The following is a 115343-nucleotide window of genomic DNA, read 5'->3' as shown; positions in this document are numbered from 1 at the left end:
GTCCGCCATCTGACGTCCCTCGGCCGCACGCGCATCGCGCACATCACGGGGCCGCTCGACCAGACGTCGGCGGTGGACCGCCTCGACGGCTACCGGGACGTACTGCCGGACGCGGGCGAGGAGTTGGTCGCCGACGGCGACTTCACCCCGGCGGGCGGCGAGCGGGCGATGCGGACGCTGCTCGACCGCTGCCCCGGCCTGGACGCCGTCTTCGCCGCGAACGACCTGTCGGCGGCGGGTGCGCTGCGGGTGCTGGGGGAGCGGGGGAAGCGGGTCCCGGAGGATGTCGCGGTGGTGGGCTTCGACGACATGCTGCCGGTGGCGGAACAGACGTCGCCGTCGCTGACGACGGTACGTCAGGACATCGAGGAGATGGGCCGGCTGATGGCCCGGATGCTGCTGGCGCGGGGCGGGCCGGAGGAGAGCGTGGTGCTGCCGACCCACCTGGTCCGCAGGGGGTCGGCGTAGCGGCTTCTCCTTCCGGCCCGGCCCGCGTCAGACGCGGGCCGGTTCGGCGGGGGCCGGAGCGGATGCCGGGGCCGCGGTGACCTCGCGGGTCTCGTGCAGGGTCAGCAGGCCGATGACGACCATCGCCACCGCGGTCAGGCCGTGGACGCCGAACGCGGCGGCGGCGGAGCCTCCGTGGGCGAGCACGTTGGCCATGTCGCCGAACGGGATGACGGACTCCGCCAGCATGACCCAGCCCAGTGCGCGGCGCTGACCGGTCAGCAGCAGGACGGCGAGGACCAGGCCGCCCGCGACGTCCCGGATGCCCTTCAGGACGAGGAAGCCGTCGCCGTCTCCGGAGGGCCAGCTCGGCAGGCCGAAGGTCGGCGCCACCGTCTCCGGGCGCAGGATGAACTCCGTACCGAACCAGAGGACGAAGAGGATGCCGGCGGCGGTCAGGGCGGTGTTGACGGTCTTGAGCGACATGGTTGTCTCCTTGCGGGATCAGGTCTGTACGGGATCAGGTCTTGTCGGGGCAGGTCGGGTTCGGGCGCGTGGCCGGGTCAGGCCGCGCGGACGCGGCGGATGCGGCGGGCGTGGCGAGGGCGGCCGAAGACGTGCCAGACGGCGCGTACCGGTGCGGGCAGGACGGAGAGGAGCGTGGCGCGCTCGGCCGGGTCCGCGTCCTCCAGGACGAGGCCGAAGAGCGTGAGCAGGGTGAGCTTGGGCGTACTGGCCACCATGTGGTCGCCCAGGGAGGCCCATTCCTTCTCGGTGAGGTGCTCGGCCGCGAGCGGAAGAAGAGCGGACTCCTCGTCGTCGAGGTGTTCGAGCAGGACCGCCCGGTGATCGGCGAGGACCGCCACGAGGGTGTCGCGCTCGTCGGCTCCGGCGGTGGCCTCCCACGCCGGGACCGCGGCGTCGAGACGGGCCGTCGTGGCCGCGACGCGCTCGTGCTGGACCTCCATGCGCAGGACGACGTCCGCGCCCAGATCGACCCGGGACAGGAGCAGCGGCCACAGCAGCTCGTCCTCCCCCTCGTGGTGGTTCTTCAGTCCGATGCGGTAGTCGCGGAAGTGGTCGGCGATCACCTTGGCGCGAGCGGTGTCACCGGGGGCGACCGCCGCGACGAGTTCCCTCAGCAGCCGCGACTCGCGGCGGAACGCGCGGTGGACGATCTCCATGTCCTGGGTGTCGACGCTCATCTCTTCCTGCCCCTCGTCCGTCGTCCGTCGTCCGGCTTGACGGGTCAAGACTGCTCGCGGGGTTTTGGAGGGCACTTGGAGTCGACGGCGGGCACTTGGAGCCGACTTGGAACGCGCGCGCTGCGGCCGCGCGTACGATGCGTCATGTCATGCTCCTGATACGGGTGTTGGGTTCGTTCGCGGCCGAGGCGGACGGTGAGCCGATCCCCCTCGGCGGACCGCGGCAGCGCGGCGTGCTGGCCCTGCTGGTGGCGGCGCGCGGGCAGGTCGTGCCGGTCGACCGGCTGGTCGAGGACCTGTGGCGCGGCGAACCGCCGTCGCGGGCCCTGGCCTCCCTTCAGGCGTACGTGTCGAACCTGCGCCGCCTCCTTGAACCCGGCCGCCCGCCGCGCACCCCGGCCCGCCTGCTGGTGAGCGCGGCACCCGGATACGCCCTGCGGTTGCCGCCGGGAGCGGTTGACGCGTGGTGCTTCGGGGAACTGCTCGACGAGGCCCGTACGCTCGCCGATCCCCGTGCCGCCCGCGCCCGCCTCGACGAGGCGCTCGCGCTGTGGCGCGGGCCCGCGTTCGCCGAGGTAGCCGACGAGCCGTGGGCCGCGGCCGAGACCGCCCGTCTTGACGAACTGTGCCTGATCGCCCGAGAGTTGCGGATCGCGGCGGGGTTGCGTCTCGGCGACCCCGCGGCGGTGGTGCCCGAGGCGGAGGGCCTCACCCGCGACGCTCCGCTGCGCGAGGAGGGCTGGCGCACGTACGCCCTCGCGCTGTGGGGCAGCGGCCGCCAGGCCGACGCGCTGGACGCGCTCCGCCGCGCCCGCGCCACCTTCGCCGAAGAGCTGGGCCTCGACCCCGGCCCGGACCTGGCGGCCCTGGAACAGGCGATCCTCGCCCAGCGCACGGACGTCCTGCGCGCGGCCGTCCCTCCGTCTCCCGCGGCCTCGCCCACCGCGGACATGCCCCGGCCCCGGGCGACCGCACCGCCCGTGGACGACGGACCCGGCACGACGCCGTTCGTGGGACGGGGGAGCGAGCTCGCGGCGCTGACGGCGGCCGCCGGGGAGGCCGCCGCCCATGGGGCGCGTGTCGCGCTCGTCACCGGCGAAGCGGGACTCGGCAAGTCGACGCTGCTCGACCGTCTCGGCGCGCGACTCGGACGGGCCGGTTGGCTCGTGGCCGCCGGGCGCTGCCCCGAGGTGGACAGTGCGCCGCCCGCGTGGGCGTGGGTCGAGGTGCTGAGGAAGGTCGCCGAAAGTGTGCCGCCGGGGGAGTTCGCGGACGATCTGGCGCCGCTGCTCTCCGACTCGGCGCCGGTGGACGGCGACGCGACGGCCGGGCGGTTCCGGCTGCGGCGGGCCGTGTGGAACTGGCTCGCGGCGGCCGCCGCCGACCGGCCGCTCGCCGTGGTCCTCGACGACCTCCACTGGGCGGACGCCGCCACCCTGGAACTCCTCGGGGGCGGTGTCGGCGTACGGGCCCCGATCCTGGTCGTCGCGGCGTACCGCTCGGACGAGAGCGAGCGCCTCACCGAAACGCTCGGCACCCTCGCCCGCACCGAGCCCCTCCGTCTCGACCTGCCGGGACTGGACGGCGACGCCGTCGCGCAGCTCGTACGCGCCGAGTGCGAGGCCGACGACGCGACCGTGGCCGGGATCGCCGAGCGGACCGGCGGCAACCCCTTCTATGTGCGGGAGAGCGCGCGGCTGCTGACCGGCGAGGGCGCGCTGGTCGCGCTCTCCGAAGTCCCCGAGGGCGTACGGGACGTCCTGCGGCGCCGCCTCGCGAGGCTTCCCGAGCGCGGCGTGTCCGTCCTGCGGCTCGCGGCGGTGGCCGGCCGGGAAAGCTCGGTGGACGTGCTGGTGCGGGCCGCCGACACCGACGAGGACGGCGTCCTCGACGCGCTGGACGCGGGCGTCGTCGCCGGCTTGCTCGACGAGCCCGGACCCGGGCGCGTCCGGTTCGTGCACGCGCTGGTCAGGGACACCCTGGTCGCCGACGTCACCCGCCTGCGGGCCGCCCGGATGCACGCCCGGATCGCCGCCGCCCTGGAAGGCGGCGGGGACGTCGCGGCGCTCGCCCATCACTACGCGCGAGCGGGATCACCGAAGGCCGTCGGCCCTTGTGTGCGGGCAGCCGAGCTCGCCGAGGCGCGCTACGCCCACGACGTGGCGGCCGCCCTCCTCGCCGACGCGGTCGCCCTCTCCGGCGAACCGGACGAGCGCGTGGGCCTGTTCGGCAGACTGCTGCGCGCGCAGATCAGGGCGGGGGCCGTCGCCGCGGCCAGGCAGACGCGCGAACAGGCCGTGGAGTACGCCGAGTCGATCGGCCGCGACGACCTGATGATCGCCGCGTTCATCGCCTGGACCGAGCCCACCCCCTGGCAGGCCCGCACGTACGGCACGGTCGACCGCCCCGTCGTCGACCGCCTCAGCCGCCTGCTCGAGCGGCCCGGCCTCGCCCCCGACGTCCGCTCCAGCCTCCTCACGGCGTACGCCAACGAGCTGGTGGGCGAGGACGATCCGACGGTGATGGCGGCGGCGCGGGAAGCACTCGACCTCACCGCCGATCCCCGCCTCAGGGCCGCGGCGCTCCTGATCCTCGCCGGAGACTCCGGGCGGGACGGGCCAAAGAAGCGGGAGGAGCACGCCCGTGAACTCGCGGAGATCGGCGCCGAGCACGACCTGCCCGTCTACCGCGTGCGGGGCCTGCTGGACCAGGCCGCGCACGCCGCCGCGGCCAACGATCCGGCGACCGTGCGCCGCCTCACCGAGGAGGCGCTCGACCTCGCCCGCGCCTACCGGATGCCGGAGGCGATCAGCGCCGCCGAGATCGCGCTGGCGTCCTTCTCGCTCGTCGAGGGCCGGTTCGCCGACGCCGAGCGCCGCTACGCCGAGGCCACGGCCCGCATGGAACGCGCCGGATCGGTACACGCCGGTTTCGCGGGCCTCGCGCTGGCGACGGTCCGGCTGAACGAGGGCACGCTCGGCGACCACCTGGACGAGGTGCGCGCGCTCCACGAGGCACTCGGCCCCATGGCCGCCGACCTGCTCGCGCTGGCCCTGCACGCCGCGGGCCGCAGCGACGAGGCACGCCGGGCCCGCAGGTCACCGGGCCCGATCCGGCCCGACTTCTTCTTCACGTTCCTGACGAGCCTGCGGGCGATGGCGATCGTCGCGCTGGACGACCGCGACGCCGCCGAGGCGGTCTACGCGGACCTGCTCCCGCACTGTGAAGGCCCCCCGGCCGGTGCCGAGAGCCTGTCGCTCGCGGTGCGCCCGGTCGCCCACACGCTCGGCGAACTCGCCCTGCTCCTCGGCCGTGACGACGAGGCGGCGGCCCACTTCGCCCGGGCCGCCGCGATCGCCGACCGGTGGAACGCCGCGCACTGGTCCGCCGACGCCGCTGCGACCGCTACGCGCCCACGCTCACCGTGAACCTGCGGGGGTTGCCGTCGTGGGCCGCTCCGGAGACGTCCGGTTCGCCGTCGGGGCGTACGTCGTCGTACGGGAACGCGTACCCGATGGGGGAGTTCGCGTGGACGACCCGCGCCCAGTGGTTGGTGACCGCGTCCTTGTAGTAGTCCCCGGCGCCCGCCCCGTTCGGCTGCTCCGGATGCGTCAGCATGATGCTCCGGTTGAAGCCCGCCGCCAGCCGCGCGAGGAGCCCCTTCTTGTCGTCGGAGTCCCCGGGATTGTTGGTGAACGGCCCGTGGTTGCAGGTGAAGATGTCCTTCGACGTGGGCTTCGCGAACGTGTGCCCGCCGTCGAACGTCAGCGTGTCACCGCTCACCCGCCCGGTGAACACGCCCCGGCCGCCCTGGAGGTCGATCTTCAGGTCGGTGCCCCGGTACTTCTCCCACACCTGGTCGACATAGCCGTTCCAGACGTCCCGGAACGGCATCTGCTCGGGCCGGTCGAAGTACGGGGCCATGAGGTTCTGCGGGGAGATGACCCGCAGCACCTTGTCGCCGTCGCCCCGGATCACCAGGTCCCCCCACGGCTGCCCGTCCTTCTCGCCCTGCGCCGCGAGATCCGCCGCGATCTTCTCCACCGCCCCGTCCGGCAGCGGAGCGACCGTGTGCGTGGCGTCGCCCTCCAGGGTCAGTCCGATGGGCAGCGCCGTGACCAGGTCGACGTAGCTGATGTTGGCGTACAACTGCGAAGTGTTGAAGGTGAATTCGCAGAACGACCAAGTACGCCCGTAGTTGGGGTCCTCCTTGGTCGCGAAGGCGGGTTCCACCAGTGAGGGGCCGGGGTTGAGGAAGAAGTCCAGCTTGTCGTCGCGGACGAAGTAGACGCGCGCGCCGTACATATGAGGCAGCGTCAGAACCTTCGGTTCGGACCCCGCGCCGCCGAGCGGAATGGAGCAGTCGACCGGCAGTGGCGTCTGCGGGGCCGAGGGCGAGTCCGGCCGGTAGACCCCGCCGTCCGGCTTCAACAGGACCCAGCGGTCGGTGCCTTCCTCGTGCCCGGTGACGTAGGCCCGCACCTCGCCGGGCAACGACTTGTTCTGGAGGGCGAGTTCACAGGTGGCGGGGGCGGCCTTGGCGTCCGGGCTGAGAAGGCTGCCCCAGGCCGGATAGGTGAGCGCCCCGGCGGCACCGGCTGCGGACGAGAGGAACACGCGACGCGATATCACGGAAGGTCTCCCGGGATGTGGGGTGGGTGTGGGGGGATGTCGTACGTGGGGGGGGGGGCTTGCGGTGGGGACCACTGTCGTGGCGCGGGATTCCGCCGTCAAGAGATGTTGCTGAGAGCGCTCTCAGAAACTTGTTTCCTTCACAAGATGGCGGCCCGCGTGCGTTGTCAGTGGCGGGTGCCAGACTCGGAGGAACGGAAGCGAGCTACGACAAAGGAGTCGATCATGCTCAATACCCGCTTCGTGACGGGCGCCCCCGTATGGGTGGATCTCGGCACTCCGGACCTGGAAAGCGCCCACGCCTTCTATCGCGCGCTCTTCGGCTGGGAGTTCCTGTCCGGTGGCGAAGAGTTCGGTGGATACGGCATGTATCAGGCGGGCGGTCAGACCGTGGCCGGCGCCATGACGGTCCCCGCGGAGGAGGCGCCCCCGTCCTGGACGCTGTACTTCCGGACGCCGGACGCCGACGCGACGAGCAAGGCCGTGGAGCAGGCCGGCGGCAGCGTGCGGTACGAGGCGATGGACGTGGGGGACCTCGGCCGCATGGCCGTCCTCAAGGACGCCCAGGGAGTCACCTTCGCCGTCTGGCAGCCGGGGACGAACAAGGGCCTGGACCTGGTCGAGGCGCCGAACAGCCTCTGCTGGACCGAGCTGTACACACCGGACATCCCCGCGGCCGCCGCGTTCTACGGCTCCGTCTTCGGCTGGGGCACCTCCACGGCCGCCTTCCCCGGCGGTTCGTACACGATGGTGCACCCCGCCGACGGCACGGAGGACGACATGTTCGGCGGCCTGTGGCCGCTGGCCGACGCCCCGGAGGAAGCCGAGGGCGGGGCGTACTGGACTCCGTACTTCCAGGTGACCGACATCGACGCGGTGATCGCCGCGGTGGAGCCCGCCGGTGGCACGGTGCGGGTGCCGCGCATGGACCTGGAGGGCGTCGGCAGCTTCGCCAAGCTCGCCGATCCGTCCGGGGCGCGGTTCGCCCTGATGCAGCCCGAGGCGCCGGGCGAGGGCTGAGCGCATAGGCCGCCCGGTGCCGCCCGGAGACCCCGGGCGGCACCGGACGGGGTTTCACCGCGCCCCGCGTGGGCAAGTCAGAGGGGCCGCCGCAGAACGGCCGAAACGCGCCGTCGCGCCGCGTTGATGATTCGTTGATCGATTGTTTCGCGCCCGCTGCCAGCATCGGCGGCATGCAGATCGACATGACCACCGAACCGGAACTCGCCTGGCAGAAGCAGGCCCTGTGCGCCCAGACCGGTTCCGAGTTCTTCTTCCCCGAACCGGGCAGCTCCGTACGCGAGGCGAAGTACATCTGCCAGCTCTGCGAGATGCGCCCCGCCTGTCTCGAATACGCCCTCGCCAACGACGAGCGGTTCGGCGTCTGGGGCGGCCTCTCCGAGAAGGAACGGCTCAGCCTCCGGCGCAGGTGAGACAGGCGCAGCAAAACCTCAGCCGTACGTGACCGTGAACCTCCTCGTCCCCGACGGCACGCGCACATCGTCGCCCGTGACCGTCAGATCGCGGCCGTCCGCGGTCGCCGACCGCACCGGGCCGAACCGGCAGGGATAGACGTACCGGACCCGCTCCGGTGACCGGGTGATGTCCACGGTGACCTTCCGGGCGTCCGCGTCATGCGTGAGCCGGTAGCCGAACGGCGCGCCGAACAGGTTCGGGGCGTCGTCGACGGCCACCGACTCGCCGTCGCGCACCCAGTGCGGACGTATGCCCGGAGCGATGTAGAGATGCGGGTCGCGGTCCTCGTCGGCCTCGAAGAAGAGGATGTCGCGGAGCAGCAGCAGATACTCGGCCGCCGCCCAGCCGTGCGGGATGTCCCCCATGTACCAGTGCCGGTCCGGGACTTCGCGGAAGTCGGAGGCGACGGGGAACGCGTGCTGTTCGTTCCACGCGCCGAGCGCCACCGCCCGCTGCTCGGTCCGGGGCATCGACGCCCCCACGATCCAGCCGAGCAGCGCGTCCATCCGCGCCGCGTCCCCCGCCAGCAGATAGGCGTGCGCCAACTGCGTGGTGAGATAGGGGCCGTAGGTGTTCCACGCCGCCTCGTGCCGGTAGCCGCCGGTCACGAAGTGCGCGTACATCGTGTCGAGGGTGTGGCGCGCGGCCCGGTCGATGTCCTCGCCGAGCTTGCTGCCCATGTGCAGCCGCAGCGGATGGAAGAACGCCGCCGTGCCGATCATCGTCGAGTCGAGCCGCCCCACGTCGGCGGGCCCGGTCGGGATGTACGTCTCCCAGGCGCCGCGCCTGCGCTGCTCGGCAAGGACCCAGCGCACCGAGGCCGCCGTCGCACGCTTCAAGTCGTCGAAGGCGCCCCACAGTTCAGGAACGTCGGGCGAACCGATGCGCTCCGCGAGCCGCGCCGCCTCGTACAGTCCCGCGAGACCCCACAGGTCGTCCCAGTAGTGCGGTTTGTCGCGCTCGCCGAGATGCTCGGCGCTCCAGCCGCTGTGCAGCAGTCCGTACTGGTCGCGGTTGTCGCGCAGCCAGCGGGCGGCGTCGATGACGTACGGCGTGTAGAGCTTCGCGCCGAAGGCCGCCGACCGGCCGCGGGTCCGGTCGAAACGGCCGATCGCCCACAGCGCCTGGCCGTTGCTGTCCCACTCCCGGTCGTCCTTCTCGTGCGGACCGCCGTAGAAGCCGTACTCGGCACAGGGCCCGATCCGGCCCGTACCGCGGTTGAACTTCAGCGGATAGTGCGTGCCCAGCTGGTGCTCGGCCAGCGCCGAATCGCCGACGAGGGAGCAGGCCGTGGCCTCGACGGACGAGTCGCGGATCCAGAACGAGTCGTACACCGTCGGGCCCGGATGGATCTCGCCGTGGTCGGAGAGGATCAGGAGCTGCGAGCGGCACTGCCGGAAACGGTCCGTCAAGTGCGCGACGGTGGGCGGCAGTTCGGGCTGGACGCCCTGCGTGATCAGCTTGTCCGTCCAGAAGTCGCGGTTCGCCTGCTCCAGGCGCGCGGCGGGCGTGGCCCTGATCTCGGCCAGATCGGCGGCCCCGCTGTAGAGATCGACCGGCAGCCGGACGTCCAGCTCGAACAGCTCGTCGTCCACGACCCGGTAGGGCCAGGCGAACGCCGCGCTGCACAGCCCCGCGATCTGGTCCTGCGCCCGCAGTGCGCCGTTCAGCTTGCCCCCGTTGACCAGGTCGTGGAACGGGCTGCGCGAGAGGTAGGAGTCGGGGTCGTACGTGAAGTCCGGGTTGCCGTACACGCCGTACTGCTCGGGTGCCGTGTCGAAGACCGGACCCCAGCCGCTGTTCGTCTCCACCCGGCCCTCGTCCGGCAGATGGCGCAGGAACGTCAGCCGCCGGTCGGTGATCTGCCGGCCGTTGCGGTCGTGCCGCTGGAAGCCGCTCGGGCCCGCCGGCATGACCGCCGCGCACAGCCAGCCCTCGCGCGGCTGCCCCGTCGCGCTGCCCACCGTGAGGCGGGTCACGACGAGATCGCGCTGCCGGGTGCCGACGGCCGTCGCGAAGGTCCGCTGCACGAACTCCGTGCCGTCGGCGGTGCGGAACGTCGTCAGGACCACCGGAAGGTGCGGCGCCTCCATGCGCTGCCCGACCGTTCCGCCGTCCGTCAGCTGCGGCAGACGCAGGGCGCCGGTCGCCGGTTCGTAGAGGAAGAAGGAGAGACAGTACTTGTCGTAGACGGGCTCGATCTCGCCCGCCTGACCGATCAGCGACTCCTGGCGGTGGTCCTTCACGCCCACCATGTGCCAGTAGCGGTACAGCGCGTTGGAGGCGAAGGCCGCCTCCTTCGATTCGTACGTTCCCGAGTCGAAGTCGTCGCTCCAGCGCCGGAAGGCCGACTGGGCCCACCACGGCACGGGATAGGGCAGCCGTGCCCTCCCCGCCCAGCCGCGCCACATGACCTCGTAGAACATCCACTCATGGGTCTGCGCCATGGGTTCCACCCCCTCGCCCACCGTTGCACCGGGGCGCGGGACCGTAAATCCGTTCGGCACGACGGTCCCAGCGCGGATACGATCCACGGGCGCGGGCGGACCGGACATCCCTGGTCCGGCCTGGTGTGGGTCCTGTAGAGCAGAGGCAGACTCGCCGCCCTCTCAAGGCGGATACGCCGGTTCGAATCCGGCCGGGACCACCGGGGAACGGCACGGGCTGGGCCGGTGGGACGAGTGAGAGTGCCGGGACATGGATGAGAGCGGCGGGATCAGCGAGGCGGACCTCGCGGCCTTCCACGCCACGGTCGGACGGCTCCGCGAGCTGCCGGTCGACGACCCGGTGCGGCTGCGCGCCGAACAGGTCGCCGCGTCCTTCGCCCGTGACGGGCGGCTGCGCAGGCGCAAGGCGCGCGGCGCCGAACTCTCCGCCGCCGACGCCGCCGTGATGGCCGCCACCGCGACCGGCGCGGGCGAGCGCCGCGAGGACGCGCCGCTCGTCGGGGCGGGCACCGGAGGAGTCTTCCGGCGGCCACGCCCCTGCTATGTCTGCAAGACGTCGTATCGACAGGTCGACTCCTTCTACCACCGGCTCTGTCCGGACTGCGCCGCCGACAACCGGTCCCGGCGCGCGCTCACCACCGATCTGAGCGGGCGCCGCGCGCTGCTCACCGGCGGCCGCGTGAAGATCGGCTTCCAGCTGGCCCTGATGATGCTGCGCGACGGCGCGGAGCTGCTGGTCACCAGCCGCTTCCCGCACGACACCGAGCGGCGCTTCCGCGCGGTGCCGGGCAGCGGGACATGGCTCGACCGGCTCACCGTGCTCGCCGTCGACCTGCGCGACCCGCGTCAAGTCCTGGGCTTGTGCGAGGAGTTGCGGCGGGCGGGCGAGCCGCTGGACATCCTGGTCAACAACGCGGCGCAGACGGTGCGGCGACCGCCGGAGTCGTACGCGGCTCTCGCCTCCGGGGAGTCCGACGAGCTGCCCGCCGGCGCGCGCGGTGCGCCGGGGTTCCGGCCGATGCGGGCGGTGGCGGGCTCCGCGGCCGGGAGCGCGCTCGCGTTGGTGCTGCGGGAGGGCGAGTTCCCGCGGGACGGCGAATTCCTGCGGGAGGGCGAATTCCCGCGGGACGGCGGGCTTCTGCGCGAGGCCGAATTCCTGCGGGAGGCCGACGAGGCGGGCCTGCTGCCCGATCTCTCGCCGGAGAACTCCTGGTCCGCGCGGCTCGGTGACCTGGACCCCGCCGAGGTCCTGGAGACCCAGCTGGTCAACGCGCTCGCCCCGGCCCTGCTCTGCGACCGGCTGCTGCCGCTGCTCCTCGCCTCGCCGCAGCGCCATAGGTACATCGTCAACGTCACGGCGGTCGAGGGCCGATTCGCGGTGCGCAACAAGATGGCGGGGCATCCGCACACCAACATGGCGAAGGCCGCCCTGAACATGCTGACCCGCACCAGCGCCGCCGAACTCGCCGGGCGCGGCGTGCACATGTGCGCCGTCGACACCGGCTGGATCACGGACGAGAACCCGGCGCCCAAGAAGGGCCGTATGGCCGACGCGGGCTTCCGCACGCCGCTCGACGTCGTGGACGGCGCGGCCCGCGTCTACGACCCGATCGTGCGGGGCGAGGCGGGCGATCCCGTCTCCGGGGTCTTCCTCAAGGACTACCGGGAGGCGGAGTGGTGAACGACCCGTCGTTCGCGGGAGTACCCCGCGTCGCGCCCCGCCCCGCGGCCGAACTGGCCCCGCTGCTCGACTGGTTGAGGGACGGCCGCCCGGCGGGGGAGCGGCTCGACTTCACGGCGGGGACGGCGCTGCCGGACGGCCGCCTCGACCTGTGCAAACAGGCGCTCGGCGTGGAGGGCGCCGCACTGATCGCCGAGGCACTGCGCGGCCACGGTGCCTCTCCCGTACGTCATTTGCTGCTCGGCACCGACGGCCTGGGCGACGAGGGCGCGGCCGTCGCGGCGGGCACGGCGACCGGCGACCAGGGCGCCACGGGCGTGGAGACGCTCTACCTCGGCTGCAATGGCATCACGGCGGGCGGCGCCTGCCGCATCGCCGATCAACTGCGTGCCTCGCCGCAGGTGGTGACCGGCGTCTGGCTCAAGCGCAATCCGCTGGGCGGGCAGGGCGGTGCCGCGGCGGCCGAACTCATCGCATCCGTCCGTACGTTGCGCACGCTGGACCTGGTCCAGACGGGCCTGGACGCGGCCGGTACCGCGGTCCTCGTCGACGCTCTGCTCGCGGCGGCCGGTACCGGACGGCGCGTCGAGCGGGTCTTCCTCGGCGGCAATCGGCTCGGCCCGGCGGGCGCGGTGCCGCTGGCCGAGCTGATCGCACGGGGCGGCGTCCGCGAGCTGTATGTGTCGGCGGCGGGGCTCGGCGACGCGGGCGCGCTGCTGCTCGCACAGGCACTGGAGCGCGCGCCCGGCGGCGGGCTCGACCGCCTCGCCGTGGCGAGCAACGGCATCGGGCCACGGGCCGCCGCCCGGCTGGTCGAGGCGGCCGTCTCCGCCGGAGTGGAACTGCTCGACCTCGGCCGGGTGCGGGCGGCCGGAACGCTCGGCGCCGCGGACAACCACGTCGACGACGCGGCGGCCACGGCCATGGCCCAGAGCCTCGCCGCGCGCGAGCACCGCCTGGCCCACCTGGTGCTCGGCCACACCGGGATGCGCAGCCGGGAGGCCCACCGGCTCCTCGACACCGCCGCGTTCGCGCTGACGCCGACCCGCTTCGTGCTGGGGCAAGGTGTCGCGGCGAGCATCAAACGGCGGCTCGCGGCATTCGCCGCGGACATCGCCCCGCCGACGGTCCCGCCGGACGTCGCGGCGGTACGCAGCGTGCATCGGTGAGGGCCTCGCCCGTTCTGACGTGACGTGCGGGCATGACGTACCTGCGGGTGGCCGGCGGGGGCCGGCCGCGCAGTTCCCCGCGCCCCTGACGGCGGATACGATCAACCCCAAGGGCGGGGTCGTAGCGCAGAGGCCGTCGCGCCGGTCTCCAAAACCGGAACACGCTGGTTCGATCCCAGCCGCCCCGCCCCCCTCTCGCCTCACCCGCCTCGCGCCCTCGTCTCATCCACCCCGCGCCCCCGCCTCGGCAATTCGGTGTCCCCGGCCGATCCCACCAGGCAGAATCCCCGCATGGCCCCGCCCGAGATGACCGCCGCCCGCTATCTGCTCGCCGACCTCGACCCGCTGCCGTATCCGCGACGGCTGCGGGAGATCGCCGAGAGCGCGCGGGACTTCGCGGCGCGCGGTGCGCTGCGGGGCGTCCTGGCGGAGCTGGAGGGCGGTGGGCCCTACGAACGTGGCGTGGCGATCCTGCTCGCCTGTGCCGGCGGGGACGCCGAGTGGACCGGGGCGCGCCTCGCCGACCCCGACCCCTTCGTCCGGGGGCACGCGCTGCGTGCCGCGGCGAGTCACGGGGTGCCGGACGCCGCCTTCGAGGCCGCGCTCGACGACGCGCCCGAAGCGGTGCGGCGGCAGTTGCTGCGGGCGATCGTCGGCGGTCGCCGCACCGCGCTCGCCGATCGTGTCATCGGCCCGCTGCGGGGAGCCTGGGGCGACACGGAGGCGGCCAGGCTGCTGCCCGGCTGTTCGAGGCCGGTGGTGGAGCGGCTGCTGCCGGAACTCTTCCACGCCGTACGCGGCTGGCGGCCGCTGGCGAGGCGGCACGCCGGTGTGCTCCTCGACGCGGCGGCGCGCGAACTCGGCGCGCTGCCCGAGGCGCTGCGGGACACCTGGTGGGAGCGGTACGCCAGGGGAATAGCGGCGGCCACCGTCGCGGAGCCGGTGCGGGTGCTCGACCTGCTCGATGCGTTCACGCCCAGCGCCTTCCCCCGTGAACTCCAGCCGCAGGTCGGGGTGTTGGCCGATACCGCGCCGGGGCGTGTCCTGGAGATCCTCACCGGGACCTGGGGGTGGCCGCTGCGGCGCGGCGGCGCGCTCACTCCGTCCGTCCTGCGCAAGCTGGCCCGCTCCGGCGCCCCCGAACTCCTCGTGTACGCCCGTTCCGTAGCCGACGACTCCGCCGACCTCGCCCGGCTGATCCTCGCGCACCCGCCGGGCGAGCGCGCCGCCGTGTACGCGCGGGCCGTCGAGGGGCGCGGCGCGGGGACCGGCGCCGGCACCCCCGTCAACGGGATCGTCCTCGGCGTGCTGCCCCGCAGTGCCGTGGCCGAGGAGGCGCGGCGGATGGCCGGGCGGGCCGAGGAGCGGGGCGCGCGCTGGAGTTCCGTGCTGCTCGCCGAGTCGTTCCTGCCCTGCGACGAGGTGCGGGACCGGCTGGTGGCGGCCACCCGGCGGCCCGCCGCCGAAGACCGCGCCGAGGCCTGGCCGTTGCTCGTCCGCAACGCGGCACGCTCCGGGGAGCGTGCCCAAGTCACCGTCGTACTCGAAGAGATGACACGTCTGGCCAATGAGCAGGACCCGGTGCGCTCCGCCGCCCTGTCCGCGCTCGCCGGGACCCGGCCCGCCCTCTTCGCGGCCGAGGCCGAACCGCACCTCGACCGGATCTGCGCGGACGCCGTCGCGGCCCGCGACTCCTCGCACGCCACCCGCGCCGCCCTCAGCCGCCTCGCCGTCGCCGTGCTGCGCGAGCATGCCGCGTGCGGAGAACGGGAGTTGGTGAACTGGGCGCTGCGCACCCTCGTCCGCATCTCCGGCAGCACCGGCGGCGCCGACCTCGGCCGGCTCGACCGCACCCTGCGCCGCGGCCAGGAGCACCAGGTGTTCGAGGCCCTGCGCCCCTGGATCGAGGCGGGCGCGGAGAAGGCCGACTACAGCCTCGTCTTCGCGCTGGCCCGCGCGGTCGGACGGCGCGCGCGGTCGATGCCCGAGCTGCAGGAACTCCTCTGGCAGGCCGTCCGCTTCGGCAGCAACGCGACCGCGTCGAAGGCGATCGAACTGTGGCTGGAACCGACCGCGACACGGGACGAACGCGTCGCGCGGGTGCTCGCACAGGAGCCGTCCGCTGCCGCGCTCGCCCCGGTCCGCTCGGTGCTGTGCGCGCGCCGCACCGATCTGCTCGACCCGTTCCTGTCCGGCACGCCGCCGTACGGACGGTTCCTGACCAAGGGCGCGCCGTGGACCGTACCGGCCTACGCCTGGCAGATCCACCGCTGGCTGCCGCGCCAACAGGAGGCACTGGTACGGCAGTTGGAGCATGCGGCGGGCGACGCGGGGCTGCCGCAGTGGAACCGTGCGGCGGCCGTCGCACGCGGCGCCTGCATGCCCGGCGCGGGAGAGGAACTCGTCCGCCGCTGGACCGGATCGCCCGACACCGTGCTCGCCGAGGCGGCCATCGGCGCGCTCGCCCACACCCGGCGGCCGGGGGACAGCCTGCCCGAGCTGCTCGCGTACGCGGGCGGCGACCGGGCGCGGGTCGCGGTGTACGCGGCGACGCAGGCGTCCCGCCATGTCGCGCCGTCCGCGCTCGCCGCCCTGCTGCGGGACGTGCTGTGCGGCGAGGGCAAGAAGGTCACCAGCCGCAAGGAGGCCGCACGGCTCGCCGCCGTACGGCTGCCCGCCCCGCGGGCGGCGGCGCTGCTCACCGAGGCCTACGAGACGCCGGACGCCCACCGCGACGTACGGGCGGCGTGTGTCGCCTTCGCGGGCGGGCTGCTCGGCGAGGAGCGGGTGTGGGAGCTGCTGCGGGACGCCGCGCGGGGCGAGGCGGTGCTGCGGACGGCGGTGCTGCGGGTGCGCCCGCTCGATCTGGCGGAGGGCCATCGCGAGCGGTACGCGCGTCTCGTGCGCGAGGCGGTGGGTCCCGACGACGACGAGGCGGCGGGCCAGGCGCTCTGGGCGCTCGCGCGGTGGGCCCCCTGGTCGCCCGAGGCGGCCCCGGTGCTCGCGGCGGCGGCAGCCGATCTGTCCCGGCGCGCCACGTGGCAGGTGGCGGCCCGAGGGCTCGTGGCGGCGGCCACCGCGCCGCGCGGCGGAGCGGCGCTGTGCGGGGCGCTCGCGTCCCTCGCGGGTTCCGGGGCGGCGGTCACCGGGCCGGACCGGGATCTGCCCGCACGGCGGCGGATCGAGCAGCTGGCGGTGGAGCTGGCCGGAGCGGGCGAGACGCATCGCACGGTGGCACGGGAGGCCGGCGAGCTGCTCGCCGGGTACGCGGACCATGTGCCGCAGGCCGCGGAGGTGCTGGCGGGCGCGCTGGACCTGGAAGCGGCTCCCGCCGAGCTCGCCGCGGCCCTGATGCGCCTGGCCCGGCTGCACGAGGGGCGGCCCGCGCTGGCGGTGCGCACCGCGGCGATGGTCGGCTCACGCGTCGACGACATGGCCGGGGACGGTGCCGCTCTGCCCGCGGTGGCCCGCGGTCTCGCCGAGGACGGAGGCCACGCCCCGGGTCTCTTCGCCGTGGCCGTGGTGGAGGCGCTGGGGGAGCGGACGGACTGGCCGGGCCCCTGGCGGACCCTGCTGACGTCCCTCAGGGCGCACGCCGTACCGGACGTCCGCGATGCGGCGCTGGCGGTGTCGACGGCGTACGAGTGAGGCGGCCGGTGGCCGGTGGGGCGGATCGGAACCAGCCCGGCCGGTGACCGGTGGGGCGGATCAGCACCCGCCCCACCTCAAGCCACCGGCCACCGGCCGGCGGCGGCCCCGATGAATCCCTACTTCCCCCGCGCCGCCATCCGCGCCTTCCGTGCCGCCAGCTTCTCGTCGAACTTGGTGGCTTCCGCGTCCAGGCCGCCCATGAAGAAGCCGAGCTCCTCCTGCGCCTTCAGGCCCTCCGGGCCGAGCCCGTCGATGTCGAGCACCTTCAGGTAGCGCAGCACGGGCTGGATCACGTCGTCGTGGTGGATCCGCAGGTTGTAGACCTCGCCGATCGCCATCTGCGCGGCGGCCCGCTCGAAGCCCGGCATGCCGTGACCGGGCATCCGGAAGTTGACGACCACGTCCCGGACCGCCTGCATGGTGAGGTCGGGCGCCAGCTCGAAGGCGGCCTTCAGGAGGTTGCGGTAGAAGACCATGTGGAGGTTCTCGTCGGTCGCGATGCGCGCCAGCATCCGGTCGCAGACGGGGTCGCCCGACTGGTGTCCCGTGTTGCGGTGCGAGATGCGCGTGGCCAGCTCCTGGAAGGCGACGTACGCGACGGAGTGCAGCATCGAGTGGCGGTTGTCCGACTCGAAGCCCTCGCTCATGTGCGCCATGCGGAACTGCTCGAGCTGGTCCGGGTCCACCGCGCGCGAGGCGAGCAGATAGTCGCGCATCACGATGCCGTGCCGGCCCTCCTCCGCCGTCCAGCGGTGCACCCAGGTGCCCCAGGCGCCGTCACGGCCGAAGAGGGTGGCGATCTCGTGGTGGTAGCTGGGGAGGTTGTCCTCGGTCAGCAGGTTGACGACGAGGGCGATGCGGCCGATGTCGGTGACCGGCGACTGGCCCTTCTCCCAGGCCTCGCCGTCCTCGAAGAAGCCGGGGAAGTTCCGGGCGTCCGAGAACGGGACGTACTCGTGCGGCATCCAGTCCTTGGTCACCTTCAGGTGCCGGTTGAGCTCCTTCTCGACCACTTCTTCCAGCGCGTACAGCAGCCGGGCGTCGGTCCACTCGTCCGTGCTGCCGAGGTGGGGAGAGGTGATGGTCACGGGGGCTCCAGGGGGACGGGAGTCTTGCGCTCACGGATGTCGGGCTGTGGGGAGGGAAGGTCGCACGAGCGGGTGCCACCTACCTACGGTGTCGTAGGTTACGTTGCCGTAGGTTAAACCCTCCGTAAAGCGGCCCGGGAGCCGGGGCCGCCGGGCCTCAGCCGCCCCACCCGCCCCAGCACTGGTCAGGCGTACAACTCCCGGAGCCGGACTGAGAGGCATGTCACACAGCCTTCGAGCTTCTCGAACTCGCTGATGTCCACCACAACCGGTTCGAACCCGAGATCCGCGAACAGCTCCGCGCTCTTCGGTGCGCTCGCCGCCATCAGCAGCTTCGAGCCCCCCAGGAGCACCACGTGCGCCCCCGCCTCCTCGGGTACGGGCAGGAAGCGCGGGAAGAGCGACGGGGTGTCCACAAGGGGCGGATGTCCGATGACCGTGCCGTCGGGCAGCGCCGTCACGGCGGACTTCAGGTGCAGGACCTTGCTGACGGGTACGGCGACGACCCGCGCCCCCAGCGGTTCGAACGCGGCCCGCAGCTGCCGCACTCCCGCCGCGTTGGTGCGGCCCCCGCGTCCGACGTAGATCGTGTCGCCGATCTTGAGGATGTCGCCGCCGTCCAGCGTTCCCGGTTCCCACACCCAGTTCACTGAGGCGCCGAGGCGGGCCACCGCCTCCTCCGTGGCGGCCGTCTCGGCCCGGCGCGACTGTGCGCCGGGCCGGGCGATCAGGGCCACGTTGCGGAAGACGACGACCGTGTCCTCGACGAAGACCGCGTCCGGGCAGTCGTCGGCGGGCTCCACCTCGACCGTCTCCCAGCCGTGCGCCCGCAGCGCGTCGGCGTACGCCTGCCACTGTTCGAGGGCGAGGTCCGCGTCGACCGGGGTCCGTTCGACATGGGTGACCAGGCCGTCGGCGAGGCGCGGGCTGGGGCGGCGGATCAGCGCTTTCTTGCTGGGCACGGGGCGTTCTCCGTAAGGGCCGGCGACGGGGGCGACCCCGCCCGGCGCGGTGCCGGGCCGGGGCGTCTGCCGCACATCATGCAGCGCGCGGGGGCTCCAGGCCCAGGTCCCGCCGCAGATGGGTGGCCGTGAACGAGCCGTCAGCGGCGAGCAGCGCCCGCGGCGTCCCCTCGAAGACGACGCGGCCGCCGTGCTTGCCGCCGTCGGGGCCGAGGTCGATCACCCAGTCCGCGTGCTTGACGACCTCCAGGTTGTGCTCGACGACGAGCACGGTGTTCCCGCCGTCGACCAGCCGGTCGAGCAGCGCGAGCAGCCCGTCCACGTCCGCCATGTGCAGCCCGGTCGTCGGCTCGTCCAGGACGTACGTCGTGCCCGTGCGGTGCAGCTGCGTCGCCAGCTTGATGCGCTGGCGCTCACCGCCCGAGAGGGTGCTCAGCGGCTGCCCCAGGGTCAGATAGGTGAGCCCCACGTCCCGCAGGGCGCACAGCCGACGGCGTACGCCCTTGTCGTCGACGGCGGCGAAGAAGTCCAGCGCGCGCTCGGCCGTCATCTCCAGGACGTCGACGATGGACCGCCCGCCCACGGTGAGCCGCAGCACCTCCTCCTTGAAGCGCCGCCCCTCGCACGCCTCGCAGGTCGTGGTCACCGGATCCATGAACGCGAGATCGCTGTAGATGATCCCCCGGCCCTGACAACTCTCGCACGCGCCACGGGAGTTGAAGCTGAAGAGCCCTGCCTCCTGGCCGGTCTCGCGCGCGAACACCTTGCGCAGCGTGTCCATGATCCCGAGATACGTCGCCGGGGTGGACCGCGCCGAGATGCCGATGCCCGACTGGTCGACGACCACCGCGTCCGGATGCGCCTCGATGAACGCGCGCGACACGAGCGTGCTCTTGCCCGACCCCGCGACACCCGTCACCGCCGTGAGCACCCCGGTCGGCACGCGCACGCTGACGTCCTTGAGGTTGTGCAGGTCGGCGCCCTTGACCCAGCGCCCGCCGATCGCCTCGCGCGGGTGCTCCTTGACGCCCGTGGCGCGCCGCAGATGCCGGCCGGTGAGCGTGTCGGAGCGCCGCAGCTCGTCCGGTGTCCCCTCGAAGACGATCAGACCGCCGCCGGTGCCGGCCCCCGGCCCCATGTCGACGACGTGGTCGGCCACCGCGATCACGTCCGGGTCGTGCTCGACGACCAGGACCGTGTTGCCCTTGTCCCGCAGCCGCAGCAGCAGATCGTTGAGCCGGCCCACGTCACGCGGGTGCAGGCCGACACTGGGCTCGTCGAAGATGTACGTCATGCCGGTGAGGCTCGAACCGAGGTGCCGCACCATCTTCAGGCGCTGCCCCTCGCCGCCGGAGAGCGTGGACGTCTCGCGGCCCAGGCTGAGATAGCCGAGGCCGATCGCCTCGATCCGCTCAAGGGCCGCCACGGCGGCCCCGGCGACCGGCGAGGCCACCGGGTCGTCGATCCGCTCCAGTACGGCGATGAGATCGGTGACCTCCATGCGCGCGCAGTCCGCGATGGACAGGCCGTCGATCCGCGAGGCGAGCGCCGCCGCGTTGAGCCGCGCCCCGTGACAGACCCCGCACTCGCCCTCGACGAGGAACCCCTGCACCAGATCGCGGGTCTTCTGGGAGAGCGCGGAGAGATCGCGGTTGAGGTAGAGCCGCTCGAACCGGTCGGCGAGCCCCTCGTAGTCGATGTCCCGTGCGCCGCCGGTGTTGTTGACGTTGACCTTGCCGCCCTGTCTGCCGCCCCGCTTGCCGCCGCGCATCAGGAACTCCCGCTCGGCGGCGGTGAATTCACCCACCGGCTTGTGCGTGTCCAGGTCGGTGGTGTTGGTGTACGTCTGGCCCTGCCAGGTCCCCACGGCGAACGGCGGGAAGAGGACCGCGCCGTCCGCCAGGGACCTGGCGGGGTCCAGGATGCGGTCGTAGTCGGGCCGCACCGTCCTGCCCAGTCCGTGGCACTCGGGGCACATGCCCGAGGGGTCGTTGAACGAGTACGCGGTCGCGGCCCCCGCGCTCGGTGTGCCGTGCCGGGAGAACAGCACGCGCATCACCGAGTAGATGTCCGTCATCGTGCCCACCGTCGAGCGGGAGTGGCCGCCGATCGGCTTCTGGTCGACGACGATCGCGGGCGAGAGATCCTCGATGGTGTCCGCGTGCGGCCGCTCGTACTTCGGCAGCCGGTTGCGGATGAACCAGGTGAAGGTCTCGTTCAGCTGACGCTGCGACTCGACCGCGATCGTGTCGAAGACGACCGACGACTTTCCCGATCCGGAGACTCCGGTGAAGACCGTGAGCCGCCCCTTGGGGATGCGCAGGCTCACCTCCTTGAGGTTGTTCTCACGGGCTCCGCTGATCGTGATGTATTGGTGCATACACGCGAAGCTAGCCGGAATACCCGACAGCTTCTGTCGTGATTTCCTTCATTTCTCCGTCGAGAAGCAGCCAGCGTGTGATGCCGATCGACTCCAGGAACTTCATGTCGTGACTGGCCACGATCAACGCCCCTTCGTACGACTCCAGGGCCGTGGCCAGCTGTTTCACGCTCGCCATGTCGAGGTTGTTCGTCGGCTCGTCCAGCATCAGGAGCTGCGGCGCGGGCTCCGCGAGCAGCAGCGCGGCCAGGGCCGCCCGGAACCGCTCGCCGCCCGACAGGGTCGCCGCCTGCTGGTCGGCCCGCGCCCCCTTGAACAGGAAGCGGGCCAGGCGCGCCCGGATCCGGTTCTTGGTGGCGTCCGGCGCGAACCGTGCCACGTTCTCGGCGACGGTCAGCTCCTCGTCCAGTACGTCCAGCCGCTGAGGCAAGAAACGCAGCGGGACGTGCGTGAACACCTCGCCCTCCACGGCCTCCAGCTCCCCGGCGATCGTACGGAGCAGGGTGGTCTTGCCCGCGCCGTTGCGGCCGACGAGCGCCACCCGCTCGGGGCCGCGCAGCTCGAACTGGCCCGCCACGCGCGCCCCGTAACGAAGCGTCAGCTCCTTCAGGCTGAGGACGGTGCGGCCCGGCGGGACCGCCGTGAACGGCAGGTCGACACGGATCTCGTCGTCGTCCCGCACCGCCTCCACGGCGTCGTCAAGGCGCTCCTTGGCCTCGGACAGCTTCTCCTCGTGCATGATGCGGTGCTTGCCCGCCGACTCCTGCGCGGACCGTTTGCGCGCGCCCATCACGATCTTCGGCTCGCGCTTCTGGTCCCACATCTTCTGGCCGTACCGCTTGCGGCGGGCCAACTTCATGTGCGCGTCGGCCAGTTCACGCTTCTGCTTCTTCAGGTCGGACTCGGCGACGCGCACCATGCGCTCCGCCGCCTCCTGCTCGGCGGCGAGCACCTCCTCGTACGCGCTGAAGTTGCCGCCGTACCACTTCACCTCGCCGTCCCTGAGGTCGGCGATCTGGTCGACCAGGTCGAGGAGTTCCCGGTCGTGGCTGACCACGACGAGCACCCCGGACCAGGCCTCGACGGCCGCGTACAGGCGCCGACGGGCGTACAGATCAAGGTTGTTGGTGGGCTCGTCCAGGAGCAGCACGTCGGGCCGGCGCAGCAGCAGCGCCGCGAGCCGCAGCAGCACCGACTCGCCGCCCGACACCTCGCCGGTCGTCCGGTCGAGCCCGATGTGGCCGAGGCCCAGCTGGTCGAGGGTCGCCACGGCACGCTCCTCCACGTCCCAGTCGTCGCCGACCGCCGTGAAGTGCTCCTCGGCCGCGTCGCCCGCCTCGATGGCGTGCAGCGCCCTGCGGGTGGCGGCGATGCCGAGTACGTCGTCGACGCGCAGACCGGTGTCGAGCGTGACGTTCTGCGGCAGATAGCCGATGTCGCCGGAGACCCGGATGGTGCCGTCGCCCGGTGTGAGCTCCCCGGCGATCAGTTTCAACAGGGTGGACTTTCCCGACCCGTTGACGCCGATGAGCCCCGTCCTTCCGGGGCCGAAGGCCACCTGGAGACCGTCGAGGACGACGGTGCCGTCGGCCCAGGCGAAGTCGAGGGACGTACAGCTGATGGAGGTGGGGGAAGTAGACATACAGGCCTCGCGGTTGCGTGTGGTGAAGCGCGGTCAAGGGGCAACGCGTTTCGGGACACCGCGGGGTGCGACAGAGAGGCGGGGAGGCCGGGATCGGCCGGCGGGGCATGAAAAACGGCCCTGCGCCGGGGGACGGCTCGTACGCCGAGGTCGCACGCTACGCACACAGCCGAGCTGTGTGACGCGGTGACTCCAGACCTCAGACGAGCAACGTCCTTCTCCTATCGACGGCAACAGAACCGTCATACACCGTAGGAGGGCGCTCGCGCCCCGTCAACCGATTAATCGTCAGGCGTCCCGCATCAGCTCGGCGAGGTCCTGGTCCAGGTCGATGTGGAGGTGCTCGTCGCCCGTGGGCACCAGGGCCATGGAGCGGTGCAGGAAGCGGCGCAGCTCGCCGGAGCGGATGTGGACGATCGCTGTGCCCTCGGGGGCGTGGAACTCCACGACGGTGCGGTCGAAGCCGTAGGGCCGCACCCGGACGTCCCCGTCCCCTGCCGTCTTCTCCAGGCCCTGGGCGAGCAGCTCGCGGGCGAAGGTCCAGTGGACCTCGACGCCCTCGAGGGTCGCCGGGGCGGGAAAGCTCATGCGGACGGCGAACGGGTCGCGCCGGTCGTAGTGGAGCGTGGCGGGGATGGTCGGCATCCGCGGTGCGGCGGCCACGAGACGGGCCTCTACGGCTTGCTCGATGCGATGGGACAACGCCTGCTCCCTCACTGACGGCTGGACTACTGGGGTCGGCACTTGGATAGACGACGGAATGACGGAATCCGTGCACGCGAACACCGAGTGACCTCGGTCACCGCGCCCTCTTCACTCTTTTCACGGGATTCCCGGAAGGAGCCGGGTGTTCCGGTGGCCCCGGCGGGGCACGGCGGGGCACGGGGCGGTCTGGACGGGCGCGGGGCAGTGGACTAGCTTCGCGCGCCATGAGGGGTATGGGGAACCAGGGGAAGCAGCGGAACCAGCGGCGGACGGGTCGGGCGGTGCTTTCGCGGTCATGGGGCCGTGTGGTGTCGGCGGGAATCTGCGGGGCGGCGCTCGCGGCGACGGTACTCGCCGCGCCGGGGCCCGCGCAGGCGGCACCGGAGGACGCGCCCGGCGGCTGGCGGCTGACCGACAGCGGCAGCGACGCCCGTTTCCGGGGCCTCGCGGCTGTCAGCCGCAGCACTGCCTGGGCGGCCGGGTCGAAGGGCACCGTCCTGCGGACCTCGGACGGCGGCGAGAGCTGGCGCAATGTCTCGCCGCGCGGCGCCGGGGAGCTGGAGTTCCGGGACGTCGAGGCCTTCGACGGCCGCCGCGCGGTGGTCCTCGCGATCGGCGAGGGCGAGGCGTCCCGGGTCTTGCGGACCTCGGACGGCGGCGCGACCTGGACCGAGTCGTTCCGCAACACCGACCCCAAGGCCTTCTACGACTGCATGACGTTCTTCGACCGTCGTCACGGTCTGGCGATGAGCGACCCGGTGGACGGCAAGTACCGCATCCTGTCGACCGCGGACGGCGGCCGCTCCTGGCAGGTCCTGCCGGACAAGGGCATGCCCGCCGCGCAGCAGGGCGAGGCGGGCTTCGCGGCGAGCGGCCAGTGCCTGGTGAGCTCGGGGCCGCGTGACGTCTGGCTCGCCACGGGGGGCGCGGCACGCGCGCGTGTCCTGCACTCCGCCGACCGCGGCCGCACCTGGACGGCCACCGACGCGCCGATCCCGGCGGGCGACCCGGCCCGCGGCGTCTTCGGCCTCGCCTTCCGCGACCGTACGCACGGCATCGCGGTCGGCGGCGACTACCGCGCCGATCAGCCCTCTCCGAAGGCTGCGGCCACGACGCCCGACGGCGGGCGCAGCTGGACCCCGTCGGCCCAGCCGCCGCCCGGCTACCGCTCGGGCGTCGCCTGGCTGCCGGGCAGCCGCACCGCCGCCCTTGCGGTGGGCCCGACCGGCACCGATCTCACCGGGGACGGCGGGCGCACCTGGCGGACCGTCGACACGGGGTCGTACGACACGGTGGACTGCACCCGCGACCGGGCCTGCTGGGCATCGGGCGAGAAGGGCCGGATCGCCAGGTGGGAGCGGGACCGGCGGCAGTCCTAGGGCCGGACAGGCCCTAGGGCAGCTGCTGGCGGTATGGGGCGAGTTCCGGCGCGGTCTTCGTCGCGATGAACTCCGTGATCCGGTACTCGCACACCTCCGCGACCACGAAGGGGTCGCTCGCCGCGATCTTCTCGATCGCGGCCCGGTCGTCGGCGACGGCGAGGAGCACCCCGCCGTCCCGCGGATTCTTGCGCCCGGAGGCGATGACGACGCCCTGCGCGTACAGCTCGTCGAGCCAGGCGACATGGGCGGCCATCTCCTCGTCGACGGCGGAGACGGGCGCGGTGTAGGTCAATTCCAGTACGAACATGATCGCGAGGCTACCCGGCAGGCGCCCTTGTGGCCTCACTTGATGTGTGCATGATCTATCTCGGGGAAACTCGGGGAAAGGGGGCCCATGGAGGGTCATGCCATCGGATTACGGGGGCTGCGCAAGACCTACGGAGACGTCGACGCCGTAGCCGGGATCGACCTCGACATCGGCCACGGGGAGTTCTTCTCGCTCCTCGGCCCCTCGGGCTCCGGCAAGACCACGGTGCTCCGGCTGATCGCGGGCTTCGACACCCCGACGGCGGGCAGCGTCTGGCTCGCGGGCCGGGACGTCACCCGCAGCGCGCCCTTCGAGCGCGATGTCACCACCGTCTTCCAGGACTACGCCCTCTTCCCGCACATGACGGTGGAGCAGAACGTCGGCTACGGACTGAGGGTGCGCGGCGCCTCCCGGTCCGAACAGACGGCACGCGCGCGTGAGGCACTCGCAGGGGTACGCCTCGAAGGGCTCGGCAAGCGCCGCCCCGCCCAGCTCTCCGGAGGCCAGCGCCAACGCGTGGCCCTTGCCCGCGCCCTGGCCGTGCGCCCCCGCGTGCTGCTCCTGGACGAACCCCTCGGCGCCCTCGACCGGGGGCTCCGCGAGCAGATGCAGGGCGAACTGGCGCAGCTGCAGCGCGAGGTGGGCATCACCTTCGTCCTGGTCACCCACGACCAGCAGGAAGCCCTCACGATGAGCGACCGGATCGCCGTCCTGAACGCGGGCCGGATCGAGCAGGTCGGGACGCCCGCCGAGATCTACGAGCGCCCGGCCACCCCCTTCGTCGCCGGGTTCGTCGGTACGTCCAACGTGCTGACCGGCGCGGCCGCGGAACGGATCGTCGGTATGCCGGGGACGTTCGGCGTGCGACCGGAGAAGATCCGGGTGCTGGCCGACGGGATGGCCGGCGAGAGGGCCGATGAGGGAGCCGGCGAGGGGACCGGAGACGGGACCGCGGAGCACTGCTCCGCCACCGGAGCCGTCGCCGACACCGTGTATCTGGGCGACCTCACCCGCGTCCTGGTCGACCTCGACGCGGGCGGCCGGCTGACCGTCGTACAGCAGAACCTGGAGTCATCCGCCGAGGACAGCGCGGCCCTGCGCGGCGCACGCGTGCGGCTGCGCTGGCACCGGCGGCACAACATCCCGCTCGAACCGTCCCGTTGACCTCTACCTGTCGGGAGTTCTCGTGCGTCTCACCCGTACTCTCACGGCCGCGCTCACGCTGGGCGCCCTGGCCCTCACCGCCGCCTGCGGCTCGTCCGACGGCGGCGGGGGCAAGGGCTCGCCGGGCGGCCGGGACTTCACCCCGCCCAAGCTCAGCGCGCAGAAGTCGCTGGGCAAGTCGGAGGGCAAGGTCAATCTGATCGCCTGGGCGGGATACGCCGAGGACGGCTCGAACGACGCCGACGTCGACTGGGTCACCCCCTTCGAGAAGAAGACGGGCTGTCAGGTGAACACCAAGGTCGCCGGCACCTCCGACGAGATGGTGAACCTCATGAAGACCGGGCAGTACGACGCGGTCTCGGCCTCCGGGGACGCCTCGCTGCGGCTCATCGCGTCCGGCGACGCGGCGCCCGTCAACACCGGCCTCGTGCCCAACTACAAGGACGTCTTCCCGGGCCTGAAGAACCAGAAGTGGAACTCCGTCAAGGGCGTCGCCTACGGCATCCCGCACGGCCGCGGCGCCAACCTCCTGATGTACCGCACCGACAAGGTCAGCCCGGCACCCGACTCCTGGTCGGCGGTGTTCACGGACGCGTCGAAGCACAAGGGCAAGGTCACCGCGTACGACTCGCCCATCTACATCGCCGACGCCGCGCTCTACCTGATGAAGACGCGCCCGGAACTCGGCATCAAGAACCCCTACGCCCTGGACCAGAAGCAGTTCGACGCCGCCGTCGACCTGCTGAAGAAGCAGAATGCCGACATCGGCGAATACTGGAGCGACTATCTGAAGGAGGTCTCGGCCTTCAAGAGCGGCGACTCGGTGATCGGCACCAGCTGGCAGGTCATCGTGAACACCGCGCAGGCCGAGAAGGCCCCGGTGAAGGCGGTGCTGCCCAAGGAGGGCGCCACCGGCTGGTCCGACACCTGGATGGTCTCCGCGAAGGCCGAGCACCCCAACTGCGCCTACAAATGGCTCGACTGGATCGTCTCGCCCAAGGCCAACGCCCAGGTGGCCGAGTACTTCGGAGAAGCGCCCTCCAACGCCAAGGCGTGCGCCGAGACCGCGGACAAGAAGCACTGCGCCACGTTCCACGCGGACGACGCCGCGTACTGGAAGAAGGTGCACTTCTGGACCACGCCGATCCCGCAGTGCCTGGACGGACGTGACGACGTGAAGTGCGTGCCGTACGCGAAGTGGGTCCAGGCCTGGACCGGGATCAAGGGCTGAGGCATGGCTCCCGGGCACGAGCGCTCACGCGGGCGCCCGCGCGAGCGGGTCGCCGGGGCCCTGCACCGGCGGCCCCGGCTCCGCCTCGGGCTGCTCCTCGCGGCGCCGCTGACCTGGCTGGTGGTCGCCTACCTCGGCTCGCTCGCGGTCCTCTTCCTGTCCGCCTTCTGGACCACGGACCCGTTCACGTCGGACGTCGTGAAGTCGTGGACGGCCGACAACTTCAAGGCCCTGCTCACGACGGACGTCTACCGCCGGGTCGCGCTGCGCAGCGTCGCGGTCGCCCTCGGGGTGACGCTGCTGTGCGTCGTGATCGCGTTCCCGGTGGCCTTCTACACGGCACGCGTGGCGCGGCCCCGGTGGCGCCCGCTGCTCGTGGTGGCGATCCTGACGCCGCTCTGGGCGAGCTACCTGGTCAAGGCGTACGCGTGGCGGCTGATGCTCGCGCAGGGCGGGCCGCTGGACTGGGCCCTCGGCCCGCTCGGCCTGTCCGGCCCCGGCTACGGCCTGACGGCCACGGTCGTCGTGCTGACCTACCTCTGGCTGCCGTACATGATCCTGCCGATCCACGCGGGCCTGGAGCGCGTCCCGGACAGCCTCCTGGACGCCTCCGCCGATCTCGGGGCGCGGGGCTGGCGCACCTTCCGCACGGTGCTGCTGCCGCTGGTCCTGCCCTCCGTCGCCGCGGGCTCGGTGTTCACGTTCTCGCTCAGCCTCGGCGACTACATCGCCGTACAGATCGTCGGTGGGAAGACCCAGCTCATCGGCAATCTCGTCTACTCCAACATCACGCTCGACCTGCCGATGGCCGCCGCGCTCGGCACGGTGCCCGTCGTGATCATCGTGGGGTATCTGCTGGCCGTGCGCCGGACGGGCGCGCTGAGCACTCTGTGATCCGTCATCCGTCATCTGTCATCTGTCATCTGTCATCTGTGAGGGGAGGCTTCGCCGATGCATGTGTCACGCAGGGCGCGGATCGCGTTGCGGGTCGCCGCGGTGCTCGGATTCGCGGTGATCTACGTCCCGTTGCTGCTCGTCCTGGTCAACTCCTTCAACCCGGACCGGAGTTCGGGCTGGCCGCCGTCGGGTGCGACGTTCCACTGGTGGCGGGAGGCGTGGCGCGGCGCCGGGGTGCGGGACGCGCTGTGGACCTCGGTGAAGGCAGGGCTCGGCGCGACGGCGATCGCTCTGGTCCTGGGCACGCTCGTGGCGTTCGCGGTGGCGCGGTACCGGTTCTTCGGCCGGGAGGTGGTCTCGTTCGCGGTGGTGCTGCCGATCGCGCTGCCCGGCATCATCACGGGGGTCGCCCTGAACACGGCGTTCCGGACGGTCCTCGAACCGATTGGGATCGGCCTCGGGCTCCTCACCGTGGTCGTGGGGCATGCCACGTTCTGTGTCGTCGTGGTCTTCAACAACGTGGCGGCCCGGCTGCGGCGGCTTCCGGGTTCGTACGAGGAGGCGGCGATGGACCTGGGCGCGGACACCTTCCGTACGTTCCGGGACATCACGTTCCCGCTGATGCGGTCGGCGCTCGTGGCGGGCGGCCTGCTGGCGTTCGCGCTCTCCTTCGACGAGATCGTGGTGACCACGTTCACGGCGGGTCCGGGGGTGCAGACGCTGCCGGTGTGGATCTTCTCCAACATGGCACGGCCCCAGCAGGCGCCGGTGGTGAACGTGGTGGCGGTGGTGCTCGTGGTGCTCTCGGTCGTGCCGGTGTACGCGGCGCACCGCTTGTCGTCGGGAGGTTCCTTCCCCGGCCCGGCCCCGGCCGGGGCCCGAGGACGCGGGTCGGGGAGCCGCGGGTCCGCGAGCCCCGCGTCCGGAGACCGCGGAGCCGGAGGCCGCGAAACCGGGGGAGCGGACGGAGAATTACGCTGATCCGCACCATGACCACTCACGCCACGCCCCCGCAGCCGCCCGCCGACTGGCCCGCCGACGAGGCGAGCGCCCGCGCCGTCCAGGACGCCCTGCGCTCCCGCGTCGTGCTCGACGAACCGGGACCGCCGCCGGGCACCGGACATCTCACGGGGATCGACGTCGCCTACGACGACGAGCGGGACGTCGTCGCCGCCGCGCTCGTCGTCCTGGACGCGGCGACGCTCGACGTGGTCGAGGAGGCGACGGCCGTGGGGCGGGTGGCCTTCCCGTACGTTCCGGGGCTGCTGGCCTTCCGTGAGATCCCCACCGTGCTCGCCGCCCTGGAACGGCTCGGCGCCGATCCCGGGCTCCTCGTCTGCGACGGTTACGGCATCGCGCACCCGCGCCGCTTCGGCCTCGCCAGCCACCTCGGCGTCCTCACCGGTCTGCCCGCCATCGGCGTCGCCAAGAACCCCTTCACGTTCTCGTACGACGCTCCGGGCGCGCCGCGGGGAAGCGCGGCGCCCCTGCTCGACGGGGCGGACGAGGTCGGCCGCGCCCTGCGCACCCGCGAGGACGTCAAGCCGGTCTTCGTCTCCGTGGGCCACCGGGTGAGCCTGGACAACGCCTGCGCGCACACCCTGCGCCTGACGCCGCGCTACCGGCTCCCGGAGACGACCAGGCGCGCGGACGCGCTGTGCCGCAAGGCCCTGCGGGAGGCCACCGGAGGCTGACCGGGCGGCGGGCTACTGGGTGGCCGCCACACGGAACTTGATGCCCGCCGCCGTGAGACGCGACGTCAGGGCCTCGCCCATGGCGACCGCGGAGGTCAGCTGTCCCGCGACCTCGGGCAGACCCTCGTCGAGCGCCAGGCACAGCGCGCCCTCGCCCAGGATCTTCGCAGTCTCGTCGTACCCCGGATCGCCGCCGGAGACCTCCGTGAACACCCGCCTGCCGCCGCCCTCGCCGACGAACCGCACGGAGAACCAGCTCTTCGCCCGCCGCTCCGCGCTCGGCCCCTCACCCGGCTTGACCCGGTCCGACAACCACCGCCGCGCGGCGGGCAGTTGGGCCGCCGCCACCAGGCCGCCGACGGCCGCGGCGCCGCCCACCGCGAACGGCAGCGTCTTCACGGCCGCGTAGTGCCGGTAGCGGAAGTCGGGGCCGTAGCGCTCCAGGGCCCGCGCCGAGCGCTGCACCACCTGCGCGTCGATCGTCGGCAGCGGCAGCGCCCAGGCACCGACCTCGCCGGCGTACCGGGGAGCGGCCGTCGGGGCGTACGCCTTGCGGCCCACCAGACGCGGCTCGTGCCGCCGCCGGTCCCGCGCGGCGGCCAGCATCTGCGGGCCCCGCGCGAACTGGGAGAGCGCCGAGGCGAACGTACCGCCGGAGAAGGTGGCGTTGCTGCGCACGAACCCGTCGACCCGCAGCGGCACCCCCTCGGGCAGCCGGCGCACCGTGAAGTAGGCGCCCAGGTCGTGCGGGACCGAGTCGAAGCCGCAGGCGTGCACGAGGCGGGCCCCGGTCTCCCGCGCGCGGGCGTCGTGCCGCACGTACATGAGGTCGACGAACTCCGGCTCCCCGGTGAGGTCCAGATAATCCGTGCCCGCCTCCGCGCACGCGGCGACGAGTTCCTGGCCGTACGCGAGATACGGGCCGACGGTCGTGGCCACCACGCGCGCGTGGGCGGCCAGTTCGCGCAGCGATTCCGGGTCGGCCACGTCCGCGCGGACGAGCGGAAGCTCCGCGCACGCCGGGTGCGCCTCGGCCAGCCGCTCCCGCAGCCGCTCCAGCTTCCCCGTGTCACGCCCCGCGATCGCCCAGCGCAGCCCCTCGGGGGCGTGCTCGGCGAGATACTCCGCGGTCAGCGCGCCCACGAAACCGGTCGCTCCGAAGAGCACGATGTCGTACGTGCGGTCGTTCGTGCGTTCTTTGCCGTTCTGACTGCTCATGGCACCTCTCCGTCGTGCACCCCGCGCCGTTGTCGGTGGCTGAGGCTAGCGTGGGTCCCGGGACGACGTACCAGGAGGTAACCATGGCCGGTGCGAAGAGCGGACCCTCCAAGGGTGCTCTGGCGAAGTGGTCGCGGGTGCGCGGGTTCGCGCTGGGCCTGCCCGCCGCCACCGAGGACTTCCCCTGGGGCGAGACCGTGGCCAAGGTCAACAAGAAGGTGTTCGTCTTCCTCGGTATGGACGACGGCAGCTACCCCATGGGCATCACGGTGAAACTCACGGCGCAGGAGGCGCACGCGCACGCCCTGACCGCACCCGGCGCCGAGCCCGCGGGGTACGGCCTGGGCAAGGCCGGCTGGGTGCGTGTCCCGCTGGAGGAGAAGGGCGCGCCCGCGGCCGAGCTGCTCTGCGACTGGGTGGAGGAGAGCTACCGCGCGGTCGCGACGAAAAAACTCGTCGCGGAACTGGATGCGCGCGCGTAGACACCCGCTGACCAGCACGGAACCGGCGCCCGGCCGGGCCGCCGCATGCCCGGCGCACGGAATTGTCTAAGCGCTTGCTTGCTAGGGTCTTGTGCGGAGTGGAACACGTTCTTAGCATCACTGGTGTTACATCAGTTGTGTCACAGAGCTGGGGGCTCAATGAGAGTGCCGGACAAGGGCGTTCACGGCCCGCTCGCCGGGGTGCGCGTCGTGGAGCTCGCGGGCATCGGGCCCGGCCCGTTCGCCGCCATGCTCCTGGCCGACCTCGGAGCCGACGTCGTACGTGTCGACCGGCCGGGCGGCAGCGGCCTCGGGATCAACCCCGAGTACGACGTCACCAACCGCAACAAACGCTCCGTGATCATCGACCTCAAGGCGGCGGACGGCGCCGAGCGCGTCCTGGACCTGGTGGACCGCGCCGACGTGCTCATCGAGGGCTACCGGCCCGGCGTCGCCGAGCGCCTCGGCGTCGGCCCCGACACCTGCCACGCCCGCAACCCGCGGCTCGTGTACGGACGGATGACCGGCTGGGGGCAACAGGGCCCGCTCGCCCAGCGCGCCGGGCACGACATCTCCTACATCGCGATCACCGGCACCCTCGGCATGATCGGCGCCCCCGACGAGCCGCCCACCGTCCCCGCGAACCTCGTCGGCGACTACGCGGGCGGCTCGCTCTATCTGGTCGTCGGCATCCTCGCCGCGCTCAACCACGCGCGCGTGCACGGCACCGGACAGGTCGTGGACGCCGCGATCGTCGACGGCACCGCGCACCTCACGTCGATGATCCACGGCATGCTCGCGGCCGGCGGCTGGCAGGACCGGCGCGGCTCCAACCTCCTGGACGGCGGCTGCCCCTTCTACGGCAACTACGAGACCGCGGACGGCGGTTACATGGCCGTCGGCGCCCTTGAGCAGCAGTTCTACGACGAGTTCATCGCGCAGATGGGCCTCACCGGCCAGGCACCGGAGCGCAAGGACCTCGCACGCTGGGGCGAGCTGCGCGACGCCGTCGCCGCCCGCTTCAAGGAGCGCACACGCGACGAGTGGACGGCCGTCTTCGAGGGCTCCGACGCCTGCGTCGCGCCGGTGCTCTCGCTGCGCGAGGCCCCCGCCCACCCCCACCTCGCCGCCCGCGGCACCTTCGTCGACCACGGCGGCATCACCCAGCCCGCCCCCGCGCCCCGCTTCTCCGCGACGCCCACGGGCATCCGGGGCGGCCCCGCCCAGCCGGGCGCCCACACCGAGGAAGTCGCCCGCGACTGGGGCGTACCGGCCCTCGTACCGCCCGACGCGGCAACCTCCGGTGCGGCAACCTCCGACGCAGCAACCTCCGACGCCCCGACGAAGGAAGCCGACTGATGGAGCTCTCCGTAACGCTCGCCTACGACGGCGACCCGAGGCAGGCCGCGGACGACGTCGCCGCCCTGGAGCCCGCGGGCCTGGACGCCGTCTGGGTGGCCGAGGCGTACGGCTTCGACTCGCCCACGATCATGGGCTATCTCGCCGCCCGCACCGAGCGCATGAAGATCGGCTCCGCGATCCTCAACGTCTACTCGCGCACCCCCGCCCTCATCGCCCAGACCGCCGCCGGGCTCGACGCGATCTCCGGCGGCCGTGCCGTCATCGGGCTCGGGGCGTCGGGCCCGCAGGTCGTCGAGGGCTGGCACGGCAAGCCGTACGACAAGCCACTCGCCCGCACCCGCGAGACCATCGAGCTGACCCGCCGCATCCTGCGCCGTGAGGTGATCGACCACCACGGCGTCACGGACATGCCGCTGCCTCCGGAGAAGGGCGGCAAGCTGGGCAAGCCCCTGAAGATCCTCACCCGGCCGGTCCGCCCCGAAGTGCCGCTGTACGTCGCGTCGCTGGGCCCGGCCAACGTCCGGATGACCGCGGAGATCGCCGACGGCTGGCTGCCCACCCTGTTCATCCCGGAAAAGGCCCACCTGGTGTGGGGAGCCGCGCTCGCCGAGGGCAAGGAGAAGCGCGATCCGGCGCTCGGCGCCCTCAGCACCGTCGCGGGCGGGCTGCTCGCGATCGGCGACGACGCGGCTGCCGCACGCGACCTCACCCGCCCCAAAATCGCCCTCTACGTAGGCGGCATGGGCGCCAAGGGGAAGAACTTCTACAACGACCTGGCGGTCGCGTACGGCTATGAGCAGGAGGCCGCGCGCATCCAGGAGCTCTATCTCTCGGGCCGGAAGAAGGAGGCCGAGGCCGCCGTCCCGGACGAGTTCTGCGAGCTCATGTCGCTGTGCGGGCCCGAGAGTTACGTACGCGAGCGCGTCGAGGCCTTCCGCGAGGCGGGCGTCGACATGCTCAACGTCATTCCCGTCGGCCCCGAGCCGGCCAAGTCGATCGAGACCGTCAAGGGCTGGCTCTAGGAGGCCGTAAGTGAAGCGTCAGATCTTCTCCGCGGAACACGAGGCGTTCCGCGAGACCGTCCGCACCTTCCTGGCCAAGGAGGTGCTCCCGCACTACGAGGAGTGGGAGAAGGACGGGATCGTCAGCCGTGACGCGTGGCGCGCCGCGGGCAAGCAGGGACTCCTCGGGCTCGCCGTGCCCGAGGAGTACGGGGGCGGCGGGAACGCCGACTTCCGCTACAGCGCGGTCCTCGCCGAGGAGTTCACCCGCGCGGGCGCCGCCGGGCTCGCGCTCGGCCTGCACAACGACATCATCGGCCCGTACCTCACCTCGCTGGCCACCGACGAGCAGAAGCGGCGCTGGCTGCCCGGCTTCTGCAGCGGCGAGATCATCACGGCCATCGCGATGACCGAGCCCGGCGCCGGCTCCGACCTCCAGGGCATCCGCACCTCCGCCGAGGACAAGGGCGACCACTGGCTGCTCAACGGCTCCAAGACGTTCATCTCGAACGGCATCCTCGCCGACCTCGTCGTCGTCGTCGCCAAGACGACGGCGGACGGCGGCGCGAAGGGCCTGTCCCTGCTGGTCGTCGAGCGCGGCATGGAGGGCTTCGAGCGGGGCCGCAACCTCGACAAGATCGGCCAGAAGTCCCAGGACACCGCCGAGCTGTTCTTCAACGACGTACGCGTCCCCAAGGAGAACCTCCTCGGCGAGCTCGACGGCGCCTTCATCCACCTGATGACGAACCTCGCGCAGGAGCGCATGGGCATCGCCGTCGCCGGGATCGCCGCCGCCGAGCACCTCCTGGAGATCACCACGACGTACGTCAAGGAGCGCGAGGCCTTCGGGCGCCCGCTCTCCAAGCTCCAGCACATCCGCTTCGAGATCGCCGAGATGGCCACCGAGTGCGCCGTCACCCGTACGTTCCTCGACCGCTGCATCGTCGATCACTCGAACGGGGAACTCGACGCCGTGCACGCCTCGATGGCCAAGTGGTGGGCCACCGAACTCCAGAAGCGGGTGGCCGACCGCTGCCTGCAACTGCACGGCGGATACGGCTACATGACCGAGTACCGCGTCGCCAGGGCCTTCACCGACGGCCGCATCCAGACGATCTACGGAGGCACGACCGAGATCATGAAGGAGATCATCGGCCGTTCCCTGCTGGCCTGAGCCCTGTCCCAGTCCGCCTGACCCCTCACCCTCACGTTCCATCCGAAAGGCTTCCGTCTTGACCACCGAAGCGTACGTATACGACGCGATCCGCACCCCGCGCGGACGCGGCAAGGCCGATGGCGCCCTGCACGGCACCAAGCCGATCGACCTGGTCGTCGGCCTGATCCACGAGATCCGGGCGCGCTTCCCCGACCTCGACCCGGCGGCCGTCGACGACATCGTCCTCGGCGTGGTGGGTCCCGTCGGCGACCAGGGCTCCGACATCGCGCGGATCGCGGCGATCGCCGCCGGACTGCCGGACACGGTCGCGGGCGTCCAGGAGAACCGCTTCTGCGCCTCCGGTCTCGAAGCGGTCAACATGGCCGCGATGAAGGTGCGTTCGGGCTGGGAGGACCTGGTCCTCGCGGGCGGCGTCGAGTCGATGTCGCGGGTCCCGATGGCCTCGGACGGCGGCGCCTGGTTCGCCGACCCGATGACCAACCACGAGACGGGCTTCGTCCCGCAGGGCATCGGCGCCGACCTCATCGCCACCGTCGAGGGCTACACGCGGCGTGACGTCGACGAGTACGCGGCGCTCTCCCAGGAGCGTGCCGCTGCCGCCTGGAAGGACAACCGCTTCGAGCGGTCCGTCGTACCGGTCAAGGACCGCAGCGGTCTGGTCGTCCTCGACCACGACGAGCACATGCGGCCCGGCACCACCGCCGACTCGCTGGCCAAGCTGAAGCCGTCCTTCAAGGACATCGGCGACCTCGGCGGCTTCGACGCCGTCGCGCTGCAGAAGTACCACTGGGTCGAGAAGATCGACCACGTCCACCACGCGGGCAACTCCTCCGGCATCGTGGACGGCGCCGCGCTGGTCGCCATCGGCTCGAAGGAGGTCGGCGAGCGCTACGGGCTGACCCCGCGCGCCCGGATCGTCTCCGCGGCCGTCTCCGGCTCCGAGCCGACCATCATGCTGACCGGGCCCGCCCCGGCGGCCCGCAAGGCGCTCGCCAAGGCGGGCCTGACCATCGACGACATCGACCTCGTCGAGATCAACGAGGCCTTCGCGGCGGTGGTGCTGCGCTTCGTGAAGGACATGGGGCTTTCCCTGGACAAGGTGAACGTCAACGGCGGCGCGATTGCGTTGGGGCATCCCTTGGGTGCGACGGGGGCGATGATCCTGGGGACGCTGGTCGATGAGCTGGAGCGGCAGGACAAGCGGTACGGGTTGGCCACGCTGTGCGTCGGCGGTGGCATGGGGATCGCGACGATCGTGGAACGGGTGTAGCGCCGCCGGGGCCGGGGGCAGTCGCCGACCGCGGGTACGCCGTGGTTGCTCGCGCAGTTCCCCGCGCCCCTGAAGGCATGCGCTGCGCGCAGCCTTCCCCGACGCGTGCGCCCGAGGTGGCGCACGCAGTGCGCACCTCAGGGGCGCGGGGAACCGCGCGACCAGCCCCCACCGGCGTCAAGTCGGCAACCGAACGCCACCACCCTCCCCGGATCCCGCCCGGGCCCACTCAGACTTCACGGAGCGCATCATGACGCAGAGCACCACCATCCGCTGGGAGATGGACGACACCGGTGTCGTCACCCTCGTCCTCGACGACCCCAACCAGTCCGCGAACACCATGAACCAGGCGTTCAAGGACTCCATCGCCGCCATCGCCGACCGCGCGGAGGCCGAGAAGGACTCCATCCGCGGCATCATCTACACCTCCGCGAAGAAGACCTTCTTCGCGGGCGGCGACCTGAAGGACATGATGAAGGCCGGGCCCGAGGACGCCCGCGCCGTCTTCGAGACCGGCATCGGCATCAAGAACTCCCTGCGCCGCATCGAGACCCTGGGCAAGCCGGTCGTCGCCGCGATCAACGGCGCGGCCCTCGGCGGCGGTTACGAGATCGCCCTGGCCAGCCACCACCGCATCGCGCTCGACGCCCCCGGCTCCAAGATCGGCCTGCCCGAGGTCACCCTCGGCCTGCTCCCCGCGGGCGGCGGCGTGACCCGCACCGTACGCCTGATGGGCATCGCGGACGCGCTCCTGAAGGTGCTGCTCCAGGGCACCCAGTACAACCCGAAGCGCGCCCTGGAGAACGGTCTCGTGCACGAAGTGGCCGCCACGCGCGAGGAGATGATCGAGAAGGCCCGCGCCTTCATCGACGCCAACCCCGAGTCGGCCCAGCCCTGGGACAAGCCCGGCTACCGCATCCCCGGCGGCACCCCGGCCAACCCGAAGTTCGCGGCGAACCTGCCCGCCTTCCCGGCCAACCTCAAGAAGCAGACCAGCGGCGCCCCCTACCCGGCCCCGCGAAACATCCTCGCCGCGGCCGTCGAGGGCTCCCAGGTCGACTTCGAGACCGCGCTGACCATCGAGGCCCGGTACTTCACCGAGCTGGTCACCGGGCAGACCGCGAAGAACATGATCCAGGCGTTCTTCTTCGACCTCCAGGCCGTCAACTCCGGCGCCAACCGGCCGGGGGGCGTCGAGCCCCGCCAGGTCCGCAGGGCGGCCGTGCTCGGCGCCGGGATGATGGGCGCGGGCATCGCCTACTCCTGCGCCCGCGCCGGCATCGAGGTCGTCCTCAAGGACGTCTCCGCCGAGGCCGCAGCCAAGGGCAAGGCCTACTCCGAGAAGCTGTGCGCGAAGGCGGTGCAGCGGGGACGCACGACCCAGGAGAAGGCCGACGCGCTGCTCGCCCGCATCACGCCGACCGCCGACCCGCAGGACCTCGCGGGCTGCGACGCGGTGATCGAGGCGGTCTTCGAGGACACCGGGCTCAAGCACAAGGTGTTCCAGGAGATCCAGGACATCATCGAGCCGGACGCGCTGCTCTGCTCCAACACCTCGACGCTGCCGATCACCCAGCTTGCCGAGGGTGTCACGCGGCCCGTCGACTTCATCGGCCTGCACTTCTTCTCGCCCGTCGACAAGATGCCGCTCGTCGAGATCATCAAGGGCGAGCGGACCGGGGACGAGGCGCTCGCCCGCGCCTTCGACCTCGTACGCCAGATCAACAAGACGCCGATCGTGGTCAACGACTCGCGCGGTTTCTTCACCTCGCGGGTCATCGGGCACTTCATCAACGAGGGCGTCGCGATGGTCGGCGAGGGCATCGAGCCCGCCTCCGTCGAACAGGCCGCGGCGCAGGCCGGCTACCCGGCGAAGGTCCTCTCCCTGATGGACGAGCTGACCCTCACCCTGCCGCGCAAGATCCGCAACGAGACGAAGCGCGCCGTCGAGGAGGCCGGCGGCACCTGGGCCGGGCACCCCTCGGACGCCGTCATCGACCGCATGGTCGACGAGTTCGAGCGCCCCGGCCGCAGCGGGGGAGCGGGCTTCTACGAGTACGTGGACGGCAAGCGCGCGGGCCTCTGGCCGGGCCTGCGCGAGCACTTCACCAAGCCGGGCACGGAGATCCCGTTCGAGGACATGCAGGAGCGGATGCTCTTCTCCGAGGCGCTCGACACGGTGCGCCTGCTCGAGGAGGGCGTGCTGACGTCCGTCGCGGACGCCAACATCGGCTCCATCTTCGGTATCGGCTTCCCGGGCTGGACCGGTGGTGTCCTCCAGTACATCAACGGCTACGAAGGTGGCCTGCCCGGATTCGTGGCACGCGCGCGTGAGCTGGCCGACCGCTACGGAGACCGCTTCACGCCGCCCGCGCTGCTCGTCGAGAAGGCGGCGAAGGGCGAGCGGTTCAGCGACTCCTGACCCGCTTTCACCTGCGGTTCCGCCCGTGCGGGGGCGGAACCGCGGGGCCTCGCCCGCACGTCGTATCCTGCCGTAGATCATGATCACGACAAACGGAGGATGACCGCTGTGCGGTTGACGACTGGGGGAACGACGCGGGCAGTCGGCGTCGGAGTGCTGGTCCTCTCGCTGGCCCTGACGGGCTGCGGGGGCAAGAAGAAGAACAAGAAGCACAAGTCGGGTTCGGGCTCCTCGCACAGCCGCACCGTCGGCGGTGCGACGGGCGGCGGATCCGCCGGCAAGGGGGCCGGTTCGCTGGCCGGCGCCCAGGACGCCGAGGCGATCCTGCCGCCGCTCGACACGATGCCCGCCGCCCTGCACGACGTGTCCATCAAGCCGTACAGCCGGGCCAAGGCGCCGTCCGTCTGCAAGGACCCGGGCGGCAAGTGCAAGGGCGCCGTCGCCAACGGCCAGGTCGGCTACCGCGGCAACGACAATGCCGAGAGCGCCAGTTACGACCTGATCGTGTACAAGAACGAGCGGGCCGCCGAGCGCGCCTTCACCGCCTGGAAGGCCTACGTGGAGAACAACCACCACGAGCTCAAGGTCCTGCCGGGGCAGCCGCAGGGCGACGGGAGCATCACCTACGGGTACACGACGCCCGCGAAGAAGACCTCGCGGTCGATCGTGATCTTCGAGGGCAACTACGTCGCCACCCTCGACCTGCGGGACAACTCCGGTCAGGCGTCCGCCCGCAAGGACCTGGAAGCCCTCTCCAAGGTCTATGCGACACGGATGCTGCAGGCCGCACAGGACGAGACGCCGACCGCCACGGCGGCCGACGTCAAGGTGTAGCCCGGGAGTTCGCGGGAGCGGCTCAGCTCTCCTTGAGCCACTCCCGCAGCTCCTCCTTGAGGGAGCGCTGGAACGCGGTCACCAGGGCCTGCACCACCATCGGCTGCATATGGGCCGACAGGGACCGCATCGCCGCCACGTGCTCCGGGTCCGACTCCCGCTCGCGGTAGGGCCCCCACACCTCGTCACGGAAGAGCCGGGACAGCTCGTGGGCCGCGGAGCGGGTGTGCTCCATCAGGACCGTGCGCGCCGCCAGGATCGTCTCGTGCGCGATGGGTACGTCGAGCAGCTGCACGCCGAGCCGCAGCAGCCCCGGATCGACGCGGTACGTCAGCGGGGTTCCGCCGGGCTGCGACGCCTCGGTCCGCGCGACGACACCCATCGCCGCGAGCCGGTCCAGGTCCTCGGCGCCCAGCGCACGCCCCGCCCGGCGCTCCAGCTCCGCGCGGTCGACGTCCTCGGGGGAGTCGGGGGCCCAGGAGGCCACCACCGCGCGGTGGATGGCGAGATCGTGGGCGCTCAGATCGGGCGGCAGCTGCTCCAGATACCGCTCGATCGCGGCCAGCGTCATGCCCTGGTGCTGCAACTCCTCGATGAGCGCGAGCCGGGAGAGATGCTCAGGGCCGTAGTGGCCCACCCGGCGGGGCCCGATCACCGGCGGCGGCAGCAGGCCCTTGGTGCCGTAGAAGCGGATCGTGCGGACGGTGACGCCCGCGCGCGCGGCCAGTTCGTCGACCGTGAGCACCGGCTCGCCGGTGTCCGACGGCGTCGTCATCGTCATGGCCCCGCATCGCCTCCCTTGTCACGCACCGGACGCCCGGCCGGTCGTGGTGCTCCGGTTGTGGTGCTCCGGCCGCTGTGCACCGATCCGGTGCAACAGTATTGCTGTCTCACCACTGTTGTGAAAGCGTCCCGGCCAGTCACTTGCTTCGTCGATGACGCCAGGAGGCGGTCATGACCACGATCCTGCGACTCCCCGGGGACCCCGCCGACATCACCCTCCCCGCCCTGCTGCTCCGCAACGCCGAGGACCACGGCGACCTCCCCGCACTCTCCTGGCGCACCTCTCCCGATGGCGAGTGGTCCACGCTGACCTGGCGGGAGGCGCGCCGCAGGGTCGCCGTACTAGCCGCCGGATACGCGGCGCTCGGCGTCCGGCGCGGCGAACACGTCCTGATGATGATGGGCAACCGCCCCGAGCACTGGCTGAGCGACCTGGCGCTCGTGCACCTCGGCGCGGTCCCCGTCACCGTGTACGGCACCTCGGCGCCCGAGCAGATAGCCCACATCGCCCGGCACAGCCGCGCCCGGTTCGCGATCGTCGAGGGAGCGCGCGAACTGGCGCGCTGGGAGCCGCTCCTGGACGACGCCGCGGCCCCGCTGGAGCGACTTGTCGTCGTCGAGCCGGCCGAGGCGGGCCCGCACCGCACCTACGGCTCGCTGCACGCCACCGGGGGACGCCTCTACAACCCGGACGCCTTCGAGAAGGGCTGGCGCGAGTCCCGCTCCGCCGACCCGCTCACCGTCGTCTACACCTCCGGCACCACCGGCGACCCCAAGGGCGTCCGCATCACGCACCGCAATGTGCTCCTGGACAGCGTGGGCCTCGACTCCGTGGTCGAGCTGCCCGACCATGTGGAGCACATCTGCTACCTCCCCTTCGCGCACATCGCGGAACGGATGCTCGGCATCTACCTGGCGGTGTTCCGCGCGGGCCACGTCTATCTGTGCGCGGACCCCGCCGCCGTCGCCGCGACCGCGCGGGAGCTGCATCCCGCGCAGTTCTTCGGCGTCCCGCGCGTGTGGGAGAAGCTCGCCGCGTCCGTACGGGCGGCGCTGGCGGGCCTCCCCGAGGAGCAGCGGGCGGCCATCGAGGCGGCGAACGAGACGGCACGCGCGCGTGTCGCGTACGTGGAACGGGGCGAGGAACCGCCGGCCGAGCTGGCGGCGGCGTACCAGGAGGCGAAGGAGAAGGTCCTCGACCCGCTGCTGTCGCTGGCCGGCTTCGACCGCCTGGTGTGGACGGCGAGCGCGTCGGCGCCGATGCCGCAGGACGTCGTGCGCTTCTGGGCGGGCTTCGGCATCGTGATCATGGACGCCTGGGGTCTCACGGAGACGACCGGCGTCGTCACCATCAACACCCCCTCCGCCTTCCGGCTCGGCTCGGTCGGCAGGCCCCTGGAGGGCCTGGAGATCCGGGTGGCGGAAGACGGCGAGATCCTCACGCGCGGCGGCACGGTCTTCGACGGCTATCTCCTGCCCGACGGCGGCGTCGAGCCGGCCTGCGACCAGGACGGCTGGTTCGCCACCGGCGACATCGGGCGGATCGACGAGGACGGCTACCTCTGGCTCACCGACCGCAAGAAGGAAATGATCGTGACCTCGACGGGCAAGAACGTGTCGCCCGCGCTCGTCGAGAACACCCTCAAGGAACACCCCCTCATCGGCCAGGCCCTGGTCCACGGAGACGGCCGCTCCTACCTCGTGGCGCTGCTCGTCCTCGACCCGGAGCTGGCCCCCGCCTGGACCGCCGCGCGCGGGATCACCGAGGACCCGGCACGGAGCAAGGCCGTGCGCGAGGAGATAGCGCGGGCCGTCGAAGCCGCCAACGCACGGCTCAACCGCACCGAACAGGTCAAGCGCTACGAGATCCTCGCGGGGGAGTGGGGCCCCGAGACCGGCGAGCTGACACCGTCCCTGAAGCTGCGCCGCCGGGTGATCCGGCAGAAGTACGCGACCGTGATCGACGGGATGTACGCCGACTGACCGACTCACCGCGTGGTCTGTACACCCAATTGTCATCGGCTGTACACCCCCTGCCCACCATGTGAGAAGTGCCGCTATGTGATGTGCGCCACCGCATGTCAGGGGATCTCTGGGGGAAGGTGTCGCGTCGGTCCACGCACTTCAGGGGTGTCGTGGACCGGAGCACATCCGGACCCCGGAGCTCTTCCGGGCACCAGAGAGTAGATCCCCCACGTGAGCAAGGAAGCCGTAGATTCGGCCGCCCTGGACGCATCCCGCACAGATGCGTCGCAGGCCCCCGCGGATGCGGGCGACGCCGGTTACAGCAAGGACCTCAAGGCCCGCCACGTCAACATGATCGCCATCGGTGGCGCGATCGGCACCGGACTCTTCCTCGGAGCGGGCGGTCGCCTGCACTCGGCGGGCCCCGCGCTCGCCGTCGCGTACCTCGTCTGCGGCATCTTCGCCTTCTTCGTCGTACGCGCCCTCGGCGAGCTGGTCGTCTACCGGCCGTCCTCCGGTTCGTTCGTCTCCTACGCGCGTGAGTTCCTCGGCGAGAAGGGTGCCTACGTCGCCGGCTGGATGTACTTCCTGAACTGGTCGACCACCGGCATCGCCGACATCACCGCCATCGCGCTCTACACGCACTACTGGAGCTTCTTCACCGACATCCCGCAGTGGGTGCTCGCACTGATCGCGCTCGCCGTGGTCCTCGTGATCAACCTGATCTCGGTGAAGATCTTCGGCGAGATGGAGTTCTGGTTCGCGATCGTCAAGGTCGCGGCTCTCGTCGCCTTCATGCTGATCGGCATCTTCCTGCTGGTCACCCAGCACGACGTCGGCGGCCAGACCCCCGGTCTCAGCGTGATCACCGACAACGGCGGCTTCCTGCCGCACGGCATCATGCCCGTCGTGATCGTGATGCAGGGCGTCGTCTTCGCGTACGCCTCGCTGGAGCTGGTCGGCGTCGCGGCGGGCGAGACCGCCGAGCCGCACAAGGTCGTCCCGCGCGCGGTGAACTCGATCATGTGGCGCGTGGGCCTCTTCTACGTCGGCTCGGTGATCCTGCTCGCCCTGCTGCTGCCCGGTTCGGTGTACTCGGCGGACCAGAGCCCGTTCGTGACGGTCCTCTCCAAGATCGGCGTCCCGGCCGCCGGTGACGTGATGAACCTGGTGGTCCTCACCGCCGCGATGTCGTCGCTGAACTCGGGCCTGTACTCCACGGGCCGCATCCTGCGCTCCATGGCGATGGCGGGTTCGGCGCCGAAGTTCACCGCGAAGATGAACAAGAGCCAGGTGCCCTACGGCGGCATCCTGCTCACCTCCGCGGTGTGCGTGCTCGGCGTCGGCCTGAACTTCCTGATGCCGAGCCAGGCCTTCGAGATCGTCCTGAACGTGGCGTCCCTGGGCATCATCTCCACCTGGGTGATCATCATGGTCTGTCACCTGGCGTTCGTCCGCCGCGCCAAGGAGGGCCTGCTCTCCCGGCCCGCCTTCCGCCTGCCGGGCAGCCCGGTCACGGAGATCGTCACGATCGTCTTCCTGCTCTCCGTGCTCGCCCTGATGTGGAAGGACCCGGAGGTCGGCCGCAAGACGCTCTACCTGATCCCGATCATCGGGGCGGCGCTGGTCGCCGGCTGGTACGCGATCCGCCGCAGGGTGGACCGCGAGGCGGAGACCCTGATGAAGGCCTCCGAGTAACAACTCGCGGGGAGCACCGGCCGGGGAACTCCGGCCGGGGAACTCCGGCCGAGGAACAACTCAACAGCCACTGTCAGTGGCAGCGTCTACGGTGGCGTCATGTCGGAGATCACGTATGTCCGGGGTGACGCCACCGTTCCGTTCGGCAAGGGCGTCAAGCTGATCGCCCATGTCTGCAACGACCTCGGGGGCTGGGGCAAGGGCTTCGTCGTCGCGATCTCACGCCGCTGGCCGGAGCCGGAGAAGGCGTACCGCCGGTGGCACCGGGAGCGCGCCAAGAACGACTTCGGTCTCGGCGCCGTCCAGTTCGTCCAGGTCGACCCCCGCCTCTGGGTCGCCAACATGATCGGCCAGCACGGCATGCGCACGGGCAGCAAGGGCGCGCCCGTGCGGTACGAGGCGATCGACACGGCGCTCGCAGCCCTCGCCGACAAGGCGGCCGAACTCGACGCCTCCGTGCACATGCCGCGCATCGGCTGCGGCCTCGCGGGCGGCAAGTGGTCCCGCGTCGAACCGCTGATATCCGAGCGGCTCTCGGCCCGTGGGATCGCCGTGACGGTGTACGACTTCGGGGACTGAGGGGGGCTGAGGCCGCTCCCGCGCACCAGAGAGGCGTGACGGGGCTCACTCAACTCCCTTGCAGATGCGCGTTGTTGTGCACGGATGAGCGGGTAGGGGGTGGGCATGCAGCTCATCGCGATGAACCTGGGGCCACTCAAGCCCGACCCCCAACACCTCGTTGCCGCGGCAGTGCTCTTCGGCTCCGTCTTCTTCGTGGTCCGGCGCATCCTGCCGCGCATCGACCTCGTGCTCGAAACGCGGGCCGAGATCCTCGACGGTGTGACGGGCGGCGCCGCGGCGGAGCTGCGACGCGAGGCCGATCAGGTCCGCGAATCGTGCGAAAGGCTGCTCGCCGAGGCCCGCCGCGACGCGGCCCAGGTCCGCCAGCAGGCCCGCGAGGAAGGCGCCGTCCTGATAGAGGCCGCCCGCGCGGACGCCATACGCGAGCGCGACGAACTGGTGGCATCGGGCCAGTCCAGGATCGAGGCGGAGCGAGCATCGGCAGAGGCCGAACTGCGAGGTCAGGTCTCCGAACTGGCATCGGCACTGGCGAGCAGGATCGTGGGGGAACCGATTCCGGCGCAGACGGTCACGGGTCGCTAGGCGGACCGCACAACAGATCGACCGACTTCCGCCTGGCGGCAACCCCGCCCCCACGGGAAGCTCACCCCATGGGACAAATGGTGTCAGTCAAGGGCGGCCACGTCTGGGCAGAAGACAGCGGTGGCAACGAATTGCCGCTGATCCTGCTGCACCCGGGCGTCGCGGACTCCCGCATCTGGGACGGGATACTGCCCCGCCTCACCGAACGGCACCGCGTCATCCGCTACGACGCGCGCGGCTACGGCAAGTCTCCCGCGCCCACCGTCTCGTACTCGCTGGTCGCGGACCTCGCAGCGGTGCTCGACCACTTCCAGGTCACCCGCGCGGTCCTGGCGGGATCCAGCATGGGCGGTGCCACGGCCATCAGCCTCGCCCTCGACGACCCCGCGCGCGTCGCCGGCCTGGCCCTCCTCGTGCCCGGCATCACCGGCCGCAACGACATGCTCTCGGACGAGTTCATGGCCGAGTTCGTCCGGCTCGCGGAGGCGGGCGACATGGAAGGCCTCGTCGCCCTCCTGATGCGCAACTCGGCGGCGGCCGGCACGGGATACGACGCCGAGGCGCGCTCGCACCTCCTCGCGGTGCTCCCGGCATGGTTCGCCAACCAGCCGCACAACGTGCCCGACCCGCCCGCCTTCGAACGGCTCGGCGAGCTCGACGTCCCCTGCGTCCTGGCACTGGGGGAGCGCGACCAGCCCTCGGTGGTCCGCTGCAACGAGGAGATGGCGACCCGCATCCCCGGCTGCCGACTGGTCCGGCTGCAACACAGCGACCACTTCCCGACCCTGCGCGAACCGGACGCGGTCACCGACCTCATCCTGGAGGCGTACGCGACGGCACGCTGAGCGGACGGCGTCGCGGCCGTCGCATACTGGAGCCGTGACGCCGCACCACCCCGCCCCCGAACCGCCACCGCCCGGCGGCATCCTCTGGGACATCGCCGGGGACGTCCGCGCCCTGCTCGCCCTGCCCGCGGCGCTCACGATGCAGGTCGCGCACCCGGCGGTGGGCGCCGGAGTCGACACGTACTCGGTGTTCCGCACCGACCCCTGGGGCCGCGGCGAGCGCTCGCTGCGCTCGCTACAGACCTGGGTGTACGGCGGCCCGGCGGCGGCCGAGGAGGGCCGCAGACTGCGGGAACTGCACAAGGTCATCCAGGGTTCGGACGCCCACGGCCGCCGCTACCACGCGCTGACGCCCGCCTACTACGCCTGGGTGCACGCCACCGGGTTCCCCGTCTACCGGCACGCGCAGCTCTACCTCGGCCGCCCCTTCACCCCGGCACAGGAACGCCGCCTGTACGCGGAGTGGCTCCAGGTCGGGCGGATCCTCGGCATCCACGACCGGGACATGCCGCAGACGCCGGAGGAGTTCTGGCCGTACTACGAGAAGGTCCTCGCCGATGAGCTGGAGCTGACGGCGGTCGCCGCGGAGCTGGTCGCCGTCGACGTCCCGCTGCCGCCGCCCGACCGCGGCCCGCGCGCACTGCGCCTGGCCCTCCGCGTCCTGTGGCCGGTCCTCCTGCCGCCCCTGGCCCGCTTCCGCCGCTTCCTGACGATCGGCCTGATGCCGCCGGACGCGCGACAGGCCATGGGCCTGCCGTGGAGCGCCGCCCAGGAACGGAGGCTGCGCCGCTTCGGCCGCGTGGTCCGCACGGTGGTTCCGTTGCTGCCGGAACGGCTGCGGTATCTGCCGATGGCGCGCAGGGCGCGGGCGCGGCGCCGGTAGGCCACGCCGTCCAGAGGTGGCGGACGGACTCCGGCGACGCGAGAACGGCTGTGTGACGTCTGTTCACGGGGGGTGAACGCCCATAAGCTGAGCGGCCTTCACGTTCTGGGGGGTCCAGTGAACGGTCTCCGTGCTGTCTTCATCTGCCTTGTGATCGTGTGCACTTCGGTGGTTGCGCCGGCCGCGGCCGTGCCGCGGGGCGCGACGCCGGGCTGGTCGGCGCTGCCGGTTCCGGCGGCAAAGCCGCCGGTGACCGTGAAGGACCTCGCCGCCCGCGGTCCCGGCGAGGCATGGGCGACCGGGTACGAGCAGGCCGCCGACGGACTGCGGCCGCTGCTGTACCGCTGGGACGGCACGGCGTGGAGCCGGGACACGACCTTCCCCGGCGCCGGTGAGCAGGGCTGGCTCGGCAAGGTGCAGTTCGTCGGCGACGAGGTGTGGATCTTCCACAACCGCGCGGGGGAGGGCGAGATCCTGCGCAGGTCGGCGGCGGGGTGGAGCACCGTCCCGCTGCCGCAGACGCTGTGGACGTACCAGGACTTCGCCGCGGTGCCCGGCGCGGCGTGGGTGGTCGGCGAGGACGACACCGGACTGAAGGTGCTGCACTACGACGGTTCGCGCTGGACCACCCAGTCCACCCCGGACGACGTGCTGTACCTGATGGGGATCACCGCGCGCACCGCCGACGACGCCTGGGCCGAGGCGAGCACCAGGACCGGCGAGCGGACCGTCCTGCGCTGGGACGGCACGCGGTGGCGGGACGCGGAGGTGCCGCTGCCCCCGAACAGCAACGTCCACACGATCCTGCTCGAACCGTCGGGCCGGGTCGCGCTCGGCGGCAGCCAGTACACCGACGGCGTGGCGCGCACGTACCTGATGACCTTCAACGGGCGTGCCTGGCGCACCAGTCACCCGCCGCTGGGCGACACCTACATCGAGGACCTGGTGCGCGGCACGGACGGCGCGCTGTGGCTGCCGGTGCGCAGCGACCGGGCGTTCCAGTCGAAGTACGCGCGGGTGGACGGCACCCGCACCACCTTCTCCTACGGCCCGGAGCGCGAGGACGCGATCGACGTGAAACCGCGTGCGCTGACGCGGGCCGGGTCCGCGCTGCTGTCCTTCGGGACCGTCGAGATCTACGGCTCGAAGCCGAACCTGATGAGCGAGCGGCTGGGAGGCTGACCATGGCACGCGGACCTCGTACGGCACGCGGATTCCTCGTCGCGGCCCTCGCCGCCGCCCTGAGCGTCATCACCGTCATGAGCCCGGCCGCCGCGGACACCCCGTCCTGGGAGCACGTCCCGGTCCCGGCGCAGGTGCGCCCGCAGGCCGCTCTCAACGAGGCCGTGGCGTTCGGCCCCGACCGGGCGTGGGCGGTGGGCGCCGACGCCGTCGGCCGCGAGGCGCCGGGCTTCCCGCTGGTGCTGCGCTGGGACGGCACCGCGTGGCAGCGCCAGAGCCTGTCCAAGGTCGGCTGGCAGGGGGAGCTGCTGTCCGTCGCCGCGACATCGCCGACCGCGGTGTGGGCGGTCGGCCGGGACGCGGCGGGCGGCGCACGCCTGCTCCGTTTCAACGGCACCGACTGGTCCGAGAGCCGGCCGCCGCGCGGCGTCCTGCCGACCAAGGCCGTCGCGGGCGGCGGCGAGACCTGGCTGATCGGATCGCGGGACGGCGCCCAGGTGCTGCTGCGCTGGAACGGACGCGGCTGGAAGGACGTACCGGTGCCGCCGGGTTCCGTGTACGGGCTGCACATCCTGGCGGGCGACGACGTCTGGGCCGCGGGCGCCACCGAGGCGGGGGCGGCCGTGTCGCACTGGGACGGGCAGGAGTGGCGGCAGACGATCGTCAACGGATTCCCCCGGTCGGCCGTGGGCAGCGTCCTCGCGGTCTCGCCGACGGAGGTGTGGGCGGGCGGCACGGCCGGGTTCGTCGGCGGCCCGCCGGGAAAGCCGATTCCGCCCCTGCTGGTCCGCTTCGACGGGCAGCAGTGGAACCGGGTGGGCGTGCCCGCCGACTTCGGCTCGGTCAGCTCGCTGGCCCCGGACGCGTCCGGGGGCCTCGGCTGGGTCTCGGTGGCCAACTCGTTGAAGTGGGCCCCGCAGGGCAGCAATCCGCCCCTGGTTCCGGGCCCCGACTTCCTTGCCTGGAACGGGCAGTCGTTCGCCGAGCACAGCGAACCGGCGGTGGCGGGGGAGGGCGACTCCCAGACGCTGCGGCTCGCGCCGGTGCCGGGCACGGAGTCGGTGTGGTCGGTCGGGCGCGCCGCCGGTCCCGAGGGCACGTTCGCCCCGCGCGTCCTGCGGTTCGGCGGCTAGCACCGCCGCCCGAAGCCGCACGGCTTGAGTCTCTTCTGGATAATCCGCGTCGGAACGATGTGTTCTACGCTGGTGACATGACCGCCATGACGCCCGCTCGTACCGAACCGGACCTGTCGTTCCTCCTCGACCACACCAGTCACGTCCTGCGGAGCCAGATGTCCGCCGCTCTCGCCGAGATCGGCCTGACCGCCCGCATGCACTGTGTGCTCGTCCATGCCCTGGAGGAGGAGCGCACCCAGATCCAGCTCGCCGAGATCGGCGACATGGACAAGACCACGATGGTGGTGACGGTGGACGCCCTGGAGAAGGCGGGCCTCGCCGAGCGCCGCCCCTCCAGCACGGACCGGCGGGCACGGGTCATCGCCGTCACCGACGAGGGCGCCCGCGTCGCCAAGAAGAGCCAGAAGATCGTCGACGGCGTGCACCGCGACGCCCTGTCCGGGCTTCCCGAGGGGGACAGGAAGGCCCTCTTGTGCGCCTTGAACCGCCTGGTCGACGACGGTCTCGCGACCCCTGTGGAGGCCCCGCGCACGGCCCGCCGGGCACGTCAGTCCAGGTAGGCCCCGCATACGGGATCAAAAGTAGGACCGAAAAAAATAGTCTGCAACAAAACCATCTGCTACGGTCTCTCCTGTCGCCCCAACTGACAGGAGAGACCGCATGCTTGCCGCATCCGAGTCCGCGCCATCGCCCACATCCGACGCTTCCCCCGGCGCCCCGCGCTCCCGCTGGCTCGCCCTCGGTGTCATCGCCACCGGGATGCTGATGACCGTCCTCGACGGTTCGATCGTCACTGTGGCGATGCCGGCCATCCAGAACGATCTGGGCTTCACGCCCGCCGGCCTCAGCTGGGTCGTCAACGCCTACCTCATCGCCTTCGGCAGCCTGCTCCTGCTCGCGGGACGGCTCGGCGACCTGATCGGCCGCAGGCGCATGTTCCTTGCGGGCACCGCCGCCTTCACCGCCGCCTCGCTCCTCGCCGGAGCGGCGACCTCGCCCGCCGTACTGATCGCCGCCCGCTTCCTCCAGGGCGTCGGCAGCGCGATGGCCTCCGCCGTGAGCCTCGGCATCCTCGTCACGCTGTTCACCGAGCCCAGGGAGCGCGCCAAGGCCATCGCCGTCTTCAGCTTCACCGGAGCGGCGGGAGCGTCCATCGGGCAGGTGCTCGGCGGCGTACTCACCGACGTACTGAACTGGCACTGGATCTTCTTCATCAACCTGCCGATCGGGCTCGCCGCCCTCGCGGTCGCCGTGCGCGTCCTGCCGGGCGACCGCGGACTCGGCCTGAAGGCGGGCGCGGACGTCGTCGGTGCCGTGCTGGTCACCGCGGGCCTGATGCTCGGCATCTACACCGTCGTCAAGGTCGAGACGCACGGCTGGACTTCGGCGCACACCCTCGGCGTCGGCGCCCTCGCCGCCCTACTGCTCGCCGCGTTCCTGGTCCGGCAGGCGACCGCGAAGAACCCGCTGATGCCACTGCGGATCTTCCGCTCGCGCAGCGTCCTCGGCGCCAACCTGGTCCAGATCCTGATGGTCGCCGCGCTCTTCTCCTTCCAGATCCTCGTCGCCCTCTACCTCCAGAACGTGCGCGGATACGGAGCCGCCGAGACCGGCCTCGCGATGCTCCCGGCGGCCGCCGTCATCGGCGCCGTCTCCCTGGGAGTCGCCGCACGACTGATCGCCCGTTTCGGCGAGCGCAACGTCCTCCTCGCGGGCATCGTGCTCCTCGTCGGCGTCCTCGGCCTGCTCACCCGCCTGCCCGTACAGGCCAGTTACGCCGTCGACCTCCTGCCGGTCATGCTGCTCGCCGCGGGCTTCGGCCTGGCGCTGCCCGCGCTGACGGCCCTCGGCATGTCCGGTGCGAGCGAGGAGGACGCCGGTCTCGCGTCCGGCGTGTTCAACACGACCCAGCAGCTCGGCATGGCCCTGGGCGTCGCGGTCCTGTCCACGCTGGCCGCTTCCCGCACCGAGAGCCTCGCCGCGCAGGGGCAGTCGGCGGCCGAGGCCCTGACCGGCGGCTACCGCCTCGCCTTCGCGGTGGGCGCGGGACTCCTGGTCCTCGCCTTCACCGTCGCCCTCACACTGCTGCGCCGCCCCTCGCGGCAGCAGCCCGCCGCCGAGCTGCCGACTCCGGCGGCCCACACCGCGACCGTCTGACGCACACTCCCACCGAAGAAGGACTGATCCCCATGAGCGAGACGACCACCACTCAGAGCAGCACTGCCCAGACCACCCAGAACGACGGCCCGGCCCCCCGGGTCCTCACCGACCAGGAGCTGTCCAAGCTGCTGGGCGCCCAGCAGTTCGGCGTACTCGCGAGCGTCCGGAAAACCGGTCACCCGCACCTGTCGACCGTCCTCTACGACTGGAACGCCGAGGAACGCGTCCTGCGGATCTCCTCCACCGCCGACCGCCTCAAGGTCCGCCAGCTGCGCCGCGACCCGCACACCTCGCTGCACGTCAGCGGCCCGGACGTCTGGTCGTTCGCCGTGGCGGAGGGCGAGGCGGAGATAGTGGACCCGGCCGACGGGGCGGCTCCCGGTGAGCAGCCGCTGCCCGACCGGCGGGTGGTGATCCAGATCCGCGTCGCCCGTTTGTACGGGACGGCTCTGGACATCCCCGCCGAGGGCTGAGGGATTACTACATACGCAGAACCGCCCACCCACCCAGGTAGCCGGGTGGGTGGGCGGGAAAGATCCGCCGCGAAGCGGCGGCTCAGTCTCAGTGCCGGTGCTGGTGAACGCCGTTCGTGGCAGCGATCCCCTTCCAGGACTTGGGCGCAGCCGAGCCTTCCGCGGCAGGCGAGACCCCGGCGGCACGCGCCGCAGGCGCATCCGGCCGGGACGGCTGGTAGAGCCACGCATCGAACAGCGCAGCGAGCGGCTTGCCGGACACCTTCTCCGCGTACTTGACGAAGTCACCCACCTTCGCGTTGCCGTACGCGTGCTCCTGCGGCCACCCCTTCAGGATCGCGAAGAAGGACTTCTCGCCGACCTCGTTGCGCAGCGCCTGCAGGGCCAGGGCCCCACGGTCGTACACGGCGATGTCGAACTGGTTCTCCGGGCCGGGGTCGCCCGGCTTGACCTTCCAGAACGGGTCGTCGGCCGGGTGCTGCGCGTACACGTAGTCCGCGAGCTCCTGCGCCGTCCCCTCGCCCTCCTTCTCCGACCACAGCCACTGGCTGTACCGGGCGAAGCCCTCGTTGATCCAGATGTCCTTCCAGCCGTCCACCGAGACGCTGTCGCCGTACCACTGGTGGGCCAGCTCATGGACCACGACGGAGACATTGGCGCCGTTGGCGAACTGCCGAGGGCTGTAGAACGGCCGGGTCTGCGTCTCCAGGGCGAAGCCGCTCGTCACGTTCGGGACGTACCCGCCAAGGGCGTTGAACGGGTACTTGCCGAAGACGGTCTCCAGCCACTCCGCGACCTCGGTCGAGCGCTCGATGCTGGCCCGCGCGGCGCCCGCGTTGTCGCCGAGGTCCTTGCTGTAGGCGTTCAGGACGGGCAGACCGTCCGCCGTCTTGTCGGTGGTGATGTCGAACTTGCCGACGGCGAGTGTCGCCAGGTAGCTGGCCTGCGGCTTGTTGGAGCGCCAGTTGAAGCGGGTCCAGCCCAGGCGCGAACTCTGCGACTGGAGCACGCCGTTGGAGATCGCCTGCGAGCCGTCCGGCACGGAGACAGAGATGTCGTACGTCGCCTTGTCCAGCGGGTGGTCGTTGGACGGGAACCACCAGGCGGCCGAGTCCGGCTCCTGCGCCGCGACCCCGCCGTCCGGCGTGCGCGCCCACGCGGTGAAGCCGTTGATCTTCACCTCGGACGGCTTGCCCGCGTAGCGGACGACGACGGTGATCGGCGTGCCCTTGGGCAGGCCGGCCACCGGAGTGATCTCCAGCTCCTGCTCGCCGGACTTCTTGAACGCCGCCTTCTTGCCGTTCACCCGCACCTCGCTGACCTTCAGGCCGAGGTCGAGGTTGAAGCGGGAGAGGTCCTGCGTCGTGGTGGCGTTGATGGTCGCCGTGCCTTCGAGCAGGTCGGTCTTCGGCTGGTACTTCAGCCGCAGGTCGTAGTGCGAGACGTCGTATCCGCCGTTGCCGCTCGCCGGGTAGTAGGGATCGCCGATTCCCGGCGCCCCGGGGGTGAAGTCGGCGGCCGATGCCGGGATCGCCAGCAGCAGAGAGGCCGCGAGCGCGCCCGGGGCGATGAGTCTGCGGTGCACAGGAGCTCCAAGTCGTAGGGGCACATCGGTAACTGGATCCGACGATGGGATCCGTGGAGGGATCCGCATCTGGATCCGCGGTGGATCCGCGGTGGATCCGACCTTATTGAGCCCCTCGGCCACGGGTCATGTCCATGGCCCCGGCTGTCACACGATCGCCATTCGGCCGACATGTGCCAATACGCCCCATGAACCTGTCGCGGCCGCGTACTGCCCTCTGTCGCGCGGGAGTTCACCGGTGTACCTTCCGCGCCATGCCGATACGTGCGCGACGCACACGCTTGATCCGGAGATCACTCGTGACGGCGGCCCTGGCCGCCCTGATGTCCACGCTGCTGTCCCCGGGCGCCGCCCAAGGAGCGCCGCCCGACGCCCCGCGGGAGAGCAAGCCCGTCTACTCGTACGAGAACGCCGTGCGCGAATCCGTCTGGGTCGACACGAAGATCGACGGAGACGACGACGGGAAGACCGACCGGGTCGCCGTCGACGTCGTCCGGCCGCGTGAACCCGCCCAACAGGGCCGGAAGATACCCGTCATCATGGACGCCAGCCCGTACTACGCCTGCTGCGGGCGCGGCAACGAGAGCCAGAAGAAGACGTACGACGCGAACGGGAACGTCGTCCAGTTCCCGCTCTATTACGACAACTACTTCGTGCCCCGCGGCTACGCCTTCGTCGCCGTCGACCTCGCGGGGACGAACCGCTCCGACGGCTGCGTCGACGTCGGCGGACGCTCCGACGTCCAGTCCGCCAAGGCCGTCGTCGACTGGCTGAACGGACGGGCCCGCGGCTACACCAGCCGCACCGGAAGCGAAGGCGCCAAGGCCTCCTGGACCAACGGCGCCACCGGAATGATCGGCAAGAGCTATGACGGCACCGTCGCGCAGGGCGTGGCCGCCACTGGAGTGCGAGGTCTCAAGACCATCGTGCCGATCGGCGCGATCTCCTCCTGGTACGACTACTACTTCGCCAAGGGCGCCCCGCTCTACGACAGCGGCCCCGAATGGCTCTCGGACTACGTGGAGAGCCCCGAGGCGCGGGCCCGCTGCGGAGCCGTACAGCAGCGGCTCATCGACGAGGCGCCGCGCACCGGCGACTGGACCCGGCTGTGGAGCGAGCGCGACCACGTCCCGGACGCCGACAAGGTGCGGGCCAGCGTCTTCGCCGTACACGGCATGCAGGACCTCAACGTCCGCATGAAGCACTTCGGTCAGTGGTGGGACGCGCTCGCCGACGCGGGCGTCGAGCGGAAGGTGTGGCTCAGCCAGACCGGCCACGTCGACCCCTTCGACTTCCGCCGCGGCGACTGGGTGCGCACCCTGCACCGCTGGTTCGACCATGAACTCCTCGGCTACGACAACGGCATCGACCGCGAGCCCATGGCCGACATCGAGCGCGCCCCCGACCGGTGGACCACCGACCGCGTCTGGCCCCCGCGTGCCACCGACACGGTGAAACTCCGCCCCGGCAAGGGCACTTCACCCGGCGTCGGCACCCTCGGCACCCGCCCCGGCACCGGCAGCGAGACCTTCACCGACGACCCGAAGCTGAGCGAGACGGACTGGGCCGCGCAGATCGACACCTCGACCCCGTCCAAGGCCGGGTTCATCAGCCGCCCCCTCGGCCGCGACCTGCGCCTTTCCGGCTCCTCCGAGGTGACCGTCACGGCCACGCCCACCACCCGCACCGCGCATCTCTCCGCGGTTCTCGTGGACCTCGGCCCCGACACGATCCGCGACTACGCGAGCGCGGGCGAAGGCATCAGCACCCTCACCGAACGCACCTGCTGGGGTGCGAGCACGAGCGGTGACAGCTCCTGCTTCAAGGAGACGAAGGCGAAGACCGCCGACGTCGACTACACCGTGTTCAGCCGCGGCTGGGCCGACCTCGGCAACTGGGCCGACGAACACCAGGGCCGCCCGCTCACCCCGGGCAAGCCGCACACCATCACCCTCGACCTGGCCGCGAGCGACCACGTCGTGCCGAAGGGCCACCGTCTCGCGTTGATCGTGGCGGGCACCGACAAGGACCTCATCGACCGGCCCGCCGACACGCCCACGCTCGCCATCGACCTCGCCCGCACCTCGGCGAAGGTGCCGCTCGTCGGCGGCTCCGACGCCTTCACCACCTCATCGGCCGTCACCCCCCGCGAATCCCGTCTCGACGGCGTGGCCCCGCCGCGTCCGTTCCGCCCCGTACCGGGAGGCAGCACCTCATGAGACCCCGCATCCGCACCCTGGCGTTCGCCTGCGCCACCGCCGCGCTCGCCGCACCGCTCCTGACGGTGCCCGCACAGGCGACGCCGACCCCGCCGCGTACCGGATTCGAGGAGACCAACGGCGCACGCTGGACCAGCCAGCCCGAGGAGCAGCAACTGCTCGCCGCCGTCGACAAGTCGACCGACCGTGTCTCGGTCTCCCGCATCGGCACCACCAAGCAGGACCGGCCGCTCCAACTGGTCCGCATCGGCGAACGCCCCACCAAGAACACGGTGCTGCTGATCTGCAGCCAGCACGGCGACGAGCCGTCGGGCCGCGAGGCCTGTCTGACGACGATCAGGGATCTCGCGTACGCGAAGGACAAGCAGACCCAGAAGTTCCTCTCCCGCACCACCCTCCTCGTCGTCCCCACCGCCAACCCGGACGGCCGCGCCGCCGACACCCGGGGCAACTCCGACGGCGTCGACATCAACCGCGACCACCTCTCCCTCCAGACGGCGGAGGGCCGAGCCATGGCCGCCGTCATCCGCGACCGGCAGCCCGACTCCATCTACGACCTGCACGAGTACGGAGCGACCCCCAAGTACTACGACAAGGACCTCTTCGACCTGTGGCCGCGCAACCTCAACACCGACGAGGCGGTGCACGGCGAGGCCAAGACGCTGTCGGAGGCGTACGTCAGGCCGGCCGCCGCCAAGGACGGGTACACCACGGGCACGTACGGGATCTGGACCGACCCGGTCACCGGTGAGCCGATCAAGCAGACGGCGGGCGACGGCCAGGAGCGCATCCTGCGCAACATGTCCGGCATCAAGCACGCCGCGGGCCTCCTCATCGAGAGCCGCGTCGACCCGCTCACCGACGCCGAGAAGAAGGACGAGGCGCTGAACAACCGGCGCCGTGTGAAGTCCCAGATCTCCGCGCTCGGCGGCCTGTTCCGCTACGCGGACGAGCGCCGGGGGCAGTTGGACGCGGCCACCGCCGCGGCCCGGCTCGAAGGCTTCCGCGACAGCGGCCCCGTCTACATCGGCGGCGCCGACAACGACCCCGCCGAACCGGCCGAGGTGATCCAGGACCCGCCCGCCTGCTACCGGCTCGACGCCACCCAGTACGCCGGCATCAAGGACGAACTCGCCCTGCACGGAGTGAAGGCCAGGCGCGACGGTTCGGGTGCGTACGTCCCGTTGCGGCAGTCCGCGCGGGCCCTCGTACCGCTGCTCCTCGACGAGCGCGCTCCCTACCACCTGGTCACAGGTCGGCCCGACACCGGCTGTTGAGCGGGTGAGAGGCGCGTCACATGTGGTAGGGGGTAGCGGAGTAGAAAGACTGAACGAAATTCGACATCCGTGAAAGGTGCACCTGTGACGCAAGACCTGCAGAAAGCGGACGACGGGGGAGGGCCCGACCCCGCCCTCTCCTCCGGCGGCCGGTCGCCACAGACCGACCGGGTCGTGTTCGGAGTGACAGCCGTACTCACCCTGGCCTTCGTGGTCTGGGGTGCCGTGGCGACGGACTCCCTGGAGGACGTCTCCACGGACATGCTCAACGGCCTGATGAAGAACGGCGGTTGGTTCTTCATGCTGGCCGCGAGCGGCTTCGTCGTCTTCGCGCTCTGGCTGGCCGTCAGCCGGTACGGGAAGATCACCCTCGGCCAGGAGGGCGAGGAGCCGGAGTTCCGCACGGTGTCCTGGGTCGCGATGATGTTCAGCGCCGGTATGGGCATCGGCCTGATGTTCTACGGAGTGAGCGAGCCGCTCGCCCACTTCACGACGCCACCGCCGGGCACGGATCCCGCCGACGCGGCGGCGGCCATGGAGACGTCCATGGCCACCACCCTCTTCCACTGGACGCTGCACCCCTGGGCGATCTACGCGGTGGTGGGCCTCGCCATCGCCTACAGCACCTTCCGTCGCCAGCGCCGGCAGACCATCAGCGCCGTCTTCACGCCCCTCATCGGCGAGGAGCACTCCAAGGGCACCTGGGGCCGGGTCATCGACATCCTGGCCATCCTCGCGACGCTCTTCGGCTCGGCGGCCTCGCTGGGCCTCGGCGCGCTGCAGATCGGTGCCGGCATCGAGGTCCTGGACTGGATGGACGACGCGGGCACGGGGCTGCTCGTCGTCATCATCGCGGTGCTGAGCCTGGCGTTCGTGGCGTCCGCCGTCTCCGGTGTGGAGAAGGGCGTCCAGTGGCTCTCCAACATCAACATGGTGCTCGCGGGGCTGCTCGTCCTGTTCGTGTTCATCGCGGGCCCCACCGTCATCATGCTGGACATGCTGCCGACCTCGCTCGGCGCCTATCTCGACGACCTGCCCCAGCTGATGGGCCGCACCGAGGCCTCCAGCGGCAAGGGCGTCGCGGAGTGGCTGAGCGGCTGGACCGTCTTCTACTGGGCCTGGTGGATCTCCTGGACGCCCTTCGTCGGCATGTTCATCGCCAGGATCAGCCGGGGCCGTACGATCCGTCAGTTCGTCGGCGGCGTCATCCTCGTGCCCAGCACGGTCAGCCTGATCTGGTTCGCCGTCTTCGGCGGCAGCGCGATGACCGTCAAGGAGCGCGGCGGCCTGGAGGGCCAGGACACCCCGGAGTCCCAGCTGTTCGGACTCCTGCACGAGTACCCGATCGCGACGGTCACGAGCCTGCTCGTGATGATCCTCGTCGGCATCTTCTTCGTGTCGGGCGCCGACGCGGCGTCGATCGTCATGGGCACGCTCTCGCAGAGGGGCGCGCTCGAACCGGGCAAGCTGGTCGTCGTCTTCTGGGGCATGGTGACGGGTGCCGTCGCCGCGATCATGCTGCTCATCGGTGACGGCTCCGACGACGCCCTCACCGGGCTGAGAAACCTGACGATCCTGGTGGCGGCGCCGTTCACGATCGTGATGATCGGGATGTGTGTGGCGCTGATGCGGGACCTGCGCCACGACCCGTTGATCGTGCGCGGCGAACACGGCACGGAAGCCGTCGAGAAGGCCGTGATCGCCGGCCACGAGCAGTACGACGGCGACTTCGAGCTGCAGATCGGTCCGGTCGACACCGACGGCACGGAGTCCGAGGGGAACCCGGCCAAGTCCGGCTGACCTCCCTGCTGTCGCCTGCGGTTCAGGAGGCGGCGGACTCGTCCGCGAGCCGCGCCGCCTCCTGGGCACAGCCCCACGCCACCGTGACGCCCGCGCCGCCGTGGCCGTAGTTGTGCACCAAGGCCCGTCCGCCGCCCCGGAGTTCACGCTCGATCCGCACCGCGGGCCGGGCGGGCCGCAGCCCCACCCGATGGCCGAGCACCCGGGCCCGCGCGATCTCCGGCCGCACCGCGGCGCACCGCCGCACGATCGCCGCGGCCGTCGCGGGGTCGGGTTCCAGGGACCAGTCGTCCTCCTGCGCCGTGCCGCCGAGGACGAGCCGGCCGGGCTGCGGGAAGAAGTACGTGGACGTGTGCGCGGCGGACTTGGCCGAGGCGAACCAGCTGCGCACCCCGGGGTTCTCCACGATCACCAGCTGGCCGCGCACCGGCCGCACGGAGTCGTCCGGCACCAGCGTCCGCGCCCCGATCCCCGTGCAGTTGACCACGGTCGGCGCCTGCGCGAGGGGCTCGCCGAGACTCTCGGCCGTACGGGTCTGCACCACCCCGCCCGCCTTCTCCAGGCGTTCGCGCAGCCACCGCAGATGCACCGGCATGTCGATCAGCGGAAGGCGCGCCCACACACCGGGACCGTCGTACTCGGCGGTTGTCGTCGCCCGCAGCCCCGGCACCCGCGCCGCCCAGGGCCCCAGGTCGTCCAGCCGCGTCTCGCCCTGTACGCCGTCGACCATGCGTACGCCGGTCTCCTCGCTCCGGGCCGACAACTCCTCGTACACGGACAGGGATTGGAGCGACCAGTCGCCGACGGGCCCCGCCGGTTCGATGCGGTAGGGCCACCACAGGGCACCCGCGACCGCCGAGGTCGTGCGCTCGGCGGGCTCCCGCGACCACACCCGCACCCGCCGCCCGCGCTCGGCCAGCAGGACCGCGGTCGTCAGCCCGATGACCCCGCCGCCCACCACGATCACATCGCCGTCATTAGCACCGTCCATCCCTGGAACGTAGCGGAATGCGTCATGCCGTGCTCACATCACGTCTCAGATGGGGATACTCACACCATGTCTGCCGAGTACGCGACCTTCGGTCTGGCACCGGCCATGCGCGCCGGTGGAGTTCTCGCCAACGGTGACTACCAAGTCCACCGGGATTTCGTCGACTTCATCGTGAACGGACGTCCGCTGCTGTTCCAGCTCTCCGACCTCGACGCCGTCTCCCCGCTCGCCTCCGACGTACCACCCGCGATCTTCAGCCACCACGTCCGAGGACTCCTCCTGGAAACGGAGGCACCCCTGCTGGACGGCCGCCACGTCATCTACGGCTGCCCCGAGTGCGAGGGCCTGGAGTGCGGTGCGGTCACCGCCGTCATCGAACGTGCCCTGGACGGCACCGACGCCTACGTATGGCGGGACTTCGCCTGGCAGACCGCCGACCACGCCGACCTGGAACTCAACGGCTACCACGGCATAGGCCCCTTCCGCTTCGAGGGCGCCGAGTACCGCAGGGAACTGGGCCGGCTGCTGACCGGCGACGGCGAACCCGCGGCCCGCCGCCGGGTGCTGCTCATCGGCGCCCGCGTCGCCGTCCTCGCCAAGCTCGCCGCAGCGCTGCGCACGATCGGCGTCGGCGCCGAGATCGCGGCGGACGCGGCGGACGTCCCGCCGGACGAGCTGCGCACATACGGGGCGGTGGCGTTCGGCCGCGCGGTCCCCGACGCCACACGCCACGCGGTGCGCGCCGCGTTCGAGGGCGCGGGCCTCCAGGTCGCGTACGTCGACGGCCTCGCCCCGATCATCCCGCTCCTGGTGGCCCAGATAGAGCACGCCCTCGACCGCAGCCCGTCCGCACAGCGCCGGCTGACCCGGCTCGCCGCGGTGAAGGGCGCGGCGGACGTCGAGATCACCTCGACCTGCCGGGTCCAGCTCATCGCGTACCGCCTCGACCGGCTCTCCCGCACCCAGGTCCACGAGGTCTTCGAGGACGTACTGGAACCGGGCGAGCACCGCATCCCGCTGGACGCGAAGGCGACGAAGGGGGAGTCGTTCGTGGTGGCCCGGACCACGGGGAGCGTGCTGGTGGCACCGATAGCGAAGTAACTCAAGGGCAGGCACCTGCGTGCCTCGCCTAAACTCGGCCCCCTGATGACCGCAACCCTCGTCGCCAAGAATCTCGCCGCCGGCCACGGCGACCGCTCGCTCTTCTCCGCCCTGGAACTCGTCGTCGCCCCCGGTGACGTCATCGGCCTGGTGGGCGCCAACGGAGCGGGCAAGTCCACGCTGCTCAGGCTGCTCGCCGGGCTCGACACCCCGGAGACCGGTGAACTGCGGCTCTCGCCGCCCACCGCGGCCGTGGGGCATCTGCCCCAGGAGCCCGACCGCCGCCCCGGCGAGTCCGTCAGCGCCTTCCTGGCCCGCCGCACCGGCGTCGCCGAGGCCCAGCGGACCATGGACGAGGCCACCCAGGGCCTGGTCGACGGGACGCCGGGCGCGGACGACGCGTACGCGCAGAGCCTGGAGCGCTGGCTGGCCCTCGGCGGCGCCGACCTGGACGAGCGGGCCGAGGAGGTCGCCGCGTCGCTGGGCCTGGGCATCGGCCTCGACCAGCCCATGACGTCGCTCTCCGGCGGCCAGGCCGCCCGCGCGGGCCTCGCCTCGCTGCTCCTGTCCCGCTACGACATCTTCCTCCTGGACGAGCCCACCAACGACCTCGACCTCGCGGGCCTGGACCGCCTCGAAAGCTTTGTACGAGGACTGCGCGCCGGAACCGTCGTCGTCAGCCACGACCGCGAGTTCCTCACCCGCACCGTCACCAAGGTCCTCGAACTGGACCTCGCCCAGCAGCAGATCAACCTCTACGGAGGCGGCTACGAGGCGTATCTGGAGGAGCGGGACGTGGCGCGGCGGCACGCCCGCGACGAGTACGAGGAGTACGCCGACAAGAAGGCCGCCCTGGAGGGCCGCGCCCAGATGCAGCGGAACTGGATGGACAAGGGCGTCAAGAACGCCCGCCGCAAGGCGGGCGACAACGACAAGATCGGCCGCAACTTCCGCAGCGACGCCAGCGAGAAGCAGGCGGCGAAGGCCCGCCAGACCCAGCGCATGATCGAACGCCTCGACGTCGTCGAGGAGCCCCGCAAGGAATGGGAGCTGCGCATGGAGATCGCCTCCGCGCCGCGCTCCGGCAGCGTCGTCGCCACCCTCCGTGACGCCGAGGTGCACCGCGGCGACTTCACCCTCGGCCCGGTCAGCCTGCAGATCGACTGGGCGGACCGCGTCGCGATCACCGGCGCCAACGGCTCGGGCAAGTCGACGCTGCTCGGCGCCCTGCTGACCCGCGTCCCCATGGACGCGGGCCACGCGGCGCTCGGCTCGGGCGTCCTCGTGGGCGAGGTGGACCAGGCCCGCGCGCTGTTCCACGGCTCGGAGTCGCTCCTGGACGCGTTCTGCGCGGCCGTGCCCGACACCGAACCCGCCGATGTGCGCACCCTGCTCGCCAAGTTCGGCCTGAAGGCGGCGCACGTACTGCGCTCCGCCGCGACCCTCTCGCCGGGCGAGCGCACCCGCGCGGCGCTCGCCCTCCTCCAGGGCCGTGGCGTCAACCTCCTCGTCCTCGACGAGCCGACGAACCACCTCGACCTGCCCGCGATCGAGCAGCTCGAATCGGCCCTGGAGTCCTACGAAGGCACCCTGCTCCTGGTCACGCACGACCGCCGGATGCTGGACGCGGTGCGCGTGACAAGGCGCCTGGAGGTGACGGAGGGCAAGGTGACCGAGCTGTCACCCTGACCTCCGCGAACCCTCCCCGGATCAGCGCTTCTTGGGGTCCAGCAGACCGGCCCGGCGCAGCGCGTCGGCCATCGCGTCGTTGGCCGGCGGCGGCGCCTGCCGCTGCTGGCGCTGACCCTGGCCCTGACCGCCGCCCTGCTTGCGCGCCGGCCGCTGTCCCCGCTGCTGCGGGGGACGGCCGCCGCCCCGCTTGGGCTGCTCACCGCCCGCGGCGCCCGGCTCGTCGTCCAGGCGCAGCGTCAGCGAGATCCGCTTGCGCGGAATGTCGACGTCCATCACCTTCACCTTGACGATGTCGCCCGGCTTCACCACGTCCCGCGGGTCCTTGACGAACGTCTTGGACATCGCCGAGACATGCACGAGCCCGTCCTGGTGGACGCCGATGTCGACGAAGGCGCCGAACGCCGCCACGTTCGTGACGACCCCCTCCAGGACCATCCCGGAGGCGAGGTCCGAGATCTTCTCGACGCCGTCCTTGAAGGTCGCCGTCTTGAACGCGGGACGCGGGTCGCGGCCCGGCTTCTCCAGCTCCTTCAGGATGTCGCCCACCGTCGGCAGGCCGAAGGAGTCGTCCACGAACTCGTCGGCCCTGAGCGAGCGCAGCGTCGCCGTGTCGCCGATCAGCGAGGCGACCTCGCCGCCCGTCTTCTTCGCCATCTTGCGGACGACCGGATAGGCCTCGGGGTGCACGGCGGACGCGTCCAGCGGGTCGTCGCCGCCCCGGATGCGCAGGAAGCCCGCGCACTGCTCGTACGCCTTGGGGCCGAGGCGCGGCACGTCCTTGAGGCCCTTGCGGGAGGAGAAGGGGCCGTTCGCGTCGCGGTGCGCCACGATGTTCTCCGCGAGGCCGGAGCCGATGCCGGAGACGCGGGCGAGCAGCGGGGCGGAGGCCGTGTTCACGTCCACGCCCACGCCGTTCACACAGTCCTCGACGACCGCGTCCAGCGAGCGTGAGAGCTTCACCTCGGAGAGGTCGTGCTGGTACTGGCCGACGCCGATGGACTTCGGGTCGATCTTCACCAGTTCGGCGAGCGGGTCCTGGAGGCGGCGGGCGATGGAGACGGCGCCGCGCAGCGACACGTCCATGTCCGGCAGCTCCTGCGAGGCGAACGCGGAGGCCGAGTACACGGAGGCGCCCGCCTCGGAGACCATCACCTTCGTGAGGTTCAACTCCGGGTGCTTCGTGATGAGTTCACCGGCGAGCTTGTCCGTCTCGCGGGACGCCGTGCCGTTGCCGATCGCGATGAGATCGACCGAGTGCTCCTTGGCGAGCTTCGCGAGGGTGGCCAGGGACTGGTCCCACTTGTTCGCCGGGACGTGCGGGTTGATGACGTCGGTGGCGACGACCTTGCCGGTCGCGTCGACCACGGCGACCTTCACGCCCGTACGGAAACCGGGGTCGAGGCCCAGCGTCGCGCGCGTGCCCGCCGGTGCGGCGAGCAGCAGGTCGCGCAGGTTGGAGGCGAAGACCCGCACGGCCTCGTCCTCGGCGGCGGTGCGCAGCCGAAGGCGCAGGTCGATGCCCAGGTGCACGAGGATGCGGGTGCGCCACGACCAGCGGACCGTGTCCTGCAGCCACTTGTCCGCGGGGCGGCCGCGGTCGGCGACCCCGAAGCGGTGGGCGACGATCCCCTCGTACGAAGACGGGCCGTCCGTCGCTTCCTCGGGCTCCAGGACGAGGTCGAGGACCTCCTCCTTCTCGCCGCGCAGCATCGCGAGGACGCGGTGCGAGGGCAGCTCCTTGAACGGCTCGGCGAAGTCGAAGTAGTCGGCGAACTTGGCGCCCGCCTCCTCCTTGCCGTCACGGACCTTGGCGGCCAGACGTCCGCGCACCCACATGCGCTCACGCAGCTCGCCGATCAGGTCGGCGTCCTCGGAGAACCGCTCGGCCAGGATCGCGCGGGCGCCGTCCAGGGCGGCCTGCGGATCGGCGACGCCCTTGTCGGAGTCGACGAACGCGGCGGCCGCGGCGTGCGGGTCCACGGACGGGTCGCCGAGCAGGCCGTCGGCCAGCGGCTCGAGGCCCGCCTCGCGCGCGATCTGCGCCTTCGTGCGCCGCTTCGGCTTGAACGGGAGGTAGATGTCCTCGAGCCGTGCCTTCGTCTCGGCGGCGCGGATCTGTGCCTCGAGCTCGTCGGTGAGCTTGCCCTGCTCGCGGACCGATTCGATGATCGCCGCGCGGCGGTCCTCGAGCTCCCGCAGATAGCGCAGCCGCTCCTCGAGCGTGCGCAGCTGCGCGTCGTCGAGCATCTCGGTCGCTTCCTTGCGGTAGCGCGCGATGAAGGGCACCGTCGAACCGCCGTCGAGCAGGTCGACGGCGGCCTTCACCTGCCGCTCCCGTACGCCGAGTTCCTCGGCGATCCTGCTTTCGATGGATGCTGGAGTGGACGTCTGCACAGCTGCCACGTTCCGGTACCGCCTTCTCACTGGGGTTGCCGGGCAATTGTGGCAGGTGGCACCGACAGCGGGGGGATCAGACCCGGCGTGCCCGCCCCGGTCGTCGCCCCGCGCGGCGTCCGGAGCCCGACGCACCGCCGAAAAGCCTCGCGAGGGCACGGAACGGCAGCGTCACCACCGCGGCGAGCGTCGCACCGATCTGGCGCAGGACGTCTGCGATCGCACGGAACACGTCTCTTTCCCTTCCCTGGGGGCGGGCCGGCACGGAACGCGCGGGCCCGGAGACGTACGGGTACCTCGGCTCGGGCGGGGCATGCGCCCGAGTCGCCGGCCTCGGCGTGTGCTCACGCCTTGCCGAGCAGGTCCGCCGGGAACGCCCCCGCCTTCAGCGCGGCACCGAGGAACGCCGAGCCCAGCTCCGTGAGCCGATCGACGCCCGCCGCGCCCAAGTGCGCGTACGGCGCGCGGTCCAGCCGGTCCGTGGCCTCCTCGACGTCCCGGCGCAGCTCGACGCCCGCCTCCGTCAACTCGCCCGCGCCGTCGAGCAGTCCGCGGTCCCGCAGCCGCTCCACGGCGTCGTCCCACTCCTCCTGGTTCCAGCCGCGCGTGCCGAAGACCCACTTCGGAGTCATGCCCTTGCCCGTGGCGGTGTGGCTCACCAGCGCCTCCAGGGCGTCGAGTTCGGCGTCCATGAGGACCGCGAGATGCCCGTCGCCCCGGTGCTCGCGCAGCAGCGTCGCGGCGTGGAAGCAGGCGAGATGCGGCTGCTCGGGCACCGGCAGGTCCGCGTGGGCGGCGTACAGCGGGCGGCCCGCGCGGGAGCAGGCCTCGGTGGCGCGCAGTGCGAGGCCGGCCGCCTCGGCCATCTCCGGGGAGGTCAGCGCCTCGTCGCCCAGGAGGCGCCGCAGCGTCGAGTCGACGGCACGCGCGCGTGCCGCGAGGACGTCCTTCGGGGACGCGATGTCCCAGACGGCGGGCACATGCCGGGCCACCAGGTCGTGCTTGTAGTTGTAGAACGCGGCGGTGACGGCGCCCGCGCCGACCGGTCCCATCGCCGCCGAGCGCACGGCGAAGTTCACGGCCTTGGGGTCGGTGATGCCGATCCCGGCCAGCTCGCGGCCCACGTCGGGCGAGAAGTAGTGCGTGGAGTGCAGCGAGTTGAGCACGTTGTGACACCGGCGTCCCGCGCGCGGGTGCAGCGCGGCGGCGGGGGAGGAGGTCGGGAGAGAAGTCATGCCCGCACGTTACCGACTGGTTGGTATGAGGAGAAGCCCCGGGCGCCCGCACGGCGCGGCAGGCCCGACGGCACCCGGTCCATGGCAGAAAAAGTGGGCAACTCGTCATTGCGGCCACCCCCTGGGGTCACGAAGAATCGACGCCATGGAGCAGCGAACCGTCCTGGTCGTCCTGTACGAAGGCGTCCAGAGTCTCGATGTCACCGGCCCCGTGGAGGTCTTCGCGGGCGCGGCCCGGCACGCGGGCGATCCCGAGTCGGCGTACCGCATCCACACGGCGTCGCTGGACGGCGCTCCGGTCCGCACCACCAGCGGACTCACCCTCGTCCCGGACTCGTCCCTGGCCGACGCCCCAGTCCCGCACACGCTCCTCGCCCCGGGCGGCAACTGCACCCGCGGCCTCGCCCCCGGCCTGATCGACTGGCTCCGGGTGAACGCCCCGCGCGCCGAGCGCCTGGTCTCCGTCTGCACCGGCGCCGTCCTGCTCGCCGAGGCGGGCCTCCTGGACGGCCGCCGGGTGACGACCCACTGGGCGTACTGCGCCAAGCTGGCCCGCGACCACCCGCAGGTCGAGGTGGACCCGGACCCGATCTTCGTGCGCGACGGCCATGTCGCGACGTCGGCGGGTGTCACCGCCGGCATCGACCTGGCCCTCGCCCTCGTCGAGGAGGACCTGGGCAGGGACGCGGCCCTGTTCATCGCCCGCGCCCTGGTCGTCTTCCTGCGGCGGCCCGGCAACCAGGCACAGTTCAGCGCGCAGCTCGCCGCGCAGACCGCCGTACGCGAGCCGCTGCGCGAGGTTCAGCAGTGGATCACCGAGCACCCGGACGGCGACCTGTGCGTCGAGTCGCTCGCCGCCCGCGCCCGGCTCTCGCCCCGGCACTTCGCCCGTGCCTTCCAGACGGAGACCGGGATGACGCCCGGCAAGTACGTCGAGCGGGTCCGCGTCGAGCACGCGCGCCGCCTCCTGGAGGACACCTCCGACGGCATCGCGGAAGTCTCGCGCGCCTGCGGCTACGGCACCCCGGAAGCGATGCGCCGTGCCTTCGTCAAGACCCTCGGGGCGGCGCCCGCCGAGTACCGCCGCCGCTTCAGCGCCCCCCAGGCCATACCCATGCCCGCCCTCCACGGATAGGCCCCGCCATGCAGATCGCGATCGTCCTCTTCGACCGCTTCACCGCCCTGGACGCCGTCGGCCCCTACGAGATCCTCGGCCGCCTGCCCGGCGCCGAGACCCTCTTCGTCGCCGAGCGCCCCGGTCCGGTCCGGGGCGACTCCGGCTCCCTCGCGCTCGTCGCCGACAAGTCCCTCGCCGAGGTACCGAGTCCCGATGTCCTCGTCGTACCGGGCGGCCCCGGACAGAGCGACCGGATGGTGGACGAGGCGTTCCTCGACTGGCTCCGCGCCGCCGACGCCACCAGCACCTGGACCACGTCCGTCTGCACCGGCTCCCTGCTGCTCGCCTCGGCGGGACTGCTCAAGGGCCGCCGCGCCACCTCGCACTGGCTCGCGCTGGAGGAGCTGGAGCGGTACGGCGTGACGGCGACGGAAGAGCGGGTGGTGTACGACGGCAAGTACGTCACGGCGGCCGGCGTCTCCTCCGGCATCGACATGGGGCTGAGCCTCATGGGCCGTATCGCCGGTGACGAGCAGGCCCAGACGATCCAGCTCCTGACGGAGTACGACCCGCAGCCTCCGTACGACGCCGGATCCCCCCGGAAGGCGCCCGCGCACCTGGTCGAGCGGTTCCGCGAGCAGACCCGGTTCAACCCGTCGCGGTCCGGGTGACGTGTCAGCCGGCCGCGGTCCACGTGAAGTGCGGCTCGCGGCGCTCCAGGAAGGCGGCAACCCCTTCGGCGGTGTCGCCGCCGTCGCGGGCCTGCGCGGTCCAGTGCTCGTCCCGGTCCGTGCGCCCGGCCGCGAACTCCTTCGCGGCGGCCTGGGTCAGCTGGGAGCGCGCCGCGAGGATCCGGGTGAACTCCCCGACCCGCTTGTCCAGTTCGCCCGCCGGCGGCACCTCGTCCACCAGGCCGGTGCGCAGCGCGCGCCCCGCGTCGATCAACTCGCCGGAGAACAGCAGGAACTTGGCGGTCGCGGGCCCCACCAGGGACACCAGACGGCGGGTGGACGAGGACGGGTAGACGATCCCCAGCTTGGCCGGGGTGATGCCGAACAGGGCGCCCTCGTCCGCGAACCGCAGATCACAGGCGGCAGCCAGCTGGCTGCCGCCGCCCACGCAGTGGCCGCGCACCGCGGCGAGCGTCGGCTTGGGGAAGGCCGCGAGCGCCTCCTCGGCCCGCACCGCGAGCTCCTGGGCCTCGCCGGGCGACTCCCGCAGCGAGGAGATGTCGGCGCCCGCGCAGAAGGTCGCGCCCGCGCCGGTCAGCACGACCGCGCGCACCGCCGGATCGGCGGCGAGCCCCGCGAGCAGCGGCGGCAGCTGCCGCCACATGGCGGCGGTCATGGCGTTGCGCTTGGCCGGGTGATCGATGACGACGGTGGCGACGCCGTGCGTGACGGCCTGCCTCAGCTGCGGCTCCATGCGCCGGATGCTATCCGTACCCCTCGAACGTACGATCAAGAAGGGGCGGTCCGCAGGACGGAGACGCTGATGGCCCGATCCAAGCACGCCGGAGCCGCGACGCCCCAGGCCCAGCAATTGAGCCGCAGCCTCGGCCGGCTCGCCCTGCTGGGCGTGATCCTTACGGTGGCCGGGCTCGTCGGTCTCGTCTACACCGGTGTCGCCACGCTGACCTCGATGTTCCTGTTCGGCTGGCTGTTGCTGATCGGCGGCTGTGTCGGCCTGCTGCACGCGGTGCAGTCGCGCGGCACGAACTTCTTCTGGGTCGGTGTCGTGGTGGCCGCGCTGAACATCGCGGCCGGCGTCGTGATCATCTGCAGGCCCGAAGTGGCGGCCGAGGCGCTGACCATGTTCGCGGCGCTGCTCTTCCTGACCGGCGGTGTCTTCCGCCTCGTCGGCAGTCTGGTGGCGCGCGGCCCGCAGTTCGGCTGGACGCTGGTGCAGGGCGCCTTCGGCCTGCTGCTCGGCATCCTGGTGCTCTCCGAGTGGCCCGGCAGCAGTCAGTACGTGATCGGCTGCTTCTTCTCGCTGGCCCTGCTCTTCGACGGCCTGGGCCTGATCGCCGCGGGCGTCGGCGGGCGCCGGATCGTCGGCCTCGTCGAAGAATCCGCAGAATCCGCAGAATCCGCAGAACCCGCAGAGAACGCAGAGAACGCAGAATCCGCAGAGAACGCAGAACCCGCAGAACCCGTACAAACCGAAGAAACCTTGAAAGGGGAACCAAGGGGACAGGATCAGTCGCGCAAGTGACGCGGTCACGCGTCACCGATCAAAAGCCGTCGATAGTCGCTGACTTCTGGTCAGTCATGCGGTACGGACCAGAGCATTACCAACACTCGACGTGTGGTGACAATCGAGCGCGAGGGCGGCGACCGGACGATGGACGACGACGGGAGGGGGCACAGCCCACTCCCTCGGGGAAGCGGAAGGGTGCCGTACGAGGGCGTGTGGCGGTTCACCGCGGCAGCCGTGGACGCCTCCGTGCCCCAGGCGAGGCACGCGGTACGTGATCTCCTCGCCCGGCAGGGCGTGCCCGCGTCGGACGACGTGGTGCAGGGACTTCTGCTCATCGTCTCCGAGCTGGTCACCAACGCGGTCCGGCACGCGGCCCTGCTCTCGCCGATGCTCGCGGTGGAGGTGGCGGTGGGCGCCGAATGGGTGCGGGTCTCCGTGGAGGACGACCACCCCTACCGCCCGACCGCCCTGGTGGCCGACCACGGCCAGACGGGCGGCCGCGGCCTGCTCCTCGTCCGGGAGATCACCCAGGAGGCGGGCGGCGCCTGCGACGTGGAGCACACCGCGAGCGGGGGCAAGGTCATCTGGGCGGCCCTGCCCCTGAAGCCCAACGGCGTCGGCTAGGGCCTGTCCGGCGGATCTTGCCTGGGACGCAGACAAGGCACCGCCCACAGGAGTCGGCCAGATCCGCCGGACAGGCCCTGGCGGCTACCAGCCCGCGGACGGCCCGGTCAGCTCGCGGACGGCGGGCCGCGCCGCGTCGAGCACGGTCATGAACCACGCGGAGAACGGCCCCTTCGCGTGCCGCTCCGCCAGCTCCTCGGCCGTCACGAAGGCGGTGTCCCCGATCTCCTCGGGGTCGGGGCGCAGCGGCGACTGCACCATCCCGACGAAGAGATGGTTGAACTCCTGCTCCACCAGGCCCGAGTCCGGGTCCGGGTGGTTGTAGCGCACCGTGCCCGCCTCCGCGAGCAGCGAGGGCGAGACCCCCAGCTCCTCGAACGTCCGGCGCGCGGCCGCCGCGAACGGCGCCTCGCCCGGGTACGGGTGCCCGCAGCAGGTGTTCGACCAGACGCCGGGGGAGTGGTACTTGCCGAGGGCGCGCTGCTGGAGCAGCAGCCGCCCCTGCTCGTCGAAGAGGAAGACGGAGAACGCCCGGTGCAGCTGCCCGGGCGCCTGATGCGCGGAGAGTTTCTCCGCTGTGCCGATCGTCCTGCCGTCCTCGTCGACGAGTTCGAGCAAGATTGCTTCTCCGGTGCCGTTCGACGAGCTGTTCGCCGCGGTGGCAGGTGTGATCGGCATACCCATCCTTCGCTTCGGTCTTCGAGCCTCAAGTCTGCCGTACCGAAGGGCCTCACACCCTCAGTGGCACAGCTTCGCCTCGTGCTCTGCATGCCCCACCGGCTCCAGTTGGAACGTGCAGTGCTCGACGTCGAAGTGATCGCCCAGGCAGCCCTGCAGTTCGTGCAGCATCTTTTCGTGGCCGATCACGTTCAGCGTCTCGGAGCTGACGACCACGTGGGCGGAGAGCACCGGCATCCCCGAAGTGATGGTCCAGGCGTGCAGGTCGTGGACGTCCTCGACGCCCGGCAGATCCAGTATGTGCGAGCGGACCTCGGCCATGTCGACGCCCTTGGGCGCCGACTCCAGGAGCACGTTCAGCGTCTCCCGCAGCAGCTTCACCGTACGCGGGACGATCATGAGGCCGATGACCAGCGAGGCGATCGGGTCCGCCGCCTGCCAGCCGGTGGTCAGGATCAGCACCGCCGCGACGAGCACCGCCACGGAGCCGAGCGCGTCCGCCATGACCTCCAGGAAGGCGCCGCGCACGTTCAGGCTGTCCTTCTGACCGCGCATCAGGAGCGACAGCGAGATCATGTTCGCGACGAGGCCGACGACACCGAAGACGATGGTCAGTCCGCCCTCGGTCTCGGCGGGCGTGATGAACCGCTGGATCGCCTCGTAGAGGACATAGCCGCCGACGCCGAGCAGCAGCAGACAGTTGGCGAGCGCCGCGAGGATCTCGGCACGGGCGTAGCCGAAGGTGCGGTTCTCGGTCGGCGGCCGGTTGGCGAAGTGGATCGCGAGCAGGGCCATGCCGAGGCCCAGCGCGTCGGTCGCCATATGCGTCGCGTCCGCGATGAGCGCGAGCGAATCCGCCATGATCCCGCCGACGATCTCGACCACCATCACGGTGATCGTGATCGACAGCGCGATGCGCAGCCGCCCGCGGTAGGCGGCAGCGGCGGTTCCCGTCGTGGGCCCCCCGTGCGTATGTCCGTGATCGTGCCCAGCCCCCATGGAAGCCGCCTCCGTGTCGTCGGTATCGGTCTTCTGTTCCCCGGTCGCGTCCTTGTGGCGATCACAGTGAACTACGGGTGGGGGGTATCTGGCAACGCGGCACTGAACACCGTTGTCATATGCTCTGACCTGCGGAAATGACTGCAGGTCAGAGCGTCGGGGCCATCAGGGGCGGCGCGCTTCGGGGTGGTGAAGACACCAGCCGGCCCAAGCGGATTCGACCATCTCGCGTACGGAACGCCGGGCCGTCCAGCCCAGCTCCTTCGCGGCCAGGCCGGCGTCCGCGACGGCCCGCGGCGCGTCACCCGCGCGGCCGGGCTCGACGACGGCGGGCCGGGTGTCCCCGGTCACCTCACCGATCAGCGAGACGAGTTCGCGTACGGAAACGCCCTCGCCCCGTCCGATGTTCACCGTCAGATCACCCGCGGGCCGCTCCGTCACCCGGCGGGCCGCCGCCAGATGCGCCTCGGCGAGATCGGCGACATGGATGTAGTCACGGACGCAGGTGCCGTCCGGCGTCGGGTGCCCGTCCCCGAAGATCCGCGGCGCCTCGTCACGGGTGAGCCGGTCGAAGACCATCGGGACGATGTTGAAGACGCCGGTGTCCGCGAGCTCCGGAGTCGCGGCGCCGGCCACGTTGAAGTAGCGAAGGCACACGGTCGCGATGCCGTGCGCCCTGCCCGCGGCCCGCACCAGCCACTCCCCGGCGAGCTTGGTCTCGCCGTACGGATTGACCGGGGCGCACGGCGTGTCCTCGCCCACCAGGTCCACCGCGGGCGGATCCCCGTACACGGCGGCCGACGACGAGAAGACGAAGCGCCCGATCCCCGCCTCGGCCACCGCGTCCAGCAGCGTCACCAGGCCGCCCACGTTCTCCCGGTAGTAGCGCAGCGGCTGCTCCACGGACTCGCCGACCTGCTTGCGGGCCGCGAGATGCACCACACCCGTCACCTCGTGCTCGGCGAAGACCCTCCGCAGCAGCTCACCGTCGAGCGACGAGCCCCTGACGAGCGGGACGTCAGCGGGCAGCCGCTCGGGCACCCCGGCCGACACGTCGTCGAGGACGACCACCCGCTCCCCGGCACCGGCCATCGCCCGCACCACATGTGCCCCGATATATCCCGCTCCACCTGTGATCATCCACGTCATGGGCGTCCACTTTATGCCGGTCGATGAGGCGCGGTTTGTGAGGCCGGGCCCCCATCGACCATGATGATCGTGTCGGCGGCGGCCCTCGCAGGCCGTGCTTATCGGGCCGTGAACGGGTGGTGAACGCCCGCTTGTATTCATCCGATAGCCTCTGCCGACGTGCCGCCCGGCCGCACCGGCCTGGGGCGCCCCCTCATCACGCACGTGCGCGGCGCGAGCCGTGCCGTGAACCAAGGAGTGAGTTCGTCCTGTCGACCGCCATCCTGACCGGTCAGCCGGTCCCCGGGTCGCCGCTCGAAGGCGATCTGCGGTCCCTGGGTTTCGACGTGCGGATCGCCTCCGACGCGGCGGACACCGAGACGCTGCTCGCCGCCGTACCGGCCGGGCAGCGGGTCGCAGTCGTCGACGCGCGCTTCGTCGGCCACGTCCACGCGCTGCGCCTCGGCCTCACCGACCCCCGCTTCGCGGCCTCCGCGGTGCCCGGCGCCGTCACCGCCAAGCCCGAGGCACGTGCCGGTCTGGCCCGCGCCCTGCGCACGGCGACCGGCGGCAACGGCGGCGGCTCGGCCACGGCGGTGGAGGCGCTCGCCGACCACATCGCCGAGGCGATCGAGGCCGAAGGGCAGGACGTCCACCGCCCCGACCTCGGCACCCTCGTCGCCACCGTGCCCACCGACCCGCAGGCCCGCAACGAGGCACGGCAGGCCGTCGCCGCCGTGGACGACGAGGCCGTACGGCTGCGGACGGCGGTGAAGTCCCGGGACGGCTTCTTCACGACGTACTGCATCTCCCCCTACTCCCGCTACATCGCCCGCTGGTGCGCCCGCCGGGGCCTCACCCCGAACCAGGTCACCACCGCATCGCTGCTCACCGCCCTGATCGCGGCGGGCTGCGCGGCGACCGGAACGCGCGGCGGCTTCATCGCCGCCGGCCTCCTCCTGCTCTTCTCCTTCGTCCTGGACTGCACGGACGGGCAGCTCGCCCGCTACTCCCTGCAGTACTCGACGCTCGGCGCCTGGCTCGACGCGACGTTCGACCGCGCCAAGGAGTACGCCTACTACGCGGGCCTCGCACTCGGCGCGGCCCGCGGCGGCGGCCATGACGATGTGTGGGCGCTCGCGCTCGGCGCGATGGTCCTGCAGACCTGCCGCCATGTCGTGGACTTCTCCTTCAACGAGGCGAACCACGACGCGACGGCCAACACCAGCCCCACCGCGGCCCTTTCGGACAAGCTCGACAGCGTCGGGTGGACGGTCTGGGTGCGCCGGATGATCGTCCTGCCGATCGGTGAACGCTGGGCGATGATCGCGGTCCTCACCGCGCTCACCACGCCCCGCATCACCCTGATCGTGCTGATCATCGGCTGCGCGCTCGCCGCCTGCTACACCACGGCGGGGCGCGTCCTGCGCTCGCTGACCCGCAAGGCGGTCCGCACCGACCGCGCCGCCGGGGCGCTCGCCGACCTCGCCGACAACGGCCCGCTCGCCGCCGCCTTCAGTGCCCTCGCGCGGGGCGGCCGGAAGCTGCCCGCGCCGGTGATCGCCTTCGTCGGCGGCGCCGCGATCGTGGGTGTGGCGGCTCTCACGTCGTACGGCAGCCCGTGGGTGGTCGTCGCCGCAGTCGTGTACGTGATCACCTCCGGCCTCGCCCTCGCCGGGCCCCTCAAGGGCCCCCTGGACTGGCTGGTTCCGCCGTTCTTCCGTATCGCCGAGTACTGCACCGTGCTCTTCCTCGCGATCAGCGCGGACGTGAACGGGGCACTTCCTGCGGCTTTCGGCCTGGTGTCCGCGGTCGCCTACCATCACTACGACACGGTGTACCGCATCAAGGGCGGTACCGGCGCGCCCCCGCACTGGCTGGTGCGGGCGATCGGCGGGCAAGAAGGCCGGGTTCTGGTGGTCGCGCTGGCCGCCGCCCTGCTGCACGACACAGATTTCACCGTCGCGCTCACGGCGTTCGCCGTGGCCGTGGCACTCGTGGTGCTCGTCGAGAGCATCCGCTTCTGGGTGACCGCTCACAAGCGCGGAGCACCCGCCGTACACGATGAAGGAGAACCCGCATGATCGGCCTCGTGCTGGCGGCCGGCGCCGGACGGCGTCTTCGCCCTTACACGGACACCCTGCCCAAGGCCCTGGTGCCCGTCGATGGTGACACCACCATCCTGGACCTGACGCTCGGCAACTTCGCCGAGATCGGTCTGACCGAGGTCGCGATCATCGTCGGCTACAAGAAGGAGGCCGTCTACGAGCGCAAGGCCGCGCTCGAGGCGAAGTACGGCCTCAAGCTCACGCTGATCGACAACGACAAGGCCGAGGAGTGGAACAACGCCTACTCCCTGTGGTGCGGCCGTGACGCGATCAAGCACACGGTGATCCTCGCCAACGGCGACACCGTGCACCCGGTCTCCGTCGAGAAGACGCTGCTCGCCGCCCGCGGCGACGGCAAGAAGATCATCCTCGCCCTCGACACGGTGAAGAACCTCGCCGACGAGGAGATGAAGGTCATCGTGGACCCCGAGAAGGGCGTCCAGAAGATCACCAAGCTGATGGACCCGGCGACGGCCACCGGTGAGTACATCGGTGTCACGCTCATCGAGGGCGAGGCCGCCGACGAGCTGGCCGACGCCCTGAAGACCACCTTCGAGCGCGACCCCGACCTCTACTACGAGGACGGCTACCAGGAGCTCGTCAACCGCGGCTTCAAGGTCGACGTGGAGCCGATCGGCGACGTCAAGTGGGTCGAGATCGACAACCACGACGACCTCGCCAAGGGACGGGAGATCGCGTGCCAGTACTGACGAGGCTCATCCCCTCGCCGGTCGTCGTCGACATCCGGCCGGGGGCGCTCAACGACCTGGCCGGTGTCCTCGCCGACCAGCGGATCTGCTCGTCTACCGGCAAGCTCGCCATCGCCATCAGCGGTGGCTCCGGCGCGGTCCTCCGTGACCGCCTGGAGCCCTCGCTGCCGAACGCCGAGTGGTTCGAGGTCGGCGGCGGCACCCTCGACGACGCCATCAAGCTCGCCGACGACATGAAGAAGGGCCGCTACGACGCCGTCGTCGGCCTCGGCGGCGGCAAGATCATCGACTGCGCCAAGTTCGCCGCGGCGCGGGTCGGCCTGCCGCTGGTCGCCGTCGCGACGAACCTGTCGCACGACGGCCTGTGCTCGCCGGTCGCCACGCTCGACAACGACGCGGGCCGCGGCTCGTACGGGGTGCCCAATCCCATGGCGGTCGTCATCGACCTCGATGTGATCCGCGAGGCCCCCGTCCGGTTCGTCCGCTCCGGCATCGGCGACGCCCTGTCCAACATCTCCGCGATCGCGGACTGGGAGCTGGCGGCGCGCGAGCGCGGCGAGGACATCGACGGTCTCGCGGCCGCGATGGCCCGCCAGGCCGGCGAGGCCGTGCTCCGCCACCCCGGCGGCGTCGGCGACGACGGCTTCCTTCAGGTGCTCGCCGAGGGTCTGGTCCTGACCGGCATCGCGATGTCCGTCTCGGGTGACTCCCGTCCGGCGTCCGGCGCCTGCCACGAGATCAACCACGCCTTCGACCTCCTCTTCCCCAAGCGCGCTGCCAGCCACGGCGAGCAGTGCGGCCTGGGCGCGGCCTTCGCGATGTTCCTGCGCGGAGCCCGCGAGGAGTCGCTGTACATGGTGGAGGTGCTGCGCAGGCACGGCCTCCCCGTGACGCCGGAGGAGATCGGCTTCACCGTGGACGAGTTCGTCCAGGTCGTGGAGTACGCCCCGCAGACGCGCCCCGGGCGCTACACGATCCTCGAGCACCTCAATCTGAACTCCGACCAGATCAAGGACGCATACGCCGACTATGCCAAGGCCATCGGTAGCTGAACTCCGCCCCGTCGTTCACCCCGCAGGGGTGAAGGACCGGCGCAGCGGTGAGCACTGGGCGGGACGCCTGTACATGCGAGAGATCTCGCTGCGCTGCGACCGCTACCTGGTGAACACCAGGATCACGCCCAACCAGCTCACGTATCTGATGACCGTGGCCGGTGCCCTGGCCGCCCCGGCACTCCTCGTGCCGGGGATCCCGGGCGCCGTGCTCGGCGTGATCATGGTCCAGCTGTACCTCCTGCTCGACTGTGTCGACGGCGAGATCGCCCGCTGGCGCAAGCAGTACTCGATGGCCGGGGTCTACCTCGACCGTGTCGCCGCCTACCTGTGCGACGCCGCGGTCCTGGTCGGCTTCGGTCTGCGCGCCGCCGACCTGTGGGGCTCGGGCCGCATCGACTGGCTGTGGGCGTTCCTCGGCACGCTCGCCGCGCTCGGCGCCATCCTGATCAAGGCGGAGACCGACCTCGTCGGTGTCGCCCGCCACCAGCAGGGCCTCGCACCGGTCAAGGAGTCCGCCTCCGAGCCGCGCTCCTCCGGCATGGCCCTGGCCCGCAAGGCCGCGGCCGCGCTCAAGTTCCACCGTCTCGTCCTCGGCATCGAGGCGTCCCTGCTCATCCTGGTCCTCGCGATCGTCGACCAGGTGCGCGGCGACCTCTTCTTCTCGCGGATCGGTGTCGCCGTACTCGCCGGCATCGCGCTGCTCCAGACCGTGCTGCACCTCGTGTCCATCCTCGCCTCGAGCAGGCTGAAGTGAGCAGGGCGATGAAGGTCGGCGCAGTCATCATCACCATGGGCAACCGCCCCCAGGAGCTGCGCGCCCTCCTGGACTCGGTCGCCAAGCAGGACGGCGACCCGGTCGAGGTGGTCGTCGTCGGCAACGGCGCCCCCGTGCCCGACGTACCCGAAGGCGTACGCACCATCGAGCTGCCCGAGAACCTGGGCATCCCCGGCGGCCGCAACGTCGGCATCGAGGCCTTCGGCCCCGGCGGCACCGACGTCGACGTACTCCTCTTCCTGGACGACGACGGCCTGCTCGCCAACATGGACACGGCGCAGCTGTGCCGCGAGGCCTTCGAGGCCGACCCGAAGCTCGGCATCATCAGCTTCCGCATCGCGGACCCGGACACCGGCGTCACCCAGCGGCGCCACGTGCCCCGCCTGCGCGCCGCCGACCCGATGCGCTCCTCGCGCGTGACCACCTTCCTGGGCGGCGCGAACGCGGTGCGCACGAAGGTCATCGCCGAGGTCGGCGGACTGCCCGACGAGTTCTTCTACGCGCACGAGGAGACCGACCTCGCCTGGCGTGCCCTGAACGTGGGCTGGATGATCGACTACCGCGCCGACATGGTGCTCTTCCACCCCACGACCGCCCCCTCGCGGCACGCGGTCTACCACCGGATGGTCGCCCGCAACCGCGTCTGGCTGGCCCGCCGGAACCTGCCCGCGCTCCTGGTCCCCGTCTACCTCGGGGTCTGGATGCTCCTGACCCTGGCCAGGAAGCCCTCGGGCCCCGCGCTCAAGGCCTGGTTCGGCGGTTTCAAGGAGGGCTGGACGACTCCCTGCGGACCGCGCAAGCCGATGAAGTGGCGTACGGTGTGGCGGCTGACCCGACTGGGCCGACCTCCTGTCATCTGACAAGCTCGGGTCTGAGAGCATCTGGGCCATACCCCGGTCCCTGGCCCACGCCTACGCCCGACCGGCTGCGCATCTGAAGACGAAAGTTTCCACTCGTGAGTGAGACAACGCATGACGGCGGGGTCGCCGTGACAGCGCCCCCGTCGCCCGATGACGGGCTCTCCCGGGCCGATCTCGCCGCCAAGTACGGTCTGACCGTCAGCGGCGCACGGCCCGGACTTTTCGAGTACGTCCACCAGCTCTGGGGACGGCGCCACTTCATCCTCGCCTTCTCGCAGGCGAAGCTGACCGCCCAGTACAGCCAGGCCAAGCTCGGCCAGCTGTGGCAGGTGGCGACGCCGCTCCTCAACGCGCTCGTCTACTTCCTGATCTTCGGCCTGATCCTCGGCGCCGACCGGGGCATGCCCCGTGAGGTCTACGTCCCGTTCCTGGTCACCGGCGTCTTCGTCTTCACCTTCACGCAGAGTTCGGTGATGGCGGGTGTCCGGGCGATCGCGGGCAACCTCGGCCTGGTCCGCGCACTGCACTTCCCGCGCGCCTCGCTGCCGATCTCGTTCTCGCTGCAGCAGCTCCAGCAGCTGCTGTTCTCGATGATCGTGCTGTTCATCATCATGATCGGCTTCGGCAGCTACCCGAAGCTGTCATGGCTGCTGATCCTCCCGGTCCTGGCCCTGCAGTTCCTCTTCAACACCGGCCTCGCGATGATCATGGCGCGCCTCGGCAGCAAGACGCCCGACCTCGCCCAGCTGATGCCTTTCGTGATGCGTACGTGGATGTACGCGTCCGGCGTGATGTTCTCCATCCCGGTCATGCTGGAGGGCAAGCCCGCGTGGATCGCGGACGTCCTGCAGTGGAACCCGGCGGCCATCTACATGGACCTGATGCGCTTCGCGCTGATCGACGGCTACGGTTCCGAGAACCTGCCCCCGCACGTCTGGGCGGTCGCGGCGGGCTGGGCCGTGCTCTTCGCCGTCGGCGGGTTCGTGTACTTCTGGAAGGCTGAGGAGCGGTACGGCCGTGGCTGACGAAAAGAACGACTCGATCGACCAGAACGCCGGCAAGGGGCACATCCCCACCGTCATCGCCGACGAGCTGCACATCGTCTACCGCGTCAACGGCGCGAAGACCGGCAAGGGCAGCGCCACCTCCGCGCTGAGCCGCATCGTCAAGCGCGGCGAGGAGCGCGGCGTACGCAAGGTGCACGCCGTGCGCGGCGTCAGCTTCACCGCCTACCGCGGTGAGGCCATCGGCCTGATCGGCTCGAACGGCTCCGGCAAGTCGACCCTGCTGCGCGCCATCGCGGGCCTGCTCCCCGCAGAGAAGGGCAAGGTCTACACCGACGGCCAGCCCTCGCTGCTGGGCGTGAACGCGGCCCTGATGAACGACCTGACGGGCGAACGCAACGTCATACTCGGCGGGCTCGCGATGGGCATGTCACGCGAGCAGATCAAGGAGCGCTACCAGGAGATCGTCGACTTCTCGGGCATCAACGAGAAGGGCGACTTCATCACCCTGCCGATGCGCACCTACTCCTCCGGCATGGCCGCCCGCCTGCGCTTTTCCATCGCGGCCGCCAAGGACCACGACGTACTGATGATCGACGAGGCGCTGGCCACCGGCGACCGCAAGTTCCAGAAGCGCTCCGAGGCCCGGATCCGTGAGCTGCGCAAGGAGGCCGGCACGGTCTTCCTCGTAAGCCACAACAACAAGTCGATCCGCGACACCTGTGACCGTGTGCTCTGGCTCGAACGCGGTGAGCTGCGCATGGACGGACCGACCGACGAGGTCATCAAGGAGTACGAGAAGTTCACGGGCAAATAGCCCGCTCGATCCACCCGTTTGCAGCAGGGCCCCGCCGGAATCAACCCGGTGGGGCCCTGCTGCGTCATGAGTCTTCGACTGCCCCGGTGGTGCTCTCAAGTCCCCTTGGCCCAGGGAAGATTGACACCAATCGGTGTGTTGTTGTGATGTGCCGAACACCCCGACGATGCAGGCTGCGTTGTACAACGTAAGCTGTACCGGTGCTGATTCGCGGCAAGTGGGGCGATATCGCGCGGCGCCCCGGCTCGGTGTTCGGTCCGCCTCGGGGAGGGCTGGGCGGCGTGTCCGAAATAGGATGTATTGGGTCGGCAGTGTAGAACGGGAGATGTGACGGCAATGGCTACGGATGATCTCCAGCTACGCGACGCATCCGCCGTCCTCGAGAAGGCCGCGGACGAGAACTTCCCGGTGGCCCCCTTCTTCCTGCCCCGCGCCTGGCGCACCGACCTGATGGCCGTGTACGGCTATGCCCGCCTCGTCGACGACATCGGCGACGGAGACCTCGCCCCCGGCGGCGCCGACGCCCGCCACCTGGGCGTGGACCCGGAAGCCGCCGAGGACCGGCTCGCCCTCCTGGACGCCTTCGAGGCCGACCTGCGCCGCGTCTTCGACGGCACGCCGCGGCACCCCCTGATGCGCGCGCTCCAGCCCACCGTGCGCCGCTGCGGACTCACCCCGGAGCCCTTTCTCGGCCTGATCGCGGCCAACCGTCAGGACCAGCTGGTCAGGCGCTACGAGACGTACGACGATCTTCTCGCCTACTGCGAGCTGTCCGCGAACCCCGTGGGCCGGCTCGTCCTCGGCATCACCGGCACCGAGACCCCCGAGCGGATCCGCCGCTCGGACGCGGTCTGCACGGCGCTGCAGATCGTCGAGCACCTCCAGGACGTGGCCGAGGACCTGGGGCGCGACCGCATCTACCTGCCCGCCGAGGACATGAAGCGCTTTCATGTCCAGGAGCGGGATCTGGCCGCACCGACAGCAGGCGCTTCGGTGCGCGCACTGGTTGCATACGAAGCAGAACGCGCCCGTTGCCTCCTGAATGAAGGCACCCCCCTCGTGGGTAGCGTCCACGGCAGGCTGAAGGTGCTGCTTGCCGGGTTCGTGGCGGGGGGAAGGGCGGCGGTCTCGGCGATCGCCGTCGCCGGATACGACGTACTTCCAAGGCCGCCGAAGCCCGCCAAGCTCCGTTTGCTGCGTGAGGTGGGGACGGTTCTGCGAGGAGAGGGGTGAGCCGGACCGTGGAGTCAGGCCCGAACGTGTCCGCGCCGGTACTCGCCGCGTATTCCTACTGCGAGGCCGTCACCGGGCAGCAAGCACGCAACTTCGCCTACGGCATCAGGCTGCTTCCGCTGCCCAAGCGCCGCGCGATGTCGGCGCTCTACGCCCTGTCGCGGCGCGTCGACGACATCGGCGACGGCGCGCTCGCGCCGGACGTCAAGGCCGAGCGGCTCGACGAGACACGGGCGCTGCTCGCCCGCGTCCGGGCCGGCACGGTCGACGAGGACGACACCGACCCGGTCGCCGTCGCACTCGCCCACGCGGCGCGGCACTTCCCGATCCCGCTCGGCGGCCTCGACGAGCTGATCGACGGTGTCCTGATGGACGTCCGGGGCGAGACGTATGAGACATGGGAGGACCTGAAGGTCTACTGCCGCTGTGTCGCGGGCGCCATCGGGCGGCTCTCCCTGGGCGTGTTCGGCACCGAACCGGGGGCGCTCCACGTCGAGCGCGCGCCCGAGTATGCCGACACGCTCGGTCTCGCGCTCCAACTGACCAACATCCTTCGGGACGTCCGCGAGGACGCCGAGGACGGCCGCACCTATCTGCCCGCCGACGACCTCGCCAAGTTCGGCTGCTCCGCCGGGTTCTCCGGCCCGCAGCCGCCCGCCGGCTCCGACTTCGCCGGGCTCGTGCACTTCGAGGTGCGCAGGGCGCGGGCGCTGTTCGCCGAGGGGTACCGGCTGCTTCCCATGCTCGACCGGCGCAGTGGTGCCTGTGTGGCGGCCATGGCCGGCATCTACCGCCGCCTCCTCGACCGCATCGAGCGCGAGCCGGAGGCGGTCCTGCGGGGCCGCGTCTCGCTGCCGGGCCGCGAGAAGGCGTATGTCGCCGTGCGCGGACTGTCCGGTCTCGACGCGCGCACCATCTCCCGGCAGACCGTCAGGAGGCGTACGTGATGGGCATCCACGGCGAATACGGCCATCGCAGGCAACTCAGTACAACTCCGTGCAACCGGCGGGCAACCCTCCGCACCGCCCCGGCGTCCCAGACTTCAACGGTCAAGGGGGAAAACGCATGAAGGACGACGACACGCGGTCGGCCGCACGGCCCGGCGGCGCCCCCGGCCGGGGTGCCGCCGTGGTCATCGGCGGCGGACTGGCCGGCATCACCGCCGCGCTCTCCCTCGCCGACGCGGGCCTGAGCGTGACGCTGCTCGAAGGGCGGCCGCGCCTTGGCGGGCTCGCGTTCTCCTTCAAGCGCGGCGACCTCACCGTCGACAACGGCCAGCACGTCTATCTGCGCTGCTGCACCGCCTACCGCTGGTTCCTCGACCGCGTCGAGGGAGCCTCCCTCGCACCCCTGCAGGAACGTCTCGACGTGCCCGTGCTCGACGCCGACCGCAGCCGCCTCGGACGCCTGCGGCGCACCGCGCTGCCCGTGCCGCTGCACCTGGCGGCGAGCCTCGCCACGTATCCGCATCTGTCGCTCGCCGAACGCGCCAAGGTCGGACGCGCCGCGCTCGCCCTCAAGGGACTCGACCCGGCCGACCCCGCACTGGACGGCCAGGACTTCGGCAGCTGGCTGGCCAGACACGGCCAGTCGCCGCGCGCCGTCGAGGCCCTGTGGGACCTGGTCGGCGTGGCCACGCTCAACGCCGTCGCCGGGGACTCCTCGCTGGGCCTCGCCGCGATGGTCTTCAAGACCGGGCTGCTCTCCGACCCCGGCGCCGCCGACATCGGCTGGGCGCGCGTACCCCTCGGTGATCTCCATGACACGCTGGCCCGCAAGGCGCTCGACTCCGCGGGCGTACGAACCGAACTGAGGACACGAGCCACCTCCATCTCCCGTACGGAGAACGGGGGTTGGCGGGTCGAAGTTCCCGGCGAGACCCTCGACGCGGACACCGTCGTGCTCGCCGTGCCGCAGGCCGAGACCCACGACCTGCTGCCGGACGGCGCGCTCGACGAGCCCGACCGGCTCCTCGACATCGACACGGCGCCGATCCTCAACATCCACGTCGTGTACGACCGCAAGGTCCTCAAGCGGCCGTTCTTCGCGGCCATCGGCTCGCCCGTGCAGTGGGTCTTCGACCGGACCGACGCGTCGGGACTGCGCGGCGGCGGCCAGTACCTGGCGCTGTCCCAGTCCGCCGCCCAGGACGAGATCGACGCGCCCGTCGCCGCGCTGCGCGAGCGCTATCTGCCGGAGCTGGAGCGGCTGCTGCCCGCCGCGCACGGCGCCGGCGTACGGGACTTCTTCGTGACTCGGGAGCGCACGGCGACCTTCGCGCCGACTCCCGGCGTGGGCCGGCTGCGGCCCGGTGCTCGCACCAAGGCTCCCGGCCTGTATCTGGCCGGGGCGTGGACCGCCACAGGGTGGCCCGCGACCATGGAGAGCGCCGTCCGCAGTGGCATCAGTGCCGCACGGGCCGCTCTCTCCGCACTCGACCGGCCACGCGATCACCTCTTCGACTACGAGGAGGCCGCGTGAAGCCGGCCCTCCTGGGGGCAGATCCCCAGGAATCCAGCACCGGAACAAGAGGAGAGACTGTGCCGACTGTGCCCTCGGCCGAAACGGCTGCCGACACGGTGGACGTAACCTCACTGCTCGAGCGCGGAAGGACCCTGGCGACCCCGGTGCTGCGGTCTGCCGTGGACCGCCTCGCACCGCCCATGGACACCGTCGCCGCCTACCACTTCGGCTGGATCGACGCCGAGGGCAACCCGTCCGACGGAGACGGCGGAAAGGCCGTGCGCCCCGCGCTCGCCCTGCTCTCCGCGGAAGCCGCGGGCGCCGCGCCCGAGGTCGGCGTACCCGGAGCGGTCGCCGTCGAACTGGTGCACAACTTCTCGTTGCTGCACGACGATCTGATGGACGGCGACGAACAGCGCCGCCACCGCGACACCGTATGGAAGGTGCACGGCCCCGCCCAGGCCATCCTCGTCGGCGACGCCCTCTTCGCGCTCGCCAACGAGATCCTCCTGGAGATCGGCACCGTCGAGGCGGGCCGCGCCACGCGCCGCCTCACCACCGCCACGCGCGCGCTGATCGACGGCCAGGCGCAGGACATCTCCTACGAGCACCGCGAGCGGGTCACCGTCGAGGAGTGCCTGGAGATGGAGGGCAACAAGACCGGCGCCCTGCTCGCCTGCGCGGTCTCCATCGGCGCGGTACTCGGCGGCGCCGACGACCGCACCGCCGACACCCTGGAGAAGTACGGCTACCACCTCGGCCTCGCCTTCCAGGCCGTGGACGATCTGCTCGGCATCTGGGGCGACCCGGACGCCACCGGAAAGCAGACCTGGAGCGACCTCCGCCAGCGCAAGAAGTCCCTGCCGGTCGTCGCCGCGCTCGCCGCCGGCGGGCCCGCGTCGCAGCAGCTCGCCGAGCTGCTCGCCGCCGACGCGAAGAGCAACGACTTCGACAGCTTCTCCGAGGAGGAGTTCGCCGCGCGCGCCGCCCTCATCGAGCAGGCGGGCGGCCGCGAGTGGACCGCAGAGGAGGCCCGGCGCCAGCACACCATCGCGGTGGAGGCGCTGGACACCATTGAGATGCCGGACCGGGTGCGGGCACAGCTCGTCGCGCTCGCCGACTTCGTCGTCGTACGAAAGAGATGATCACTATCGCCCGTATATGACTCGCAGTCGCCGGCCGGCGCCCCAGCGCGTCGGCCGACGGCGGACCCAAGCAGACGTAGCCACTGCACAGTGCACCACTGCACGAAGGGGAAGCCATGACAGCGACGACCGACGGAAGCACCGGAGCGGCGACGCCCCGCGCAGCCTCGGCCAGCCATCCCACCGACAACACCGTCACGCATACCGCCGCGACGGCAGGCGCACGTGACGCCGCCGCGCGCGCCATACAACGCGCCACCGAATTCCTCCTCGCCCAGCAGGACAGCCAGGGATGGTGGAAGGGCGACCTCGACACGAACGTGACGATGGACGCCGAGGACCTCCTCCTGAGGCAGTTCCTGGGGATCCGGGACGAGGAGACCACCCGCGCCGCCGCGCTCTTCATCCGCGGCGAGCAGCGCGACGACGGCACCTGGGCCACCTTCCACGGCGGGCCCGGCGAACTCTCCACCACCATCGAGGCGTACGTCGCGCTGCGGCTCGCCGGGGACGCCCCCGAAGACCCGCACATGGCGAAGGCCTCCGCCTGGATCCGCGAGCAGGGCGGCATCGCCGCGAGCCGCGTCTTCACCCGGATCTGGCTGGCCCTCTTCGGCTGGTGGAAGTGGGACGACCTGCCCGAACTCCCGCCGGAGCTCATCTACTTCCCCAAGTGGTTCCCGCTCAACATCTACGACTTCGGGTGCTGGGCCCGCCAGACGATCGTGCCGCTCACGATCGTCTCCGCCAAGCGCCCGGTCCGGCCCGCACCCTTCCCGCTGGACGAACTGCACACCGACGCGCGCGTTCCGAACCCCGGCAAACCCCTTGCCGCCATGACGAGTTGGGACGGCGTCTTCCAGCGCCTGGACAAGGCGCTGCACCTCTACCACAAGGTCGCCCCCCGCCAGGTGCGCAAGGCCGCGATGAACAGCGCGGCCCGCTGGATCATCGAACGGCAGGAGAACGACGGCTGCTGGGGCGGCATCCAGCCGCCCGCGGTCTACTCGGTCATCGCCCTGCACCTGCTCGGCTACGACCTGGAACACCCGGTCCTCAAGGCGGGCCTCGCCTCCCTCGACCGGTTCGCCGTCTGGCGCGAGGACGGCGCCCGGATGATCGAGGCGTGCCAGTCGCCGGTCTGGGACACCTGCCTGGCGACCATCGCCCTCGCCGACGCGGGCGTGCCCGCCGACCACCCGCAGCTGATCAAGGCCGCCGACTGGATGCTCGACGAGGAGATCGGACGGCCCGGCGACTGGGCGGTGCGCAGGCCTCGACTCGCGCCCGGCGGCTGGGCGTTCGAGTTCCACAACGACAACTACCCCGACATCGACGACACCGCCGAGGTCATCCTTGCGCTGCGCCGGGTGGACCACCCCGACCGCGCACGCCTGGAGAACGCGATCGGCCGGGGCATGCGCTGGAACCTGGGCATGCAGTCCAAGAATGGCGCTTGGGGCGCCTTCGACGCGGACAACACCAGCCCGTTCCCCAACCGGCTGCCGTTCTGCGACTTCGGCGAGGTCATCGACCCGCCGTCCGCCGACGTCACCGGACACGTCGTGGAGATGCTCGCCGTCGAGGGCAAGGCACACGACCCGCGCACCCGGCGCGGCATCGAGTGGCTGCTCGCCGAACAGGAGCCGGACGGCGCCTGGTTCGGCCGCTGGGGCGTCAACTACGTATACGGCACAGGGTCCGTGGTGCCCGCGCTCACCGCGGCGGGGCTGCCCGCCGCGCACCCGGCGATCCGCCGCGCCGTCGGCTGGCTGGAGTCGGTGCAGAACGACGACGGAGGCTGGGGCGAGGACCTGCGCTCCTACCGGTACGAGGAGTGGCGGGGCCACGGCGCCTCCACCGCCTCGCAGACCGCCTGGGCGCTGCTCGCGCTCCTCGCGGCCGGGGAGCACGAGGGCAAGGCCGTGGAGCGGGGCATCGCCTGGCTCGCCGAGACCCAGCGCGAGGACGGCTCCTGGGACGAGCCGTACTTCACCGGCACCGGCTTCCCCTGGGACTTCTCCATCAACTACCACCTCTACCGGCAGGTGTTCCCGCTCACCGCGCTCGGCCGGTACGTCAACGGGGATCCGTTCGAGGCGCTCTCCGGCAACTCCGGCAAGGGGAGCTGATGGCTCCGACCCCGCCCCGACCGGGCCCCGCACCGCTGCTGATCGCCTGCGCGCTCGGCATCGAGCACCTCGCCCTGCGCACGGGCGAGCGCGGCGGGGCCCACGGGCGGGTCACCGTGCTCCGTACGGGCATGGGACCCAGGAACGCCGAGCGCGCCCTCACCGGAGCGCTCGCCAAGGACGCGCTGCGCGACGCCGCGGTCGTGGCCACCGGGTTCTGCGCCGGGCTCGCCCCCGGCATGCACCCCGGTGACCTCGTCGTCGCCGATGAGACCAGGTCGCGGCACGGCAGCACGCCCTGCGTCGGAACGGATCTGCTGGTCAAGGAGCTGGTGCGGGCCGTGCCCGGCCGCACCGTGCACACCGGTCCGCTCACCGGCTCCGACCACGTGGTGCGCGGGCACGAGCGCGCCGATCTGCTCGCCACCGGCGCGATCGCCGTCGACATGGAGTCCGCCGCGACGCTGCACACCGCGATGCGGGCCGGACGGCGTCCCGTTGCCGCCGTCCGGGTGGTCGTCGACGCCCCACAGCACGAACTCGTCCGTATCGGCACGGTACGCGGTGGAATATCGGCTTTCCGCGTCCTTCGTGCCGTGCTTCCCGCTTTCTTCGAATGGCACCGTTCTTCTTTGCTCCCCCGGAGGTGAGCCAGATGGCCATGCCGCTGCGTCAGTCCGTCAAGGTCGCTACGTATCTCTTTGAACAGAAGCTGCGCAAGCGCGACAAGTTCCCGCTGATCGTCGAATTGGAGCCGCTTTTCGCATGCAATCTGAAATGTGAGGGCTGCGGCAAGATCCAGCACCCGGCCGGTGTGCTCAAGCAGCGCATGCCGGTGGCCCAGGCCGTGGGAGCGGTCCTCGAGTCCGGTGCCCCCATGGTGTCCATCGCGGGCGGCGAACCACTGATGCACCCTCAGATCCATGAGATCGTGCGCCAGTTGGTGGCGAGGAAGAAGTACGTCTTCCTCTGCACGAACGCCATGCTGCTGCGCAAGAAGATGGACAAGTTCACGCCTTCCCCCTACTTCGCGTTCGCCGTACACATCGACGGAATGCGGGAGCGGCACGACGAATCCGTCGCGAAGGAGGGCGTGTTCGACGAGGCGGTCGAGGCCATCAAGGAGGCCAAGCGGCGCGGCTTCCGGGTCACCACCAACTCGACCTTCTTCAACACGGACACCCCGCAGACCATCATCGAGGTCCTCAACTTCCTCAATGACGACCTACAGGTCGACGAGATGATGCTGTCGCCCGCCTACGCCTACGAGAAGGCGCCGGACCAGGAGCACTTCCTGGGCGTCGAGCAGACCCGCGAACTCTTCAAGAAGGCCTTCGCGGGCGGCAACAGGCGCCGCTGGCGGCTCAACCACTCGCCGCTCTTCCTCGACTTCCTGGAGGGCAAGGCGGACTTCCCGTGCACCGCGTGGGCGATCCCCAACTACTCCCTCTTCGGCTGGCAGCGGCCCTGCTACCTGATGAGCGACGGCTACGTCCCGACGTACAAGGAACTCATCGAGGAGACCGACTGGAGCAAGTACGGCCGCGGCAAGGACCCGCGCTGCGCCAACTGCATGGCGCACTGCGGCTACGAACCCACCGCCGTCCTCGCCACGATGGGCTCCCTCAAGGAGTCCATCCGCGCGGCCCGCGAAACGGTCTCCGGAAACCGCGGGTGACGTCATGAGCCCTGGAGAACCTGTCTCTCTGGGCCTCCCCGAGCTGCCGGCCAGGCCGATCTCGGAGCGCCGCCCCTCGCGGCGCATCGAGGTCGGGCCGGTTGCGGTGGGAGGCGGTGCGCCGGTGTCGGTGCAGTCGATGACGACGACGCGTACGTCCGACATCGGGGCGACGCTTCAGCAGATCGCCGAGCTGACGGCGTCCGGCTGCCAGATCGTGCGCGTCGCGTGCCCGACGCAGGACGACGCGGACGCGCTCGCGACGATCGCACGCAAATCGCAGATCCCCGTGATCGCGGACATCCACTTCCAGCCGAAGTACGTCTTCGCGGCGATCGACGCGGGCTGCGCGGCGGTCCGCGTGAACCCGGGCAACATCAAGCAGTTCGACGACAAGGTGCGCGAGATCGCACGGGCGGCCGGTCAGGCGGGAACGCCGATCCGGATCGGTGTGAACGCCGGCTCCCTGGACGCGCGTCTTCTCAAGAAGTACGGCAAGGCCACTCCGGAGGCGCTGGTCGAGTCCGCGCTGTGGGAGGCGTCCCTCTTCGAGGAACACGGCTTCCAGGACATCAAGATCTCCGTGAAGCACAACGACCCGGTGGTCATGGTCAACGCCTACCGCCAGCTCGCCGCCGCCTGCGACTACCCGCTGCACCTCGGAGTCACCGAGGCGGGCCCGGCCTTCCAGGGCACGATCAAGTCGGCCGTCGCCTTCGGGGCCTTGCTGAGCGAGGGCATCGGCGACACCATCCGTGTCTCGCTGTCCGCGCCGCCCGCCGAGGAGGTCAAGGTCGGCATCCAGATCCTGGAGTCGCTGAACCTGCGCCAACGCCGCCTGGAGATCGTCTCCTGCCCCTCCTGCGGGCGGGCCCAGGTAGACGTGTACAAGCTCGCCGACGAGGTCACGGCAGGTCTCGACGGCATGGAAGTGCCGCTGCGCGTCGCCGTCATGGGATGCGTCGTCAACGGTCCTGGGGAGGCCCGCGAGGCGGATCTCGGCGTCGCGTCCGGCAACGGCAAGGGGCAGATCTTCGTCAAGGGCGAGGTCATCAAGACCGTGCCCGAGTCGAAGATCGTGGAGACCCTCATCGAAGAGGCGATGAAGATCGCCGCACAGATGGAGGACGACGGCATCGCCTCAGGGGTGCCCGCCGTCACCGTGAGCTGAACAACCAGAGAGGGGGCCCGAGCATGACCATTCTGGACACCATTCGGGGGCCGCGCGATCTGAAGGCGCTGACCGAGGCCGAGCTCGACGAACTGGCCGAGGAGATCCGGGAGTTCCTGGTGCACGCGGTCGCCAGAACCGGAGGCCATCTCGGGCCCAACCTGGGGGTGGTGGAACTCTCCATCGCGCTCCACCGGGTCTTCGAGTCGCCGGTCGACCGCATCGTCTGGGACACCGGCCACCAGAGCTACGTACACAAACTGCTCACCGGCCGGCAGGACTTCTCCAAGCTGCGCGGGAAGGGCGGCCTCTCCGGCTACCCCTCGCGCGCCGAGTCCGAGCACGACATCGTCGAGAACAGCCACGCCTCGACCGCGCTCGGCTGGGCCGACGGGCTCGCCAAGGCACGTCAGGTCCTGGGGGAGCGGGGCCATGTAGTCGCCGTGATCGGCGACGGCGCGCTCACCGGAGGCATGGCGTGGGAGGCGCTCAACAACATCGCGGCCGCGAAGGACCGGCCGCTGATCATCGTCGTCAACGACAACGAGCGCTCCTACGCCCCGACCATCGGCGGCCTCGCGAATCATCTGGCGACCCTGCGCACGACCGACGGCTACGAGCGGGTCCTCGCCTGGGGCAAGGACATACTCCAGCGCACACCCGTCATCGGGCACACCGTGTACGAGTCGCTGCACGGCGCCAAGAAGGGCTTCAAGGACGCGTTCGCGCCGCAGGGCATGTTCGAGGACCTGGGGCTCAAGTACGTCGGGCCGATCGACGGCCACGACATCGGCGCCGTCGAGTCGGCGCTGCGCCGCGCGAAACGCTTCCACGGGCCCGTGCTCATCCACTGCCTGACGGAGAAGGGGCGCGGCTACGAACCCGCGCTCGCCGACGAGGCCGACCGCTTCCACACCGTCGGCGTGATGGACCCGCTCACCTGCGAGCCGCTCGCGCCGTCCAACGGCCCTTCCTGGACCTCGGTGTTCGGCGACGAGATCGTCAGGATCGGGGCCGAGCGTGCGGACGTCGTGGCGATCACGGCGGCCATGCTCGGGCCCGTCGGCCTGACGAAGTTCGCCGAGGCCTACCCCGACCGGGTATGGGACGTGGGCATCGCGGAACAGCACGCCGCGGTGTCGGCGGCGGGGCTCGCGACGGGCGGCCTGCATCCCGTCGTCGCCCTCTACGCCACCTTCCTCAACCGGGCCTTCGACCAGCTTCTGATGGACGTGGCGCTGCACGACTGCGGGGTCACGTTCGTCCTGGACCGGGCCGGGGTCACGGGCGTCGACGGGGCCTCGCACAACGGCATGTGGGACATGTCGATCCTCCAGGTCGTGCCGGGGCTGCGGATCTCGGCGCCGCGGGACGCCGAGCAGTTGCGGGCGCAGCTGCGGGAGGCGGTGAACGTGGACGACGCGCCGACGCTGATCCGCTTCCCCAAGGAGTCCGTGGGGCCCGAGATCCCGGCCGTCGACCGGATCGGCGGCATGGACGTGCTGTCCCAGGACCCGGACGCGGAGGTGCTGCTGGTGTCGGTCGGCGTGATGGCGCCGGTCTGTCTGCAGGCCGCCGAGCTGCTGCGGGAGCGGGGCCTTGGCTGCACGGTGGTCGACCCGCGCTGGGTCAAGCCGGTCGACGCCGAACTGCCGGGGCTCGCCGCGCGGCACCGGATCGTCGGCGTCGTCGAGGACAACAGCCGGGCGGGCGGGGTCGGAGCGGCGGTGGCCCTGGCACTCGACGAGGCCGAAGTCGACGTACCCGTAAGGCGGTTCGGCATCCCCGAGCAGTTCCTCGCGCACGCCAAGCGGGGCGAGGTCCTCGCGGATCTCGGTCTGACGCCGGTCGAGATCGCGGGACGGATCAGCGCGACGGTGGCGCGGCGGGCGGTGCGGGAGGGCGGCACGGCCGAGGCGGAGAAACCGGGCGAGGCCGTCGGGCAGTCGGCGGGCACGGTCAAGGAGCAGTCGGCGGGGCCAGTCAAGGAGAAGCGGGAATGACCAAGGAGTTCGACCTCGGCAGACTCCTCGCCGAGCGGGGCGCCGAGCGCTACGACCTGCATGCGCGGCATCTCAACCACCAGCTGCCGCGCATGCTGCACACCATCGGCTTCGACAAGGTCTACGAGCGGGCCGAGGGCGCGTACTTCTGGGACGCGGACGGCGACGACTACCTCGACATGCTCGCGGGCTTCGGCGTGATGGGCCTCGGCCGGCACCACCCCGTCGTACGCAAGGCGCTGCACGACGTCCTGGACGCCTCCCTCGCCGATCTGACGCGCTTCGACTGCCAGCCGCTGCCGGGCCTCCTCGCGGAGCGGCTGCTGACCCACAGTCCGCATCTGGACCGGGTGTTCTTCGGGAACAGCGGTACGGAGGCGGTGGAGACGGCGCTGAAGTTCGCGCGGTACGCGACGGGGAGGCCGAGGGTGCTCTACTGCACCCACGCCTTCCACGGCCTGACCACGGGCTCGCTCTCGGTCAACGGCGAGAGCGGCTTCCGCGACGGCTTCGCGCCGCTGCTGCCGGACACGGCGGTGCCGCTGGGTGATCTCGACGCGCTGCGGCGGGAGTTGAAGAAGGGCGACGTGGCGGGGCTCATCGTCGAGCCCATCCAGGGCAAGGGGGTGCACGCGACGCCGCCCGGCTACCTGCTCGCCGCGCAGAACCTGCTGCACCAGCACAAGGCCCTGCTCATCGCGGACGAGGTGCAGACCGGCCTCGGCAGGACCGGCGACTTCTACGCGTACCAGCACGAGGAAGGCGTGGAGCCGGACCTGGTGTGCGTGGCGAAGGCGCTGTCGGGCGGCTATGTGCCGGTCGGCGCGACGCTCGGCAAGGACTGGATCTTCAAGAAGGTCTTCTCGTCCATGGACCGGGTGCTCGTGCACTCGGCGAGCTTCGGCTCCAACGCGCAGGCGATGGCGGCCGGGCTGGCGGTGCTGTCGGTGCTGGAGGAGTCGCGGGTCGTCGAGAACGCGCGCGTGACGGGGGAGCTGCTCCGGTCCCGCCTCGCCGCCCTGGTCGACCGCTACGAGCTGCTGAGCGAGGTGCGCGGGCGTGGCCTCATGATCGGCATCGAGTTCGGAAAGCCCAGGTCCCTGAAGCTGCGCGGCCACTGGACAATGCTGCAGGCGGCACGGAAGGGGCTCTTCGCACAGATGGTGGTGGTCCCGCTGCTGCAGAAGCACCGCATCCTCACCCAGGTCTCCGGCGACCACCTGGAGGTCATCAAACTGATCCCGCCGCTGATCATCGGGGAGCGGGAGGTGGACCGCTTCGTGGAGGCGTTCACGTCCGTGATGGACGAGGCGCACAGCGGCGGTGGGCTGATGTGGGACTTCGGGAGGACGCTGGTGAAGCAGGCGGTGGCGAATCGCTGAGAGATCGTGCCTGACCTGCTCAGACCATGGTTGGAAAACGTTCGAGGGCTGGCTCAAGTCGTCCGCGCCCTCGAACGGCAATGCCGAGGAAGTGCACCTTGGGCACTAGGTAAATGGGTTGTAGCCCTTCTGCCACCTGCCGCCGTCCCAGCCGAATGTGTCATCGTCGGTGAAACGCTCGTGGTTGATCCATTGGAATGGGGCCTTCTTCGACCCAATGACCGTCTTGTGGTTCTTGCCGTTCTTCTTCCACTCCACGATGATCACGCCTGAATACAGGTGGTCAGGCTTCGATTTGCTCGACACCTTGGCGTGCGCCGCGCCCTGACCCACCAGGTCGACGGATCCCGGCGGCATGTCGGGCAGACGCTCGTAGTCCGTATCCGCCTTGTGTTTCTGGACGTGCACTTTCCCTTCGAGGGTGTTGGCTTCGATCTCGTAGGCCGTTGATCCGCTGCCGGCCCCATACCAGCAGCGCACAGGGTCAGCGGTTCCCTTCAACGGCTGTCGGCTGATGACCTGGATCCGCACGGCGGTGACGGAAACCACCTCTTCCGCCCCACCTGTCAGGTTGATGAAGAATCCCGGGTTGAGGGCATAGAGGTTGGACTGCGAACTGATCCAGTCGTCCCACCGGGGCGCCGAGCAGGGGGCCGCCTTGTCCTCCTCCGGAACGTTCGGAGGAGCCTTCAACCCGCTCACCCCGCCAACGGCCATGTAGTCCTGCTCGGGGCCCGGCCAGGTGACTTCCACCGTCCCGAGCCGCAGGGCCTTGCGTTCGACAACGCACGTGAGGCGGTTGTTGTCTCCGATGGTGTTGCAGGCTTTTGCCTCAGAGGCAAGAAATTTGCCCCAGGGGCAATCGCCTGGCTCAATCAAGATATGAGCCCTGCCGAGCCCGAGCCGGTCGCCCCGCTCGACCCCGAGGCCGTCGAGCCGCTGCCCGCCGTCGCCCCGCAACTGCGTGAGCTGCGGCGGCGCGCCGCCCTCACCCTAGAGGCCGCCGCCCGTACCGCCGGGCTCTCGCCCGCGCATCTGTCCCGGCTGGAGACCGGGCAGCGCCAGCCCTCGTTGCCCATGCTGCTCGCGCTCGCACGTACCTACGGTACGACGGTCTCGGAGGTGCTCGGCGAGACCCCCGCGGACCGGGACGCGATCGTCCGCGCCGCCGACATGGAGCCCACGCGGGCGGGCGGCTGGACCTACTGGCAGGCCGGCGCCTCGGCACGCGGCATGCAGGCGCTGCGGGTGCACGTTCCGCACGGGGCGCAGGGCGACATCGTGCGCGTCCACCCCGGCGAGGAGTGGCTGTACGTCATCGAGGGGCGCCTTCGGCTGCGGCTCGGTGACACCGTCTACACCCTCGACCCCGGGGACAGCGCGCACTTCGACTCGCTGACCCCGCACCGGATCGCCGCCGCGGACCACCTCGGCGCCGATCTGCTCTTCGTCCACACCCTGCTGCAGAGTCCCGCCACGGCCCTGTGCCTCGGCGGAACCCCGCACAACCCCACCCCGGGAGACCCGCGATGACGGAACCTGAAGCGCAGCAGCCGGCCCGCAAGTCCAAGTCGCTGGAGGAGAAGTTCCCGCGCGGGCTGTGGGTCCGGCTGATCGTCTACGTGGCGGTGGGCCACCTCTTCGCGGCCTTCATCTACCTGCTGTTCTCGCTGGGGGCGCAGAACCAGTAGCCCGCACCACCGGTGGACGCTCAGTCCAGCAGATGCGCCCGCAGCTGCTCGCGGGTCTCCGCGGTCAGGCTCAGGCCCTCGGTGAGGTACGTCTCCGTGTCGCCCCAGGTCTGCTCGATGGTGTCGAACGCCGCTGCCAGGTACTCGGCGCGGGCATCGAAGAGGGGGCTGAGCAGCTCCATGACCTCGGGGGACATCGCGTCCGCGGAGTTGCTGCTGCGGTGCACCTTGTAGCGGCGGTGTGCGGCGTTGGACTCCAGGTAGTCCGCCTCGATGGCCTCGCGCTCGACGCCGACGGCGAGCAGCGTGACGGCGATGGAGAGGCCCGCGCGGTCCTTGCCCGCGGCGCAGTGCATCAGGGCCGGCACGCTGTCGGCGGCCATGGAGTGCAGCACGCGGCTGTGCTCCGCGGTGCGCTCCTTGATGATCGTGCGGTACGAGGCGGACATGCGGCCAGCGGCCTGCCCGTCGGACAGGGCGGCCCGCAGCTGGTCCAGGTCCCCGTCGCGGACCATCTGCCAGAACTCGGCGCCGTCGGCCGGGTCGGTCAGCGGCAGGTTCACGTTGCGCACGCCGGGCAGCGTGACGTCCGGGCCCTCGAGCCGCTGGTCGGCCGCGTTGCGGAAGTCGAAGATCGTGTGCAGGCCCAGGGACGCGAGGAACGCGGCGTCCGCCTCCGTGGCGTGCGCCAGGTGACCGCTGCGGAACAGTCGGCCCTGCCGTATCCGGCGGCCGTCGACCGTGGGAAGTCCGCCCACATCGCGGAAGTTGCGGACTCCGGTCAGCTCGGGCTCCGTCAGCTCCGTCGGCGGGACTTGCTGCGTCACAGGGGCTCCTCCGGTCCTGCCCCCGGCGCGGCTCGCCGGTGGGGTGCGACTTCGACCATACGACATGGGTTCCTGAGGCAATCACTGCTGGTGCATGAGCGTTGCCTCACAGGTGACATCGCCTCGATGATGTGCGGACGCGCGCATCTCTGTTGGGAACGGTGCGGAACAGTTCGGATCAGATCTCATTCTGTGGGGGACTTGTGATCGAGGTCGGCGAGAACGGTCGTACGTGGCTCATTTCCGGGCCCACCAGCAGTTATGCCCTGCGGCTCACCGGCGACGACGAGCTGCTGCACCTCCACTGGGGCCCGCGCATCACCCTGGCCGACGCCGAGGCGCTCGCGGCGGAGCCGCTGCCCGCCGGGCGAGGCTTCGAGTCGCCGCTGGACGGCCGGGAGGAGTACCCCGTCGAGGGCGGCCGGCGCTTCACCCGGCCCGCCCTCTCCGTACGGGGCGCCGGAGTGCGCGGCACCGAGTGGCGGTTCGCCGGGGCCGATGCCGGAAACGACGAACTGCGGCTTCGATTTCGGGATCCCGGCCACCAGTTGGCCGTAACCCTCCGCTACCGGAACCGCGGCGACGTCATCGAGCGACAGGCCCTCCTGCGCCACGAGGGCCCCGCCGACGCCCCGGACCTGGAAGTCCTCCGCGCCGACTCCGCCACCTGGACCCTGCCCACGCGCCCCCACTGGCGCCTCTCCCAGCTGCACGGCCGCTGGGCGGCGGAGTCCCGGCTGGTCCGCTCGGAGATCACGTACGGCGAAAAGGTCATCGCCAGCCGTCGCGGCCACACCGGCCACCCGCATCTGCCCTGGGTCGCCCTCGACGCCGAGGGCGCGACAGAGGAGCACGGCGAGGTGTACGGCTGCGCGCTCGCCTGGTCGGGGTCGTGGCGGATCGCGGTGGGGCAACTGCCGGACGGGGCCGTACAGATCACCGGCGGCGCCGGGCACGACGACTCGGGACAGCTGATGCTGCGGCCCGGCGAGGAGTACGCCACTCCTGTCTTCGCCGGGCTGTGGAGCGACGGCGGCTTCGGCGGGGCCAGCCGTGCCTGGCACACGTACCAGCTCGAGCATGTGATCCCGGACGCCGGGGTGCCCCGCCCCGTGCTCTACAACTCCTGGGAGGCCACCCGCTTCGACATCTCCGAGGAACAGCAGCGGGTGCTCGCCGGGCGCGCGGCGGCGATGGGCGTGGAGCTGTTCGTCGTGGACGACGCGTGGTTCGGGCAGCGGGTCAGCGACCGCGCCGGGCTCGGCGACTGGACCCCCAACCCCGACCGCTTCCCCGGCGGTCTCAAGCCGCTCGCCGACGAGGTGCACGCGCTCGGCATGGGCTTCGGCGTCTGGGTCGAACCGGAGATGGTGAACCCCGACAGCGACCTCTACCGCGCCCACCCGGACTGGGTGCAGCACCACCCCGGCCGCACCCGCACCGAGTTCCGCAACCAGCTCGTCCTCAACCTCGCCCGCGAGGACGTCCAGGAGTATCTGTGGGAGCGCCTGGACGCGCTGCTCTCCAGTGCGCCCATCGACTACGTGAAGTGGGACTTCAACCGCAGCTTCACGGACCCCGGCTGGCCCGGCGACCCCTACCCGCAGCGCATCTGGCACGCCCACGTGGACGCCCTGTACGGCCTGCTGGACCGGCTGCGGGCCGCGCACCCCTCCGTCGCCTTCGAGTCCTGCTCGGGCGGCGGCGGCCGGATCGACCTCGGGATCCTCTCCCGTACCGACCAGGTGTGGACCTCAGACAACACCGATCCTCTCGACCGCCTCGCGATCCAGCACGGCTTCAGCCAGCTGCACCCCGCCAGGGCCATGGCCGCCTGGGTCACCGACAGCCCGAACACCCAGCTCAACGACCGGGTCAGCAGCCTGCGGTTCCGCTTTGTCAGTGCCATGGCCGGAGTGCTCGGCGTCGGCGGCGATCTCGCCGAGTGGACCGACGGAGAGCTGGCCGAAGCGGGTGAATGGGTGAATCTCTACAAGGAGATCCGGCCCGTGGTGCAGCTCGGCGACCTCTACCGGCTGCGGCCCCCCGAGGACGCCCTCAGCGCGGTCCAGTACGTCCACGGGGACGAGACCGTCGTCCTCGTGTGGCTGCGGGCGCAGGTCTACGGAGAGCAGCCGCCCCGCGTACGGCTCCGGGGGCTCGACCCTGCGGCCGCGTACGTCTGCCAGGGGACGGGCGTCGTCCACCGGGGTGCCGTGCTGCTCCATCACGGGCTGCGGACGGGGCTGCGCGGCGACCTGGACGCGGCGGTGTTCCGCTTCCGCAAGGTGTGAGCGGTGGCCGTGGACCGGCACGTATTCCGGGTTGGAACAATCTTGACCGATGACCTATCTCACCCTCCGTCAACCCCTCCCTACGGTGGCGTAGGTCACTTAGGGAGGTGAAAGATATGACGACGTGACAGCAGAGTCGACATCCTTCATCCGTTCCACGTTCACCTCCTACGCAGCCGTCGGCGACAGCTTCACCGAGGGTGTGGGGGACCCGGGACCCGACGGCGCCTTCGTCGGCTGGGCCGACCGGCTCGCGGTCCTCCTCGACGACCGGGTGCCCGAGCACACCTTCCGGTACGCCAATCTCGCCGTGCGCGGCAAGCTGCTCGACCAGATCGTCGCGGACCAGGTGCCGAAGGCGAAGGAGCTCGCCCCCGACCTTCTGTCGTTCTGCGCGGGCGGCAACGACATCATCCGGCCCGGCACCGACCCGGACGAGGTCGCCGAGCGGTTCGAGCGCGCGGTCGCCGACCTCACGTCGGCCGTCGGCACGGTGCTGGTGACCACCGGCTTCGACACCCGCGACGTCGCCGTGCTCAAGCATCTGCGCGGCAAGATCGCCACGTACAACATGCACGTCCGCGCGATCGCCGACCGGTACGGCTGCCCCGTCCTCGACCTGTGGTCCCTGAAGACCGTCCAGGACCGGCGGGCCTGGGACGGCGACCGGCTGCACCTCTCGCCCGAGGGGCACACGCGCGTGGCGCTGCGCGCCGGGCAGGTCCTCGGCCTCGAGGTCCCCGCGGACCCGGACCAGCCGTGGCCGCCGCTGCCGCCTCGGAACACGCTCGAGGTGCGCCGCGACGACATCCACTGGGCGCGCGAATACCTGGTGCCGTGGATCGGGCGGCGGCTGCGGGGCGAGTCCTCCGGGGACCATGTGGAGGCGAAGGGCGCCGTGGACCCGTACACCGTACGGATGCACATCGAGTCGGCTTCCTGAGGCGTCGGCTTCCTGATGAGTCGGCCATGAGGCGTCGATCATGAGGCGTCGATCATGAGGCGTCGGCCACGCGCGTGTGGATGGCCGACGCCGGTCCCCTGCGGACGGCCGTTGTCGGAGCCGGTGCACATAATGGAGACCTGATCTACCCCTTCCAGGAGGTGCTGTGTCCCGCTCGCCGATCTCCGGACTCCGCTCGTACCGGACCGCCGCCTTCGGCGCGGATCCGACCGGCGAGCGGCTCGCGCGGATCCACAGATCGCCGCACTTCGCCGACGGATCCTTCCAGAACCCGGTGGGGGCACAGAGCCGCTCGTCCGGCTCGACCGCGCTGGAGTTCGCGAAGGTCTACTTCCGCAAGGAGGAGCGGCTGCGGCGCAGCCCGGCGGGGACCGTACCCGTGCACGCCACCACCCTCGCCGACCTCGCCAAGGAGCCGGCCGGCGGACTGCGGCTCACCTGGATGGGGCACTCCAGCGTGCTCGCGGAGATCGACGGGCGGCGGGTGCTCTTCGACCCGGTGTGGGGTGAGCGCTGCTCGCCGTTCCCCTGGGTCGGACCCAAGCGGCTGCATCCGGTGCCGGTGCCGCTCGCGGCGCTCGGCCCGGTGGACGCCGTGGTCATCTCGCACGATCACTACGACCACCTGGACATGCCCACGATCAAGGCGCTGGCCGGCACGGACACCGTGTTCGCCGTCCCGCTCGGCGTCGGCGCCCACCTGGAGCGCTGGGGCGTCCCCGCCGACCGGCTGCGCGAGCTGGACTGGCACGAGTCCACGAAGGTGGCGGGACTGAGCCTGACGGCGACGCCCGCGCGCCACTTCTGCGGCCGCGGCCTGCGCAACCAGCAGCACACGCTCTGGGCGTCCTGGGCCGTAGCGGGCCCCGAGCACCGCATCTTCCACAGCGGGGACACGGGATATTTCCCGGGCTTCCGCGACATCGGCGCGGAGCACGGACCGTTCGACGCCACGATGATCCAGATCGGGGCCTATTCGGAGTGGTGGCCCGACATCCACATGACGCCCGAGGAGGGCATGCGGGCCCACATCGACCTCCAGGGCGGCCGCCCCGAGGGCGTGATGCTGCCGATCCACTGGGGGACGTTCAACCTCGCCCCGCACGCGTGGTCGGCACCGGGCGAAGGCACGGTCGAGGCGGCGGACCGCGCGGGAGCGCGCATCGCGCTGCCCGTGCCGGGCCAGCCGTTCGAGCCGGGGTCGGACTCCGTCCCGTCGGTTCCGTGGTGGCGCGGCGTCGCGGTCGAGCCGGCCGGCGGGTGGCCGCGGGTGGCTCCGGCCGCCGAGAGCGCGGGCCTGACCGGCCGGTCCGGCGGCTCCGAGGGCACGGGCGAGCCGGAGACGGCGCGGGTCGGCTGACACGACGGGTGCGGGGAACGACGGGTGCGGGGAACGACCGGTGTAGAGGACGACGGGCATAGGGAACGTCGGGCATAGGGAACGTCGGGCATAGGGAACGTCGGGCATAGGGAACGTCGGGCATAGGGAACGTCGGGCATAGGGAACGACGGATCTATGGATCGGGGCGGTCGCGGATGACGCGGCCGCCCCGAAGCCGTTCTCCGGGTCTTCCGGCGAGGAGAAGGCGTGTTCGGCGCGTCTCGCGCGCCCTCTGGAACTGACGTCCGAAGCCGTAATCGGACTGTCGTGCGGGGTGTCATACCAGAGCGGGATGCCGACCGCCGGACTTTGTCAACTGCCCCTCGCACATGATGCGTTGCCGACTACCGTGAGTTGCCGTCGGTCGACGCAGGGATCATCAACACCCCTCCCCGGCCGGTACGGCGATGCCGCGAAGCCACCCGTCGCGCGACCGTCGGAGCCCGCACCCTGACCGAGGACGCTGATGTCTCACCTTCGCGCACCGGCCGCCCGCGCAGACCGCCGTGAGGGCGGCCGGCACGGCAGACCCGGCAGCCGTCCCGCCGCCCCGCTGCCCGAGGCCCGGATACGGCCGCAGCTGCTGCGCATCGCCGTACTGCCCCCCGTCGCCGTGGCGCTGTGCGCCGGCGCGGCCGTGCTCTTCGTCGTCCGGGGGAGCGCCGCCCCGCTCGCCCCCGCGCTGCTCGTCATCCTCGGTGCCGCGGCGGCCATCAGCCTCGCGAGCGTCGTCATCGCGGCCGTCGCCGCCGAACGTGCCGCGGCCTCCGTACGCGAGCGCGTCGGTTCACTGCGCCGTACGACCGCACGCGGACAGGCCGAACTGCGGTCCGTCGTCGAACAGTTGCGGCGCGGCGAAGGGCCGCCCGCGCGGACGCCGGTGCCGACCCGATCGGCCCCGGAGGGCGACGAGTTCGGGCTGCTCGCCGACGAGCTGAGCCGCGCCCACGACGTCGCCGTCAGCGCCGTGGTGCAGGCCTCGCAGCTCTCCAGCCACGCGGGCAGCGAACAGAAGGTCGAGGTCTTCGTCAATCTCGCCCGGCGCCTGCAGTCGCTCGTGCACCGCGAGATCTCGCTGCTCGACGAGCTGGAGAACGACGTCGAGGACCCGGAGCTGCTCAGGGGCCTCTTCCACGTCGACCATCTCGCCACCCGCATCCGCAGGCACGCCGAGAACCTCGCCGTGCTCGGCGGCGCCATCTCCCGGCGCCAGTGGAGCAAGCCCGTCACCATGATGGAGGTGCTGCGCTCGGCCATCGCCGAGGTCGAGCAGTACTCACGGGTCAAGCTGGTGCCCCCGATCGACGGCACCCTGCGCGGCCACGCCGTCGCCGACGTCATCCACCTGCTCGCCGAACTCGTCGAGAACGCCACGGTGTTCTCCGCCCCGCACACCCAAGTCCTGCTCCGCGCCAACCTGGTGACCGCCGGGCTCGCCATCGAGGTCGAGGACCGCGGCCTCGGCATGCCCGTGACCGAGCAGAACAAGATGAACCACCTGCTCGCCGACCCCGACCAGGTCAACGTCGCGAGTCTCCTCCAGGACGGCCGCATCGGGCTCTACGTGGTCTCCGCGCTCGCCCGCAGGCACGGTGTCGCCGTCCGCCTCCAGACCAACATCTACGGAGGCGTGCAGGCCGTCATCATCATCCCGCAGGGGATGCTGGGCGCCGAGCCGCAGAACGAGCCCGCCGCCACCCCGCGCACCGCACCGGCGGGCGGCGCCCCCGTCGGCGTACCGGAGACGACACAGGCACCCCCGCAGGCCGCGCGCCCCGAACCGGTGGCCGTGCCGCGGCAGCCGCTGCGGGACGAGACGCCGGGTACGGCACCGGGGCACACGCCGGTCAACGGCACCGGGCACGCCCACGGCTCCGGCTACCCGGCCGCGAACGGCTCCGGGCCCGCGAACGGCTCCGGGCCCGCGAACGGACCCGGACCCGCGAACGGATCCGGCCATCTGAACGGATCCGGGCACCCGAACAGCTCCCGGCACCCGAACGGCTCCGGCCACGTGCCGCTGCCCGTGCGTGGCGCGCGCGAGGACCGGCCGACGCCTGCCGAAGCCGTGCCCGGCATCCGGCCCGAGGACCGGCAGGCCGCCGCCGAGCACGCGGGGACGCCGCCGATCCCGCTCGGCGGCGCCGTGCACGGCCGGATGGACCGGCCCCGGCTCCCCAAACGGCGCGCCCAGGAACACATCGCGCCCCAACTGCGCGACGCCAGATCGCCGCGCCAGGAACCCGAGCAGCACATCGGCCACGACCCGGGCCTGATGGCCGCCTTCCAGCGCGGCATCGGCCTCGCCGCCGCGCAGGAAATGCGCGAGCCGGCGCCCGGACCCGACCTCGGCGTCCCCCGGGACGGGGGCGACCACGGTGGCTGATCCGCATCCGACCACCAGCACCATGTCTGCCCCCGCAGACCCTCGTACCGCAAGGAGTCGATCCACCATGGCGAGCGACGCGCCGACCGGCCAGGTATCCGACCTCGACTGGCTGATGAGCGGCCTCGTGCAGCGGGTGCCGCACACCCACAGCGCGGTCCTGCTCTCCTCCGACGGACTGGTGAAGTCGGTCCACGGCCTCGACCCGGACAGCGCCGACCACATGGCGGCCCTCGCCTCCGGCCTCTACTCGCTGGGCCGCAGCGCGGGCATCCGCTTCGGCGACGGCGGCGACGTACGCCAGGTCGTCGTGGAACTCGACTCGACGCTGCTCTTCGTCTCCACGGCCGGATCGGGCACCTGTCTCGCCGTGCTCGCGGGCCGCGACGCGGACGCGGCGGTGCTCGGCTACGAGATGGCGATGCTGGTCAAGAGCGTCCGGCCGTACCTGATGACTGCACCCCGGCAGCCCGCCGGTGAACCCGCCCCGATGAGGCATTGAGCGTGCCGGCCCCGCACGACGGGCCATGGCTCGACGACGCCGCAGGACGCCTCATCCGCCCCTACACGGTCAGCGGCGGCCGGACCGAGCCGACCGCGCAACTCGATCTGCTGACCCAGGTGTTGGCCACCGGCGGCGCGCCGCTCGGTCATCTGGGGCCCGAGCACACGGAGGCGCTCGGGCTCTGCACCGCACCCACGTCGGTCGCGGAGATCGCGGCGCAGCTCAAGCTGCCCGCCGTCGTGACGAAGGTGCTGCTCTCCGATCTCGTCGACTGCGGGGCGCTCACCCTGAGAGCCCCGGACTTCTACCACAACCCAACTGACCGGTCCCTGTTGGAGGCAGTGCTCGATGGATTACGACGACAGCTCTGACCCCTTCCCCACCGCGCTGAAGATCCTGGTCGCGGGAGGTTTCGGGGTCGGCAAGACGACCTTCGTCGGCGCGGTCAGCGAGATCGCGCCGCTGAGTACGGAGGAACTCCTCACGACGGTCAGTGAGGGCACCGACGATCTGTCGGGCGTCGAGAACAAGACGACCACGACCGTGGCCATGGACTTCGGGCGCATCACGCTCGACCCGGAGCATGTGCTCTATCTCTTCGGGACGCCCGGCCAGGAACGCTTCTGGTTCATGTGGGACGAGCTCTCCGAAGGCGCGCTCGGAGCGGTGGTGCTGGCCGATACCCGGCGCCTGGAGGACTGCTTCGCGGCCGTCGACTTCTTCGAGCAGCGCGGCATGGGGTTCATCGTCGCCATCAACGAGTTCGACGGCGCCTACCGCTACGAACCCGACGAGGTCCGCTCCGCCATCGACCTCGACCCTCAAGTGCCCGTCGTCCGCTGCGACGCGCGCATCTCCAGCTCCGGGGTCGCCACGCTCCTCACCCTCGTCAAGCACCTCCTCGCCCATGCCCCGGCCACCCCGAGCTATGGAGCCCACACCTGATGTACGACCCGACCGCGAACCTGCTGCTCACTCCCGAGGACAAGGAGGCGCCGACCCGCGTGCGGCGGCTGCGCGGGCTCGGGATCGGGCTCCGGCCCGACCGGGCCTTCGACGCCTTCGCCGACCGGCTCGCCGAGGTGACCGGAGCGCCGTACTCCATGGTCAACTTCATCGACGAGAACCGGCAGTTCTTCGCGGGCCTGCACACCCCGGACGGCCTGGCGTCGGGCGACGAACTCACCTCCACGGCGGCCGCGGAGAGCACGGCGTGCCGCTATATGGCCCGCGACCACGGCTACTGCCCGCATGTGATCGTCCGCCGCAAGGCCCTCGTCCTGGAGGACGTCTGCGACTATCCGCGGTTCGCGGGCAACCCCGTGGTCGACGAGATCGGGATCCGCTCCTATCTGGGCGCCCCGCTCATCGACCGTACGGGCATAGCGCTCGGCACGGTCTGCGTCGTGGACGTCGAGCCGCGCCCCTGGGGCAGGGCGGGCCTGGAGACGATCAAGTCGATGGCGGCGGAGCTGGTCGAGCAGATCCACCGGCGGGAGGACGGCCGGATCTGACTCACGCCTCCAGTTCCTCCCCGTCCGGGAAGCGGATCCGGACGCGCTCGCCGTCCACCGTGCAGGAGACGGACTCCCGCAACGCCGTGGGCAGGACCGTGTCCCGCGACAGCGCGATGAGCGTGACGTGGACGCTCGCGCCTCCCGGATGGGCGGCGGAGGTCAGGTAGGGAGTCGCCGAGTGCGGGCCGTAGGCGTTCGCCGCCACCTCGCGCGCGATGCCCGTCTCCGCGTCCCAGCCGTGCAGCGCGACGACGGCACTGGTCAGGCCCGATGTCGTACGCGTGAGGGCCCAGCCGGGGCCCTGCTCGGCCGCCGGCTGCGTCTCGTCGGCCACCGCGTGGCCGCCCTCGCGGACCGTCACGCCCGCCGGGGCCTGCACGCGGTGCACGCGGATCTCCCAGGGGCCGTGCAGCACGCTGGTCGTCTCGATCGGGAACTCGGCCTCGATGCCCGGCAATTGGGCGTCGTGGCGGGATGAGGCCATGCGGCCCGCGCAGCTCACGGGGTGGATCCTGCGGCGGCGGGACGGGGTGCCGTCCGGTGCCAGGAGCGCGAGGTGGCCGTCCACTGTGCGCTCCCACGCGCGCGTGGCCGTCTGAGGGGCGGTCGCCGTGGAGTAGGCGAACTTGGCGTAGTGCGGGTCGTCGGCCGCCGGGCCTTCGAGGGGGTTGTGGTCGCTGCCGTGGTTCACCAGGCGGACGATGCCGTCGTGCCGGGTGCCGTGCAGCAGCCAGCCGGGCTGGGGGAGCACCGTGTACTGGTCGGACTCCTCTACGGGGAGGGGCTGTTCGCGTTCCGTCCACACCGGGTGGTCGGCCGGGAGCAGCAGGCCGAGGAACCCCTTGCTCGCCCAGTACGGCGACGCGGGGCCCGAATAGGCCTGGGTGGACGGCAGGAACGTCCCGTACCAGCCGAGTGGGAGCAGGCCGCGCTCGTCCGGTACGCCGCGCTCCACGAAGTGCCGTGCGGTGCCGGACGCGAGGCGCCGGGTCAGGCCGGGGGCGAGCGGGGTGCAGTCCGCGAGGGCGCCCATCCAGACGGGGGCGGTCGCCGCGAAGCGGTAGGTGAGGGAGCGGCCCTGGTGGACGGGGGCGCCGTCCGCGCCGAAGAAGTGCGGGTAGGTGGCCAGGAACTGGGCGAGGCGTTCGCGGTAGACCTTGCCCCGGCCGCCGTCCTCCGGGCCAGCCATCCGTGCCCACAGCAGCGGGTACAGGTGCATCGCCCAGCCGATGTAGTAGTCGAAGTTGCGCCCGTCGCCGTCGCTGTACCAGCCGTCGCCCCGGTACCAGTCCTCGATGCGGTCGAGGCCGCCGTCGATGTCCGACCGGCTGTGCGGGGCGCCGACCGAGGCGAGGAACTGCTCGGACACCACCTGGAAGAGCCGCCAGTTGTTGTCCCAGGTCCTGCCGCCGACGAATCCGGAGAACCAGTCGACCACCCGCTCCTGGACCCGGGTGTCGAGCTTGTCCCAGATCCAGGGGCGGGTCTCGTGCAGACCGATCGCGATCGACGCGGCCTCCACCATCTGCTGCGAGCAGTCGGTGAGTTCAGGCCAGGCCTCGCCGCCCGCGCGGTCACGGTCCGTGCCCGTTGTCAGACCCTGCGTATACCTTTCCAGTAGGCGGGGATCCACCTCGCCGCCCGCTCCGGCGATCCGGAAGGAAGCGAGCAGAAATGACCGTGCGTAGCCTTCGAGCCCGTCCGACACGACCCCTGACCAACTCCCGCGCCCGGGCAGGCGGTACTGCGCGAAGTTGGGCGTCGCGTAGGGGACCAGCGCCGACAGCTGCCGGTCGGCGAGCGCCTCCCAGTGCGACCGGGTCCAGCCCGTGAGGGGGGACAGGACGCGGTCGGTGGGCGGCAGGGTGAAGTGCGGGGCGGGCCTGAGGGGTGCGGGCATGGCGGGTGCGTGACTCCTTTGTGCGGTTGCCTGCGATGGCCTGCGGCTATTCGCGGTAGGTGCTGGCGTCGACGGTCGGCTTGCTCAGGCCGAGCGCGGCGATGCGTGCCTTGCCGTTCGCGGTGACCGGGAAGCGCCACTTGGTGACGAAGAACTCGGAGAGGTCGCGTCCCGTGGCCCGGCTCGCGTACACGGCGAGGTTGTCGTAGCGGTCCGCGTCCGTCGCCGACGTGGGGTTGTCGGTGCGGATCAGTTTGTGCAGCTCGGGCCAGACGGAGCTGCCGAAGGCGAGCCGCAGCTGCCAGAGCGGGACGAGCTTCTGCCAGACGTCGAGGGTGGCGTAGTCCGTGCCCGAGTCGCGGGCGGTGAAGGCGCGGTCGTACACGTCCTTTCCGTTGGCGTCCTTGGTCAGCAGCCGTGAGGTCTGGCCGAGGGTGCGCTGTGCGGCGAGCGAGTAGAGGTTGCAGGTGACCTCCGTGAGCGCGCCGGGCTTGTAGCCGAACTGCTGATGCTGGTGGCCGAGTTCGTGGTACATGCCCCAGCCGCCCGTGCGCAGTCCGTTCACGCCCGCGATGTACGTCATCGCGCCGCTCGGGTAGCCCGTGTAGCCGTGCGTCGCGTAGGCGCCGACGCCCGAGGCCACCTTCGTGACGTTCACGAAGTGGTACGGCAGCGGATTGCGGGCGTGGGTGCCGGTGCCGCCGCTCAGTCCGCTGAAGGCCGCATGGGAGGTGAGGAGCTGTTCATAGGTGTCGAGGAGCGATGCGTGGTTCTCGGCGCGGTACTGGAGGGCGGTGGCGCGAGACAGCGTGACGATGGCGTGCGCGGACCGGAGCTGGACGTATCCGGCGGCCGTCGCCGAGTCGAGTTGGGCCTGGAACGCGGCTTCCGTGGTAGAGCCGTGGGTGAAGGTGGGCATCGGCACGGAGCCGGCGCCGATGGTGACCGTGGCGCGCTGGCCGCTGCCGGTCATCGTCAGATGCAGCGGGCCGCCGTACGGGTCCGTGACGGTGTTCGTGCCCGACTTGAGGGCGTAGGAGCGGGGTGCGTTGGGGGTGGCGTAGTAGTCGGGGATGCCGACATGCAGGGTGGGCAGGACGCCGTCCGGGGCGGAGACGGTGACGGTGACGGCGGTGCCGGCGGGTGCGTACGCCGCCGTGGTGAAGAAGTCGCTGGCGCGCTGGGCCGCGCCGAGCCGCAGCCGCTGGGACTCGGCGGAGACACGGGCGGTGAGATTGACGGTGACGGCCGCGCGGGGCTTCGGCCTGGGGCGCGCGGCGGCCAGTGCGGGGGGAGCGGAGGGGAGGAGCAGGGCACCGGTCGCGGCGGCGATGCCGGTGAGCACGGTGCGGCGATGGAGCGGAGTGGATCTCATGGGGCACTCCTTCTGTGGGCTCTGTGGGCTCTGTGGGCTCTCTGGGCTCTTTGGATGGGGTGAGTCTTGGGGGTCAGGCCAGTTCCGCCGTGTGGCTGTGGCCGCGTGAGCCGTCGACGCGGACGGTGAGGAGCGGGCGGCGGCCCGGTGTGACGGTGACGGTGCCGTCGGCGCGCAGCACTTCGCTTACGGGGAAGGGGAGTTCGACGGTGAGGTTCGTCCCGGTGCGGCCCGGATCGGCGACGGCCACCGATATGCCGTCGTCGCGGCGGCGCACGAGTACGGTGCCGGGGCCGGACGCGGTGATGCCCGCCGCCGTGCCGGCCTGCCAGAAGTGCGCGGCGACGAGGCCTTCGCGGCGGGCCTCGACGGCCTGCGCGGTGGCGTCGTTGGCGACGATGCGGACCGGGCGGGAGCGCGACCAGGCGGCGGTGGCGGCGGCGCTCGCGCCGGGGAGGAGGACATAGGCGTACGAGGAATCGGCGGGGGAGGTGCCGTGGTCGAGCCACAGGGTCAGATAGCGGCGGGTGACGGGGGTGGTGCTGCCGCCGGTGTCCGCGCCGGTGTTGATGGCCCGCCAGGTGCCGGTCCGCTCCTCCCGCAGGGCGTGCACGCGGGGGCCCTGCGCACCGGCTCCGGGGGTGTCGGGGAAGACATAGCCGCCGGTGCCTTCCAGATGGGCCCAGTGGGCGTCGGGCAGGGGCGCCGACCAGCCGGTGCGGGAGGGCTGGCGCCGTCCGTCGACCGTGAGGCGGGGCGTGCCCTCGGCGTGCAGACCGCGGTTCTCGACCACCGTCTCGATCGTGCGGCCCTCGCTCGCCGTGATGCCCGAGCCGAGCGCGACCACCGCGTTGTCCAGGAAGAACCAGGCCTTCTTGGCGCGCAGGGTGCTGCCGTCGGCGAGGAGTTCCATCGCCGCGGCGCCGTACCGGCCGTCGAGGACGGCGCCGCCGGCGACGGCGTTCTTCGGGCGGTACGTCCCGGTGCCGCCGCCCGAGCCGATGTCCGAGCGCGGCCGGGTGTCCACGGTGGTGCCGGGCAGGCGGTACGGGTCGACGGTCGGCCAGAAGCCGTCGCCGAACTGGCTCAGGTCGTCGGCGGCGTACAGATAGGCCATGCCGTCACCGGTGTACCAGCCGTGCAGGTTCTCGCCGTTGCCCGCCTCGTACGCGGCGATGCGCTTCGAGGAGAGGGAGAGGGTGAGCGCCCAGGAGGAGCGCCGGTGCACCACACGGTCCATGTCAGCGAACGAGAAGTGGCCGGTGAGACGGTCGGTGGCCGGTGTCCCGGTGTCGTCGAGGACGGCCTTGGCGCGGGCGAGCGCCGGTATGCCGACGAGGCCGAGATAGGGGGTGGCCCTGTTGCGGGTGATCCAGCCCTTGGCGAGGGCGCGCCAGCGCTCGGCGTAGGCGTCGGGGGCGCCGGATGCCAGTTGCAGGATGTGGGAGACGGTCGCCGCGCCGTCCTGGTGGTCCGGCGCCTTCTCGCGGGAGATGGCGCGGCCGCGCAGCGCGTCCATCATCAGACCGTCGAAGAGCACCGGCGAGAAGGTCCGGTCCACCGCGTCGTAGAGGACGGACGTCTTCGGGTCGGTGACCGCCCACTCGGAGTCCGCCAGGAGCGCGATCAGCTGGCCCGCGCTGCCGAGCAGGACGCTGCCGTACGTTCCCGTGTACGCGACGGAGCCGTGCTGCACGAACGACCCGTCCTCGTAGAACCCGTCGCCCGACGTGACGTACGTGAACAGGCTGTTCCTGCCCTTGTCGCGGACGTCGGAAAGACCGTCGCGGGCCAGCTTCAGCGTGGCCGCGTCCCGTGCGAGGAGGCCGCGCAGGGCCACGATGACGGCCTTGTCGGCGCGGTTGGCGCCGGTCTCCGAGAGCGTCGGGGAGTTGGTGCGGCGGTCCGGGTCGGGGCAGAACTTGGCGACCGTGGCGACGTACGCGGAGAGGTCGGCGGCCGGTAGCTGCGCGCGCAGCAGGACGCAGGTGTCCATCAGGGCGCGCGGTGCGCCGATCTCCCAGAACCACCAGTTGCCGGACTCGGGGCGGTCGGGGCGGTAGGCCTCGGCGTGCAGGAAGCGCAGGGCGTCGAGGACGGCCTCCACGACCTCGGCGCTGTCGCCGAGCGAGGTGCCCGGCGTGGCCCAGGCGGTGGTGAGCGTACGGAGGCGGGTGTAGCTCTGGCCGAAGTTGCCCGGATCCTTGGCGGGGGAGAGGTCGGCCCACAGGGCGGTCCGGCCGGCGGAGCGGTCCAACTGCCGCCACCAGCCTGCCGCCTGGGTGTCCAGGGTCTTCAGTGCCGCCGCGAAGTCCGGGTCGGCGGCGTCGAAGGAACCGCCGGTGAGCTGCGCCGCCGCGCGGGTGAGGAGAGTGTCGTACGGGTCTGCGTTCTCTGGGTTCTCTGCGGTCCCTGCGTTCCCTAGGTTCTCTGGGTCTTCTGCGTTCTCCGCGTCGGCGGCCCACGCCGTGCCGCCGGATGTCGGCGCCACGACGAGGGCGGTCGCGGCACTCGCGGCACTCGCGGTGAGGAGCGTGCGGCGGCTGGGACCGGTGGAGCCGGAGCGGGGCGTGCGCATGGGGAACTCCCGTGAGGCGTCGGGGCAGCGGAGTGGGGGAGCGAGGCGCGTGAGCGATTCCGCGACAGCATGTAAGCGGTTGCTATGCGGAGGCAAGAGGGCTCGGCATCTTTCTATGTTCTTTCTGTCCGGGCCCGGCCCGGCCGGGATCCCGAGCGCCTTAACCGGTTACATCGTTTGGTCCGCCGGGCGAGCCCGACGGGCCACCGAATCCCGCACCACGATGTGCGTCCCCAGCCTCAGACCGCCCTCCGGCGGCGCCTGCCACGCCTCGCTCTCCGCGTCGGGCACCGCGAGCCGCACCGCCTGCCGGCCCATCTCCTCCAGCGGGACGTGCACGGTGGTCAGGCGCGGTCGCAGCATCTGGGCCGCGGGGACATCGTCGTACCCCACCAGGGACACGTCGTCGGGGACCCGCAGGCCCGCCTCCTCCAGAGCCTGCAGCGCACCGATCGCCACCATGTCGTTCGCGGCGAAGACCGCGCTGAACATGAGCCCGGACGCGAGCAGTTCGGCCAGCCTGCGGTGGCCGAAGGCCGGGCTGAACGCGCCGGTGTGCACCAGCTCGGGCGCGGGCGTCACGCCGCGCAGTTCCAGGGCCCTGCGGTGGCCCGCGAGGCGGTCGTGGGTGGTGGAGAGTTCGGGCGGGCCGCCCAGGTAGAGGATGCGCTCGTGGCCCTGCGTGAGGAGATGGTCGGTGAGGGCGAAGGCGCCGCCCTCGTTGTCGTACTCCACGGAGCGGGTCGGCACGTCGCGGCCCACCGACGGCCTGCCGCACAGCACCAGCCGCGCCCCGCCCGCGTGCAGGTCCCGTGCCCTGCGGGCGACTTCACGGGCGTACGCGCGATCCGAGTGCGCGCCGCCGACCAGGACCACCGCGTCCGCCCGCTGCTCGTGCAGCAGGTCGACGAAGGCCAGCTCGCGCCGGGGGTCGCCGTGGGTGCAGCAGACCATGCAGAGCCGTCCGGCCTCCGACGCCGCACGCTCGACGCCGCGCGCGATATGGGCGAAGAACGGGTCCACGACGTCCTGCACGATGATGCCGACGGTCCGGCTGGAGGTCCCGGCGAGCGCCCGCGCATGGGCGTTCACGACATAGCCGAGTTCCCGGACGGCCGCCTCGACACGCTCCCGAGTGGCCCGCGCGACCGGGTAGTTGCCGTTCAGGACGCGCGAAACGGTGGCCGACGAGACCTCCGCGCGCCGCGCCACATCGATGACCGTCGCCCGTCGCGGCACTGGCCGCCCCCTCCCGAAGCCGTAAGCGGTGCTCAGACAGTAAGCGTGTACTGGCAGGCGTCGGCGTGCCAGAGGGTTGGCGAAGTTTTGTCCAAGTGCACGGCCGGTCGAGGGTGTTGACGCTGACGGTAAGCGATTACTACGTTGCGGCCCCATGGCTGAGAACAGGACCCGAACCGTACGTGTTCGCAGTACCCGGACCATCCGTGCTCGCAGTGCCCGGACCATGCGTGCCGCGACGGCGACCGCGGCCGTGGCCGCCTCCCTCGCGCTCGCCCTCCCCGCTCATGCCGCGCCCTTCGACCCGACCCCGGGCTCGGACGGACTCGGCGACCCGCTGTTCCCGACGCTGGGCAACGGCGGCTACGACGTACGCCATTACGACCTCTCCTTCGACTTCACGCCGGTGACGTACGACTTCACCGGCACCATGAAGATCAAGGCGAGAGCCACCCAGGACCTGTCGACCTTCAATCTCGACGTCGACTCGCTGGCCATCGATGCGATCAAGGTCGATGGAGAGAAGGCCACCTGGTCCATCGGCCCCGGCCAGTCCGGGCAGGAGCTCACCGTCACCCCGGCGCGGGCGCTGCGCGACGAAGCAGCCTTCGACGTCGAGCTGACCTATCACGGCAACGGCAGGACCAAGCCGGTCGGCGCACCCGGCTGGCGCTACATGTCCGACGGCGGATTCGCCTCCGCCGCCCAGGCCTCCCGCGCCGACACCTTCGCCCCGGTCAACGACCACCCCTCCGACAAGGCCACCTGGTCCTTCCACCTCACCGCGCCGGACGGCTGGACGCCCGGCGCCAACGGCAACCTCACCGGGACCCGCGACGCCGGCGCCAAGAAGATCTGGGACTTCTCCCTCAAGTCCCCCATGGCGCCCGAACTGCTCGGCATCTCCGTCAACAAGCAGACCTATGTGTACGGGCGTGGCCCGCACGGAGTGAAGCTGCGCCACCTCATCCCCGAGGACCAGCAGGCCAAGTACCGGCCCATCGCCGAGGAGACCGGCGGGCAGCTCGACTGGCTGGAGAAGACCCTCGGGGTGCGCTACCCCTTCGACACCTACGGCGTGCAGATCGTCCGGGACGGCTACAGCGACGCGTTGGAAAACCAGACCCTGTCGCTCTTCGGCCCTTCGTGGTTCGACCGCCCCACCTACTCCACCACCATGATCCACGAGCTGACCCACCAGTGGTTCGGCGACTCCGTCACCCCTTCCACCTGGCAGGACGCCTGGATGAACGAGGGGCCCGCCGTCTACTACGCGGCCGTCTGGGCGGACCAGAAGGGCTTCCAGCCCATCGAGGAGAAGATGAAGACCGCGTACGCCAAACTCGACGCGGTCCGCAAGACCGACGGCCCGCCCGGAAAGCCCACCGGGCTCGGCGGCTTCAACATCTACGACGGCGCCGCCGTCACCCTCTACGCCCTCAACCAGCAGGTGGGCCAGGAGCGGTTCGAGGCCGTCATGAAGTCCTGGCTGACCAAGCACCGGCACGGCAACGCCTCCACGCAGGACTTCATCGACAACGCCGTCAAGGTCACCGGGGACGAATCGGTCGGCACGTTCCTGGACCACTGGCTGTTCGACCTCGACAACCCGCCGATGCCGGGCCACCCGGACTGGGAGGCCGCGAAGTGAGGCGCCCACGCATCGCCGCCGCGGCCCTCGCGGTCGCCGCCATCGGTGCCGTCATCGCCCCGCAGAGCGCCCAGGCGGCCCAGGCCGACCAGGCCGCTCGGGCCGCCCAGGGCCCCAAGGTCCTGCACGCGGCACCGAAAGGCTCCGGTGCGGACTGCACCGCCACCCGACCCTGCACCCCGCAAGCCGCCCGCGACGCCGCACGTGACGTCGGCGGTCAGGACGTACGCATCGAACTCGCCGACGGCACCTACGAGTTGAGCGAGCCGCTGAAGCTGGGCGCCCAGGACTCCGGGCGCGACGGGCACACCGTCACCTGGACCGCCGCGCGCGGCGCCGAGCCGGTCCTGTCCGGCGGGCGGACGCTCAAGGGCTGGTCCCGGGCCGACGACGGCACCTGGACCGCCGAGGTCCCCGAAGGGATCACGCCGCGCCAGCTCTTCGTGGACGGCGAACGGGCGGTACGCGCGCGTGGCGCCGCCTGCGCAGCCGGCACCTGTGACGCCACCAAGACCGGCATGACGGGCGCCGAGGCCACCGGAATCACCACATGGCGGCGCCCCACCGGCGCCGAGGCCGTCGTCAAGGTCCGCTGGCGCAACTACCACTGCCGCATCGCCTCCGTGACGGGCGATCAGCTCACCTTCGCCCAGCCCTGCTGGACCAACTCCGCGAGCGGCACCAACCGCACGGGCCCGGCCTGGGACTCCACCACCGTCGACTCGTCGCGCTACTCCGGAGTGGCCTTCTTCGAGAACGCCCGCGAACTCCTCGACAAGCCCGGCGAGTTCGTCTGGGACGCCGAGGACCGCACCGTGACCTATCTGCCGCGCGCGGGCGAGGACATGCGGCACGCGCGCGTGCTCACTCCCGTGACCGAGCGGCTCATGGTCGTCGACGGCGCGCACGACCTGCGCATCGAGGGTATCGGCTTCGCGTACGCCGCCTACGGCCAGCCCTCCACCGACGAGGGGTACGCGGGTACACAGGCGGGCCTCACCCTCACGGGCGCCACCGGCCCCGTCGACCACGCGGGCCGCCACTACACCAAGCCGAGCGCGGCCCTCACGGTGCGCGGCGGTCGCCATGTCGCCGTCAGGGCCGCGGAGTTCACGCATCTGGGCGGCGCCGGAGTCATCTTCGAGTCCGGCACCAAGGACTCCTCGGTCACCCGCTCCCGCTTTACCGATCTGTCGTCCGGCGCCGCGTACATCGGCGACACCGAGCCCAGCCCGGCCGCCGGCC

General features: G+C 71.4%; 96 protein-coding genes and 2 tRNA genes (2 of these 98 cut by a window edge). 71 read left to right on the top strand and 27 right to left on the bottom strand.

What is annotated here, in order from left to right; genetic code table 11:
- Positions 1-468 carry the 3' portion of a LacI family DNA-binding transcriptional regulator gene (locus tag ACIBKX_RS09700; RefSeq protein WP_363271324.1) on the top strand. 552 nt of this gene lie to the left of the window's left edge, so 468 of the gene's 1020 nt are visible here — the last part of the coding sequence; its start codon lies beyond the left edge, outside the window; its stop codon occupies positions 466-468.
- Positions 469-495: 27 nt separating this feature from the next.
- Here the strand turns inward: ACIBKX_RS09700 and ACIBKX_RS09695 are convergent, their stop codons facing one another.
- Positions 496-933: a DUF4267 domain-containing protein gene (locus ACIBKX_RS09695; protein WP_363271323.1), complete on the bottom strand. Its 438-nt coding sequence runs from the start codon at positions 931-933 to the stop codon at positions 496-498.
- Positions 934-1010: 77 nt separating this feature from the next.
- Complete coding sequence (locus ACIBKX_RS09690) at positions 1011-1652, bottom strand: hemerythrin domain-containing protein (protein ID WP_363271322.1); 642 nt, start codon at positions 1650-1652, stop codon at positions 1011-1013.
- Between the two features lie 149 nt (positions 1653-1801).
- On the opposite strand from ACIBKX_RS09690, the gene ACIBKX_RS09685 reads away from it, so the two are divergent.
- Positions 1802-5080, top strand: a complete 3279-nt coding sequence (locus ACIBKX_RS09685) for a BTAD domain-containing putative transcriptional regulator (RefSeq protein WP_363271321.1) — start codon at positions 1802-1804, stop codon at positions 5078-5080.
- Here ACIBKX_RS09685 and ACIBKX_RS09680 read toward each other — a convergent pair.
- On the bottom strand, positions 5058-6284 hold the full coding sequence (locus ACIBKX_RS09680; protein ID WP_363271320.1) for a glycoside hydrolase family 64 protein: 1227 nt from the start codon (positions 6282-6284) through the stop codon (positions 5058-5060). The two genes, ACIBKX_RS09685 and ACIBKX_RS09680, sit on opposite strands and share 23 nt — an antisense overlap.
- Positions 6285-6509: 225 nt before the next feature.
- On the opposite strand from ACIBKX_RS09680, the gene ACIBKX_RS09675 reads away from it, so the two are divergent.
- Together ACIBKX_RS09675 and ACIBKX_RS09670 are read left to right on the top strand one after the other, a co-directional pair.
- On the top strand, positions 6510-7304 hold the full coding sequence (locus ACIBKX_RS09675) for a VOC family protein (protein WP_363271319.1): 795 nt from the start codon (positions 6510-6512) through the stop codon (positions 7302-7304).
- 173 nt (positions 7305-7477) lie between these two features.
- Positions 7478-7717 (top strand): WhiB family transcriptional regulator, encoded by a 240-nt coding sequence (locus ACIBKX_RS09670; RefSeq protein WP_363271318.1) that lies wholly within the window; start codon positions 7478-7480, stop codon positions 7715-7717.
- 18 nt (positions 7718-7735) lie between these two features.
- Here ACIBKX_RS09670 and ACIBKX_RS09665 read toward each other — a convergent pair whose 3' ends face one another.
- Positions 7736-10207, bottom strand: coding sequence for a hypothetical protein (locus ACIBKX_RS09665; RefSeq protein ID WP_363271317.1), 2472 nt, complete (start codon positions 10205-10207; stop codon positions 7736-7738).
- A gap of 128 nt (positions 10208-10335) precedes the next feature.
- Here ACIBKX_RS09665 and ACIBKX_RS09660 point away from each other — a divergent pair.
- The 5 genes from ACIBKX_RS09660 to ACIBKX_RS09640 all read left to right on the top strand — a co-directional run bounded on the left by ACIBKX_RS09660 (position 10336) and on the right by ACIBKX_RS09640 (position 16705).
- Positions 10336-10407, top strand: a tRNA-Glu gene (locus ACIBKX_RS09660).
- Positions 10408-10457: 50 nt separating this feature from the next.
- Positions 10458-11888 (top strand): SDR family oxidoreductase, encoded by a 1431-nt coding sequence (locus ACIBKX_RS09655; protein ID WP_363271316.1) that lies wholly within the window; start codon positions 10458-10460, stop codon positions 11886-11888.
- Positions 11885-13057 carry a ribonuclease inhibitor gene (locus ACIBKX_RS09650; RefSeq protein ID WP_363271315.1) on the top strand — a complete coding sequence of 391 codons (1173 nt, stop codon included), beginning with the start codon at positions 11885-11887 and terminating at the stop codon, positions 13055-13057. Before ACIBKX_RS09655 ends, ACIBKX_RS09650 begins: the two co-directional genes overlap by 4 nt.
- Positions 13058-13170: 113 nt before the next feature.
- A tRNA-Trp gene (locus tag ACIBKX_RS09645) sits at positions 13171-13246 on the top strand.
- Positions 13247-13348: 102 nt separating this feature from the next.
- On the top strand, positions 13349-16705 hold the full coding sequence (locus ACIBKX_RS09640) for a hypothetical protein (RefSeq protein ID WP_363271314.1): 3357 nt from the start codon (positions 13349-13351) through the stop codon (positions 16703-16705).
- Positions 16706-16824: 119 nt separating this feature from the next.
- Here the strand turns inward: ACIBKX_RS09640 and ACIBKX_RS09635 are convergent, their stop codons facing one another.
- From ACIBKX_RS09635 to ACIBKX_RS09615, 5 genes are all read right to left on the bottom strand, one after another.
- Positions 16825-17796, bottom strand: a complete 972-nt coding sequence (locus ACIBKX_RS09635) for an acyl-ACP desaturase (RefSeq protein WP_363271313.1) — start codon at positions 17794-17796, stop codon at positions 16825-16827.
- A gap of 185 nt (positions 17797-17981) precedes the next feature.
- Positions 17982-18758: a dimethylargininase gene (gene ddaH / locus ACIBKX_RS09630; protein WP_363271312.1), complete on the bottom strand. Its 777-nt coding sequence runs from the start codon at positions 18756-18758 to the stop codon at positions 17982-17984.
- Between the two features lie 76 nt (positions 18759-18834).
- A complete protein-coding gene (locus tag ACIBKX_RS09625) occupies positions 18835-21138 on the bottom strand; it encodes an excinuclease ABC subunit UvrA (RefSeq protein ID WP_363271311.1) in 2304 nt (767 codons plus the stop codon).
- Positions 21139-21148: 10 nt separating this feature from the next.
- Positions 21149-22780 carry an ABC-F family ATP-binding cassette domain-containing protein gene (locus ACIBKX_RS09620; RefSeq protein ID WP_363271310.1) on the bottom strand — a complete coding sequence of 544 codons (1632 nt, stop codon included), beginning with the start codon at positions 22778-22780 and terminating at the stop codon, positions 21149-21151.
- Positions 22781-23068: 288 nt separating this feature from the next.
- Positions 23069-23482 (bottom strand): SsgA family sporulation/cell division regulator, encoded by a 414-nt coding sequence (locus tag ACIBKX_RS09615; protein ID WP_363271309.1) that lies wholly within the window; start codon positions 23480-23482, stop codon positions 23069-23071.
- Between the two features lie 236 nt (positions 23483-23718).
- Between ACIBKX_RS09615 and ACIBKX_RS09610 the strand changes: the two genes are divergently transcribed.
- Entirely contained in the window at positions 23719-24864 is a 1146-nt protein-coding gene (locus ACIBKX_RS09610; RefSeq protein WP_399375735.1) for a WD40/YVTN/BNR-like repeat-containing protein, read from the top strand.
- 13 nt (positions 24865-24877) lie between these two features.
- Here ACIBKX_RS09610 and ACIBKX_RS09605 read toward each other — a convergent pair whose 3' ends face one another.
- Positions 24878-25174 carry a YciI family protein gene (locus ACIBKX_RS09605; protein ID WP_363271307.1) on the bottom strand — a complete coding sequence of 99 codons (297 nt, stop codon included), beginning with the start codon at positions 25172-25174 and terminating at the stop codon, positions 24878-24880.
- Positions 25175-25261: 87 nt separating this feature from the next.
- Here ACIBKX_RS09605 and ACIBKX_RS09600 point away from each other — a divergent pair, with 87 nt between their 5' ends.
- From ACIBKX_RS09600 to ACIBKX_RS09580, 5 genes are read left to right on the top strand one after another with little or no spacing between them, the layout of a single operon-like run.
- Positions 25262-26338: an ABC transporter ATP-binding protein gene (locus ACIBKX_RS09600; RefSeq protein WP_363271306.1), complete on the top strand. Its 1077-nt coding sequence runs from the start codon at positions 25262-25264 to the stop codon at positions 26336-26338.
- A 22-nt stretch (positions 26339-26360) separates the two neighbouring features.
- The gene (locus ACIBKX_RS09595; RefSeq protein WP_363271305.1) at positions 26361-27569 is read left to right on the top strand and encodes an ABC transporter substrate-binding protein; all 1209 of its coding nucleotides are present in this window, start codon (positions 26361-26363) and stop codon (positions 27567-27569) included.
- Positions 27570-27572: 3 nt separating this feature from the next.
- Positions 27573-28463 carry an ABC transporter permease gene (locus ACIBKX_RS09590; RefSeq protein ID WP_363271304.1) on the top strand — a complete coding sequence of 297 codons (891 nt, stop codon included), beginning with the start codon at positions 27573-27575 and terminating at the stop codon, positions 28461-28463.
- A 57-nt stretch (positions 28464-28520) separates the two neighbouring features.
- Complete coding sequence (locus tag ACIBKX_RS09585) at positions 28521-29447, top strand: ABC transporter permease (protein ID WP_363271303.1); 927 nt, start codon at positions 28521-28523, stop codon at positions 29445-29447.
- 8 nt (positions 29448-29455) lie between these two features.
- The gene (locus ACIBKX_RS09580) at positions 29456-30160 is read left to right on the top strand and encodes an endonuclease V (protein WP_363271302.1); all 705 of its coding nucleotides are present in this window, start codon (positions 29456-29458) and stop codon (positions 30158-30160) included.
- Positions 30161-30172: 12 nt separating this feature from the next.
- On the opposite strand, the gene ACIBKX_RS09575 is transcribed toward ACIBKX_RS09580, so the two are convergent.
- Positions 30173-31378 carry a saccharopine dehydrogenase NADP-binding domain-containing protein gene (locus ACIBKX_RS09575; protein ID WP_363271301.1) on the bottom strand — a complete coding sequence of 402 codons (1206 nt, stop codon included), beginning with the start codon at positions 31376-31378 and terminating at the stop codon, positions 30173-30175.
- Positions 31379-31461: 83 nt separating this feature from the next.
- On the opposite strand from ACIBKX_RS09575, the gene ACIBKX_RS09570 reads away from it, so the two are divergent.
- The 7 genes from ACIBKX_RS09570 (at position 31462) to ACIBKX_RS09540 (ending at position 39926) form a co-directional block, all read left to right on the top strand.
- Positions 31462-31860 (top strand): MmcQ/YjbR family DNA-binding protein, encoded by a 399-nt coding sequence (locus ACIBKX_RS09570; protein ID WP_363271300.1) that lies wholly within the window; start codon positions 31462-31464, stop codon positions 31858-31860.
- A gap of 159 nt (positions 31861-32019) precedes the next feature.
- A complete protein-coding gene (locus tag ACIBKX_RS09565) occupies positions 32020-33219 on the top strand; it encodes a CaiB/BaiF CoA-transferase family protein (protein WP_363271299.1) in 1200 nt (399 codons plus the stop codon).
- Positions 33219-34244: an LLM class F420-dependent oxidoreductase gene (locus ACIBKX_RS09560; RefSeq protein WP_363271298.1), complete on the top strand. Its 1026-nt coding sequence runs from the start codon at positions 33219-33221 to the stop codon at positions 34242-34244. The genes ACIBKX_RS09565 and ACIBKX_RS09560 overlap by 1 nt, the downstream gene beginning before the upstream one ends.
- 10 nt (positions 34245-34254) lie before the next feature.
- Positions 34255-35397, top strand: coding sequence for an acyl-CoA dehydrogenase family protein (locus tag ACIBKX_RS09555; RefSeq protein ID WP_363271297.1), 1143 nt, complete (start codon positions 34255-34257; stop codon positions 35395-35397).
- Between the two features lie 58 nt (positions 35398-35455).
- Positions 35456-36670, top strand: coding sequence for an acetyl-CoA C-acetyltransferase (locus ACIBKX_RS09550; protein WP_363271296.1), 1215 nt, complete (start codon positions 35456-35458; stop codon positions 36668-36670).
- Positions 36671-36920: 250 nt separating this feature from the next.
- Entirely contained in the window at positions 36921-39092 is a 2172-nt protein-coding gene (locus ACIBKX_RS09545; RefSeq protein ID WP_363271295.1) for a 3-hydroxyacyl-CoA dehydrogenase NAD-binding domain-containing protein, read from the top strand.
- Positions 39093-39191: 99 nt separating this feature from the next.
- On the top strand, positions 39192-39926 hold the full coding sequence (locus ACIBKX_RS09540) for a hypothetical protein (protein WP_363271294.1): 735 nt from the start codon (positions 39192-39194) through the stop codon (positions 39924-39926).
- Positions 39927-39948: 22 nt separating this feature from the next.
- Here ACIBKX_RS09540 and ACIBKX_RS09535 read toward each other — a convergent pair whose 3' ends face one another.
- Positions 39949-40701 (bottom strand): MerR family transcriptional regulator, encoded by a 753-nt coding sequence (locus ACIBKX_RS09535; protein ID WP_363271460.1) that lies wholly within the window; start codon positions 40699-40701, stop codon positions 39949-39951.
- A 179-nt stretch (positions 40702-40880) separates the two neighbouring features.
- Here ACIBKX_RS09535 and ACIBKX_RS09530 point away from each other — a divergent pair, with 179 nt between their 5' ends.
- The 11 genes from ACIBKX_RS09530 to ACIBKX_RS09480 all read left to right on the top strand — a co-directional run bounded on the left by ACIBKX_RS09530 (position 40881) and on the right by ACIBKX_RS09480 (position 52215).
- The gene (locus tag ACIBKX_RS09530) at positions 40881-42692 is read left to right on the top strand and encodes an AMP-dependent synthetase/ligase (protein WP_363271293.1); all 1812 of its coding nucleotides are present in this window, start codon (positions 40881-40883) and stop codon (positions 42690-42692) included.
- A 213-nt stretch (positions 42693-42905) separates the two neighbouring features.
- Entirely contained in the window at positions 42906-44372 is a 1467-nt protein-coding gene (locus ACIBKX_RS09525) for an amino acid permease (protein ID WP_363271292.1), read from the top strand.
- Positions 44373-44471: 99 nt separating this feature from the next.
- Positions 44472-44951, top strand: a complete 480-nt coding sequence (locus ACIBKX_RS09520) for a macro domain-containing protein (protein WP_363271291.1) — start codon at positions 44472-44474, stop codon at positions 44949-44951.
- 105 nt (positions 44952-45056) lie between these two features.
- Positions 45057-45536, top strand: a complete 480-nt coding sequence (locus ACIBKX_RS09515) for a hypothetical protein (protein ID WP_363271290.1) — start codon at positions 45057-45059, stop codon at positions 45534-45536.
- Between the two features lie 77 nt (positions 45537-45613).
- Complete coding sequence (locus ACIBKX_RS09510; protein WP_363271289.1) at positions 45614-46381, top strand: alpha/beta hydrolase; 768 nt, start codon at positions 45614-45616, stop codon at positions 46379-46381.
- 34 nt (positions 46382-46415) lie between these two features.
- Complete coding sequence (locus ACIBKX_RS09505) at positions 46416-47264, top strand: oxygenase MpaB family protein (RefSeq protein ID WP_363271288.1); 849 nt, start codon at positions 46416-46418, stop codon at positions 47262-47264.
- A gap of 117 nt (positions 47265-47381) precedes the next feature.
- The gene (locus tag ACIBKX_RS09500; RefSeq protein ID WP_363271287.1) at positions 47382-48446 is read left to right on the top strand and encodes a hypothetical protein; all 1065 of its coding nucleotides are present in this window, start codon (positions 47382-47384) and stop codon (positions 48444-48446) included.
- Positions 48447-48448: 2 nt separating this feature from the next.
- On the top strand, positions 48449-49579 hold the full coding sequence (locus tag ACIBKX_RS09495) for a hypothetical protein (protein ID WP_363271286.1): 1131 nt from the start codon (positions 48449-48451) through the stop codon (positions 49577-49579).
- Between the two features lie 77 nt (positions 49580-49656).
- Positions 49657-50142, top strand: a complete 486-nt coding sequence (locus ACIBKX_RS09490) for a MarR family winged helix-turn-helix transcriptional regulator (RefSeq protein WP_363271285.1) — start codon at positions 49657-49659, stop codon at positions 50140-50142.
- Positions 50143-50242: 100 nt separating this feature from the next.
- Positions 50243-51739 carry an MFS transporter gene (locus ACIBKX_RS09485; protein WP_363271284.1) on the top strand — a complete coding sequence of 499 codons (1497 nt, stop codon included), beginning with the start codon at positions 50243-50245 and terminating at the stop codon, positions 51737-51739.
- 32 nt (positions 51740-51771) lie between these two features.
- A complete protein-coding gene (locus ACIBKX_RS09480) occupies positions 51772-52215 on the top strand; it encodes a pyridoxamine 5'-phosphate oxidase family protein (protein ID WP_363271283.1) in 444 nt (147 codons plus the stop codon).
- Between the two features lie 88 nt (positions 52216-52303).
- Here ACIBKX_RS09480 and ACIBKX_RS09475 read toward each other — a convergent pair whose 3' ends face one another.
- Positions 52304-53800 (bottom strand): M1 family metallopeptidase, encoded by a 1497-nt coding sequence (locus ACIBKX_RS09475; protein WP_363271282.1) that lies wholly within the window; start codon positions 53798-53800, stop codon positions 52304-52306.
- Positions 53801-54054: 254 nt separating this feature from the next.
- On the opposite strand from ACIBKX_RS09475, the gene ACIBKX_RS09470 reads away from it, so the two are divergent.
- From ACIBKX_RS09470 to ACIBKX_RS09460, 3 genes are all read left to right on the top strand, one after another.
- Positions 54055-56019: a Xaa-Pro dipeptidyl-peptidase gene (locus ACIBKX_RS09470; protein ID WP_363271281.1), complete on the top strand. Its 1965-nt coding sequence runs from the start codon at positions 54055-54057 to the stop codon at positions 56017-56019.
- Positions 56016-57296: a M14 family metallocarboxypeptidase gene (locus ACIBKX_RS09465; protein ID WP_363271280.1), complete on the top strand. Its 1281-nt coding sequence runs from the start codon at positions 56016-56018 to the stop codon at positions 57294-57296. The genes ACIBKX_RS09470 and ACIBKX_RS09465 overlap by 4 nt, the downstream gene beginning before the upstream one ends.
- A 96-nt stretch (positions 57297-57392) precedes the next feature.
- Positions 57393-59096: a BCCT family transporter gene (locus ACIBKX_RS09460; RefSeq protein ID WP_363271459.1), complete on the top strand. Its 1704-nt coding sequence runs from the start codon at positions 57393-57395 to the stop codon at positions 59094-59096.
- 22 nt (positions 59097-59118) lie between these two features.
- On the opposite strand, the gene ACIBKX_RS09455 is transcribed toward ACIBKX_RS09460, so the two are convergent.
- The gene (locus ACIBKX_RS09455; protein WP_363271279.1) at positions 59119-60087 is read right to left on the bottom strand and encodes an FAD-dependent oxidoreductase; all 969 of its coding nucleotides are present in this window, start codon (positions 60085-60087) and stop codon (positions 59119-59121) included.
- A gap of 66 nt (positions 60088-60153) precedes the next feature.
- Between ACIBKX_RS09455 and ACIBKX_RS09450 the strand changes: the two genes are divergently transcribed.
- Positions 60154-61188, top strand: a complete 1035-nt coding sequence (locus tag ACIBKX_RS09450; protein ID WP_363271278.1) for an oxidoreductase — start codon at positions 60154-60156, stop codon at positions 61186-61188.
- Positions 61189-61233: 45 nt separating this feature from the next.
- Positions 61234-62877, top strand: coding sequence for an ABC-F family ATP-binding cassette domain-containing protein (locus ACIBKX_RS09445; protein ID WP_363271277.1), 1644 nt, complete (start codon positions 61234-61236; stop codon positions 62875-62877).
- A gap of 21 nt (positions 62878-62898) precedes the next feature.
- Here ACIBKX_RS09445 and ACIBKX_RS09440 read toward each other — a convergent pair whose 3' ends face one another.
- From ACIBKX_RS09440 to ACIBKX_RS09430, 3 genes are all read right to left on the bottom strand, one after another.
- Entirely contained in the window at positions 62899-65283 is a 2385-nt protein-coding gene (locus tag ACIBKX_RS09440) for a Tex family protein (RefSeq protein WP_363271276.1), read from the bottom strand.
- Between the two features lie 67 nt (positions 65284-65350).
- Positions 65351-65506 (bottom strand): LPFR motif small protein, encoded by a 156-nt coding sequence (locus tag ACIBKX_RS09435; protein ID WP_363271275.1) that lies wholly within the window; start codon positions 65504-65506, stop codon positions 65351-65353.
- Positions 65507-65618: 112 nt separating this feature from the next.
- Positions 65619-66509: a hypothetical protein gene (locus tag ACIBKX_RS09430; protein WP_363271274.1), complete on the bottom strand. Its 891-nt coding sequence runs from the start codon at positions 66507-66509 to the stop codon at positions 65619-65621.
- 145 nt (positions 66510-66654) lie between these two features.
- On the opposite strand from ACIBKX_RS09430, the gene ACIBKX_RS09425 reads away from it, so the two are divergent.
- Both ACIBKX_RS09425 and ACIBKX_RS09420 read left to right on the top strand, forming a co-directional pair.
- Positions 66655-67644 carry a GlxA family transcriptional regulator gene (locus ACIBKX_RS09425; protein WP_363271273.1) on the top strand — a complete coding sequence of 330 codons (990 nt, stop codon included), beginning with the start codon at positions 66655-66657 and terminating at the stop codon, positions 67642-67644.
- A gap of 8 nt (positions 67645-67652) precedes the next feature.
- Entirely contained in the window at positions 67653-68297 is a 645-nt protein-coding gene (locus ACIBKX_RS09420) for a DJ-1/PfpI family protein (RefSeq protein WP_363271272.1), read from the top strand.
- Positions 68298-68301: 4 nt separating this feature from the next.
- Here ACIBKX_RS09420 and ACIBKX_RS09415 read toward each other — a convergent pair whose 3' ends face one another.
- Complete coding sequence (locus ACIBKX_RS09415; protein ID WP_363271271.1) at positions 68302-69051, bottom strand: enoyl-CoA hydratase-related protein; 750 nt, start codon at positions 69049-69051, stop codon at positions 68302-68304.
- Between the two features lie 69 nt (positions 69052-69120).
- Here ACIBKX_RS09415 and ACIBKX_RS09410 point away from each other — a divergent pair, with 69 nt between their 5' ends.
- The gene (locus ACIBKX_RS09410) at positions 69121-69840 is read left to right on the top strand and encodes an HdeD family acid-resistance protein (protein WP_363271270.1); all 720 of its coding nucleotides are present in this window, start codon (positions 69121-69123) and stop codon (positions 69838-69840) included.
- 93 nt (positions 69841-69933) lie between these two features.
- Entirely contained in the window at positions 69934-70449 is a 516-nt protein-coding gene (locus ACIBKX_RS09405; RefSeq protein WP_399375716.1) for an ATP-binding protein, read from the top strand.
- An 84-nt stretch (positions 70450-70533) separates the two neighbouring features.
- On the opposite strand, the gene idi is transcribed toward ACIBKX_RS09405, so the two are convergent.
- The 3 genes from idi to galE form a co-directional block, all read right to left on the bottom strand.
- Positions 70534-71127: an isopentenyl-diphosphate Delta-isomerase gene (gene idi, locus ACIBKX_RS09400; RefSeq protein WP_363271269.1), complete on the bottom strand. Its 594-nt coding sequence runs from the start codon at positions 71125-71127 to the stop codon at positions 70534-70536.
- A gap of 60 nt (positions 71128-71187) precedes the next feature.
- Entirely contained in the window at positions 71188-72126 is a 939-nt protein-coding gene (locus tag ACIBKX_RS09395; protein WP_363271268.1) for a cation diffusion facilitator family transporter, read from the bottom strand.
- A gap of 165 nt (positions 72127-72291) precedes the next feature.
- Positions 72292-73275: a UDP-glucose 4-epimerase GalE gene (galE, locus tag ACIBKX_RS09390; RefSeq protein WP_363271267.1), complete on the bottom strand. Its 984-nt coding sequence runs from the start codon at positions 73273-73275 to the stop codon at positions 72292-72294.
- A 248-nt stretch (positions 73276-73523) separates the two neighbouring features.
- Here galE and ACIBKX_RS09385 point away from each other — a divergent pair, with 248 nt between their 5' ends.
- The 17 genes from ACIBKX_RS09385 (at position 73524) to ACIBKX_RS09305 (ending at position 93790) form a co-directional block, all read left to right on the top strand.
- Positions 73524-75338, top strand: a complete 1815-nt coding sequence (locus ACIBKX_RS09385; RefSeq protein ID WP_363271457.1) for a DUF5941 domain-containing protein — start codon at positions 73524-73526, stop codon at positions 75336-75338.
- Positions 75335-76072 (top strand): phosphocholine cytidylyltransferase family protein, encoded by a 738-nt coding sequence (locus ACIBKX_RS09380; protein WP_363271266.1) that lies wholly within the window; start codon positions 75335-75337, stop codon positions 76070-76072. The genes ACIBKX_RS09385 and ACIBKX_RS09380 overlap by 4 nt, the downstream gene beginning before the upstream one ends.
- Positions 76060-77124 carry an iron-containing alcohol dehydrogenase family protein gene (locus ACIBKX_RS09375; RefSeq protein WP_363271265.1) on the top strand — a complete coding sequence of 355 codons (1065 nt, stop codon included), beginning with the start codon at positions 76060-76062 and terminating at the stop codon, positions 77122-77124. The genes ACIBKX_RS09380 and ACIBKX_RS09375 overlap by 13 nt, the downstream gene beginning before the upstream one ends.
- Positions 77102-77881: a CDP-alcohol phosphatidyltransferase family protein gene (locus ACIBKX_RS09370; protein WP_363271264.1), complete on the top strand. Its 780-nt coding sequence runs from the start codon at positions 77102-77104 to the stop codon at positions 77879-77881. Before ACIBKX_RS09375 ends, ACIBKX_RS09370 begins: the two co-directional genes overlap by 23 nt.
- A gap of 8 nt (positions 77882-77889) precedes the next feature.
- Positions 77890-78762, top strand: a complete 873-nt coding sequence (locus ACIBKX_RS09365; RefSeq protein WP_363271263.1) for a glycosyltransferase — start codon at positions 77890-77892, stop codon at positions 78760-78762.
- Between the two features lie 95 nt (positions 78763-78857).
- Positions 78858-79787, top strand: coding sequence for an ABC transporter permease (locus ACIBKX_RS09360; RefSeq protein WP_363271262.1), 930 nt, complete (start codon positions 78858-78860; stop codon positions 79785-79787).
- Entirely contained in the window at positions 79780-80583 is an 804-nt protein-coding gene (locus ACIBKX_RS09355) for an ABC transporter ATP-binding protein (protein ID WP_363271261.1), read from the top strand. Before ACIBKX_RS09360 ends, ACIBKX_RS09355 begins: the two co-directional genes overlap by 8 nt.
- Before the next feature lie 336 nt (positions 80584-80919).
- Positions 80920-81816 (top strand): squalene synthase HpnC, encoded by an 897-nt coding sequence (hpnC, locus tag ACIBKX_RS09350; RefSeq protein WP_363271260.1) that lies wholly within the window; start codon positions 80920-80922, stop codon positions 81814-81816.
- Positions 81813-82763 (top strand): presqualene diphosphate synthase HpnD, encoded by a 951-nt coding sequence (gene hpnD / locus ACIBKX_RS09345; RefSeq protein ID WP_363271259.1) that lies wholly within the window; start codon positions 81813-81815, stop codon positions 82761-82763. Before hpnC ends, hpnD begins: the two co-directional genes overlap by 4 nt.
- A 118-nt stretch (positions 82764-82881) precedes the next feature.
- On the top strand, positions 82882-84297 hold the full coding sequence (hpnE, locus tag ACIBKX_RS09340) for a hydroxysqualene dehydroxylase HpnE (protein ID WP_363271258.1): 1416 nt from the start codon (positions 82882-82884) through the stop codon (positions 84295-84297).
- Positions 84294-85424, top strand: coding sequence for a polyprenyl synthetase family protein (locus ACIBKX_RS09335; RefSeq protein ID WP_399375715.1), 1131 nt, complete (start codon positions 84294-84296; stop codon positions 85422-85424). Before hpnE ends, ACIBKX_RS09335 begins: the two co-directional genes overlap by 4 nt.
- A gap of 116 nt (positions 85425-85540) precedes the next feature.
- Complete coding sequence (gene shc, locus ACIBKX_RS09330) at positions 85541-87556, top strand: squalene--hopene cyclase (RefSeq protein WP_363271257.1); 2016 nt, start codon at positions 85541-85543, stop codon at positions 87554-87556.
- Positions 87556-88206 carry a 1-hydroxy-2-methyl-2-butenyl 4-diphosphate reductase gene (locus ACIBKX_RS09325; RefSeq protein WP_363271256.1) on the top strand — a complete coding sequence of 217 codons (651 nt, stop codon included), beginning with the start codon at positions 87556-87558 and terminating at the stop codon, positions 88204-88206. Before shc ends, ACIBKX_RS09325 begins: the two co-directional genes overlap by 1 nt.
- Positions 88207-88211: 5 nt before the next feature.
- Positions 88212-89234, top strand: a complete 1023-nt coding sequence (hpnH, locus tag ACIBKX_RS09320) for an adenosyl-hopene transferase HpnH (RefSeq protein WP_363271255.1) — start codon at positions 88212-88214, stop codon at positions 89232-89234.
- Positions 89235-89238: 4 nt separating this feature from the next.
- Positions 89239-90405, top strand: a complete 1167-nt coding sequence (ispG, locus tag ACIBKX_RS09315) for a flavodoxin-dependent (E)-4-hydroxy-3-methylbut-2-enyl-diphosphate synthase (RefSeq protein ID WP_363271254.1) — start codon at positions 89239-89241, stop codon at positions 90403-90405.
- Positions 90406-90428: 23 nt separating this feature from the next.
- On the top strand, positions 90429-92408 hold the full coding sequence (dxs, locus tag ACIBKX_RS09310) for a 1-deoxy-D-xylulose-5-phosphate synthase (protein WP_363271253.1): 1980 nt from the start codon (positions 90429-90431) through the stop codon (positions 92406-92408).
- Entirely contained in the window at positions 92405-93790 is a 1386-nt protein-coding gene (locus ACIBKX_RS09305) for an aspartate aminotransferase family protein (RefSeq protein WP_363271252.1), read from the top strand. Before dxs ends, ACIBKX_RS09305 begins: the two co-directional genes overlap by 4 nt.
- A 105-nt stretch (positions 93791-93895) precedes the next feature.
- Here ACIBKX_RS09305 and ACIBKX_RS09300 read toward each other — a convergent pair whose 3' ends face one another.
- Entirely contained in the window at positions 93896-94669 is a 774-nt protein-coding gene (locus ACIBKX_RS09300; RefSeq protein ID WP_363271251.1) for a hypothetical protein, read from the bottom strand.
- 3 nt (positions 94670-94672) lie between these two features.
- Here ACIBKX_RS09300 and ACIBKX_RS09295 point away from each other — a divergent pair, with 3 nt between their 5' ends.
- On the top strand, positions 94673-95323 hold the full coding sequence (locus ACIBKX_RS09295; protein ID WP_363271250.1) for an XRE family transcriptional regulator: 651 nt from the start codon (positions 94673-94675) through the stop codon (positions 95321-95323).
- A gap of 41 nt (positions 95324-95364) precedes the next feature.
- Positions 95365-95481: a DUF6126 family protein gene (locus tag ACIBKX_RS09290; protein WP_135329603.1), complete on the top strand. Its 117-nt coding sequence runs from the start codon at positions 95365-95367 to the stop codon at positions 95479-95481.
- A gap of 20 nt (positions 95482-95501) precedes the next feature.
- Here the strand turns inward: ACIBKX_RS09290 and ACIBKX_RS09285 are convergent, their stop codons facing one another.
- Positions 95502-96308, bottom strand: a complete 807-nt coding sequence (locus tag ACIBKX_RS09285; protein WP_363271248.1) for a tyrosine-protein phosphatase — start codon at positions 96306-96308, stop codon at positions 95502-95504.
- Positions 96309-96511: 203 nt separating this feature from the next.
- Between ACIBKX_RS09285 and ACIBKX_RS09280 the strand changes: the two genes are divergently transcribed.
- The 8 genes from ACIBKX_RS09280 (at position 96512) to ACIBKX_RS09245 (ending at position 105352) form a co-directional block, all read left to right on the top strand.
- A complete protein-coding gene (locus ACIBKX_RS09280; protein ID WP_363271247.1) occupies positions 96512-98602 on the top strand; it encodes an alpha-galactosidase in 2091 nt (696 codons plus the stop codon).
- A 124-nt stretch (positions 98603-98726) separates the two neighbouring features.
- Entirely contained in the window at positions 98727-99545 is an 819-nt protein-coding gene (locus ACIBKX_RS09275) for an SGNH/GDSL hydrolase family protein (protein WP_363271246.1), read from the top strand.
- 166 nt (positions 99546-99711) lie between these two features.
- A complete protein-coding gene (locus ACIBKX_RS09270; protein WP_363271245.1) occupies positions 99712-100926 on the top strand; it encodes an MBL fold metallo-hydrolase in 1215 nt (404 codons plus the stop codon).
- Between the two features lie 487 nt (positions 100927-101413).
- Positions 101414-103333 (top strand): ATP-binding protein, encoded by a 1920-nt coding sequence (locus ACIBKX_RS09265; RefSeq protein ID WP_363271244.1) that lies wholly within the window; start codon positions 101414-101416, stop codon positions 103331-103333.
- Positions 103334-103400: 67 nt separating this feature from the next.
- Positions 103401-103835 (top strand): roadblock/LC7 domain-containing protein, encoded by a 435-nt coding sequence (locus ACIBKX_RS09260; protein ID WP_363271243.1) that lies wholly within the window; start codon positions 103401-103403, stop codon positions 103833-103835.
- 2 nt (positions 103836-103837) lie between these two features.
- On the top strand, positions 103838-104209 hold the full coding sequence (locus tag ACIBKX_RS09255) for a DUF742 domain-containing protein (RefSeq protein ID WP_363271242.1): 372 nt from the start codon (positions 103838-103840) through the stop codon (positions 104207-104209).
- Positions 104187-104783, top strand: a complete 597-nt coding sequence (locus ACIBKX_RS09250; protein ID WP_363271241.1) for an ATP/GTP-binding protein — start codon at positions 104187-104189, stop codon at positions 104781-104783. Before ACIBKX_RS09255 ends, ACIBKX_RS09250 begins: the two co-directional genes overlap by 23 nt.
- Positions 104780-105352 (top strand): GAF domain-containing protein, encoded by a 573-nt coding sequence (locus ACIBKX_RS09245; RefSeq protein ID WP_363271455.1) that lies wholly within the window; start codon positions 104780-104782, stop codon positions 105350-105352. The genes ACIBKX_RS09250 and ACIBKX_RS09245 overlap by 4 nt, the downstream gene beginning before the upstream one ends.
- Before the next feature lies 1 nt (position 105353).
- Here the strand turns inward: ACIBKX_RS09245 and ACIBKX_RS09240 are convergent, their stop codons facing one another.
- The 4 genes from ACIBKX_RS09240 to ACIBKX_RS09225 form a co-directional block, all read right to left on the bottom strand.
- Positions 105354-107255 carry a DUF2264 domain-containing protein gene (locus ACIBKX_RS09240; protein ID WP_363271240.1) on the bottom strand — a complete coding sequence of 634 codons (1902 nt, stop codon included), beginning with the start codon at positions 107253-107255 and terminating at the stop codon, positions 105354-105356.
- A gap of 46 nt (positions 107256-107301) precedes the next feature.
- Complete coding sequence (locus ACIBKX_RS09235) at positions 107302-108630, bottom strand: M60 family metallopeptidase (RefSeq protein ID WP_363271239.1); 1329 nt, start codon at positions 108628-108630, stop codon at positions 107302-107304.
- A 73-nt stretch (positions 108631-108703) separates the two neighbouring features.
- Positions 108704-111208: a polysaccharide lyase 8 family protein gene (locus tag ACIBKX_RS09230; RefSeq protein WP_363271238.1), complete on the bottom strand. Its 2505-nt coding sequence runs from the start codon at positions 111206-111208 to the stop codon at positions 108704-108706.
- A gap of 168 nt (positions 111209-111376) precedes the next feature.
- A complete protein-coding gene (locus ACIBKX_RS09225; protein ID WP_363271237.1) occupies positions 111377-112447 on the bottom strand; it encodes a LacI family DNA-binding transcriptional regulator in 1071 nt (356 codons plus the stop codon).
- Between the two features lie 226 nt (positions 112448-112673).
- On the opposite strand from ACIBKX_RS09225, the gene ACIBKX_RS09220 reads away from it, so the two are divergent.
- Together ACIBKX_RS09220 and ACIBKX_RS09215 are read left to right on the top strand one after the other, a co-directional pair.
- Positions 112674-114098, top strand: coding sequence for a M1 family metallopeptidase (locus ACIBKX_RS09220; protein WP_363271236.1), 1425 nt, complete (start codon positions 112674-112676; stop codon positions 114096-114098).
- Positions 114095-115343 carry the 5' portion of a right-handed parallel beta-helix repeat-containing protein gene (locus ACIBKX_RS09215; RefSeq protein WP_399375714.1) on the top strand. The gene runs 1010 nt beyond the window's last position, so the window shows 1249 of its 2259 coding nt (coding positions 1-1249); its start codon is at positions 114095-114097; its stop codon lies off the right edge, out of view. Before ACIBKX_RS09220 ends, ACIBKX_RS09215 begins: the two co-directional genes overlap by 4 nt.

Origin of the sequence: Streptomyces sp. NPDC050658 (assembly GCF_044457025.1) — a bacterium.
Classification (GTDB): Bacteria; Actinomycetota; Actinomycetes; order Streptomycetales; family Streptomycetaceae; genus Streptomyces.
This window is presented reverse-complemented; position numbering and strand designations above follow the sequence as displayed.

Coding starts and splice junctions, on each gene's coding strand:
- ACIBKX_RS09695 (WP_363271323.1), bottom strand. CDS start 933: ATGTCGCTCAAGACCGTCAACACCGCCCTGACCGCCGCCGGCATCCTC.
- ACIBKX_RS09690 (WP_363271322.1), bottom strand. CDS start 1,652: ATGAGCGTCGACACCCAGGACATGGAGATCGTCCACCGCGCGTTCCGC.
- ACIBKX_RS09685 (WP_363271321.1), top strand. CDS start 1,802: ATGCTCCTGATACGGGTGTTGGGTTCGTTCGCGGCCGAGGCGGACGGT.
- ACIBKX_RS09675 (WP_363271319.1), top strand. CDS start 6,510: ATGCTCAATACCCGCTTCGTGACGGGCGCCCCCGTATGGGTGGATCTC.
- ACIBKX_RS09670 (WP_363271318.1), top strand. CDS start 7,478: ATGCAGATCGACATGACCACCGAACCGGAACTCGCCTGGCAGAAGCAG.
- ACIBKX_RS09665 (WP_363271317.1), bottom strand. CDS start 10,207: ATGGCGCAGACCCATGAGTGGATGTTCTACGAGGTCATGTGGCGCGGC.
- ACIBKX_RS09655 (WP_363271316.1), top strand. CDS start 10,458: ATGGATGAGAGCGGCGGGATCAGCGAGGCGGACCTCGCGGCCTTCCAC.
- ACIBKX_RS09640 (WP_363271314.1), top strand. CDS start 13,349: ATGGCCCCGCCCGAGATGACCGCCGCCCGCTATCTGCTCGCCGACCTC.
- ACIBKX_RS09625 (WP_363271311.1), bottom strand. CDS start 21,138: ATGCACCAATACATCACGATCAGCGGAGCCCGTGAGAACAACCTCAAG.
- ACIBKX_RS09620 (WP_363271310.1), bottom strand. CDS start 22,780: ATGTCTACTTCCCCCACCTCCATCAGCTGTACGTCCCTCGACTTCGCC.
- ACIBKX_RS09610 (WP_399375735.1), top strand. CDS start 23,719: ATGGGGAACCAGGGGAAGCAGCGGAACCAGCGGCGGACGGGTCGGGCG.
- ACIBKX_RS09605 (WP_363271307.1), bottom strand. CDS start 25,174: ATGTTCGTACTGGAATTGACCTACACCGCGCCCGTCTCCGCCGTCGAC.
- ACIBKX_RS09600 (WP_363271306.1), top strand. CDS start 25,262: ATGGAGGGTCATGCCATCGGATTACGGGGGCTGCGCAAGACCTACGGA.
- ACIBKX_RS09590 (WP_363271304.1), top strand. CDS start 27,573: ATGGCTCCCGGGCACGAGCGCTCACGCGGGCGCCCGCGCGAGCGGGTC.
- ACIBKX_RS09585 (WP_363271303.1), top strand. CDS start 28,521: ATGCATGTGTCACGCAGGGCGCGGATCGCGTTGCGGGTCGCCGCGGTG.
- ACIBKX_RS09580 (WP_363271302.1), top strand. CDS start 29,456: ATGACCACTCACGCCACGCCCCCGCAGCCGCCCGCCGACTGGCCCGCC.
- ACIBKX_RS09575 (WP_363271301.1), bottom strand. CDS start 31,378: ATGAGCAGTCAGAACGGCAAAGAACGCACGAACGACCGCACGTACGAC.
- ACIBKX_RS09570 (WP_363271300.1), top strand. CDS start 31,462: ATGGCCGGTGCGAAGAGCGGACCCTCCAAGGGTGCTCTGGCGAAGTGG.
- ACIBKX_RS09565 (WP_363271299.1), top strand. CDS start 32,020: ATGAGAGTGCCGGACAAGGGCGTTCACGGCCCGCTCGCCGGGGTGCGC.
- ACIBKX_RS09560 (WP_363271298.1), top strand. CDS start 33,219: ATGGAGCTCTCCGTAACGCTCGCCTACGACGGCGACCCGAGGCAGGCC.
- ACIBKX_RS09545 (WP_363271295.1), top strand. CDS start 36,921: ATGACGCAGAGCACCACCATCCGCTGGGAGATGGACGACACCGGTGTC.
- ACIBKX_RS09540 (WP_363271294.1), top strand. CDS start 39,192: ATGACCGCTGTGCGGTTGACGACTGGGGGAACGACGCGGGCAGTCGGC.
- ACIBKX_RS09535 (WP_363271460.1), bottom strand. CDS start 40,701: ATGACGACGCCGTCGGACACCGGCGAGCCGGTGCTCACGGTCGACGAA.
- ACIBKX_RS09530 (WP_363271293.1), top strand. CDS start 40,881: ATGACCACGATCCTGCGACTCCCCGGGGACCCCGCCGACATCACCCTC.
- ACIBKX_RS09520 (WP_363271291.1), top strand. CDS start 44,472: ATGTCGGAGATCACGTATGTCCGGGGTGACGCCACCGTTCCGTTCGGC.
- ACIBKX_RS09515 (WP_363271290.1), top strand. CDS start 45,057: ATGCAGCTCATCGCGATGAACCTGGGGCCACTCAAGCCCGACCCCCAA.
- ACIBKX_RS09510 (WP_363271289.1), top strand. CDS start 45,614: ATGGTGTCAGTCAAGGGCGGCCACGTCTGGGCAGAAGACAGCGGTGGC.
- ACIBKX_RS09495 (WP_363271286.1), top strand. CDS start 48,449: ATGGCACGCGGACCTCGTACGGCACGCGGATTCCTCGTCGCGGCCCTC.
- ACIBKX_RS09490 (WP_363271285.1), top strand. CDS start 49,657: ATGACCGCCATGACGCCCGCTCGTACCGAACCGGACCTGTCGTTCCTC.
- ACIBKX_RS09485 (WP_363271284.1), top strand. CDS start 50,243: ATGCTTGCCGCATCCGAGTCCGCGCCATCGCCCACATCCGACGCTTCC.
- ACIBKX_RS09480 (WP_363271283.1), top strand. CDS start 51,772: ATGAGCGAGACGACCACCACTCAGAGCAGCACTGCCCAGACCACCCAG.
- ACIBKX_RS09470 (WP_363271281.1), top strand. CDS start 54,055: ATGCCGATACGTGCGCGACGCACACGCTTGATCCGGAGATCACTCGTG.
- ACIBKX_RS09465 (WP_363271280.1), top strand. CDS start 56,016: ATGAGACCCCGCATCCGCACCCTGGCGTTCGCCTGCGCCACCGCCGCG.
- ACIBKX_RS09455 (WP_363271279.1), bottom strand. CDS start 60,087: ATGGACGGTGCTAATGACGGCGATGTGATCGTGGTGGGCGGCGGGGTC.
- ACIBKX_RS09450 (WP_363271278.1), top strand. CDS start 60,154: ATGTCTGCCGAGTACGCGACCTTCGGTCTGGCACCGGCCATGCGCGCC.
- ACIBKX_RS09445 (WP_363271277.1), top strand. CDS start 61,234: ATGACCGCAACCCTCGTCGCCAAGAATCTCGCCGCCGGCCACGGCGAC.
- ACIBKX_RS09430 (WP_363271274.1), bottom strand. CDS start 66,509: ATGACTTCTCTCCCGACCTCCTCCCCCGCCGCCGCGCTGCACCCGCGC.
- ACIBKX_RS09425 (WP_363271273.1), top strand. CDS start 66,655: ATGGAGCAGCGAACCGTCCTGGTCGTCCTGTACGAAGGCGTCCAGAGT.
- ACIBKX_RS09420 (WP_363271272.1), top strand. CDS start 67,653: ATGCAGATCGCGATCGTCCTCTTCGACCGCTTCACCGCCCTGGACGCC.
- ACIBKX_RS09415 (WP_363271271.1), bottom strand. CDS start 69,051: ATGGAGCCGCAGCTGAGGCAGGCCGTCACGCACGGCGTCGCCACCGTC.
- ACIBKX_RS09410 (WP_363271270.1), top strand. CDS start 69,121: ATGGCCCGATCCAAGCACGCCGGAGCCGCGACGCCCCAGGCCCAGCAA.
- idi (WP_363271269.1), bottom strand. CDS start 71,127: ATGCCGATCACACCTGCCACCGCGGCGAACAGCTCGTCGAACGGCACC.
- ACIBKX_RS09395 (WP_363271268.1), bottom strand. CDS start 72,126: ATGGGGGCTGGGCACGATCACGGACATACGCACGGGGGGCCCACGACG.
- galE (WP_363271267.1), bottom strand. CDS start 73,275: ATGACGTGGATGATCACAGGTGGAGCGGGATATATCGGGGCACATGTG.
- ACIBKX_RS09380 (WP_363271266.1), top strand. CDS start 75,335: ATGATCGGCCTCGTGCTGGCGGCCGGCGCCGGACGGCGTCTTCGCCCT.
- ACIBKX_RS09370 (WP_363271264.1), top strand. CDS start 77,102: ATGCCAAGGCCATCGGTAGCTGAACTCCGCCCCGTCGTTCACCCCGCA.
- ACIBKX_RS09365 (WP_363271263.1), top strand. CDS start 77,890: ATGAAGGTCGGCGCAGTCATCATCACCATGGGCAACCGCCCCCAGGAG.
- hpnC (WP_363271260.1), top strand. CDS start 80,920: ATGGCTACGGATGATCTCCAGCTACGCGACGCATCCGCCGTCCTCGAG.
- hpnE (WP_363271258.1), top strand. CDS start 82,882: ATGAAGGACGACGACACGCGGTCGGCCGCACGGCCCGGCGGCGCCCCC.
- shc (WP_363271257.1), top strand. CDS start 85,541: ATGACAGCGACGACCGACGGAAGCACCGGAGCGGCGACGCCCCGCGCA.
- ACIBKX_RS09325 (WP_363271256.1), top strand. CDS start 87,556: ATGGCTCCGACCCCGCCCCGACCGGGCCCCGCACCGCTGCTGATCGCC.
- hpnH (WP_363271255.1), top strand. CDS start 88,212: ATGGCCATGCCGCTGCGTCAGTCCGTCAAGGTCGCTACGTATCTCTTT.
- ispG (WP_363271254.1), top strand. CDS start 89,239: ATGAGCCCTGGAGAACCTGTCTCTCTGGGCCTCCCCGAGCTGCCGGCC.
- dxs (WP_363271253.1), top strand. CDS start 90,429: ATGACCATTCTGGACACCATTCGGGGGCCGCGCGATCTGAAGGCGCTG.
- ACIBKX_RS09305 (WP_363271252.1), top strand. CDS start 92,405: ATGACCAAGGAGTTCGACCTCGGCAGACTCCTCGCCGAGCGGGGCGCC.
- ACIBKX_RS09295 (WP_363271250.1), top strand. CDS start 94,673: ATGAGCCCTGCCGAGCCCGAGCCGGTCGCCCCGCTCGACCCCGAGGCC.
- ACIBKX_RS09265 (WP_363271244.1), top strand. CDS start 101,414: ATGTCTCACCTTCGCGCACCGGCCGCCCGCGCAGACCGCCGTGAGGGC.
- ACIBKX_RS09260 (WP_363271243.1), top strand. CDS start 103,401: ATGGCGAGCGACGCGCCGACCGGCCAGGTATCCGACCTCGACTGGCTG.
- ACIBKX_RS09250 (WP_363271241.1), top strand. CDS start 104,187: ATGGATTACGACGACAGCTCTGACCCCTTCCCCACCGCGCTGAAGATC.
- ACIBKX_RS09240 (WP_363271240.1), bottom strand. CDS start 107,255: ATGCCCGCACCCCTCAGGCCCGCCCCGCACTTCACCCTGCCGCCCACC.
- ACIBKX_RS09235 (WP_363271239.1), bottom strand. CDS start 108,630: ATGAGATCCACTCCGCTCCATCGCCGCACCGTGCTCACCGGCATCGCC.
- ACIBKX_RS09230 (WP_363271238.1), bottom strand. CDS start 111,208: ATGCGCACGCCCCGCTCCGGCTCCACCGGTCCCAGCCGCCGCACGCTC.
- ACIBKX_RS09220 (WP_363271236.1), top strand. CDS start 112,674: ATGCGTGCCGCGACGGCGACCGCGGCCGTGGCCGCCTCCCTCGCGCTC.